The organism is Clostridium culturomicium (genome assembly GCF_000821305.1).
GTDB classification, from domain to species: Bacteria; Bacillota; Clostridia; order Clostridiales; family Clostridiaceae; genus Clostridium_J; species Clostridium_J culturomicium.
Window position 1 is genome coordinate 57,672 of sequence record NZ_CCXK01000017.1, and the last position, 115,343, is coordinate 173,014.

Annotated in this window: 96 protein-coding genes, 3 pseudogenes, 1 CRISPR repeat array, 3 riboswitches and 2 other annotated features (2 of these 105 cut by a window edge); of the genes and pseudogenes, 80 read left to right on the plus strand and 19 right to left on the minus strand. The window is 32.4% G+C overall.

Annotated elements, in window-relative coordinates; translation table 11 throughout:
• From BN1075_RS12850 to BN1075_RS12895, 10 genes are all read left to right on the plus strand, one after another.
• Nucleotides 1-1,498, plus strand: the 3' portion of a protein-coding gene (locus BN1075_RS12850) for an ABC transporter ATP-binding protein (RefSeq protein ID WP_404988881.1). The gene continues 38 nt to the left of window position 1, outside the view; the window shows 1,498 of its 1,536 coding nt (coding positions 39-1,536); the start codon falls outside the window, past its left edge; it ends in the stop codon at nt 1,496-1,498.
• Nucleotides 1,495-2,559: an ABC transporter permease gene (locus BN1075_RS12855; RefSeq protein WP_040193631.1), complete on the plus strand. Its 1,065-nt coding sequence runs from the start codon at nt 1,495-1,497 to the stop codon at nt 2,557-2,559. Before BN1075_RS12850 ends, BN1075_RS12855 begins: the two co-directional genes overlap by 4 nt.
• Nucleotides 2,560-2,573: 14 nt before the next feature.
• Nucleotides 2,574-3,527, plus strand: a complete 954-nt coding sequence (locus tag BN1075_RS12860; protein ID WP_040193632.1) for an ABC transporter permease — start codon at nt 2,574-2,576, stop codon at nt 3,525-3,527.
• A 2-nt stretch (nt 3,528-3,529) separates the two neighbouring features.
• Nucleotides 3,530-4,465, plus strand: a complete 936-nt coding sequence (locus BN1075_RS12865; protein WP_040193633.1) for a nucleoside hydrolase — start codon at nt 3,530-3,532, stop codon at nt 4,463-4,465.
• A gap of 36 nt (nt 4,466-4,501) precedes the next feature.
• A complete protein-coding gene (locus BN1075_RS12870; protein ID WP_040193634.1) occupies nt 4,502-5,776 on the plus strand; it encodes a M20 family metallopeptidase in 1,275 nt (424 codons plus the stop codon).
• 25 nt (nt 5,777-5,801) lie between these two features.
• Nucleotides 5,802-6,548 (plus strand): glutamine amidotransferase, encoded by a 747-nt coding sequence (locus BN1075_RS12875; protein ID WP_040193635.1) that lies wholly within the window; start codon nt 5,802-5,804, stop codon nt 6,546-6,548.
• Nucleotides 6,549-6,562: 14 nt separating this feature from the next.
• Complete coding sequence (locus BN1075_RS12880; RefSeq protein ID WP_040193637.1) at nt 6,563-7,720, plus strand: M20 family metallopeptidase; 1,158 nt, start codon at nt 6,563-6,565, stop codon at nt 7,718-7,720.
• Between the two features lie 55 nt (nt 7,721-7,775).
• Nucleotides 7,776-8,684, plus strand: coding sequence for a ribokinase (locus BN1075_RS12885; RefSeq protein ID WP_040195146.1), 909 nt, complete (start codon nt 7,776-7,778; stop codon nt 8,682-8,684).
• A 254-nt stretch (nt 8,685-8,938) separates the two neighbouring features.
• On the plus strand, nt 8,939-9,955 hold the full coding sequence (locus tag BN1075_RS12890; RefSeq protein ID WP_040193638.1) for a LacI family DNA-binding transcriptional regulator: 1,017 nt from the start codon (nt 8,939-8,941) through the stop codon (nt 9,953-9,955).
• 513 nt (nt 9,956-10,468) lie between these two features.
• Nucleotides 10,469-11,152, plus strand: a complete 684-nt coding sequence (locus BN1075_RS12895) for a hypothetical protein (RefSeq protein ID WP_040193640.1) — start codon at nt 10,469-10,471, stop codon at nt 11,150-11,152.
• 249 nt (nt 11,153-11,401) lie between these two features.
• Here BN1075_RS12895 and BN1075_RS12900 read toward each other — a convergent pair whose 3' ends face one another.
• Nucleotides 11,402-11,959: a DUF6512 family protein gene (locus BN1075_RS12900; protein ID WP_040193642.1), complete on the minus strand. Its 558-nt coding sequence runs from the start codon at nt 11,957-11,959 to the stop codon at nt 11,402-11,404.
• A 352-nt stretch (nt 11,960-12,311) separates the two neighbouring features.
• On the opposite strand from BN1075_RS12900, the gene BN1075_RS12905 reads away from it, so the two are divergent.
• The 10 genes from BN1075_RS12905 to BN1075_RS12950 all read left to right on the plus strand — a co-directional run bounded on the left by BN1075_RS12905 (nt 12,312) and on the right by BN1075_RS12950 (nt 23,690).
• A complete protein-coding gene (locus BN1075_RS12905) occupies nt 12,312-12,896 on the plus strand; it encodes a GNAT family N-acetyltransferase (protein WP_148315511.1) in 585 nt (194 codons plus the stop codon).
• A gap of 186 nt (nt 12,897-13,082) precedes the next feature.
• Nucleotides 13,083-13,400 carry an ArsR/SmtB family transcription factor gene (locus tag BN1075_RS12910; RefSeq protein WP_040193645.1) on the plus strand — a complete coding sequence of 106 codons (318 nt, stop codon included), beginning with the start codon at nt 13,083-13,085 and terminating at the stop codon, nt 13,398-13,400.
• A gap of 135 nt (nt 13,401-13,535) precedes the next feature.
• The gene (locus BN1075_RS12915) at nt 13,536-13,940 is read left to right on the plus strand and encodes an arsenate reductase ArsC (RefSeq protein WP_040193647.1); all 405 of its coding nucleotides are present in this window, start codon (nt 13,536-13,538) and stop codon (nt 13,938-13,940) included.
• Between the two features lie 247 nt (nt 13,941-14,187).
• Nucleotides 14,188-15,510: an MATE family efflux transporter gene (locus BN1075_RS12920; protein ID WP_040193648.1), complete on the plus strand. Its 1,323-nt coding sequence runs from the start codon at nt 14,188-14,190 to the stop codon at nt 15,508-15,510.
• Nucleotides 15,500-17,824 (plus strand): bifunctional glutamate--cysteine ligase GshA/glutathione synthetase GshB, encoded by a 2,325-nt coding sequence (gshAB, locus tag BN1075_RS12925; protein WP_040193649.1) that lies wholly within the window; start codon nt 15,500-15,502, stop codon nt 17,822-17,824. Before BN1075_RS12920 ends, gshAB begins: the two co-directional genes overlap by 11 nt.
• Before the next feature lie 204 nt (nt 17,825-18,028).
• Nucleotides 18,029-19,687: a hydroxylamine reductase gene (hcp, locus tag BN1075_RS12930; RefSeq protein WP_040193650.1), complete on the plus strand. Its 1,659-nt coding sequence runs from the start codon at nt 18,029-18,031 to the stop codon at nt 19,685-19,687.
• Between the two features lie 14 nt (nt 19,688-19,701).
• Entirely contained in the window at nt 19,702-20,370 is a 669-nt protein-coding gene (locus BN1075_RS12935) for a nitrite/sulfite reductase domain-containing protein (protein WP_040193651.1), read from the plus strand.
• A gap of 266 nt (nt 20,371-20,636) precedes the next feature.
• The gene (gene pepF, locus BN1075_RS12940; RefSeq protein ID WP_040193652.1) at nt 20,637-22,448 is read left to right on the plus strand and encodes an oligoendopeptidase F; all 1,812 of its coding nucleotides are present in this window, start codon (nt 20,637-20,639) and stop codon (nt 22,446-22,448) included.
• Between the two features lie 206 nt (nt 22,449-22,654).
• Entirely contained in the window at nt 22,655-23,227 is a 573-nt protein-coding gene (locus BN1075_RS20815; protein WP_052406538.1) for a helix-turn-helix domain-containing protein, read from the plus strand.
• Nucleotides 23,228-23,306: 79 nt separating this feature from the next.
• Nucleotides 23,307-23,690, plus strand: coding sequence for a VOC family protein (locus tag BN1075_RS12950; protein ID WP_040193654.1), 384 nt, complete (start codon nt 23,307-23,309; stop codon nt 23,688-23,690).
• A 99-nt stretch (nt 23,691-23,789) separates the two neighbouring features.
• On the opposite strand, the gene BN1075_RS12955 is transcribed toward BN1075_RS12950, so the two are convergent.
• A complete protein-coding gene (locus tag BN1075_RS12955; protein ID WP_052406539.1) occupies nt 23,790-24,479 on the minus strand; it encodes a glycoside hydrolase family 73 protein in 690 nt (229 codons plus the stop codon).
• Nucleotides 24,480-24,878: 399 nt separating this feature from the next.
• Here BN1075_RS12955 and BN1075_RS21180 point away from each other — a divergent pair, with 399 nt between their 5' ends.
• Nucleotides 24,879-25,082 (plus strand): DUF4180 domain-containing protein, encoded by a 204-nt coding sequence (locus BN1075_RS21180; protein WP_268871555.1) that lies wholly within the window; start codon nt 24,879-24,881, stop codon nt 25,080-25,082.
• 55 nt (nt 25,083-25,137) lie between these two features.
• On the opposite strand, the gene BN1075_RS12960 is transcribed toward BN1075_RS21180, so the two are convergent.
• Entirely contained in the window at nt 25,138-26,238 is a 1,101-nt protein-coding gene (locus BN1075_RS12960; protein ID WP_040193655.1) for a radical SAM/SPASM domain-containing protein, read from the minus strand.
• A 340-nt stretch (nt 26,239-26,578) separates the two neighbouring features.
• Here BN1075_RS12960 and BN1075_RS12965 point away from each other — a divergent pair, with 340 nt between their 5' ends.
• The 6 genes from BN1075_RS12965 to BN1075_RS12990 all read left to right on the plus strand — a co-directional run bounded on the left by BN1075_RS12965 (nt 26,579) and on the right by BN1075_RS12990 (nt 34,265).
• Entirely contained in the window at nt 26,579-27,640 is a 1,062-nt protein-coding gene (locus tag BN1075_RS12965; RefSeq protein ID WP_040193656.1) for an ABC transporter ATP-binding protein, read from the plus strand.
• Between the two features lie 23 nt (nt 27,641-27,663).
• On the plus strand, nt 27,664-28,569 hold the full coding sequence (locus BN1075_RS12970; RefSeq protein ID WP_040193657.1) for a carbohydrate ABC transporter permease: 906 nt from the start codon (nt 27,664-27,666) through the stop codon (nt 28,567-28,569).
• A 2-nt stretch (nt 28,570-28,571) separates the two neighbouring features.
• Complete coding sequence (locus BN1075_RS12975) at nt 28,572-29,414, plus strand: carbohydrate ABC transporter permease (protein WP_040193658.1); 843 nt, start codon at nt 28,572-28,574, stop codon at nt 29,412-29,414.
• A 73-nt stretch (nt 29,415-29,487) separates the two neighbouring features.
• A complete protein-coding gene (locus BN1075_RS12980; protein WP_040193659.1) occupies nt 29,488-30,849 on the plus strand; it encodes an ABC transporter substrate-binding protein in 1,362 nt (453 codons plus the stop codon).
• 360 nt (nt 30,850-31,209) lie between these two features.
• Complete coding sequence (locus tag BN1075_RS20820) at nt 31,210-33,477, plus strand: serine hydrolase (RefSeq protein WP_052406540.1); 2,268 nt, start codon at nt 31,210-31,212, stop codon at nt 33,475-33,477.
• A 14-nt stretch (nt 33,478-33,491) separates the two neighbouring features.
• On the plus strand, nt 33,492-34,265 hold the full coding sequence (locus BN1075_RS12990; protein ID WP_040193660.1) for a zinc ribbon domain-containing protein: 774 nt from the start codon (nt 33,492-33,494) through the stop codon (nt 34,263-34,265).
• Nucleotides 34,266-34,538: 273 nt separating this feature from the next.
• Here the strand turns inward: BN1075_RS12990 and BN1075_RS12995 are convergent, their stop codons facing one another.
• Nucleotides 34,539-35,843: a Na+/H+ antiporter family protein gene (locus BN1075_RS12995; RefSeq protein WP_040193661.1), complete on the minus strand. Its 1,305-nt coding sequence runs from the start codon at nt 35,841-35,843 to the stop codon at nt 34,539-34,541.
• Nucleotides 35,844-35,943: 100 nt separating this feature from the next.
• Nucleotides 35,944-36,211, minus strand: a binding site (T-box leader).
• Between the two features lie 944 nt (nt 36,212-37,155).
• On the opposite strand from BN1075_RS12995, the gene BN1075_RS13000 reads away from it, so the two are divergent.
• The 7 genes and pseudogenes from BN1075_RS13000 (at nt 37,156) to BN1075_RS13030 (ending at nt 52,572) form a co-directional block, all read left to right on the plus strand.
• Nucleotides 37,156-38,943 carry an ABC transporter ATP-binding protein gene (locus BN1075_RS13000; RefSeq protein ID WP_040193663.1) on the plus strand — a complete coding sequence of 596 codons (1,788 nt, stop codon included), beginning with the start codon at nt 37,156-37,158 and terminating at the stop codon, nt 38,941-38,943.
• On the plus strand, nt 38,940-40,718 hold the full coding sequence (locus tag BN1075_RS13005; protein WP_042387323.1) for an ABC transporter ATP-binding protein: 1,779 nt from the start codon (nt 38,940-38,942) through the stop codon (nt 40,716-40,718). The genes BN1075_RS13000 and BN1075_RS13005 overlap by 4 nt, the downstream gene beginning before the upstream one ends.
• A gap of 169 nt (nt 40,719-40,887) precedes the next feature.
• A riboswitch (cobalamin riboswitch) is annotated at nt 40,888-41,066 on the plus strand.
• 184 nt (nt 41,067-41,250) lie between these two features.
• Complete coding sequence (locus BN1075_RS13010) at nt 41,251-45,186, plus strand: Ig-like domain-containing protein (RefSeq protein WP_040193664.1); 3,936 nt, start codon at nt 41,251-41,253, stop codon at nt 45,184-45,186.
• Between the two features lie 677 nt (nt 45,187-45,863).
• Nucleotides 45,864-46,091, plus strand: a binding site (T-box leader).
• Between the two features lie 57 nt (nt 46,092-46,148).
• Nucleotides 46,149-48,053: a threonine--tRNA ligase gene (gene thrS, locus BN1075_RS13015; RefSeq protein WP_040193665.1), complete on the plus strand. Its 1,905-nt coding sequence runs from the start codon at nt 46,149-46,151 to the stop codon at nt 48,051-48,053.
• A 409-nt stretch (nt 48,054-48,462) separates the two neighbouring features.
• Nucleotides 48,463-48,786: a hypothetical protein gene (locus BN1075_RS13020; RefSeq protein ID WP_052406541.1), complete on the plus strand. Its 324-nt coding sequence runs from the start codon at nt 48,463-48,465 to the stop codon at nt 48,784-48,786.
• Nucleotides 48,787-49,112: 326 nt separating this feature from the next.
• Nucleotides 49,113-51,350 (plus strand): annotated as a pseudogene (gene helD, locus BN1075_RS13025) (RNA polymerase recycling motor HelD).
• Nucleotides 51,351-51,585: 235 nt separating this feature from the next.
• The gene (locus BN1075_RS13030) at nt 51,586-52,572 is read left to right on the plus strand and encodes a D-cysteine desulfhydrase family protein (protein WP_040193666.1); all 987 of its coding nucleotides are present in this window, start codon (nt 51,586-51,588) and stop codon (nt 52,570-52,572) included.
• 148 nt (nt 52,573-52,720) lie between these two features.
• On the opposite strand, the gene BN1075_RS20825 is transcribed toward BN1075_RS13030, so the two are convergent.
• Together BN1075_RS20825 and BN1075_RS13040 are read right to left on the minus strand one after the other, a co-directional pair.
• Nucleotides 52,721-53,641 carry a hypothetical protein gene (locus BN1075_RS20825; protein ID WP_052406542.1) on the minus strand — a complete coding sequence of 307 codons (921 nt, stop codon included), beginning with the start codon at nt 53,639-53,641 and terminating at the stop codon, nt 52,721-52,723.
• Between the two features lie 42 nt (nt 53,642-53,683).
• Entirely contained in the window at nt 53,684-54,427 is a 744-nt protein-coding gene (locus BN1075_RS13040) for a phage antirepressor KilAC domain-containing protein (RefSeq protein WP_042387324.1), read from the minus strand.
• 251 nt (nt 54,428-54,678) lie between these two features.
• Between BN1075_RS13040 and BN1075_RS21185 the strand changes: the two genes are divergently transcribed.
• From BN1075_RS21185 to cas2, 19 genes are all read left to right on the plus strand, one after another.
• Nucleotides 54,679-55,218, plus strand: a complete 540-nt coding sequence (locus BN1075_RS21185) for a helix-turn-helix domain-containing protein (protein ID WP_081911588.1) — start codon at nt 54,679-54,681, stop codon at nt 55,216-55,218.
• A 49-nt stretch (nt 55,219-55,267) separates the two neighbouring features.
• Entirely contained in the window at nt 55,268-55,732 is a 465-nt protein-coding gene (locus BN1075_RS13050) for an ImmA/IrrE family metallo-endopeptidase (protein WP_040193667.1), read from the plus strand.
• Between the two features lie 36 nt (nt 55,733-55,768).
• A complete protein-coding gene (locus BN1075_RS13055; protein ID WP_040193668.1) occupies nt 55,769-56,278 on the plus strand; it encodes a sigma factor-like helix-turn-helix DNA-binding protein in 510 nt (169 codons plus the stop codon).
• Nucleotides 56,279-56,376: 98 nt separating this feature from the next.
• Nucleotides 56,377-56,601 carry a DUF1659 domain-containing protein gene (locus tag BN1075_RS13060; RefSeq protein ID WP_040193669.1) on the plus strand — a complete coding sequence of 75 codons (225 nt, stop codon included), beginning with the start codon at nt 56,377-56,379 and terminating at the stop codon, nt 56,599-56,601.
• A 110-nt stretch (nt 56,602-56,711) separates the two neighbouring features.
• Nucleotides 56,712-56,930: a hypothetical protein gene (locus BN1075_RS13065; RefSeq protein ID WP_040193670.1), complete on the plus strand. Its 219-nt coding sequence runs from the start codon at nt 56,712-56,714 to the stop codon at nt 56,928-56,930.
• Entirely contained in the window at nt 56,902-57,120 is a 219-nt protein-coding gene (locus tag BN1075_RS13070) for a DUF2922 domain-containing protein (protein ID WP_040193671.1), read from the plus strand. The genes BN1075_RS13065 and BN1075_RS13070 overlap by 29 nt, the downstream gene beginning before the upstream one ends.
• A 224-nt stretch (nt 57,121-57,344) precedes the next feature.
• Nucleotides 57,345-58,019, plus strand: a complete 675-nt coding sequence (locus tag BN1075_RS13075) for an N-acetylmuramoyl-L-alanine amidase (protein ID WP_040193672.1) — start codon at nt 57,345-57,347, stop codon at nt 58,017-58,019.
• Nucleotides 58,020-58,188: 169 nt separating this feature from the next.
• On the plus strand, nt 58,189-58,788 hold the full coding sequence (locus BN1075_RS21190; protein ID WP_081911590.1) for a LexA family protein: 600 nt from the start codon (nt 58,189-58,191) through the stop codon (nt 58,786-58,788).
• 50 nt (nt 58,789-58,838) lie between these two features.
• Nucleotides 58,839-59,231: a DUF3775 domain-containing protein gene (locus BN1075_RS13085; protein WP_040193673.1), complete on the plus strand. Its 393-nt coding sequence runs from the start codon at nt 58,839-58,841 to the stop codon at nt 59,229-59,231.
• Nucleotides 59,232-59,421: 190 nt separating this feature from the next.
• Nucleotides 59,422-59,820, plus strand: a complete 399-nt coding sequence (locus BN1075_RS13090) for a helix-turn-helix domain-containing protein (RefSeq protein ID WP_040193674.1) — start codon at nt 59,422-59,424, stop codon at nt 59,818-59,820.
• Between the two features lie 482 nt (nt 59,821-60,302).
• A complete protein-coding gene (locus BN1075_RS13095; protein WP_040193675.1) occupies nt 60,303-61,106 on the plus strand; it encodes a DUF4839 domain-containing protein in 804 nt (267 codons plus the stop codon).
• Between the two features lie 365 nt (nt 61,107-61,471).
• Nucleotides 61,472-62,164 (plus strand): CRISPR-associated endoribonuclease Cas6, encoded by a 693-nt coding sequence (gene cas6 / locus BN1075_RS13100; RefSeq protein WP_040193676.1) that lies wholly within the window; start codon nt 61,472-61,474, stop codon nt 62,162-62,164.
• A gap of 12 nt (nt 62,165-62,176) precedes the next feature.
• Nucleotides 62,177-63,910 carry a type I-B CRISPR-associated protein Cas8b/Csh1 gene (gene cas8b / locus BN1075_RS13105; RefSeq protein ID WP_040193677.1) on the plus strand — a complete coding sequence of 578 codons (1,734 nt, stop codon included), beginning with the start codon at nt 62,177-62,179 and terminating at the stop codon, nt 63,908-63,910.
• Nucleotide 63,911: 1 nt separating this feature from the next.
• Nucleotides 63,912-64,856: a type I CRISPR-associated protein Cas7 gene (locus BN1075_RS13110; RefSeq protein WP_040193678.1), complete on the plus strand. Its 945-nt coding sequence runs from the start codon at nt 63,912-63,914 to the stop codon at nt 64,854-64,856.
• 3 nt (nt 64,857-64,859) lie between these two features.
• Nucleotides 64,860-65,630 (plus strand): type I-B CRISPR-associated protein Cas5b, encoded by a 771-nt coding sequence (cas5b, locus tag BN1075_RS13115; protein WP_040193679.1) that lies wholly within the window; start codon nt 64,860-64,862, stop codon nt 65,628-65,630.
• Between the two features lie 36 nt (nt 65,631-65,666).
• Nucleotides 65,667-68,237: a CRISPR-associated helicase/endonuclease Cas3 gene (locus BN1075_RS13120; protein WP_040193680.1), complete on the plus strand. Its 2,571-nt coding sequence runs from the start codon at nt 65,667-65,669 to the stop codon at nt 68,235-68,237.
• Nucleotides 68,238-68,246: 9 nt separating this feature from the next.
• Nucleotides 68,247-68,741 carry a CRISPR-associated protein Cas4 gene (cas4, locus tag BN1075_RS13125; RefSeq protein WP_040193681.1) on the plus strand — a complete coding sequence of 165 codons (495 nt, stop codon included), beginning with the start codon at nt 68,247-68,249 and terminating at the stop codon, nt 68,739-68,741.
• An 11-nt stretch (nt 68,742-68,752) separates the two neighbouring features.
• On the plus strand, nt 68,753-69,751 hold the full coding sequence (gene cas1b / locus BN1075_RS13130; protein ID WP_040193682.1) for a type I-B CRISPR-associated endonuclease Cas1b: 999 nt from the start codon (nt 68,753-68,755) through the stop codon (nt 69,749-69,751).
• A gap of 1 nt (nt 69,752) precedes the next feature.
• Nucleotides 69,753-70,043, plus strand: a complete 291-nt coding sequence (gene cas2, locus BN1075_RS13135) for a CRISPR-associated endonuclease Cas2 (protein WP_040193683.1) — start codon at nt 69,753-69,755, stop codon at nt 70,041-70,043.
• Between the two features lie 175 nt (nt 70,044-70,218).
• A CRISPR array of direct repeats spans nt 70,219-73,774; the repeat unit is 30 nt; unit sequence CTTTAACTTCAACATGAGATGTATTTAAAT.
• Between the two features lie 137 nt (nt 73,775-73,911).
• On the opposite strand, the pseudogene BN1075_RS21960 reads toward cas2, so the two are convergent.
• Nucleotides 73,912-74,052 (minus strand): annotated as a pseudogene (locus tag BN1075_RS21960) (IS256 family transposase); the annotation flags it as partial.
• Nucleotides 74,053-74,531: 479 nt separating this feature from the next.
• Between BN1075_RS21960 and BN1075_RS13145 the strand changes: the two are divergent.
• The 4 genes from BN1075_RS13145 (at nt 74,532) to BN1075_RS13155 (ending at nt 80,746) form a co-directional block, all read left to right on the plus strand.
• Nucleotides 74,532-75,188 (plus strand): DNA alkylation repair protein, encoded by a 657-nt coding sequence (locus BN1075_RS13145; protein ID WP_040193684.1) that lies wholly within the window; start codon nt 74,532-74,534, stop codon nt 75,186-75,188.
• 463 nt (nt 75,189-75,651) lie between these two features.
• Entirely contained in the window at nt 75,652-76,707 is a 1,056-nt protein-coding gene (locus BN1075_RS13150; protein WP_040193685.1) for an ADP-ribosylglycohydrolase family protein, read from the plus strand.
• Between the two features lie 974 nt (nt 76,708-77,681).
• Complete coding sequence (locus BN1075_RS21620; RefSeq protein WP_156132796.1) at nt 77,682-77,822, plus strand: hypothetical protein; 141 nt, start codon at nt 77,682-77,684, stop codon at nt 77,820-77,822.
• Nucleotides 77,823-78,040: 218 nt separating this feature from the next.
• Nucleotides 78,041-80,746, plus strand: coding sequence for an AAA domain-containing protein (locus BN1075_RS13155; RefSeq protein ID WP_040193686.1), 2,706 nt, complete (start codon nt 78,041-78,043; stop codon nt 80,744-80,746).
• Between the two features lie 280 nt (nt 80,747-81,026).
• Here the strand turns inward: BN1075_RS13155 and BN1075_RS13165 are convergent, their stop codons facing one another.
• Nucleotides 81,027-82,526 (minus strand): flotillin family protein, encoded by a 1,500-nt coding sequence (locus tag BN1075_RS13165; RefSeq protein WP_081911592.1) that lies wholly within the window; start codon nt 82,524-82,526, stop codon nt 81,027-81,029.
• A gap of 182 nt (nt 82,527-82,708) precedes the next feature.
• On the opposite strand from BN1075_RS13165, the gene BN1075_RS13170 reads away from it, so the two are divergent.
• The 12 genes from BN1075_RS13170 to lysA all read left to right on the plus strand — a co-directional run bounded on the left by BN1075_RS13170 (nt 82,709) and on the right by lysA (nt 93,787).
• Nucleotides 82,709-83,956, plus strand: a complete 1,248-nt coding sequence (locus tag BN1075_RS13170) for a cytochrome c3 family protein (protein WP_040193688.1) — start codon at nt 82,709-82,711, stop codon at nt 83,954-83,956.
• A gap of 4 nt (nt 83,957-83,960) precedes the next feature.
• On the plus strand, nt 83,961-85,496 hold the full coding sequence (gene ccsA / locus BN1075_RS20830) for a cytochrome c biogenesis protein CcsA (RefSeq protein WP_052406543.1): 1,536 nt from the start codon (nt 83,961-83,963) through the stop codon (nt 85,494-85,496).
• A 226-nt stretch (nt 85,497-85,722) separates the two neighbouring features.
• Nucleotides 85,723-85,830, plus strand: a riboswitch (TPP riboswitch).
• A 273-nt stretch (nt 85,831-86,103) separates the two neighbouring features.
• A complete protein-coding gene (gene thiW / locus BN1075_RS13180; RefSeq protein ID WP_040193689.1) occupies nt 86,104-86,625 on the plus strand; it encodes an energy coupling factor transporter S component ThiW in 522 nt (173 codons plus the stop codon).
• 9 nt (nt 86,626-86,634) lie between these two features.
• Nucleotides 86,635-87,459 carry a hydroxyethylthiazole kinase gene (gene thiM / locus BN1075_RS13185; protein ID WP_040193690.1) on the plus strand — a complete coding sequence of 275 codons (825 nt, stop codon included), beginning with the start codon at nt 86,635-86,637 and terminating at the stop codon, nt 87,457-87,459.
• The gene (gene thiE / locus BN1075_RS13190) at nt 87,446-88,105 is read left to right on the plus strand and encodes a thiamine phosphate synthase (protein ID WP_040193691.1); all 660 of its coding nucleotides are present in this window, start codon (nt 87,446-87,448) and stop codon (nt 88,103-88,105) included. The genes thiM and thiE overlap by 14 nt, the downstream gene beginning before the upstream one ends.
• A complete protein-coding gene (locus BN1075_RS13195) occupies nt 88,098-88,727 on the plus strand; it encodes an HAD family hydrolase (protein WP_040193692.1) in 630 nt (209 codons plus the stop codon). Before thiE ends, BN1075_RS13195 begins: the two co-directional genes overlap by 8 nt.
• Nucleotides 88,728-88,739: 12 nt before the next feature.
• The gene (locus tag BN1075_RS13200) at nt 88,740-89,036 is read left to right on the plus strand and encodes a thiamine-binding protein (RefSeq protein WP_040193693.1); all 297 of its coding nucleotides are present in this window, start codon (nt 88,740-88,742) and stop codon (nt 89,034-89,036) included.
• A 162-nt stretch (nt 89,037-89,198) separates the two neighbouring features.
• On the plus strand, nt 89,199-89,996 hold the full coding sequence (gene thiD, locus BN1075_RS13205) for a bifunctional hydroxymethylpyrimidine kinase/phosphomethylpyrimidine kinase (protein WP_040195160.1): 798 nt from the start codon (nt 89,199-89,201) through the stop codon (nt 89,994-89,996).
• Nucleotides 89,997-90,349: 353 nt separating this feature from the next.
• The gene (locus tag BN1075_RS21965) at nt 90,350-90,502 is read left to right on the plus strand and encodes a hypothetical protein (RefSeq protein WP_197072315.1); all 153 of its coding nucleotides are present in this window, start codon (nt 90,350-90,352) and stop codon (nt 90,500-90,502) included.
• Nucleotides 90,503-90,731: 229 nt separating this feature from the next.
• On the plus strand, nt 90,732-91,370 hold the full coding sequence (locus BN1075_RS13210; RefSeq protein WP_040193694.1) for an SIMPL domain-containing protein: 639 nt from the start codon (nt 90,732-90,734) through the stop codon (nt 91,368-91,370).
• Between the two features lie 192 nt (nt 91,371-91,562).
• Nucleotides 91,563-91,751 (plus strand): hypothetical protein, encoded by a 189-nt coding sequence (locus tag BN1075_RS13215; RefSeq protein ID WP_040193695.1) that lies wholly within the window; start codon nt 91,563-91,565, stop codon nt 91,749-91,751.
• Between the two features lie 392 nt (nt 91,752-92,143).
• Nucleotides 92,144-92,318: riboswitch (Lysine riboswitch) on the plus strand.
• Nucleotides 92,319-92,497: 179 nt separating this feature from the next.
• Nucleotides 92,498-93,787 (plus strand): diaminopimelate decarboxylase, encoded by a 1,290-nt coding sequence (gene lysA / locus BN1075_RS13220; RefSeq protein WP_040193696.1) that lies wholly within the window; start codon nt 92,498-92,500, stop codon nt 93,785-93,787.
• A gap of 106 nt (nt 93,788-93,893) precedes the next feature.
• On the opposite strand, the gene BN1075_RS13225 is transcribed toward lysA, so the two are convergent.
• The 4 genes from BN1075_RS13225 to BN1075_RS13240 all read right to left on the minus strand — a co-directional run bounded on the left by BN1075_RS13225 (nt 93,894) and on the right by BN1075_RS13240 (nt 97,713).
• Nucleotides 93,894-94,433 carry a flavodoxin family protein gene (locus tag BN1075_RS13225; protein ID WP_040193697.1) on the minus strand — a complete coding sequence of 180 codons (540 nt, stop codon included), beginning with the start codon at nt 94,431-94,433 and terminating at the stop codon, nt 93,894-93,896.
• Nucleotides 94,426-94,824, minus strand: a complete 399-nt coding sequence (locus BN1075_RS13230) for a MerR family transcriptional regulator (protein WP_042387329.1) — start codon at nt 94,822-94,824, stop codon at nt 94,426-94,428. The genes BN1075_RS13225 and BN1075_RS13230 overlap by 8 nt, the downstream gene beginning before the upstream one ends.
• Before the next feature lie 12 nt (nt 94,825-94,836).
• Nucleotides 94,837-95,592, minus strand: a complete 756-nt coding sequence (locus BN1075_RS13235) for an aldo/keto reductase (protein ID WP_040193698.1) — start codon at nt 95,590-95,592, stop codon at nt 94,837-94,839.
• 276 nt (nt 95,593-95,868) lie between these two features.
• Entirely contained in the window at nt 95,869-97,713 is a 1,845-nt protein-coding gene (locus tag BN1075_RS13240; protein WP_235777802.1) for an LTA synthase family protein, read from the minus strand.
• A 702-nt stretch (nt 97,714-98,415) separates the two neighbouring features.
• On the opposite strand from BN1075_RS13240, the gene BN1075_RS13245 reads away from it, so the two are divergent.
• From BN1075_RS13245 to BN1075_RS13250, 3 genes are all read left to right on the plus strand, one after another.
• Nucleotides 98,416-99,939 carry a sodium-dependent transporter gene (locus BN1075_RS13245; RefSeq protein ID WP_040193699.1) on the plus strand — a complete coding sequence of 508 codons (1,524 nt, stop codon included), beginning with the start codon at nt 98,416-98,418 and terminating at the stop codon, nt 99,937-99,939.
• Nucleotides 99,940-100,047, plus strand: a complete 108-nt coding sequence (locus tag BN1075_RS21625; protein ID WP_148315512.1) for a MetS family NSS transporter small subunit — start codon at nt 99,940-99,942, stop codon at nt 100,045-100,047.
• A 126-nt stretch (nt 100,048-100,173) separates the two neighbouring features.
• Nucleotides 100,174-101,547, plus strand: coding sequence for a bifunctional metallophosphatase/5'-nucleotidase (locus BN1075_RS13250; RefSeq protein WP_040193700.1), 1,374 nt, complete (start codon nt 100,174-100,176; stop codon nt 101,545-101,547).
• Nucleotides 101,548-101,738: 191 nt separating this feature from the next.
• Here BN1075_RS13250 and BN1075_RS13255 read toward each other — a convergent pair whose 3' ends face one another.
• Nucleotides 101,739-102,929 carry a coenzyme F420-0:L-glutamate ligase gene (locus BN1075_RS13255; protein ID WP_040193701.1) on the minus strand — a complete coding sequence of 397 codons (1,191 nt, stop codon included), beginning with the start codon at nt 102,927-102,929 and terminating at the stop codon, nt 101,739-101,741.
• A 118-nt stretch (nt 102,930-103,047) separates the two neighbouring features.
• Here BN1075_RS13255 and BN1075_RS13260 point away from each other — a divergent pair, with 118 nt between their 5' ends.
• Nucleotides 103,048-103,950 carry a LysR family transcriptional regulator gene (locus BN1075_RS13260; RefSeq protein ID WP_040193702.1) on the plus strand — a complete coding sequence of 301 codons (903 nt, stop codon included), beginning with the start codon at nt 103,048-103,050 and terminating at the stop codon, nt 103,948-103,950.
• Nucleotides 103,951-103,996: 46 nt separating this feature from the next.
• On the opposite strand, the gene BN1075_RS13265 is transcribed toward BN1075_RS13260, so the two are convergent.
• The gene (locus tag BN1075_RS13265) at nt 103,997-105,220 is read right to left on the minus strand and encodes a helix-turn-helix domain-containing protein (RefSeq protein WP_197072316.1); all 1,224 of its coding nucleotides are present in this window, start codon (nt 105,218-105,220) and stop codon (nt 103,997-103,999) included.
• 283 nt (nt 105,221-105,503) lie between these two features.
• Between BN1075_RS13265 and BN1075_RS13270 the strand changes: the two genes are divergently transcribed.
• Entirely contained in the window at nt 105,504-107,795 is a 2,292-nt protein-coding gene (locus BN1075_RS13270) for a glycoside hydrolase family 2 protein (protein ID WP_040195163.1), read from the plus strand.
• Nucleotides 107,796-108,158: 363 nt separating this feature from the next.
• Nucleotides 108,159-108,290 carry a hypothetical protein gene (locus BN1075_RS22360; protein ID WP_268871542.1) on the plus strand — a complete coding sequence of 44 codons (132 nt, stop codon included), beginning with the start codon at nt 108,159-108,161 and terminating at the stop codon, nt 108,288-108,290.
• A 67-nt stretch (nt 108,291-108,357) separates the two neighbouring features.
• Here the strand turns inward: BN1075_RS22360 and BN1075_RS13275 are convergent, their stop codons facing one another.
• From BN1075_RS13275 to BN1075_RS13285, 3 genes are all read right to left on the minus strand, one after another.
• Entirely contained in the window at nt 108,358-109,362 is a 1,005-nt protein-coding gene (locus BN1075_RS13275) for an ABC transporter substrate-binding protein (protein WP_042387522.1), read from the minus strand.
• Between the two features lie 105 nt (nt 109,363-109,467).
• Complete coding sequence (locus BN1075_RS13280) at nt 109,468-110,223, minus strand: ABC transporter ATP-binding protein (protein WP_040193705.1); 756 nt, start codon at nt 110,221-110,223, stop codon at nt 109,468-109,470.
• Entirely contained in the window at nt 110,210-111,103 is an 894-nt protein-coding gene (locus BN1075_RS13285; protein ID WP_040193706.1) for an ABC transporter permease, read from the minus strand. The genes BN1075_RS13280 and BN1075_RS13285 overlap by 14 nt, the downstream gene beginning before the upstream one ends.
• A 741-nt stretch (nt 111,104-111,844) precedes the next feature.
• Here BN1075_RS13285 and BN1075_RS13290 point away from each other — a divergent pair.
• Both BN1075_RS13290 and BN1075_RS21195 read left to right on the plus strand, forming a co-directional pair.
• Complete coding sequence (locus BN1075_RS13290; protein ID WP_052406545.1) at nt 111,845-112,324, plus strand: RNA polymerase sigma factor; 480 nt, start codon at nt 111,845-111,847, stop codon at nt 112,322-112,324.
• A gap of 3 nt (nt 112,325-112,327) precedes the next feature.
• Nucleotides 112,328-113,005 (plus strand): zf-HC2 domain-containing protein, encoded by a 678-nt coding sequence (locus BN1075_RS21195; RefSeq protein ID WP_081911594.1) that lies wholly within the window; start codon nt 112,328-112,330, stop codon nt 113,003-113,005.
• Nucleotides 113,006-113,076: 71 nt separating this feature from the next.
• On the opposite strand, the gene BN1075_RS13305 is transcribed toward BN1075_RS21195, so the two are convergent.
• The gene (locus BN1075_RS13305) at nt 113,077-113,424 is read right to left on the minus strand and encodes a DUF5131 family protein (RefSeq protein ID WP_404988940.1); all 348 of its coding nucleotides are present in this window, start codon (nt 113,422-113,424) and stop codon (nt 113,077-113,079) included.
• Nucleotides 113,354-113,650, minus strand: a pseudogene (locus tag BN1075_RS21200) (helix-turn-helix transcriptional regulator); the annotation flags it as partial. The gene BN1075_RS13305 and the pseudogene BN1075_RS21200, both read right to left, overlap by 71 nt.
• On the opposite strand from BN1075_RS21200, the gene BN1075_RS13310 reads away from it, so the two are divergent.
• From BN1075_RS13310 to BN1075_RS13320, 3 genes are all read left to right on the plus strand, one after another.
• Nucleotides 113,639-114,241, plus strand: coding sequence for a nitroreductase family protein (locus BN1075_RS13310; protein ID WP_052406546.1), 603 nt, complete (start codon nt 113,639-113,641; stop codon nt 114,239-114,241). The pseudogene BN1075_RS21200 and the gene BN1075_RS13310 sit on opposite strands and share 12 nt — an antisense overlap.
• Nucleotides 114,242-114,282: 41 nt before the next feature.
• Complete coding sequence (locus tag BN1075_RS13315; RefSeq protein ID WP_040193708.1) at nt 114,283-115,200, plus strand: MerR family transcriptional regulator; 918 nt, start codon at nt 114,283-114,285, stop codon at nt 115,198-115,200.
• Between the two features lie 129 nt (nt 115,201-115,329).
• Nucleotides 115,330-115,343, plus strand: the start of a protein-coding gene (locus tag BN1075_RS13320) for a DUF445 domain-containing protein (RefSeq protein WP_040193709.1). 871 nt of this gene lie beyond the right edge of the window; the window shows 14 of its 885 coding nt (coding positions 1-14); its start codon is at nt 115,330-115,332; its stop codon lies off the right edge, out of view.

A 115,343-nucleotide genomic window follows, 5' to 3' on the forward strand; every position in this document is an offset into this window, starting at 1 on the left:
ATCTTTCGGTGAAGTTAAAGCTGTTAAGGATGGAAACTTTAACTTAAGAAAGGGAGAGATTCACTCCCTTATTGGAGAAAATGGTGCTGGGAAATCAACCATGATGAAATTATTATATGGTATGTATGACATCGATGCTGGAGCAATAACAATTAATGATGAGATAGTAAGAAATTTAAATCCGAAGCTAGCAATTGAAAAGGGAATAGGAATGGTTCATCAGGAATTTATGCTAGTTGATGATTTAACCGTTTTGGAAAATATCATTCTTGGGTTTGAGCCACAAAGGGGATTAAAGATAGATTTTACTAAAGCAAAAGAAAATGTACAACAATATATCGATCAATATGGAATGGATATTCAATTGCATAAGAAAATCAATCAAATTTCCGTTGGAGAGGCTCAAAGAGTTGAGATTATTAAGGTCTTAACTAGAGGAGCAAACATCATTATTCTTGACGAACCAACGGCAGTATTAACGCCACAGGAAGCAAAGAGCTTATTTAAGATTTTAGATAAATTAAGAGAAGATGGAAAGTCTATCGTATTTATCTCTCATAAGCTTGATGAGGTAATGGAGATTTCGGATAGAATAAGCGTTATGAGACAAGGGGAATATATTGGCTCCGTTGATAAAAAGGATACCTCACCAAGGGAACTTGCAAAGATGATGATAGGGAGAGAGGTATTCTTAAATATCAAGAAGAAGTACACAGAAACAGGAGAGGTTCTTTTAAAGGTTAATGACCTATGGACATCTGGGGAAAAGGAAATATCAAAAATAAGAGGTATATCCCTAGAAGTTAAAAGAGGAGAAATAGTTGGAGTTGCTGGGATTGATGGAAATGGACAGAGTGAGTTTATTGAGTCTCTTGTAGGTCTTAGAAAGGTTGAAAGAGGACAGGTACTTTTAGAAAATAAGGATATTACAAATTTAAATCCAAAGCAAGTTAGACAAGCTGGTGTTACATACATTCCTGAGGATAGAAATACAAGAGGATTAAATAGAGAACTTAGTATAGCAGAGAATTTAATTGCAACTAATGTGGATAGTAAATTTTCTAAAGGAGTAATACTTAACACCAACAAAATGAAGGAGTATGCTGACAGACTGGCTGAAAAATTTGATATAAGGCCAAGAGATACAAAGATTGCTGCCAGTGCTTTATCAGGTGGAAATGCTCAAAAGATAGTCGTTGCTAGAGAGGTTGAAGATGGAGGAAAGCTTTTAATTGCATCACAGCCTACAAGGGGTGTAGATATTGGAGCAATAGAATCTATAAGAAGCATTATACAAGAGGTTAAAGCTAAGGGACTTGGAGTTCTTTTGATTTCTGCAGATTTAGAGGAAGTAATGTCTCTTTCAGATAGAATTGTTGTTATGCACGAGGGAAAAATTACTGGGGAAATGAGTGCAGATGAAGCTAATGAAGAAAACCTAGGATTACTAATGATGGGTGGAAAAGAGCTAGGAGAGAAAGGAGAAGATGTTCAATGAATTCAACCTTAAAAAGTGCTAGAAAAATTTTATTAACCATGTTACTGGCATTAGGTATTGGTGCTCTATTTATTCTTTTAATAGGGGAAAATCCAATTGAAGCATATGCAGCACTTCTAAGAGGAGCTTTTAAAGGAAAGCTGAAATTTGGAACTACCTTAGCCAGCTTTACTCCACTGCTATTAACCACAATGGCCTTTGTAGTAGCATCTAAGGCTGGAGCATTCAACGTAGGGGTTGAGGGTGAAGTATTTTTAGGAGGAATTGCTGCTGCATATATTGGTATATACTGGACCTTTCTTCCAAAGCCACTGTTACTTGTTGCCTGCTTTGTGGGAGCAATTGTGGTTGCAGCTGCATGGGCATTTATCCCTGCAATTTTAAAGGCTTATTACAATGTAAGTGAGGTTTGTGTAACTATTTTAATGAACAGTGTTGCACTTTATATTACCTCCTATCTTGTTAGTGGACCAATGAGTGCTGGGGTTGCCAATGCACAGTCACTGCCTGTAACTGTTAAGTTAACTCAGTTTATGAAACCAAGTAGTGTTAACATTGGTTTATTTATAGCAATTATAGTTACTATCGGTATGATCTGGATGATGAAAAAAACATCCTTTGGATATAAATTAAGAACTGTTGGAACAAATCCAAAGCATGCAGAGTATGTGGGAATCAATCCTAAAAAAGTATTTATAAAAAGTATGATGATTAGTGGAGCTCTTGGAGGGATAGCAGGCTGTATTGAGGTTTTAGGGGTGCATGGATTCTTCTTAAATAACTTTGCAGTTGGTCTTGGTACTAACGGAATGCTAGCTGCTCTTATTGCTAAGGGAAATCCAGTGTTCGCAGCAATTATGGCATTCTTCCTAGCTATATTAAAATCAGGAGCTATGGGAATGCAGCAAAGCACAGGTGTTCCAAAATCTATCGTTGATACAATAACTGCAGTATTTATTATCATTGCAACTATGGAACTTTTATTCCAATTCACTGGCAAAGCAAAGAAGAAAAAAGCTGGTAAAGTTGACAAAGTAGAAAAAATAGAAAGTGAAGCTTAAGGGGGAGTTAGCATATGGATTTTAGTAGTATTTTTAGTGTTTCGTTGATTTATGCTACCTTTCGTTCCGCCACACCGATTATATATGCTGCCTTATGTGCAGCAATAACTCAACAGGCTGATATTTTAAATATCGGAACAGAAGGAATTATGCTGACTGGTGCTTTTACAGGAGTTGCAGTTAGTTATCTTACAGGAAGTTGGGCTTTGGGTATCTTAGCTGCAATGCTGGCAGGGCTTTTCATGGCATGGATTATGGCTGTTGCTCACATAAAATATAAAGCAGAAATTTGTGCAATTGGTATGGGTATTAACATGTTTGCCCTTGCAATAACAAAATTTTTACTTAATAGTGTTTTAGGAAAAAGTGGTACTTTTACTGACCCTGCTATTAAAGCAATACCGAGGGTACATCTAGCATTTTTAGATAATATTCCAATATTAAACGATATATTTAATAACTGGAGTATTACTGAATGGTTTGTAATAGTTTTAATTATCGTTATAACCTTTGTTTTCTATAAAACTAAATGGGGATTACATTTACGTGCAGTAGGTCAATTTCCAATGGCTGCTCAAACAGCAGGAATCAATGTTAATGGAATGAAATATCAAGCAATATTAATATCTGGTTTAATCGGAGGATTAGCTGGTGCTCACTTATCCCTTGGATATAGTAATCTGTTTACAGAGAATATGACAAATGCCCGTGGATTTATGGGAGTTGCGGCAATGTACTTTGGAGGTGCCCATCCAGTGCTAACAACTATAGGATGTTTAGTATTTGGATTAACTGACTCAATAGGGGCAAGATTACAAGCTTATGGAGTACCATCTCAGTTTGTATTATTAATGCCATACGTAGTTACTGTTGTAGTTCTTTCAATTTCTATGATTTCTAAGAAGTCAATGGAGAAAAGGCGCAAGAGCTCTTTAGTAGAAGCAAAGAATGTAAAAGTGGAGGTATAACAATGGAGAAAAGAAAAATAATTTTAGATTGTGATCCAGGACATGATGATGCCATAGCAATTATGCTGGCAGGAAAAAGTCCATATATTGATTTATTAGGAATTACAGTGGTGGCTGGAAATCAGACCATTGAAAAAACTGTAAGAAATGCTCTAAATGTTTGTCAGCACTTGAACATTGACGTACCAGTTCATGGCGGTTGTGGACAACCAATGATTAGACATAGACAAATGATTGCAGATGATATTCACGGAAAAACAGGCTTAGATGGTCCAATATTTGAGGAGCTTACAAGAAGAGCTGAGGATAAGCATGGAGTTAATTACATCATTGATACCTTAATGGAATCAGATGGTGACATTACTGTAGTTACAACTGGTCCAATGACAAATCTTGCCATGGCAATGAGAATGGAGCCAAGAATTATACCTAAAATTCAGGAAATTGTTTTAATGGGTGGTTCCATGGGACTAGGGAATGTTACACCTGCTGCAGAGTTTAACATAATAGCAGATGCTGATGCAGCTTTTGTATGCTTTACCAGCGGGAGACCAATAACTATGATGGGTTTAGATGTAACTAGAAAAGTTTTATGTGTTCCTCAAGTAGTTGAACGAATGGATAAAATAAAAAATAAAGCTTCTCAATTATTTGTAGATTTAATGAGACATTTCAATAAAAGTCAAAAAGAAGTCTTTGGATGGGAAGGCGGTCCGCTTCATGATCCAGTAACCATTGCATACCTTATAGATCCATCAGTGGTAACTTTAAAGGCAATGAATACTGAAATTGATATAAGAAGCACATCAAGCTATGGAAGAACTAACTGCGAATTCTTTAATTACAACAAGAAGGAAGCTAATAGCAATGTAGCTGTGGATATAGATGTAGAGAAGTTTTGGGATATCATAGAACAAGGAATTCGTAATTACCAATAATCATAGATAATTAATATGAGTTTTGAGGTAGATGAAATGAAGGAAAATATATTAAGGGAAACCTTAGAAAAAAATAAAGAAGAATATATTAAATATTTAAGTGACTTAATTGCTATTGATACTCAAGTAATTGGACATGGAATTGGCGGTGGCCTTGAGAAAAAGGGACAAGAATACATGAAGGAACTTTTTCAATCACTTGGAGCAGATGAAATAACTGAAGATCCAATGAAGGAAGAAGTAATTGAGGACTCTTTGGAAAAACATCATGAGGGAAATAGGGGACACAATTATGAGGGGAGATTCAATTTATATGGTCACTTTAAAGGTAAAAGCAGAAAAACCCTTATGTTTAACGGACATATAGATACCATGCCACCTGGGGAATTATCTCAGTGGAATACTGAGCCTCACACTCCAGTTATCATTGAAAACAAGCTTTATGGTTTGGGAGCAGCAGATATGAAGAGTGGATTAATGGCAGCAACCTTGGCTGTGAAGCTTATAAAGGATGCTGGAATGGAACTTCCAGTTGAGGTTATAATCAGCTCCGTTTGTGATGAAGAAGGTGGTGGAAATGGTTCAATCCTTGCAGCCATGAATGGCTTAAAGGCTGATGGTGTTGTGGTTTGTGAGCCTACTAATGATGAGCTTATCTTAGCGCATATGGGATTTGTATTTTTCAAGGTGGATATTAAAGGAAAGGCAAATCACTCAGGTGGAAAATGGCTTGGAGTCAGCGCCATTGACAAAGCAATTAAGATAATTAATGAATTAAATGAAGTTGAGCACAGATGGCTTCTTACTTATAAGCATCCACTTCTGCCAGCACCAAACTTAAATGTGGGTGTGATAAATGGAGGTACTGCAGGTTCTACAGTGCCAGGTGAATGTAGTTTTTCAACTTGTATCCACTATCTTCCACAGGTAATGACCATGGAACAGGTAATTAGTGAATTTGAAGGAGCAGTGAACAGAATTGCAGATAGTGATTTATGGCTTAAAGAACACAGACCTTCAATTACCATGTATCAAAGTGGTGGAGCCTTTGAAATGGAAGAAAACCATGACTTTGTGAATACCTTTAAGAAGTCCTATGAAGCGGTTAATAATAAAGCTGTTAAGGTGGTTGGGTCTCCAGCAGGTTGTGACTCGAGAATTTGGAAGAACATGGCTGGATGTCCAACAATACAGTTTGGACCAGGCGACTTAGAACAGTGTCATTCAGTTAATGAATATGTTTCTATAGACCAATACTTGAATGCGATTTTGATTTATGCACAGATGATTATGAATTGGAATCAACAATAATTAAAGAGTTTTAGGAGGAATAATTATGAGCAAAAAGATATTATTAGCAGGGGAATCGTGGATGAGTTATACAACTCACGTTAAAGGATTTGATAGTTTTTACACATCAGTTTATGAAACAGGAGAAAAGTGGCTTAAAGCTGCTTTAGAGGAAGCAGGATATGAAGTTGACTTTCTTCCAAATCATATAGCACCAGAAAAGTTTCCATTCACAATGGAAGAGTTAAAAGAGTATGACTGTGTTATTCTTTCAGATATTGGAGCGAACACAATATTATTACCAGTACCTACTTTCACAAAAAGTATAAAAATGCCAAATAGGTGTAACTTAATCCGTGATTATGTTTTAGATGGCGGTGGTCTTGTAATGGTTGGGGGATACCTAACTTTCTCAGGAGTTGATGCAAAGGGAAAATGGCATGATACAGCAGTTCAAGAAGTTCTTCCAGTTGAAGTTTTAACTGTAGATGACAGAATGGAACACTGCGAAGGAGTTCTTCCTGTAACAGTTGCAAATCATGAAGCTATTGAGGGAATTCCAACACAGTGGCCCAATGTATTAGGTTATAATAAAACAATTGCTAAACCAGAAGCAGAGGTTGCAGTAACTGTTGAGGGAGATCCATTCATTGCCTTTGGTAAATATGGCAGCGGAAGAAGTGCGGTATTTACCTCTGACTGTGCTCCTCATTGGGCACCACCAGAATTCTGTAACTGGGAATACTACAATAAGTTATGGCAGGGTATTGTTAACTGGGTTATTAATAAGTAATTTAGGAAGGTTAGATGACTAGGATGATGGATATTATAAAAAAACAAGAAGCCTTAGATATTCTCCTAAAGGTTTTATCAATTCCAAGTGTCAATAGAAAAGACAACGAGGGCATCATTGCTCAGTTCATCTGTGATTATTTAAATAGAAATGACGTTGAAGCAGAGGTTCAGTGCATAGATGAGACACATTCTAATGTTATTGCCAAGGTTCAAGGTCAGGAAGAAGATAGATGTATTATATGGAACGGTCACTTAGATACCGTTCCATATGGTAATCTTCAGGAGTGGTTAACTAATCCAGAGTTACCTGTGGAAATTGATAACAGAGTATATGGACGTGGAGCAAGTGATATGAAGAGTGGTCTTGCAGCCATGGTATATGCATTATGTCAGTTGAAGAAAAGAACGGAAAAGCCACAAAAAACAATATACTTTATTGGAACCTGTGATGAGGAAAAGGGTGGTTTAGGTGCTGAGGGTATATTAAAAAAATATGATTTTATTAAAAGAGGACAACTTTTATTGATAGGGGAACCTACTGGCTGTAATCTAGGGGTTGCTCAAAAGGGATGCATATGGATTGAACTTCACATAGAAGGTAAAACAAGCCATGGAGCTTATCCAAAAGAAGGGCTTAATGCAGTTGAATCAGGATTTCAGATAATAAGTGAATTAAAGGAATATATTAGTTCTTTTAATCATGAAATTCTTGGGGAATCAACAATGCAGATTACTGGCATTGACGGTGGAGTGGCAAATAACATGACACCAGATAAGTGTAAATTTATTTTGGATATAAGAGTAGTGCCACAGCTAAGCTTATCAATGATAGAAGAAAAATTATTATATATTGTTGAAAAGTTTAATAAAGGAAGAGAAATGAAGCTTCAATATAGCAGTAAGGTTTTAAATTCCAGAATTGCAATTGAAATTTCTAAAGATAATCTATGGTTGAAAAGATTCGAAGAGAATTTACTTAATAGTGGCGATAAACCAAAGTATATTGGAATTAATTATTTTACAGATGGATCAATTTTAGCGAGACAAGATAAGGATTTACCAGTGCTTTTATTTGGAGCTGGTGAACCTAGCGAGGCACATAAGCCTAATGAATGGGTAGATATGGAAAAGTATTATAAATCAATTGATACTTTATTAAATATATTTTAAGATGCAGAAAATCATTTGTGATAATTGCAGATGAGGATACACAGAGGTGATAGGAATGAAGGTACTAAATTTAGGGTCTCTTAATATAGATTACGTATATGATGTGGATCACTTTGTCCGTGCAGGAGAAACTCAAGGTTCACTTAATATGGAAACCTTCTGTGGAGGAAAGGGTTTAAATCAATCTATAGCTCTAAGCAGAAGTGGAATTGAAGTCTGGCATGGAGGTGCTGTGGGGTTTGATGATTCTAAAATGCTCCTAGACACCTTAGCAGCAGCTGGAGTTAGAATAAATCTTATAAATAGAAAAAATAGTAAAAGTGGACATGCTATAATTCAAAAAGTTAAATCAGGTGAGAATTGTATATTGCTTCATGGGGGAGCAAATCATATGATTACCAAAGAGGATGTAGCTTTCACTTTGGGAAATTTTCAACAAGGAGATTATATAATTCTTCAAAATGAAATTAGTGAGCTACCATATATAATGGAGTCAGCTCATAAAAAAGGAATGAAGGTGGTATTTAATCCATCCCCTATTAGTAGAGAAATTATGGATTATCCACTAGAGTATGTAGATTACTTTATATTAAATGAAATTGAAGCTGCAGATATATGTGATGGTCATGGATTAGAAGGCAGTGAGTTAATTGAAAAGCTTCATGGATTATTTCCAGAGTCTAAGATAGTTCTTACTCTTGGAGAAAAGGGATCTATTTATAAGGACTCTGAAAAAATATATCATCAGCCTATATTTAAGGTGAAAGCTGTAGATACAACGGCTGCAGGAGATACCTTTACTGGATTCTTTATTGGAGCATTGGTATCAAATAAAGGGGTAGAGGATTCTCTGGAAATAGCTGCGAAGGCTTCGGCGATTTCAGTAACCAGAAATGGAGCCAGTGTTTCCATTCCAACCTTGGAGGAAGTGGTGGGGCATAATTGGAGCAATGGTGATAAGTAAAGACACTTATATAAAGTGAATAATGGCATTTAATGTAAATAGGTTATTTGATAATATAAAAATTAACGTAAATAAGATATAAATGATTAAGTTGTACGGCTTTATGACCTAGAAGATATATTATATTTTCTAGGTCTATTTTTATAAGCTATAATGAAAATGGAAGGTATTGAACATGACAATATAGAAAATATGAAATTAATAAATATCGTGGTATAATATGGCAGAGAATTAATGAAGTGAGTGGTGAAAGTATGAAAGCAACATTAAAAGATATTGCAGCAGATACTGGGTTTTCGGTGACAACAGTTTCCTTAGTTTTAAATAATAAGCCTAGCAAAATTCCAGAAGGTACTAAGCAAATCATATTGGAGGCTGCCCAAAGATTAGGTTATAGACCTAATCAATTAGCGGTGAGTTTGGTAAAAAAAAGAACAGATACCTTAGGACTTATAGTATCGGATGTAAGCAATCCGTTCTTCTCAACATTGGCTAAAGGCGTTGAGGATATCTGCAGGGAAAATGGGTGTAATATGATATTGTGTAACACTAATAATATGCATAAATGTGACTTAGATTATATCAATATGCTTGTAGATAAAGGTGTAGACGGGATCATCTATGGTATGGCCGGAGATTCAACCTTAAAGAATGCAATAGACAGTTGTAATTTAATGAAGGAACAGGATATGTCTTTTGTAATAATAGATAGATATTTTAAAAAGTTACATACCTCTTATATTGGTGTTGACCACCTTATGGGGGGATATTATGCAACAAAGCATCTCATTGAAATGGGACATAAAAAGATTGCTTGTATAACAGGTCCTTTACATTTAGATGATGTTTTAGAACGATTAAAGGGATATAAAAAAGCCTTAAAAGAAGCAGGAATTAAGTATGATTCTAAATTAGTGTTTGAAGGAAGATATAATATGGAAAGCGGTGCTGCTGCTTTTCCGTGGTTAATGAAAACAAAGTGCACTGCTGTGTTTGCCTTTAACGATATGACTGCTTATGGACTTTATATTGAAGCAAAAAAGAATGGCGTATCAATACCAAAGGATTTTTCTGTAGTTGGATATGATGATATTTACTTTTCAAAAATATTAGAAGCACCTTTAACGACTATAAAACAGCCAGTGTATGAAATGGGAGTTAAGGCTACAGAGATATTAATAGAAGCTATAAAAAATAAGAAGAGGCCTGAAGAGCAGTTTGTTTATCAGCCTGAATTGATTGTGAGGAGTAGCACAAGGAAATTTGAATGATTTTTAAATGTTAATATAGTAATCTATAAAACACCACAGATTATTAAAAAGTTGTGGTGTTTTTTAGTGTTAGTAAATGGGTTTTGAGAAAATATATTAATGGAAAAGAGATTTCCATGAAAAAAGGGTGACTATGAAGTAGGTATAAGGCATCAAAGTTGATTAGAATCAGGAGTTTTAGTAGTACCAATCAAGATTAGTATGTGCACCTTTAATATTGAAATAACCTTATAAAATTATTTATGTCATAAAGTGTTAATGAAATCACATTGAATTATAGAATATTTTTTTAAAATCTTATATAAAAAATATTAACATTAAATATATGTCAGCATATGATATCGTATAAGGTTAAATGTTTCAAAGAAAACTTTAACTTTGCGCTTTAAATTAAATAGAAAATAGTGTTATAGTAAGTAAATTCCTATATGAAAATATAGAAATTTATACACTTTGTAGCGCTAATTGCATAAATGTGTTTGAATAAGAATAAAGGAATGGTGAATATATAATATGTCTAATGAAAGAGAAAATCTAAATTTTGATGAAAATTTTAGAGACGGCTTACGTAATGACTCTTGTAGAGAAGAAAGATTCGAAGATAAATGCGAATGTGATAGAGACAGAGATAGAGATAGAGACTGCGATAGAAATAGAGAAAGAAGAGAATCTCCTACAGATAGATTATGCAGAACTGTTAGAGAATCTGAAAGAAGAAGTGGAAGAGTACTAGGAGAAGCTTGCGAAGAGTTTAATAGAAGAAGATGCAGAGAAAATGAATCAACTACTGACTTATTATGTAGAGCAAATAGAGCAGCAGAAGAAGCAAGTGAAAGAATTTTAAGAGAAGCTTGTGAAGACTTCAGGAACCTTAACAGAGGCGGCAGAAGAAATGAATCTCCTACAGATATATTATGTAGATTGAATAGACAGGCAGAGGAAGCTAGTGCAGCAATTCTAAGAAGGACTTGTAGAGAATTATGCAGACGTAGAGGCAATGAATCTGTTACAGATATATTATGTAGATTAAATAGGGGTGCAGAAGTAGAAAGCAGAAGGTTGTTACAAGAAACTTGTGGAAGACCTCGTAGAGACGAAGACAGATGTGAAAGACCTTGTAATGAAGGCGTTTGGTCAGGCGGAAACCAATGGGATGCATGGAATCAATGGTGTCAATGGAACCAATGGAATCAATAGTGCTAATAAAAATGTAGACGTGATTAAGAGAATGTCTTAGTATTATCATATTTATCTTAACGCTATTTTGAAAAGCACCAGTTTTGATGTTGTTGTAGTTCATTAGAACAAGCTTAAAGTAAGTATAGGTAAGTTTATGAAGAGTAGATAGATTTGTGTAAAAACAAATATATCTACTCTTTTTTATAAAACTAACTTAGTAGTATTATTATTTATAATAAGAGCTAGAATGATATTAGTGAAAATTATTTATCGAGGAAGTCCATAGAGTCCGCTAGTGTTATCCATAAATAGTGGAAGGTGTGGAGGATTCAAGGTCAAGGTAATATACATTAGAATTAATAAAACTATTAAAATTATAACTACCGTATAAGCTGTGTCTGTAAAATTACCATGTTTATAAACATAAAGTCCGAAAAGTTGAGCTACAGCAACACTGATGAAAAAGGAAGTAATGTCCATGGATGGGGAGTGAATATTAAAGCCTCCAGTATAGGTATAGTAAAATAAGACAATAAGTATTGGTACTGATATAGTTGCAACGAAGGCGGCAACAAACCAATTGTTACCATTGACTCCTAATTTTTTCCCGCGGACTAAATACCAAAGTAGCCACCAGCAAAGCATTGGGAAAAGGGCTAGTTTAGTATGCTCCCAGATGCTTTCGTTAATTGGAGCAATTAGGGCCACAAAATTTAATTTTCCTGTAAGTTCATAAAGAAAGTGAAAAATAGAACCAAGAATAAAGATAATTGGAATGCCGAGGAGTGTCCAATAGGTTGTTTTATTGGTTTTAGTTGAGTTCATAATAATCTCCTAATAAGTATTTATTATAAGATATTATTATTCATAACAAGAGGTAATTATAAATTAAAATAAAAAAAAATTATAAGTATATGGGTATTTTTGCACCCTTTAAACAAAATTATATGGAATGATTAAAGTTATTTTTTTATTATATCAAAAGCTTTGAGAAGAATAGTTTGTTATTTTAGGTATATTTATACTTATTTTATATTTATAATGATAATATACTTAATAATAGGTAGATTAATAGTGAGAAATTATATGATAAGTTTGGAGTACAGAAAGTGTTAATATAGTTGTTAAAGGAGAAATGGAGATGAGGATTCGCGAACTAAATAAAAGGCAAGTGGAGATGTGGTATAAAAAGGAGCTTGTAACGACTTTTGTTGAGCAGGAAAGAAAGCCTTTGGAAGTAATATTAAAACTTATAGAGCAGGAAGAATATGAAGTGCTTGGGGTATTTCAATTGGATGAATCTCAAGAATTATTTAATGAAGAAAATATGGTCGGTTATGCAACCATTGCTAAAAATAAGGGGGTAAATTTATTACTCCTTGATTACTTAGGCGTGACTAAAAGATACAGAAACAAAGGTGTTGGAGGTAAAATATTGGGAATGCTTAAAGAGTATTACAATGAGATACCTATAGTTTTAGAATCAGAACTTCCTATGGAGGGGGGAGCGCTAGAAGAAAATCATATAAGAGAAAGAAGAATCAATTTTTATAAACGAAATGATTTTATACCTGTTTATGAAATGGCAACTTGCGGTTTAAGATGGCAGGCATTGATAGGTGGAACAAAGGATGTAATAAATTTAATAAATATAGAAGATATAATGAAATTACATAAAGAATTGTATTCAGAAAATCGCTACGATGTGGTAATACCATTAGGAAAAGATGAGGAACCACCAAAGTCTTGTTGGGCGAAGTAAGTTAATAAATAATATATACTGAATTTTAGCCAAGAAATGTAAGAGATAGATTTGGTGAAACAAAAGAAGCTGGCTTATTTGAATTTGTAAAACACAGGCTGTACCAGTTATAATTAAAGATATTGACACAGGGATTTATAAAGTGTAATATTAATATATCGATAAATATAGATATGAGGTGAGGATGTGCCAAACAATCATGCAGCTAATACTAAAGTGTTTAAAGCTTTCTGTGATGAGACGAGATTATGTATTTTGGAGCTTTTAAAAAGTGGAGAAAAATGTGCTTGTAAGTTATTAGAAGAGCTGAAAATCGGGCAGTCTACATTATCCCATCATATGAAGATATTGTGTGATTCAGGAATAGTAGTGGCAAGAAAAGAAGGTAAGTGGTCTCATTATTCTATTAATAAACCAGGGGTAGATGCAGCAAAAAATCTTATAGATTTATATACAAATATAGATTCTCAGGAAAATTGTGAATGTAATAACAAAACCATCTAAAATGAGGTGGTTTTATTATTGAAGTACATATCGATACATTTAGATTTATAAATGCATTTACAGATGAAAAGTAAACCTAATAGAACAGGTTATTTAGTAGAAAATTATGGAGATAAGAAGTAGGAGGAATTTAGGATGAAAAAGAAGGTAGCATTTATTTGTGTTCATAATTCATGCAGGTCACAAATGGCAGAGGCATTAGGAAAAATTTACGGAAGTGATGTGTTTGAAAGTTATTCAGCAGGTACTGAGACAAAGCCACAAATCAATCAAGATGCAGTAAGGGTTATAAAGGATTTATATGGAGTTGATATGAATGAAACTCAAAAGTCAAAATTATTATCAGATATTCCAGAGGTTGATGTTGTTGTAAAAATGGGCTGCAATGTTGTATGTCCACATTTAAGTGCAGAGCATATTGAGGATTGGGGCTTAGAAGACCCTACAGGAAAATCAGAAGAAGAATTTATTAAGACTGCAAAATCTATTGAAGAAAAAATAAAGGACTTAACAGAAAGAATAAAATCAAACAAGATTTAAAATTACGATAATAATTTTTTATTGAAATAAACAGGCATAATCAAATTAGTTTTTATTAAAATAAACAGACATAATCAAAGTAAGGCAGTTGGTTATGTCTGTAGTTTTATTAAAGATATTCGTTAATTTAAGAATATAAGACGTAGATAAAATTCTAGCTATTAAATTAGATATGGAATAAAAGACGATAAAGCTTAGGAAAAATAGAGTTGAATGGTTAAAAATTTGATCAAGAGAGGTGAAATAAATGAAGAAAGTAGATATGACTAAGGGAAAGGTTATGTCAGTAATAATAGCATTGGCATTACCTATAATGGGAAGTTCATTATTACAATTTACATATAATTTAATTGATATGCTATGGGTTGGAGGGCTTGGTAGTGATGCAGTAGCAAGTATAGGTTCCTCCAGTTTTTTTCTCGGACTAGGATATTCTATTAATGCTTTAGTGGTAATAGGAGCAGGAATTAAAACTTCTCATGCTATAGGTGCTAAAAAGGAAGAAGCGGTAAGGGAATATATAAATGCAGCATCTTTTATAAACTTAATTTTAGCTTTGGTTTATAGCTTAGCGTTAATTTTTTTAGGGAAAAACCTTATTGGATTTCTGAATCTTAACAATGCTACAGTTGAAAACAATGCATATTGGTATTTAGCAATGAGTGCCCCTATGATGTTTTTTACATTTTTTAATCTTTTATATACTAGGGTCCTTAATAGTTATGGAAATAATAAATCAGCATTAAAGATTAGTGCCACAGGAATTGTACTTAACATAATTTTTGACCCAATATTTATTTATGTATTTAAAATGGGTGTTGTTGGAGCAGCAACAGCTTCATTATTAGCAAATCTAGTTATGTTCATAATATTTATGATCAAATATAGAGAGATATTTAAGTTTAATTTTCAGGTTGGGATAAATAAAGAAAAGGCAGCGGAGATAATTAGGTTAGGATTTCCTATGTCATTTCAAAGAATTCTCTTTACTTTGGTAAATATAATGTTAGCAAGAATAATAGCTAGTTTTGGTTCAAATGCTATTGCTGCTCAGAAGATAGGGCTTCAAATAGAATCCATAATATTTATGGTAATTGGAGGGTTAAATGGTGCAATTTCAAGCTTTGTAGGTCAAAACTTTGGGGCTAAGAAATATAGAAGAATCGTTGAAGGATATAATAGTTCATTAATAATAGGAATAATATATTCTTTAGCGACAGCTTTAATGTTTATATTTATACCAGAGATATTTGTAAAACTATTTATCAGGGATGAATCAACGATTTTAATAGCTAGTGGATATTTAAGAATAGTAGCAGTATCACAAATCTTTAGCACCATAGAAATGGTATCCAATGGATTATTCACTGGAATAGGAAAACCTAAAATTCCAGCCACTATTAGTATTATTTTTACGGCTTTAAGAATTCCCATGGCTTTAATATTAATTAGATATATGGGAATAGATGGTGTTTGGTGGAGTATAGCTTTATCAAGTATATTAAAAGGAACCGTTGCTTATTTACTTTATAGGATTAATATAAAAGGGGGATATGCTAATGAAGAGTGATTTATTAATGCAAGTGAAAGAACTAACATATTTAGATAAACATTTATTATGCGGCGACTTTGGACTGGAGAGAGAAGGGTTAAGGGTTGATAGTAATGGAGTTTTATCCTTTGAAAAGCATCCAGAGATATTCGGAGACAAGATTTCAAATCCCTATATAACTACTGATTTTTCAGAAAGTCAAATAGAGTTAATTACGCCTGCATTTAATAGTTGTGAGAAAACATATAATTTTTTAAGTAATCTTTATAACATTGTAGTCCTTGATATTAAAGAAGATGAGTATATATGGTCTCAATCTATGCCATGTATAATACCAAGTGATAAAGAAATTCCAATTGTAACTTATAATGAAGATTCCCAGGCAGGATATGAAGCTAGGTCATATAGAGAACTGCTGATGAAAAAGTATGGTGGCAAGAAACAATTGATATCTGGAATTCACTATAATTTTTCATTTAATGAAGAAATGATTAAAAGGCTTTATGAAAATAACAATGAAGAAATTGAATTTAAACAGTTTAAAGACGACATATACTTGAAAATGGCTAGGAATTATCTTAGATATAGATGGTTAATCTTATATTTGCTAGGTGGCACAGGAGTAATACATGAGAGTTATACAAAGGAGTGTGTACGTCAATTAGAGGAAGTTGCGGATGGAGCCTTTTCAAATGAGGGAGCTGTATCTTATAGAAATAGTGAATGTGGGTACAAAAACAAAGTTGACTTGTATCCAGATTATTCATCTGCTGCTGGATATGTTAAAAGCATAAATGAATATATTGAAAATGGTATAATTGAAAGTCATAAAGAATTATATAGTTCCGTTAGGCTAAAAGCAAAGGATAATAATAATCTCCTAGAATCAATAGAGATTGATGGTATTAATTATTTAGAATACAGAAGCATAGATATAAATCCTTTTGACAAGTGTGGTGTCAGCCTTGATGACTTAAAGTTCCTTCAGGTATTTAACATTTTCTTGCTATTAAGGGAAGAGCAAAATTATGAAAAGTGGCAAGAGGAAGCTGATGAAAATCAAAACTTAATAGCTAGATATGGTCATGAGAATATTGATTTAAAGTTAAATGGTGAAGCTATTAAAAGGGAAGCTTGGTCATTGGATATTTTAGAGGAAATTAAACTTATAAATAATGAACTTTCTTTAGGAAAAGAAAATATTATAGATTTAATGATTGAAAAAGTTAAAAATTATAAATTAACCTACTCATATAAAATTATAGAAAAGGTTAAAAACGAAGGCTTTGTTGAAGCTTATATGAGTTTATCTAAAGGATATAAAAAGGATGCCTTTAATAATAGATTTAGATATATTGGGTATGAAGATATGGAGCTTTCAACTCAAATTTTATTAAAAGAAGCTATAAAAAGAGGAATAAAGGTAGAAATTATTGATGAAAGTGATAATTTTATTTCTCTTGAGAAAAACAATAAGGTTGAATATGTGAAACAAGCAACTAAAACATCTAAAGATAATTATATTTCAGTGCTAATGATGGAAAATAAGGTTGTAACTAAGAAGATCCTTGAAAAAGCTGGAATAAGAATACCTTCAGGTATGGAATTTCATGATATAGAAACGGCTATGAATAATGCAGATAAATTTATCAATAAGCCTATAGTTATAAAGCCAAAGTCAACAAACTTTGGACTTGGAATTAGTATATTTAATGAAGGCAGTAAAAAAGAAGATATAGAAAAGGCTTTAAATATTGCATTTAAATATGATAGAACTGTACTTGTTGAAGAGTTTATTGAAGGTAAGGAATATAGATTTTTAGTTATAGGAGACGCTGTGGCTGGAATACTTCATAGGGTTCCAGCTAATGTTGTGGGTGATGGAAGTAGAACCATAACAGAATTAGTTGCAGAGAAAAATATGAATCCACTTAGGGGCAGAGGTTATAAAACACCTTTAGAGAAGATTAATTTAGATGATAATGTTGACCTGTTTTTAAAGCAAAGTAATAAGACTGTATCTTATATACCTAAAGATGGTGAGGTTGTTTATCTACGAGAAAATTCCAATATAAGTACAGGTGGAGATAGTGTGGATTTTACCGATGGCATACCAGAGAAGTTTAAAAAGATTGCAGTTGATGCAGCAAAGGCAGTTGGAGCTAAAATCTGTGGAGTGGATATGATAATAAAAGACTATGATGATAAGAATTCCAGCTATGGAATAATAGAATTAAACTTTAACCCAGCAATTCATATTCATTCATATCCCTATATAGGTAAAGAAAGAGAGATAGCAAAAGCTATATTAAAGTTGTTAGAGCTTATATAGATATATATAGATAGACATACAGATGATAGATAGGTTAAAAATAATTAAATTAAGGTCTGATTTAAGAAGGATTAGAAAATAAACTCAGATAAAAGTTTGATAGTATTAACTTAGTTATAAACATATATAATTGTAATTTCATAGTAATATTTAAAGTTCATATGGTAAAGCTAATACTAAAATACTTTGAATGGAGAGGGTAGAATGGATTATCCTATGTTTTGCTATCAATGTGAACAAACCGCGGGGGGAAAAGGGTGTACAAAAGTTGGAGTCTGTGGGAAAACCCCTGAAATTGCAGCCCTTCAAGATTTACTTGTATATCAGGCCAAGGGCATTTCCTGTTATGCAAAGGAGTTAATAAAAAAAGGTGAGAAGATAAATAAGGAGATTGTAAGTTTTGTTGAAAATTCATTATTTACAACCCTTACAAATGTTAACTTTGATCGTGATGCTCATGAAAAAATGCTAAGAAAATCTCAAGAAATAAAACAAGATTTAAGAAGCAAAGTGTCAAGCTGTGAAGATTGTTGTGAGCAGGCAGCATATAATTTAAGTGATACCCTAGATGGAATGTTAGAGGATGCAAAAAAGGCTGGAATAATGTACGACCAAACTTTAGATCCAGATATACGTTCCTTAAGACAAACTATCATTTATGGATTAAAGGGAATTTCAGCTTATGGTCATCAAGCTAGAGAGCTTGGGTACTATAATGATGAGGTAGATGAATTTTATTTCAAGGCATTAGCAGCAACTTGTGATGATAAATTAACAGTAGAAGACTTAATTACTTTAACCTTAAAGACAGGGGATATGAGTGTTGCTGTTATGCAGAAATTAGATGAAGCAAACACCACAGTATATAAAAATCCAGCACCTCATAAAGTAAATGTTCACTATAAAAAGGGTCCATTTATAATAGTTTCTGGACATGATTTAAAAGATTTAGAAATGATATTAAAGCAAACAGAAGGCAAAGGAATAAATGTATATACCCATGGTGAAATGATTCCTTGTCATGGTTATCCAGAGCTTAATAAGTATCCTCATTTAGTTGGAAACTTTGGCGGTGCATGGCAAGACCAACAGAAGGAATTTGATAATATTCCAGGCTGTATATTAATGACTACCAATTGTCTTATGAAGCCTAGAGATTCCTACAAGGATAGAATTTTTACAACTAGCGTGGTTGGCTGGGAAGGCGTAAAATATATAGGAAAAACTGAAACTGGAGAAAAAGACTTTAGTGAAATAATAAATAAAGCACTAGAGCTTGGTGGATTTGAAGAAGATCAAGAGCCAAAGGAAATATTAGTGGGCTTTGGACATCATGCTACCTTAAGCAATGCTCCAGCTATTATTGATGCAGTTAAATCAGGAAAGCTAAGACACTTCTTTTTAATAGGAGGCTGTGATGGAGCAAGACCTGGAAGAAACTACTATACAAACTTTGCAAAGAAAGTTCCAAAGGATTGTATTATACTTACACTAGCTTGTGGTAAATATAGATTTAATAAGTTAAACTTTGGAGAACTTGAAGGGCTTCCAAGACTTTTAGATGTTGGACAATGTAATGATGCTTATTCAGCTGTCAGGATAGCCTTAGCACTCGCAGATGCCTTTGACACAGATGTGAACTGTTTACCACTTTCAATAATACTATCTTGGTATGAACAGAAAGCAGTTGCAGACCTATTGGCACTATTATCCTTAGGTGTAAAAGGAATATATCTTGGACCATCCTTACCAGCATTTTTAAGTCCAAATGTACTTCAATATCTAGTTGATACCTTTGATATCAAACCTATAAGCACACCAGAAAAGGATTTGGCAGCCTGCTTAGAGGTTCCTGTAAAATAAGAAGGTAAATATAAATGAGTGGTCATGGAAATCTACAAAAGATTAAAAATGGAAAGAGGACCTATGGAATAACTCCTCATATACCAGGTGGTTTTATAACTCCAGAGGATCTTATTAAAATAGGTGAGGTTGCAAAAAAATACAAGGGTGTTTTAAAGCTAACCTCTGGTCAGAGAATTTTAATAACAAATTTAAAGGAAGAGGATCTAGCTGATATATGGGATGAACTAGGGATGGAGCCGGCTGTAAGAAATCAAAACTCTTTAAAAAATGTTGAGATATGTCCTGCCAACTATTGTAAGAGATCTAAATATCCTACCATAGGAATCGGTATGAAAATAAGCAAGAATTTTCATGGCATGGACTTACCATGTAGAACTAAAATAGGTGTTTGTGGGTGTAAAAATGCATGCACAAGTGTTTACGCTAAAGATCTTGGAGTTTTAGTTGATGTGGATGGAAAGTTTTTTATTACAGTAGGTGGGAGTGCAGGACATAATCCACGCAGTTCGGATATTTTAATAAAAGGTTTATCAGAAAAGGAAGCTTTTCTGATGGTAAAGAGCATATTAAATTATTATAATGAAAATGCTCAAATGGGTGAAAAACTTGGAGATTTTGTAGATAGAATAAGCATAGATAAATTTAGAGAAGATGTTTTGAGAGATTTAAAGGAAGAATGATTAAAAAGGGTATATCATATGTAGAAAAATTAAGTTTAGCAATTCTTAATTAAAAAAATCCTTTAACTTATAGAATTTAAAATAGAATTTAAATTCTATTTACACAAGAAAACTTGAAGTTGTGTTATAACAATTTCAAGTTTTCTATTTTTATATTAAAGTTGAAGCATATGAATTATTATTAAAAATAAAATGTTATTATATGGTAAAGATCATTAATAAAGCTTATAATAGGAAATATGTTACATGATGAAGGGGGAATTTTAATGGCAAAGGCATTGCTTGCAAGAAAGGATGTAGATCAAGCTCTTACTTGGGACTTGAGTGCAATCTACGCAACAGAAGAAGCATTCCAAGATGATGTGAAAAAGATGAAAGAGTTATCTGACAGTATTGAAGGACGATATAAAGGAAAATTAAACACTGCGGAAAGCATCAATAGCTGCTTGGATGAGCTTAAGGAATTGTATAAAATCATAGGTTTAACAGTGGAGTATGTACAACTTGCAGTATCAGTGGACTATACCAATAATGAAAATCAAGATAAAGCTTTTAAGGTAATGAATTTATTTTCTGAAATCGAAAGTAAACTTAGCTTCATAAATAGTGAAATTATTGAAGCTGATGAAAAGGTTTTGGAGGAAGCAATTAATTTATCTAAGGAAAATAGCAATTTCTTAAAAGAGAAAATAAGAAATAAAGCTCATGTTCTTCATCCAGAGGTTGAAAGAGTTTTAGCAGCATTATCAGAAACCATGGAGGGACCGTATAAAATCTATGAGCAGGCAAAACATGCTGATATGGATTTTAAAACCTTTGAAGTTAATGGGAAAACTTATCCATTAGGATATGCTCTTTTTGAAAATAATTACGAGTATGAAAAAGATCCAGTTGTTAGAAGAGCTGCGTTTAAAGCTTTTTCTGATAAGTTAAAGGAATATGAAAACACCACTGCTGCTGCATATCAGCTTCAAGTTCAAAAGGAAAAGACAATGGCAACCTTAAGGGGTTTTGATTCAGTTATTGACAGTCTTCTTTTCCCACAACAGGTTGGACGAGATTTATACAATAGACAGATAGATTTAATTACAGAAAAGCTTGCACCTCATATGAGAAAGTATGCAAGACTTCTTAAAAAGATTCATGGTCTTGAGGAAATGACTTTCGCAGATTTGAAAATTGCAGTAGATTCAGAATATGACCCAGAGGTTTCAGTTGAAGAATCCAAAAATTATATTGAGGATGCCTTAGCTATACTTGGTGAAGATTATTTAGAATTAGTTAAAAGAGCTTATAGTGAAAGATGGGTTGATTTTGCTCAAAATAAAGGCAAATCAACAGGTGGATTCTGTGCATCGCCTTATGGAAGTCATCCATTTATTTTATTATCTTGGAGTGAAAAGATGTCAGAGGTGTTTACCTTAGCTCATGAGCTTGGTCATGCAGGACACTTTAGCTTCTGTAATGAAGCACAAAATATATTTGATACAGATGTTTCAACTTATTTTGTTGAAGCACCATCAACCATGAATGAACTTCTTATGGCAAATTATCTTATAAAAACTAATGAAGATAAAAGATTTAGAAGATGGGTGTTATCTTCAATGATTTCAAACACCTACTATCATAACTTTGTTACTCACCTTTTAGAAGCTGCTTATCAAAGAGAAGTATATAAAATCATCGATGCTGGTGGAAGTGTTCAAGCTGAAACTCTTAGCAGAATAAAGAGAGAGGTTCTTGAAAAGTTCTGGGGTGAGGATGTTAAGATTAATGAAGGTGCTGAACTTACTTGGATGAGACAGCCACATTATTATATGGGACTTTACTCCTATACTTATAGTGCTGGACTCACAATTGGTACAGAAGTGAGCAAGAGAATTTTAAAAGAGGGACAGCCAGCCATTGAGGATTGGAGAGAGGTTCTTAAAGCAGGTGGAACTAAATCTCCTGTTGAACTTGCAAAAATGGCAGGGGTGGATATAACTACAGATAAACCTCTTCTTGATACCATTGAGTATATAGGAAGCATTATTGATGAAATTGTGAAGCTTACTGAGGAAATTGAAGGAAAGTAGTAGAATTGAAAACTAATCAGACTGAGCTTTTGCTCAGTCTTTTCGTTTATTTTAAATGAGACATTATAACTAAGTAGAATAATTATATGAAATTTTCATAATTGACTATATAAAATAAAATTGTTGAAAAGGTGATAAAATCGATTAGGGGTAATATGCTTAAATTACTTAATTTAAAATTCTAATTTTACACTCAGGAGAAGATAATGTCTTATAAAGAATACAAACCAAGTGATGAACTTAAAATGTTTATAAAATGTTTTTGGATAATGGAAAAGGATTATAGTATTAATTCTAGAAATAAAGGGCTTGAATTTCTATGGACAACAGGTTTAACGGAAATATTATATATAATTGGAAACAAATTTAAGTATTTAAATGGAGAAGCTGAAGAAATACTATATTCAAAGGACAATAATGAAATTGTAGATTATTTAAATAGATATTGTTCAAATTTTATAAGAAATGATGAGTTTTCAAAGGTTTTACATAAAATATATACGGAGGACAATATTTCTTTGCAAGAATTAGCTGAAGAGTCTAATTTGTCCTTAAGGCAGTTTGAAAGAAAGGTTAAGAAGTTTACAGGGTTCACACCTAAGCAGCTAGTTACAATAGTTAGATTTTATAGAGCCAGAAAAACAATGTTGTTTACAAAGGATTATATTCAAGTGATGACAGATTTGGGGTACTATGATTATTCTCATTTTAGCAAAGATTTTAAAAAGTATTTCAGCATAACTCCAAAGGAATTTATTGATATCTACAACAGATATTGATTTATATATGTCGCTTTTTTACAATACTAAATTTAGAGAATTAAATATAATTTAGATATAAAACTAAGGAGGAAGAAAAATGATAAACAAGATTGGAAAAATAACATTATATGTGAATAATCAAGAGGAAGCTAAGGAGTTCTGGACTAATAAGATGGGATTTGTTGTAAAGCTTGAGCAGCCTATGGGACCTAATATGAAGTGGCTGGAGGTTGGACCAAGTGCAGAAGAATTTACATCTTTTGTTTTATATGAAAAGCAATTGATGAAATCACAAAATCCCGAAGCAAATGTGTCTCATCCAAATATTATTTTAAGTACAAGTGATATTCAAAGTACTTATGATGAAATGAAGGCAAAGGACATTAAAGTTGAAGAATTAATGATTATGCCTTATGGGAAGATGTTTGTATTTAAAGATCAGGATAACAATGATTACTTAGTAAGGGAAGATAAATATTAATAATGAAGATTAAAAAAGAGTGCAAAATTTTAGCACTCTTACTTTTTTTTATTATATGAGAAAGTTAATATTTAAATATACATACTAGGAAAGTGAAACTTATTTATCTATATCATTATTACCTTCGCCTAGATCAAAATCATATCGATTTAGTGAGTAAGCCTCAATAGTGTTGCAAATTAAATTTGCATATTCTGGATCAGTTGCATATCCAGCTAATTTTATTGCTTGGACTTGTTCTATATAGTTCTCAGCATTAAAAACACCTGCATCTTCGTATCTTTGATTTTCCTTTAAAAACTTTCCATGATCTCTTACGGAATCCTCAAATCTATCATATACTCTCCACTTTGATATTGTTGTAACTGCTTCGCCATTAACATACTCTTGTGTTGGCATTTCAAGAATATCACCACTCCAGCTTTCATCAGCTTTGATTCCAAATAAATTATTAGCTTGTACAAATAGTCCAGATTCACCCCATCCAGATTCATGTATTGCTTGAGCAATAGTCACAGAAGGAAAGACACCAAATTCTTTATAATTTTTCTCAGCTATAGGTACTAATTTAGCGATGAACTCTTGCTGCCTTTTATATTGAAGTTGTTCTTCAGAGTCTTCATATAGGTGGTACTTTTGGTTACCAGTAAACATATTAATCATAAAGATTAATGAAAATATACATATACCAATTATGACTAAATTCTTTTTATTTATTTTATTTTTGATATTAACTTTATTAGATTTTATTTTGCTTAAGTTTATAAGAAATCTTTTATGTTTTTTCATATTATTCTCCTAAAGTATAAGTGTATGTTATATGAAACAACCTGTAATAGTTATAATAAATTTGCTGAAATTTTTATTTTAACATTTATGGTTTAGTTTTTTACTTTCAAAATTTATGGTAATAATGCAATAGTACTATAATATGTACAAGTGTATATGACAAAAATCTTACAATTTATTATTTTCTCAAATCACTAAGACTTGGTAGAGTTTATAAGTCATAATATATAGATTAGTTTAGAGTGCGTATATTATTGAAATTAACATTAAAAGTGCTGAGGGGGTGTAAGACAGTAATAGTATTCGCACACTATACAGTATTGAAAGTAACAGTATAAGTGTTGAGAGGTGCAAGGGATAACAAAGTATAATAAAGTGCGATAAAGTATAATAAAATTCATTAATCTTAGAAGTGGTTTAGCTGGAATAGTTCTACAAAAGTTCACGAATTATCATATAAAGGCTTCAGCGGTTATTGAAGACAAAGATAAAATACAAGGAAGATTTAGAGAATTAATTAGTGAGTTAAACAAGTCAAAGGATTTTAGGGTATTTAAAACTATTACCGAGGCTGAAAACTGGATTTTAAATTTTAATAAATAAGGAAGAAAAGAGTAGGTAGCTATAATGAGGCTGCTTACTCTTTTCTTGTATTCCATTAACCTTGACGTTTTAAAAATTCACTTAGGGCTTTAGGTAATTCAAGCATCATAGTTTCTATTAGATCTCTATATCCGCAACTGTCTTCTTTAAGAAAGCAGACTCTTTGTCTTTTACAACCACCATTACAGATTTTTACGTATTTACACTTTTCGCATAATGGTTCCAGCTCTAAAGGTTTTTGAAAGTCTAAGGCAGTTGAGCAATGCTCCATATCAGTAAAGCTATGGGTATGCACATTTCCTAGTTTGAACTCGTCAGTCACATAAAAGTCGCAGGTGAATACACTTCCATCAGCTTCTATTATATTTTGAATACTGCAGCGCCCATTTACTCCACATTGAAAAGGTGGTCTTTTCATCAGCATGAGCATAACATTGTCAAAAAGGTTTACGGACATGGAACTTCCTCTTTTAAAGTCATTTAACCACAGGGAGTAAAACTCATGGTAGAAACTTTTGTAAGACTCTGGTGTTAAGGCTTCGGAACCTTGTCCATCTAAGGAAGGCAGACAAGGAATAAGCTGGATATGAGTTGCTTTTAGACTCTTAAAATAGCTGTATAAGTCCTTGGGGTTTTGGGCTAAGGAATTTGTCAGCACACAAAGAATATTAGTGTCTACTCCATAAGTTTGAAGAAGTTTATAGCCTTCCAGCACCTTTGAATATACACCTAAGCCGTTAATATCAAAGCGGAAGGCATTCATGTTGGCTTCATATCCATCTAAACTTATGCCAATGAGGAAGTTATTTCGCTTAAAGAACCTGCACCATTTTTCATCAAGTAAGGTTCCATTAGTTTGAAGGGCATAGTGAAAGGTTCTTTTTTCTTTCTTCAAAGCTGCATACTTTATAAATTCCTTAAAGAAAGAAAGTCCTGCAAGGGTTGGTTCACCACCTTGAAAGCCTACGGTTACATGGGCAGTGGGAGAGGTGTATTCAATAATTCGGTCAATGAGTTTTTTTACTGTCTCTATTGTCATCATACCGTAGTTCTTATTTTTGCGGTGGCTGCTTACGTCATGATAAAAGCAGTATCTGCATTTCAAATTGCAGCTGGATGAAGCAGGCTTAATTAAAACTGATAAAGCATTTTTCATTTGAAATCCTCCTTGATATTTTAGCTAAGTAATCTATGTGAAAAGCAAAGTATATATTTCATACAATGTTATAAATCTATAGGTAATTTTATCATTTTAATTATAGAGATACAAATTACGATGTAACCTTTTAATTTAAAACCTGATATTTAATAAATTATTTTAATAAATTAAAAATTTAATAGATAAACCTGAATGTATTTGGATATGTAATAATTATGGAATAAAAGTACAAATATTATATAATATGTTGTGTTATGTAAAAAACACTACATAGAGGTATTAAAGTATAAAGGTGTCATAGGAATTACAAAAAAATCATGCTGGGAGAGTCAGCTTTATGAAAATACAGTTAAGAAATGTGTATAAAAACTATAAAAATGTTGAAGCTGTAAAGGACCTTACAGTTGATATTGAAGATGGAACTTTAGTGTGCCTTTTAGGGCCAAGTGGATGCGGAAAAAGTACGACCCTTTCAATGATTGCAGGGCTGGATACGCCAACGGGGGGAGAAATACTTTTTAATGGAGAAAATTTTACGGGTATAGCTGCAGAGGATAGAGACATTGGGATGGTGTTTCAAAACTATGCTTTATATCCTCATATGACTATTATCGAAAACATAGCCTTTCCTTTAAAAATGAGGAATGTTAAGAAGAAGGAGAGAATTGAAAAGGTAAAAAGAGTAGCAAAGATAATGCAGATTGAAGAGCTTTTAAATAGAAAGCCTTCAAAGCTATCGGGGGGACAACAGCAGAGGGTCGCCATTGCAAGGGCAATTGTGAAGGAACCGAAAATTTTACTTCTAGATGAACCTTTATCAAATTTAGATGCCAGGCTGAGAATTGAGCTTAGAGAAGAAATCAGGTCTCTTCAAAGAAAGCTGAATATTACAACTATCTTTGTAACCCACGACCAAGAAGAGGCTTTAAGTATATCTGATAAAATTCTACTGTTAAATAATGGGGTCCTTCAGCAGTATTCAACCCCTAAGGACATGTATATGTCTCCCAAAAACAAGTTTGTTGCTGGATTTTTAGGAAATCCACCAATGAATTTTATGTGTGGAACATATGATTCAGGAAAGGTTTTTGTTGAAAGTGGAAATATTACTTTGCCTTTACCTGTGGAGATTTTAAAGTTCACAGAGGAGTTTAAGGACAAGCCAGGACAGGCGGAAAAGTGTACTTTAGGCATTAGACCGGAAGACTTAGTTTTGTGCGATAGAGATGAAGGAATTGAAGGAAATATAATCAGCGTTCAAACCTTAGGAAAAGAAGTTTATCTAAATGTTGATATTAAAGGCCTCATGTTAACTGCCTGCACCAGCTGGGAAAATAATTATAACAGTGGTGATAAGGTATATTTAAGGGCTAAGCGTGTTTACTTGTTTAATAAATAAACACTGGATTGAGGTGAACAGAAATGAAGAAGATTAAACTTCATAAATTTAAAATAAAAAATCAAGAGATAAGGGCTATTTTATATCTTTTGCCGGCTCTATTAGTTATTGGAGTATTTCAGTTTTATCCAATATTTAAGTCCTTTTCAATGGGGTTTTATACAAAATTTGATTATCTGACAGATATAGTTTTTGAAAGAGGTTTAGATAATTTTATATATGTTTTAAGAGACCCGGAGTTTTTAATGGCTTTAAAAAATACCTTTATTTTTGCTTTTATATCAGCACCTTTAGGGATTTTAGCAGCTCTTGTTATTGCTCTTATTCTTAATTCAAATATTAAATTTAAGAAGTTTTTCAGAAGCGCTTATTTTTTACCCTTTGTAACTTCCACAACAGCAGTGTCAATTGTGTGGAGATGGATGCTCAATAAGGATTATGGAGTAATTAATGCTATTTTAGGTACCTTTGGAATGGCAAAGGTGTTATGGCTTACAGACCCTAAGATGACAATTCCAATACTTATAGCTTTAAGTATCTGGAAGGGGCTTGGTTATAAAATTATTATTATTTTAGCAGGACTTCAGAGTGTAGATGACAGATATGAACTGGCGGGAAGAATGGATGGAGCTTCGAAGCTACGAAGGTTAAGGTATATTACACTGCCTTTAATAAAACCTACCATGGTGTTTCTATCAATAACAACACTTATAAGTTCCTTTAAGATATTTGATGAGGTGTACATACTATATCAACAGAAGCCAGGACCACTTCAAAGTGGAATAACAATTGTATATTACATATTTGAAAAATTCTATCGTGAATGGGAGTTTTCAAAGGCAGCAGCAGCCTCCTTTATATTATTTGTTGTTATTTTAATTATAACAATAGTCCAATTTATATTTGCTGCAAGGTATAAGGAGGAATAGGGATGACTAACTTAAAGAAAAGTATAGGTAAAAAATTTTTAAAGGCAGCTGCTTATGTGATTTTAATTTTAGGCGTACTTTGGGTTATATTGCCTTTTATATGGATGATATTGACGGCTTTTAAGCCGGCTAAGGAAGTATTATCAATGCCTCCAAAGTGGATACCTTCTTCATGGCAGTGGCAGAACTTTTCAGATGCTCTAAAGTCAGTGCCTTTTAGAACTTATTTGTTTAATAGTTTATTCGTTGCAGTATGTGTAACACTTGGGGAGATATTCACCACTATACTGGCAGCTTACGCCTTTGTTTATATACCATTTAAGTTTAAAAATGTACTTTTTATAATCATGGTGGCAACAATGATGGTGCCTAGTGATATTTTAATGATTCCCAATTATGTTACCCTTAGTAACTTAGGATGGATCAATAGCTATAAAGCATTAGTGCTGCCATGGTGTGCAAGTATATTTTCAATATTTCTTTTAAGACAGCAATTTTCTGGAGTACCTTCTTCTTATTATAAGTCAGCGAAGATGGATGGATGTTCAGATTTAAGATATTTATTTACAATTTTAGTTCCAATGTCTATGCCAACCATAGTATCAATTGGAATATTAAAATTTATTAGCTGCTGGAACTCATATATGTGGCCTTTAATAGTTACGAACAGCAAGGACATGAGAACGTTGCCTGTTGCATTGGCTGTGTTTTCAACAGAGGCTGGAACCAGATATCATATTCTCATGGCTTTTTCTCTTATGATGGTTGCACCAATAATTATATTGTATATATTTATGCAGAAATACATTATTAAGGGCATTAGTAAATCAGGTCTTAAGGGGTAAGAGTAAAGGCAAAAATTAATCAGCTTTTATAATTAATTTATTATAAAAAACAAAATTTAGGGGGATGAAAAACATGAAGAAAAAAATGTTATCTTTACTTCTTGCTACAGTGTTAGGAGCTACAGCACTAGTAGGATGTGGAAGTAAGGGAGAAGCTGGAGATGCAAGCACTCCAGAAGAAGGCAAAGGAAATGAAGTTACAGCATTAGCTACAAAGGTAGAGGAGCCTGTGGAGATTACCTTCTGGCACGCTATGAGTGGAGCAAACGAGGAGGCTATGCAGAAAATAACTGACGATTTTATGGCTCAAAATAAAAATATAACAGTTAAACTTGAGAATCAAGGAAAGTATACAGATTTATTTGATAAATTAATGGCTTCAGCTAAGTCTGACCAGTTGCCAACTATAGCACAAGTATATTCTAACCGTCTTTCTTGGTATATTTCCAAGGGGTTAGTTGAAGATCTTACACCATACATGAATGATAAAGAAACTGGATTTGAAGAGGCAGACTTCAAGGACATTCCAGAAATGTTCTTTAGTGATGGAGTTTGGGATGGAAAACAATATGCTATGCCATTTAATAAAAGCCAAATGGTACTTTACTATAATGTAGAAATGTTCAAGGAAGCTGGGATTGAAGTCCCAACTACTTGGGAAGAATGGGCAGCAGCAGCTGAAAAACTGACTGTTGATGAAAATGGCGACGGAGAACCGGAAGTTTATGGATGTGTATTTGCAAACAACCTTTCAACAGATATAGCACCATGGCTTAAACAAGCTGGTGGAGCAACAATGAACGAGGAAACTAATGAGCTATACTTCGATACACCAGAAACTAAGGAAGCAGTTGAGTTTTTAAACAGCATGATGCAGGCAAAAACTGCTCGTTTAGCTGGAGATGATTCAAATGCTAACGTGCCACTACAAGATGGACGTGCAGCAATGTGTGTTGCTTCAACATCTGCTCTTCCATATATAGAAGAGGGAACTTTAGAAGGCATTACAATAGATGCAGCAGCTCTTCCAGGACACAAAACAAATGACCAATTATATTACGGAACAAACGTAACTGTATTTAATACTAGTTCGGATGTTCAAAAGCAAGCAGCTTGGGAATACATTAAGTTTTTAACTAATACTGAAAACACTGCTTACTTTGCAGCTCAAACAGGTTATATTCCAGTAAGAAAATCAGCTCAAGAAGATCCAGTATTCAAAGCTGTATTAGATGAAAAGCCAATAAAACAACTTTCCTTCGACTGTATGGACATGGGATTCCAAGGGACAAGAAATATTGGTGGAATCAATGCTTTAAATGAATTAGGAAAACAATTAGACTTAGTATTCAGCGGTGAGAAATCCATTGATGATGCATTAAAAGATGCACAAAAAAATGGTGAAGAAGCTATGGAAGCTGCTAGAAATAACTAAGTTATAGAATGTGATAAAGAAAGTCGTTAAATTAGATTAAGAAAAATAACAGATTATTTTAATAGTAAAGTGAACCCAATAGAGTAGGCATTAAAGATTCAACTCTATTGGGTTCTACTGTTGCATTAACATTAAAAATCAATATGTATAATTATTAAGTTAAGAAGACAACCTCCAATTATAGAAATGGAGGTTGTTTTGCGTTATGAATGAATTTGATAATAGAACATTATTTAGAATAATTATATTTTTAATATTGGTAATTCCTATTGCATATCTTGTATGATTATCCAGAAATTCGTTCATAATTAACCTTCCATTTTAATATATTTAAAAAGATAAGATATTGGAGGTAGTGGGATGATTTGCTCCTATTGTCACAAGGAAGTGAAGCCAGGAAAGTTTTGTGAGAATTGTGGAAGTATACTGAAGGAAGAGGGGAAAGTTCAATGCAGAAGCTGTCATAACTTTGTTAAAGAAGGACGTTTTTGTCAAATTTGTGGAAGTACTTTGGAAGCTGAAGTGATTGAAGTTAAGGAGCCGAAAGTAGAAAATGTTAGTGTAGCTAAAATTGAAGAGAAAGAACAGCAGGTAGAAAATAAGAATACTATTAAACCGGAAGTTAGGGAGTCAGAAGCTAAAATTGAGAAGAAGATTGAAGTAAAGGTAGCATCAGAAAGCAAACCAATACAGCCTAAGAGTGATATTCAAAGGAAGAAGCAGACAAGCACAACTACACCTAGGATGGCACCACAAACTGGGAGAGGAGCTGGAGGAAATAGTAGTAAATTTGGGATGATAATAGTTGTTGTAATTATACTTTTATTTATTGGCGGAGTGATGTGGAAGCTATATTTAGATAGGGGAGATGATTCATTCATGAGTTTAAAGGATAGCCCTCCTAAAGCTTCTAAAGAGGTTACTGAAATTGAGGAAGAGCAAGGAGCTAAGGAGACTTTGGAGGAGTCAGTGGACCTAGATAAGGGCTATGGCATGGCTGTAAATCAGATCGATACAGTTGGTTATCCAGAAATTAAATTATATATTGGTGAAGATGGTATTAAGGACTTCAATATTTCTAAGATTAGCATAGAAGAGAAGAGTGGAGACAGCTATGAGCCTGTTATTATTAAAAACTCACAGGAAAATTTAGGTGGAGAAATAATTAACTTTAATATTGTAGTTGATAACAGTAAGAATATGGCCAAAGATGAGGCTATGGAAGAACTTAAAACTGCAGTTAGAGACACCTTGAACACTTTAGATTATAGTAGCACTCATGCTGGAATAGTAAGCGTTAACTCAAAGGTTACAGTAAATAATTATATTACAGATAATTATGAGGCTTTAAACAATGGTTTAACAGCATTGGTACCGGATGGTGAAAGAGCTATTTATGATGGGATTATTACTTCTCTTGAAGAGCTTAACAAAAATGAAGGACCAAAGTTACTGGTAGTGTTTGCATCAGGAGTTGATACGGCTTCAAAAAATGATTATACAAAGGTTATGGCAAGGGCAAAGGAAGTGAATATTCCTGTGTTTGTGATTGGGTATGATGAAAAAGCTGTAGAGAATTATAGTGAATTTGAAAAATTAGCTGCAGAAACAAATGGCAAGTTTTATTCAGTATCAAATATAAGCAGTATAAGCAGTATTCTGCAGGAATTATTAAATTCTTTTAAAAGTTCTTATGTAGTTACATTTGAAACTAAGGTACCAATGAAATCAGAAGATGAGCTTTTACTACAGGTTTCATATGTAGATAGTGGCTTTACAGCTTCATTAGAGTCTAGCGCTACTTGCATGGTAGATACCTTAAAGGAAAGTTTAATTAAGTACGACAGCGATAAGGAGAAAATATTAGAAATGGTAAAGAACTATACATCTAATGCAGAAGGAAGATACTCAATTTACTATGGAAACGTAGATATGGGTTTTCCTATGATTGTAAACGATGCTTCAATACGTTCAGCCAGCGTAATAAAGATATTTATTATGATTGAAGCTTTGGCTCAGATCGATAAGAAGCTTTTAGACGGAAATAAACTAGTTACAATGAACTCATGTGTAGGTGGTACAGGGGTTATTCAATATGAACATATAGGAAGTCAGTTTACGGTTTATGAGTTATTGGAATATATGATGATTGATAGTGATAATACAGCTGCCAATATGCTTATTGATGAGGTTGGTGGAGTTGCTGTAGTAAATGCTAAAATTAAGGAACTAGGCTGTGTAAATTCTCAGATGAACAGAAAGCTTTTAGATATGGAGGCTTTAAGGAATGGACAGGATAACTACGTTACCGTTTATGATATGGGAAATATTTTAACCAAAATTTACAATAAGCAATGTATCAGCGAAGAAGCAGATAGCTACATGCTTCAATTAATGCATAGAAACAAAAATCAAAATAAAATTCCTTATGACTTGCCAGAGAATGTAAATGTATTCAATAAGACAGGTGAATTTGATGATTATGGCGTTCAAAATGATGTTGCCATAGTTGAAACTGAAAAGGGAGCCTACGTGCTATGTGTATTAACAGAGGGCGGAAATAGTCAAGAGGAAATAGGTATAATAAGAAGATTATCTAAAGATATATACAATGAATTTATTAAATAGATAGGAGTGATATTATGAGTTTTTGTTCAAATTGTGGAACTAAGTACGGAGATGGAGACAAATTTTGCCCAGGGTGTGGGTATAATCTAACTACAGGAGAACCAGCACCAGCTACGGGTTCAACCAGACAATCTAACAAGGTAATGACAGCTATCACCGATGGATTTATGTATTATAAAGGATTGATTATTCATTCTACCACATCTACAGAGGAATTATTTGAGGATAATAAAAAAAGTATATCATTTGTAATTACTTTGTTTTCAATGATAATAAACAGTGTTCTTTATGCCATTGTAATAAAAAAAGCATATAATTTTACAAAGACCTTTTTATTGGGAGGCTATGGCTATGGTGATGTAGACAGTATGCTGCTAAAGATTAATTTCTTTACACAATTCTTGCAGGGAATGTTATTTTCTTTAGTATTAATAATGCTCCTATCCCTAGGTTTATTTATCATAGTAAAGGTTTATAATGGAGAAACCATAAATATTATTAGGGTAATAGCTGTTGCGTCTGTGCCTTTAACTTGTATAAATCTTATAGCTTTTATAGTATCCTATATAAGTTTTTCAGTTGCTTTAATTGTAATTTCAATAGGCGTATATGCAGCCATTGGAACCATATTTACGAATAGTCATAGATACATTACTAGTGGGCGTGATGCACATATTGCTATTGCTGTAGTAGTTATGTTAAGTAATATTGGCTTCTGCTTCACGATTTTAAAGGTGTACTCTAATTTATTTCTTCAGTATTCTAATTATTTAGGAAGTTTTTTTTAGATGATATAAAGGTTGTCAAAATGAACTCAGGTATAGAAATGTACTTGGGTTCTTTTTTTAGTTATGGTGAAATAAAATTTTTATTAAGTGAAGTTTTTAAGATTTATAGAATTTATTTTAAGTAAGATTAATCTATTTGGTGGAGGTACGTTATCATTAAAGAAAATCAATAAAAAGAATAAACAGTAGAGTTTAATGAAAACAGCTTATTACTTTAGATAATAAGCTGTTTTCTATAGAGTTTTATTACCTCATATTAGGGTATAGTTCAATTTAAAGCATAAGTGAACCTATTACAGCAAATATAAGCAGTGGGATATTATAGTGAAGGAAGGTTGGAACACAGGTATCCCAGATGTGGTCGTGCTGCTTGTCTGCATTAAGCCCTGCTGTTGGTCCAAGAGTACTGTCTGAAGCAGGAGACCCCGCATCCCCTAAAGCACCTGCAACTCCAACTAGAAGTATTATGGCTTGAGGGCTGAAGCCTAAGCTAAGGCCTAGTGGACAATATATGGCAGCGATAATAGGTACTGTACCAAAGGAGCTTCCTATTCCAAGGGTTACCAGGAGCCCAACTAAAAGCATAAGAGTGGCTCCAATAAGTTTGCTGCTGCCAACAACTCCAGTAATTGAGGTAACCAAAAGTTCCACAGAGCCAGTTTCTCTTAGAACACTTCCATAGCCGGCAGCTACAAGCATAATAAAGCCGATGAGCCCCATCATTTTAACTCCATCTTCTAATAAATCATCCACCTCATTTACTTTAACAGCTCCCGTTAAAATGAGTACAATAATGGCACAAAGACCACCTAAAGGCAGAGAGCCTGTCTTTATTTGAACTAAAAAGGCAGTTACTGCACCCAATAGAGCACTCCAGTGCTTTCTTGTCATTTTCTCCTCAATAGCTTCTTCGGCTATTTCTTCTATAGCTGTATCTTTATAGCTACGAGGCTTTCTATAGGTTATAAATACTGCAATAAGAAGTCCTATAATCATTGCAATGGCAGGTATCCACATGGTACTGGTGACTAGTTTTGTGGTAGCATCAATTCCGTTAGCAACCATTTGGTCTCTGATAATGTTCTGAAAGATTAACCCAAAGCCTATCGGAATCGCCATATAGGGAGTTTTTAATCCAAAGGTCAAGGCACAGGCAACTGCTCTTCTATCAATTTTCAACTTATTCATAAGCTTTAATAATGATGGAATTAAGATTGGAATAAAGGCAATATGAACAGGGATAAGATTTTGAGAAAAACAGGCGATAAAGGCAATAAATAAGATAAAGATTATTTTTTTATCCTTTACTATTTTAGATATCTTTCTTGCTAAAATGGAGGCAAGTCCAGTTTTACTTACTGCCACAGCTAGAGCTCCAAGTAAAATATAGCTAAGGGCAGTTTCAGCGTTTCCGCCCATGCCTCCAATGAGTGTTGACATTATATCTTCTAGAGGCATTCCTGAAAAAAGTCCAGCAGTGATTGCTGCAATTAATATAGATAATAATACATTAAATTTAAATAGACATAGTATGATCATTACGGCGATAGAGATTACTACCGGGTTAAATAATACCATTAAAGATTCCCCCTTGTGTTTTGAAATTTTGTTCTGTAAATGTGTAAGGATGAGATTATTTTTGCGCAAAAATAAAATACTCCCGTTCTCTAGCTTAATACTAGAGGACGGGAGTTTAACTCACGTGGTTCCACCTCAATTTTATTAGTATCTCACGATACTAACCTCTTCAAGTACGATAATTTATAAAAATTACTTATACTCTAGCACGATAACGGGTGCAAGGATTCCGAAACAGCCTACTAAGATTAATCCATTCGGTGTTTAGCTCAAAGACGTGTTCAAAATAATATCTTTGTTTTCTCACACCAACCGAAAACTCTCTGAAAAAGATGGTTATCTTTACTATTTCTTATCAAAGCTGTTGTTTTTAAATATTTTTGTATACTTAATATATTTAAAATATTATAAATTTAGACTTTTGTCAATTAAAACTTAAAAAAACTTATTTAATGCTGCAGCTGTTATTGCTGGCGTTTGTTCGGTATTGGCCTTTCTTATTAAATCTAATAAGAAAAAAGCTATTTCGTATTAAGTGCTTATATATTTCATTTAGCCAGAACTAGTTAAAAATAGTCAAATAACTTTGTTTAGGAACTTAAATTTCCTTAAATAACTTAACAAAGTGAACCTTTAGTTGGAAATTTACAAAAATTCTAGCGATTAAGAACTTTGGATTTTATGCTATAATAGAAAACAACTAAGCACTTAAGGTGGAATGGTGAGGCTGAGACTAGGAACTTTATTTAAATTTTATAAATGAAAAATTATTGACATAGGAGATAAAAAATTAGAACTTACACAAACAAAAGACCAGATGGAAGCATAGTTGTAACAAAGTTTGATAAAAACAAAAGTTATTCAAAGGAATATTCTAGTATTCATGAATATAATAAAAGTGTATCAAGTGGTGCAATTTCTTTAGGAAAAATATTGTTCGCTCCAATATACTACCCAGTAAAGTTTGTGTTTAAAATCTTATTTCTTTTAATAAAAGGTATTTATTGGGGTTTGCCTAGATTTATATATTTTAAAAATAAAAAATAATTATTAGATTTTAAAAAGTAAAAGTCACAAATGATTCTATGGAAGAATACATTTGTGACTTTTTTTTGCTACTAAAATATTTTAGTGCGAAGAATATGGTGAGAATATTTTGAAAATTATGCCTTTAATAAGTAGTATTTATTTCTTTAAAATGATAAAATTTAATGGTATATACTATTTAATATTGAAAATAATGTAAGATAATAAAGGGGAGAAAGAACTGAAAGTAGTAATAGATTTAATGAAAGTATAAAAGGAGGTAAGTATGAAGAAAAAATCGCCACTTATTCGATTATTAGAAAATATAAAGGAGCGGGATAAAGAGATTTTTTGTTTATGTTTGTTATATACCATAATAACACCTTTAGTTTCTTTGTTTGGTATAATATTACCCAAGGTTTTGATTAGTTATTTGACTGAAAGAGAGGCAACCAATCAAGGAATTATCATTATTGTAAGTGTGTTTTTTGCTTTTGGTGCTTTAATTTATTTCTTGAAGCAGTGGCTTCAGGATTCCACCTATCCACGTATTACAGAACTTAGGATTGATTATATCCGTGATCAATGTGTAAAGCTCCTTAATATGGATTATCCATATATGGAGTCTGCTACATTTTTGGAAAAGTACAATAAGGCTTTGGAATCTACCAGCAATAATAGTGAGGGTATTGAAGGAATTTATCATAAGCTTTTTGAACTGCCACAGCTTGGCACCATTGTTTTAGTTCTGGCTTTTTTTATAGGCTTTAAAAATCCAATTATTTTGCTTGCCATCTTGGTTAATATAGGGGTAACTACATTAATTTCAGTTTATGTTCAAAAATATGAATATAAACGCAAGGAAGCACTAGCTAAGAAAGAACGTCGAGTTTATTATTATGGAAAGGTATCCAAGGACTTTATGTATGGAAAGGATGTAAGGGTTTATTCCTTAAAAGATAGAATTGATGATAATTTTAGACTGGAGATAAAGGGATATATTGATGTGTTTAAAGTTATTAAAAATAGAGAGTATGCCCTAGGGTTTATTACTCTTGCCACTTTGTTTTTATCTGACCTTGCAACCTATGGAGTTCTAACTTACTTAACTTTCAAGGGGATGTCAATTTCAGATTATTCCATGTATGTTATAGCAGCTTCAACCTTATCCCTTCAAATGACAACCTTATCTGAAAATATTACCTTTATTATGAGGGAGTATTTATACGTACGAGATTTTTATGAATTTATGGATGCAGATTTAGGAGAGCATGGCGGTGATTTGAAGGCCATTCCAAAGGAGGAATCCATGGCCATTGAGTTTAAGAATGTGACCTTTGCTTATCCTGGTACTGATAAATATATTTTAAAGGATTTTTCTTTAACTATTCCAAAGGGACAGAAGCTTGCCATTGTGGGAATTAACGGAGCTGGAAAGACGACCTTTGTAAAATTACTCACAGGATTATTTAAAGTAAATGAAGGAGAAATATTAATTAACGGTATCAATATTAATGAGTATAAAAAAATTGAACTGTATAAAATGTTTGGAGCAGTCTTCCAAGAGGTTAATATTTTAGCACTTACTATTGCACAAAATATTGCCTGTACCTTGGAAAATGTTGATTATAAGAAGCTAGACAAGGTATTAAAGCAGGTTGGGCTTTATGAGAAGGTTTATGAGCTAAAGGATAATGTTAATACTACCATGTTAAAAATTATTGATGAGAATGGCGTTGTATTTTCAGGTGGAGAAAGTCAAAAGCTTGCCATAGCAAGGGCACTTTACAAGGGTGGAAATTGTGTAATCATGGACGAACCTACGGCAGCCTTAGATGCCTTGGCAGAGGCTGAGATTTACAATAAATTTGACTTGTTAACTGAAGGTAAAACAGCAATTTATATTTCTCATAGACTTGCATCAACTAAGTTCTGTGATGCCATCGCACTACTTGATGAGACAGGCCTTAGGGAATATGGTACCCATGATGAGCTTATGGAAAATAAGGGATCCTATTATGATATGTTTGTTACTCAAGGCAAGTATTATCAGGAAGGAGGAGAGTCAGCATGAAGCAGTTAGAAAAAACAAAATTGGTATTTGGCTTGGTGTGGGAAATAAGTCCGAGCTACTTTTTCCTCCTATTTATTAACTCTCTGGGTTATTCAGCTCAAATTCTTGTGAATGTTATTTTACCAAAGTATCTTATTGATGGGTTAATGATAAAGGAATCCCTTCAGGTTTTATTTCAGTGGGTTTTGTTAATTGCTATAGCAAACCTGGTCTTAGCCTTTATTAAGAAAACCACAAAGCGATTTCTAGATGTGAAGGAGAAGGAAGTATACTGGCACATTGAACGTGCCTTTGCAAAAAAGATTATGTCTGTGGAGTATCAGAATCTTGAAGATCCTTATTATTTGGACTTAAAGGAAAGAGCTTCCTTTGCAATGATGAATCAAGGTGCAGTCTACAACTTAATAACCAATTTCCTAAGTTTTTTAAATCAACTATTAACAGTTATAGGTTTAATAGCTATTATGTTTAGGTTGTCCTGGATTTTAGTTGTATCCCTCCTTGGTATGGTAGGAATAACTTTATTCATATACAGAGCTTTCTCAAAATATCAGCAGCAATTCTTTGCAGACTTGCTACCTATAAATCGAAAATATGGTTATTATGTGGGACTATCCTTTGAGAAGAATCTTCATAAGGATGTACGTCTTTATGGTATGAGCCCAATGTTAGGAGATTTGGTTACCTCCTATAATAAAGAAATTAATCGTTGGTTTACAAAGTTTCATCGTAAGCAAGGACTGTACATGGGGTTATTTCAAGTAGTAGTTGTAATGCAGACTATTTTTGCCTATGGTTTTGTAAGTATAAAAACCTTAACTAGCGGTATCAGTATTGGAGATTTAACCATGTATGTATCCTCTGCTGTTAGCTTTTCTTCTGCAGTTATTGCTCTTGGCACCGCCATAGTAAGTATTTCTCAAATGTTAGCATACTTAGAACCTTTCGCGGAGCTTATGAATGTGCCAGATGAAGAAAAGCTTCAAGGAGATAAGAAGCTGGAAACCGTTGAAACCATTGAATTTGATCATGTGACTTTTGCTTACCCTAAAACGGATAAAAAGATATTAGATGATATATCCTTTAGGATTAATAAAGGTGAGAAAATCAGTATTGTGGGCTTAAACGGAGCAGGAAAAAGTACAGTAGTAAAACTCCTTTGCCGTCTTTATAAACCAGAGGTCGGGTCAATAAAGATTAATGGAATTGATATCTTTGAATATGACCATGAATCCTATTTGAAGACTTTAGCAGCTGTATTCCAAGACTTTAAGCTTTTCAACTTCACCATAGAGGAAAACATCACCTGCAGACCAGTAGGGGTTGATACCAAGCTGGTGGAAAAGCTTATTAAAGATGTTGCTATGGAAGAAAAAATTAAAGAACTGCCTCATGGAATTAATAGCTTATTTGGGAAGGAATATGACGATGAAGGTGTGGAGTTCTCTGGAGGACAAGCACAGAAAATTGCTATAGCAAGAGCCTTATACAAGGATGCTTCCTTAGTAATCCTTGACGAACCAACCTCTGCTTTAGACCCAATTGCAGAAGCAGAAATCTATGAGAAGTTCAACAGCTTAGTTGGAGATAAAACAGCTCTTTATATATCCCACAGAATGTCCTCAAGTGTATTCTGTGACAAGGTATTAGTTATTAGGGAAGGAAAGATTGAAGCCTTTGATTCTCACAAGAATTTAATGCTGGATGAAGAAGGTATATATTATGAACTGTTTACATCACAGGCGAAGAATTATCGTTTGGAAGCATTAAATTAATTAAAATACAGATAAGGAGTGTGTATTAGAAAAAAATATTAGTAAAATTATTATTATTTGACAAAATTTTGTGTAGTTATTATAATAAACTTTGAAAACAATTTCTAAAAAACTTTTTGTTTTAGGTTTGTTACAATATATTAAAAATGTTTCATATAAAAATTTAAAAAATTGAATATAAAGTTAAGGTGCCTTTAAAAAGGAGAATAGGAAAGTGGGTTTAAATCCCACACGGACCCACCACTGTATTTGCGGACAAGTCTATAATAAACCACTGTAAATTTTATGGGAAGGTAAAGATGAGGAAGATGCATAAGTCAGGAGACCTGCCTTAATTTACTAGTTATGTTTTTCAGGGGGAATATGAAAAGCAAGATTTTGACGGCTTAAAATGGGAAAGTCTCTTAGTTTTTACTAAGAGACTTTTTTTATTTATGATTATAAATAGTTTTTAATAAATATTTTGCGGAGGTGAAAAGAAAAAGTGAATTTAAAACTATTTTTATATATTTATTTTGGGGAGGGATTTCTTTTGAAGAAGAAGTTTAGGTTAATGAGTATTTTCTTGATATTTTTACTTTTAGTAAATTTTATAGTACCATTTAATGCCATGGCTTTTGAAGGTGAAGAAGAAGCTTTATTAAAGGAGATTAATAGTATAAGGGAAGAAATATCAGATGATAGTGATGTAGATTATTTGAGATATTTAACTTTTAGAGCACTAGATGAACCAATAGATATAAATAATTTATATTTAGGTAATACTAAGAGACCATTAGTATATTGCCAAAATATAATGAAATTATTTGCATCAAAGGCGGACTTTACCAAGGATGAAAACTTAAGATATGTTAATGAGCTCAAAGATTCCTTGGATGAAAAGGGTTTCATTTTAGATGAAGCTGCAGAAGTAATGAGAGTGGATTTAGATTTAAAGGGTACATCTCTTGGAATTATAGCTTTAAATATGGTTAAGGCAGATTATGATAAGGAGTTAGCCTTTAGGGTTTTATGTAATTATATAGACAAAGAAATTGATGGAACTGACAGTAATTCAATACAATCTCTTTGTCTTTCACTTATAGCCTTAAAAGCTTTCGACAACGGAGAGGAATATATAAACAAGGTAAAGGAAAAATTGCAATATTGTAATACAGAAGGAAAAATTACAGGGGAGTACTGTGATGATTTTGGATGTGAAACTGAGCAGGATATATTTTACAACTCATTTACGATTCAAGCTCTTGTAGCATTAGGGGAAGATCCAACTTCAGAAGAATGGACTGATGAAGGTGAAAATTTATTAGATGGATTAAGAGATTTTGAAATCAGAAATGAAAGTGAAAGAGTATCAAAGTTAGCCGCTCTTGTAGATTACTATAACTTTAAATATAAAAGTGAACCATCAATGTATTTTCAAGAGTACAAAACTGTTTATCCAAAGAGCGTTAAGTTTAATGAAGAAAGAATAAAATGCAAAATTGGAAAGGAGAAGGAATTAGATTTTCAAGTTTATGATAATAACGGAGATTTAATGGCACTAAAGGATGTGGTATTAAAAAGCAGTGATGAAGGCATTATTGCAATAAGTAATGATAAAATATTACCGCTTAAAGAGGGCGTTGCCACAATAGAAGTTGCATTAAAGGAACATAATGATATAAGAACTTCAATTGAAGTAGAGGCATATTCACCTAAGGCAAGTACTATTGAAATAAAAGTAAATGAAGAAGAGTTGCCACTAAAGATTAATGATAATACTGCATTAAGTATTTTAATACTAGATGAAGATGGGGATGATGTAAAAGATTCAGAAGTTATCTTTGAAAGTGATAATGAAAAGGTTGCAGTAGTCGATGCAAGTGGAATAGTATATGGAAAAGGTGAAGGATTTGTAAATATAAAAGCCTATGCTAAAGATAATGAATTAGTTTCTACATCAATTAAAATTCAAGTTACTAAGAGTTTAGGGTTAGATGAAATAACTAAAGATCAAGAAGCTTTAGTAAAAAAACAAATAGATGAACTTTTAGTTCATTATAAAGAGCAAGTTTCTGTTGAGGGGATAGCTCCTTTAGCTTTAAATAAATTTTCAGTAGATAAGAGGATTTATATAAGCAGAAATCTTGCAACTTGTTATGATTATGCTAGGGCATTATTTGCATTAAAAGGCTCAAATAGAGATTTCACAAACTATAATGGAAGAAATTTATTAGAAGAGTTAGTATATTCTCAAGTTAAAGAAGGACAAGATAAAGGATTATTTGTTAAAAATGATTTAGATAAAACTAACTTAGCTTATCAAAGTTATGTAGTATTAGCATTAGATTTATGTGACGGTAAATATGATAAGGAGGCTGCTGTAGAAGGAGTTATTAAATTATATAAAAGTGGAAAATATAATGTGAATTCGTTCAGTGATGCAGAAAGCAAAGCTGTATTCATAACTATGTTAGCTGGATGTAAAAGAACTAATGAAATAGATAAAATTACAAAAGAAATAGTTATGGAACTAAAAAATGACTTCAATAATAATGTTGCTCTAAACAGCAGAATGGAACCTAGAGCTATAAGTATGGTAATTGAAGCTTTAGTTGCAAATAATATAAATCCAATGCGAAAAAGTTTCACTAATAAAGAGGGTAAAAACTTAGTAGATAATTTATTAAAATATAGAGCTACGAAATTAAAATATGAAGAAAAAATAGGTGGCTTTACAAATGGTAAAGGTGAAGTTACTTATGATGAAAGTACTTCTTATGGATTTGCAGCACTTACAGAGTTATATACTAAAGAATCTATATTTGGATTTAAATCTTCACTAGAAATGGAGGAGGAAGATCCACCAGTTATCACGATTGAAGGTATTAAAAATAATGAATTGTATAGAAAGGATGTAAATGTAAAAATAACTTCAACAAAGGGAAATAACTGGACTGCAATATTAAATGATAAGCCTTTTGAAGGAGAGAAAATTTCTCAGTCAGGAATTTACACTTTAGTGGTGCAAGCCATTGATGAAAATGGAAATAAGAGCAGCGAAACTTTAAGGTTTATAATCGATAAAAATGCTAAAAGTGATATTAGAGTAAGGGTTGAAGGAAGAGATAAAACTTTACTTGATCAAGATGTTCCAGTAGGCGATGGAATAGGGAATGTTTTAGATTTATTAAAACTTTCTGCAGGCTGCGATGGTGTTGAAGGGGAAAGTAAAGGATCTTTAGGATATTTTGTAACTTCAATATTAGGTGCCTCTCAAGGTGATAACTATGGTTGGTGCTATGCTTTAGTTAAGGATAGTACTATAAATATGCCTATGGTATCAATGGACAATTTTAACGGGTTAAAAGATAAAGATGGAAATATGGAGTATGATGAAGTAGTATTTTTCATGTCTGACTATACTGGTGTTGATATCACAACTAAGCTTCCTAAACTAGAATATAGTATAAATGATGAGGAGGTTAATTTGAAATTCTCTGTTTCAGATGGAGTAGCAGGAAATAAGCTTGTTATCATAAATAAAGAAGATTATATAACTGATGATAAGGGCGAAATAAACTTAGAAAAGAAAAAAATAAATGGTGATATATTAGAGATTTATATTGGAGAAAGACATGAAGAAAAGGGTGGTATATTAATAGTACCAGTTAATTTTAAAATAGCTTTAGAAAATACTAAAAAGATATTACCTAAGCTTGAATATAAAGAAAATAAAGATGAAGTAATATTAAAAATTTATAGTATTGAAGGAGCTTTAAAAAATCAACTTGTAATAATAAATGGGGAAAATTATAGAACTGATAATAATGGTGAAATAATATTACAACAAAAAAACTTAGCGGATAGAACTTTAAAAATATCCTTAGGTGATGAAAAGATAATACCAACTAACTTTGAGGTTAAGTTACAAAGTATTGAGAAAGAGCCAAAAGATGAAGAGCACAAAAATGCGGATATAGATAAAGACAACAATAAAGATAATAATAAAGATGAATCCTCAAAGGAAGATAGTAATAATAGTACAGGCTCTACTGAAACAAAAAAAGAAGAATCTAATAACAATTTATCAGAGTCTATTGGGAAGAATACTTCAAAGGATGGATTTATTAATGTAAAAGGAGAAAGAGCTTCGCAAAATAGTAGTGAGGAAAATCCGATATATAACCAACTGCTAAGCAGTGGAGCAATAACTACTGCAAATAAATTAGAAAATAAAACATCAAATGAAGTAAGTCAAAGTACTAATGTAGATATTGCTAAAAAGAGTGAAAAGGCTCCTGAAAGTAATAAAACTGAAGAACAAATTAAAACTAAAGAAAATAAAAGTGAAGCTAAAGAAGAAAAGAAAGCTGAAGATAAAAATGAAAGCAAATTAACAGCTAAAATCACTAGTAAAATAGCAGTTATAGTGGCACTTTTAATACTAGTAGCTGGGGCTTTAGCAGTAATTAAAAAAAGAGCATAATTAAGATTAAGTGAGTATTTATCATAGAAAGCTATTTACAGAAATAATTTCACACTATATATGTGTTTATTGAAGTTTTTGAGTTTAGAATTAATAACAATAAATAGCATCACAAATAAATGATTATAGCCTTGGGATTTAGTATTACTTTCCTAAGGCTTTTTATAGTTTTAAATAATAAGGTATAAGCAATATTTTATCTACTTATTTTACATACAGTTTTAGAATAAGAATTTTTTTGAAAACTGTATACTTATAAAAAATTAGTATTTATTTTCATAAAATATAAAATTTAATAGTATATATTTGGAATATTCAAATAATTGCTAGATAAGGAGTGTAAAATTTAAATTACTGTGAGGATAGTAAGTTATAACTTCAAGGGGATGTCAATTCCAAAATATAATGAAATTGAAAAAGAATTTAATAAGTTATCCAAAGAGATGAAAAATTTAATAAGTTAAACTAAAAGTAGAGTTGAAAATCAAAGGAAGATGGATTAAACAAGGAAGAAGACCTGACCCGTAGAATTTACGGGTGGGTCTTTTTTTAGACTAAAAATTAGTTGGGGTTTAGTTAGTGTTGACTTAATATAAAAGATAAGTGAGGATATATTAATAAATGAAAGATTCTATTGCAAACAATGTTTAATTTTGGTATTATAAGTGAAATAATATTGATAAACATTGATAGGAAAGAGTATTATAGGATACAGTTTAAAGAGAGAAAGTGTCATAGGCTGAAAGCACTTTTAAATATGTCTATAAGAAAACTACCCTGGAGTTATGGTTTAGTATCAATAAAATGAGAAATGCCATGGGTGAAGATCCATAACACTTTTAGAGATGAATTGAGTTTTATAATTCAATTTGGGTGGAACCACGTAGATAACATTCGTCCCAATACCAGGGAGGGATGTTTTTTATATTTAAATTTAAAATTAAAAAAGGAGGTAGAATGAAATGTTAAAGGTAAAATTAAAAGATGGCTCAGTTAAAGAAGTCATGGAAAATTCAAGTGTTTTAGACTTAGCAGGCTTAATTAGCAAAAAGCTTTTAAAGGCTGCGGTAGTAGGTGAAGTAAATGGCACCTTAGTGGATTTAAGTCATAAGTTAAATGATAATGATGAGGTAAACATTATAACCTTTGAGGATGAAGTTGGAATTGAGGTTATGAGACATTCTACCTCCCACGTGATGGCTCAGGCTGTTAAGAATATTTATAAGGATGCAAAGCTCGCAATAGGACCATCAATTGAAAATGGATTTTATTATGATTTCGATATGGAGAATCCTTTAAATAATGAGGATTTAGAGAATATTGAAAAGGAAATGAATAGAATTATCCAAAGTAATTTAAGTTTTCTTAGAATTGAAGCAACCAGGGAAGAAGCTATAAAATTCATGGAAGAAAGAAATGAGCCATATAAGGTAGAGCTTATAAAAGAGCTTCCACAGGATGAAACAATATCCTTATATAAGCAAGGAGATTTTATAGATCTTTGCCGAGGACCTCATTTACTATCAACTAATAATATAAAAGCTTTTAAATTAACAAGTGTTGCAGGTGCTTATTGGAAGGGCAATGAAAAAAATAAAATGCTTCAAAGGATTTATGGAGTAGCCTTTGCAAGTAAAGAGCTTTTAAAAACTTATTTAGATAATATTGAAGAAGCTAAGAAGAGAGATCATAGAAAATTAGGAAAAGAGTTAAAGCTATTTACTTTTGTGGAGGAAGGACCTGGATTTCCATTTTTCTTGCCTAAGGGCGTGGTCCTTAAAAATAATTTAATAAATTATTGGAGAGAACTGCATGAAAAAGCTGGATATGTTGAAATTGAAACACCAATAATGCTTAATAAAAGGTTATGGGAAACTTCAGGCCATTGGGAGCATTATAAGGAAAATATGTATACTTCAATGATTGATGAAGAGGAATTTGCATTAAAGCCCATGAATTGTCCAGGTGGAATGCTTGTTTATAAAACAGAGGCACATTCCTACAGAGATTTTCCAATGAGGATGGGAGAGCTTGGAAGAGTTCACAGACATGAGCTTTCAGGTGCTTTACACGGACTAATGAGAGTAAGAGCCTTTACTCAGGATGATGCTCATATTTTTATGATTCCAGAGCAGATTAAAGCTGAAATTAAAGGTGTAGTAAATTTAATTGATGAGGTATATTCAACTTTTGGATTTAAGTATAATGTAGAACTGTCAACAAGGCCTGAAGATTCTATGGGAAGTGACGAAGACTGGGAAATGGCTGAAAGTTCACTTAAAGCAGCTTTAGATGAATTAAAATTACCTTATATAATCAATGAGGGGGATGGAGCTTTTTATGGCCCTAAAATAGACTTTCATCTTAAAGACAGCTTAGACAGAACATGGCAGTGTGGAACTATTCAGTTAGATTTTCAATTGCCTCAAAGGTTTGAATTAGACTATATTGGTAGTGATGGTGAAAAGCATAGGCCAATAGTTATTCATAGAGTTATTTTTGGAAGTATTGAAAGATTTATTGGGATATTAACAGAGCATTTTGCAGGGAAATTCCCAACTTGGTTAGCTCCAGTTCAGGTTAAGATACTCCCAATTTCAGATAAGTTCCTTGAGTATTCTAATAGTGTTAAGGAGAAATTGTTGGGCAGCGGCATAAGAGTTGAAGTAGATTCAAGAACTGAAAAAATAGGCTATAAAATAAGAGAAGCCAGAAATGAAAGAGTTCCTTATATAATTGTCCTTGGAGAAAAAGAGCAAGAGGGCGAGTATATATCATTGAGAAGCCGTGAGAATGGTGATGAAGGAAATATGAACTTAGATGATTTTATATATAGAATAAAGATGGAAGTAGCAAATAAGAACTGAAGGAAGTAAAAAGAAGATATATAAATCCATAAATTGGAAATTAACTGACACTCTAAATCTTTGATTTACCTAGTGAAAGTTACTCCTACAAAGGTATGTGAGTAGTGAGTTTCCTATATAATAAAAATGGCTATCATCAAGGGATAGAAATCAACTTGATGATAGCCTTATATTTTATCCATAGCCACTTTTTTTAACTTATCACCTGATAGGTCAAACGTATATATGAATCTTCAAGTATTTTACACATATAATTTTAAAATATATACAAAATATGTACAATTTGGTAAAGTATATTCATAATCTAATTCTAAATCGTATTATATTACGTCATATTGGTATTTTTATATTATAATTTTAATTGACTGTTAAAATAAGACAAACCTAAATATTAATGGAGGTAATTTTTATGGAATGTGTTGAAATTAGCCATGAGAAAAAGGAAAAGTATCTTGAAATAGTAAAAGAATGTAGGGAAATGATAAAAACAGAGAAGAATAGGCACTGTACATGCCCTAAAATAAAGTGTGAGTGGCATGGAAAGTGTTTTGAATGTGTTCTTTTACATAGAGTTAATCAAGATCATGTACCTTGTTGCTTACAACCAATGCTTCGTAATAAAATCAAAGAACTTGCAAAAGTAGCAGAAATGATTACTGAACCAAAACCATTAACTCCAGGAGAATATTGGGACTATGTAAATGAAGCATGCCCTAACAAGGATGATAAATAATTAGGAAAGACAAAATAGACACTTCACATATATTCATTCGCAATATTCATATATTGTGAAAAGAGGCACAAGCAGTCCTCTTAATTTTTGCTGTATTATCAACATTTATCTCTAGCATAGCTTAATAATAAAAAGTGAGAAGCTCCATAAAAATGGAACGTCTCACTTTTTTCTATTTATAAGTTAAGAAACTTTAATCTTCTATCCTTCTACTTTAATTATAGCATATGTAGCAAATTATTTACAGACTGGTAATTTTAGGTGATTGTGATAAAATTTCAATATTAATTTAAAGATGCTGATGATCATCACAAGGGGGAGATATTTTGTCAATAAATCAATCTGAATGGCTAGTAGAAAAAGAATGGTTAAATAAGATACTTGAGGAGGTAAGAACACAATTAGAAGAAAAGAGAAGTTCTAAAGAAAATTAAAAAAAAGAGGCAATTGAGACACAAAGGGAATTGTGGGAAAATGTTGGAGCTGTTTCAGTGGAAAATGGCCTGCAGCATATTGTAGATTTCATGCAGTTTATTAATACCATGAAGGTTCAAAAGAGAAGCCATGAGTTTGAACGAAAATTAATTGATAAATATGAGAATATGCTTTTATCTCCTTACTTTGCAAGAATGGATTTTCAGGAAGATGGAGAAGAAACAGCTGAGAAGTACTATATTGGAATTTCTAACTTAATTAATGGGGATTTTGATTTTCTTATATATGATTGGCGAGCTCCAGTTTCCAGTATGTTTTATGATTATGAAATCGGAGAAGCTTATTATAAGTGTCCTGATGGGATCATCAATGGCAAAATATCAATGAAAAGGCAATATAAAATTCATGATGGCGAAATTGAGTATATGTTTGACAGTAATATAAAAATAGATGATGAGGTGCTGCAGGATATATTAAGTAAAAGTAGTGACAATAAGATGAAGGCTATTGTAACTACGATTCAAAGGGAGCAGAATAAAGCAATTCGTAACGAAAAATATAAAAATTTAATTGTTCAGGGGCCAGCAGGAAGTGGGAAAACTTCTGTTGCTCTTCATAGGATTGCTTATTTATTATATAAGCATCGTGATACTATAACAGCTAAAAATATAGTGATATTTTCGCCTAATAATATTTTTAATGACTATATTTCCAATGTTTTACCTCAGTTGGGGGAAGATAATATGCTGCAAACTACCTTTAAAGAATATATGCATGATGTTTTGAAGGATATAGCTGGGAAAGAAGATTATTGTGAAGTGATGGAGAATATTTTGGGCGATGAAAGTGAGCAGGCATATCCTATTAGAGTCAAGAGTTTAAGGTTCAAGTCTTCGGTGGAGTTTGTTAAATTATTAAGGGTATATACAGAATACTTAGAAACCATGGACAGAGGCTTTGAAGATATTACTTTAAGAGGAAAAACTATAATTTCAGCAGAGGAAATGAAGGAGTTGCTTTATAAGGACTATGTAAATCTTCCTCTTAAGAGAAGATTAGAAAAGTTAAAGCAAAGAATTCTATATCTTCTAGAGCCTTATGAAAGAGCATTAGTTAATAAAGCAATGACAGAAGTACAAGAATCAGATGAATATTTAGAACAGGATGAAATAGTGAAATTAAGTAAAGCCTTAGTGAGTAGAGAAATTAAGACTATAGTTAATGAAATTGAGGAAAAAACTAAATTTGATTTGATGGATTGCTATAAGGCTTTTTATGAAGACATAGAAGTTTTCTTAAAAATGGCAAATATTAAATATGATAATGAAAGTATTGAAGAGATTAAAAAATATACCCTAGAGAACTTAAAAGGTAAAAAGATAAATTATGAAGATCAAATAGCTTTATTATTTATAAGAGGAGCTGTAGGCGGCATTCCAAAAACAGAAGAAGTAAAGTATGTAATTATTGATGAAGCTCAAGATTACACACCATTACAATATGAAGTTTTTAATCAATTATTTAATAAAGCAAACAAAACAATCCTGGGTGATATATCCCAATCTATTAACCCTTATATGAATATGGGAAGTTATAGTAATGTTGTAGATATATTTAAACCTGAGAATACTTCCATAATAAATTTAACTAAAAGTTATAGGTCAACCATGGAGATAACTAAATTTTCACGAAGAATATTAAGTGATGAAATTAATAATGAATACGTGGAAAGACGGGGAGAGTGTCTCAAATTAAATGGCTTTATAAGTGAAGAAGATATAAATAAAAGGATAGTTGAAAAGGTAAAAGTTTATAAGGAGCAAGGGCATAATTCCATAGGAATAATAACAAAGAATGCTCAAGAAGCAAAGGGAGTTTACAATTATCTGAAGGATAGGCTTAATGCTAAAATCATTGTTAGTGAAGATGATGAGTATGAAAATGATATTTTAGTCATTCCTGCCTATCTTGCTAAGGGTTTGGAATTTGATGTGGTTATGATATATAATGCCAGCTATTTAAGGTATAAGGATGAAGAGGATAGATTGCTTCTTTACACCGCTTGCACCAGGGCTCTCCATGTTTTAGAAATATTTTATATGGGGAAGGCATCATCATTAATAAATTGAAAATAAGGCTATATTTTAGTAGACAGAATAGGAATAAGTCTTCACCCATAGAAATTACGGGTGGGCTTATTTTTTTGATAACCTAATGTTGAGGAGCAGTTGAATTTTGAATTAGAAAGAAGGTATAGTATTATTAAAGGAGAATATTTATGGAAGATATGGTGTAGATATTATCAGTGGAGTTGTGTTTTACACTGATATTTAATATTTTTATAATTTCTAGGAGGGTTAGCATATGAAATTACCAAACCATGTAGCTTTAGCAAATTTACCTACCAGGATTGAATATTTAAGTAGATTTTCAAAGGAAGTTGGAGCTAACATTTATATTAAGAGAGATGATTTCACCGGAGGAGAGTTTTCAGGAAATAAGGTGAGAAAATTAGAATTTGCAGTGCAGGAGGCTTTAGATAAGGAGTGCAATACCTTAATTACCTGTGGTGGAATTCAGTCTAATCACTGTAGAGCAACGGCAGCTGTGGCAGCAAGACTAGGTTTGAAATCAGTTTTAGTCCTTAGAAGCAATGATCCAGAGGTAAAGCCTGATGGTAATTACTTCATAGATAAGGTCCTTGGTGCTGATGTGAGAATCATAAGTGCTGAGGAATATAAGAATGAAAGACAAGAAATAATGGAAAAGATTCAGGAAGAGTATAAGGCAAAGGGTGACAAAGCTTATATAATCCCAGAAGGAGCTTCAAATTACATCGGTAACTTTGGTTACTTTAAATGTATGGAGGAGATAAAAAGCCAGGAGGAAGAGCTAGGAATAGTCTTTGATACAATAGTAATAGCAGTAGGTTCTGGTGGAACCTATGCAGGGTTACAGCTAGCTAATAAAGTGCTAAACCTTAATAAGAAGATTCTAGGAGTAAACGTATGTGATACTGCTGACTTCTTTAAAGATAGGATATATGAAATAATGGGTGATAGCAAAGAGTATTTAGGCCTTGATGTAGAGCTTCATAGAGAAGAAATTAATATAATTGATGGGTATGTTGGACGAGGCTATGCCCTTAGCAGACCAGAGGAAATAGAGTTTATAAAGCATTTTGCGAGAACAGAGGGAATCATCTTAGACCCTGTGTACACAGGAAAAGGCTTATATGGCTTAAGCAGTGAATTAAAGGAAGGAAACCTTGAGAACCTTGGAAATGTATTATTTATTCACACCGGTGGATTGTATGGAGCGTTTCCTGTAAGAGAGTTATTTGAGGATTAGGGAGTTAATAAGGGAAATAGGTATGGAGATTTTTAATCTAGCATACCTATTTTTTATTGCAAATTAATCCTAGACATAATTATTTTTGGTGTAACCCTAGTGAAATATTAGGTTTTCTAGGTGCTAGACATTGCCAGGGGAAAGGCTTTCACCAGGAACTTTTAATCTCCACTATTTTCCCCAAAATCCTTCCCAGCTGGACTCTAAATTTTGTGTTGATTACATCCCGTTTGAAAGGGGAATCCACCTGCAGTGTGGCAACTCTTTCAGTGGAGGCTATATCAGCATCCATGAACCAGGTTCTGTAGGCTATGTCTCCAAGGGTGTTATGGATTTTTTTATGCAGTGGCGTTGGGAAGGAAGGGGGAGGAAGTTTGGTAGTTGTGTTTGCACAAGGGCCTTCGGGAGCCTCTGGGCATAAGGGATCTTTATTCCCTTCTTCTCTTTCTTCCCCATTATTAGCATTATTAAAATTCTTGTTATTATTAACATTATTGTTTGTGTCCCTTGTGGTTACCTCTGGGTTTACCACTGGGGTGGTGATAGTATTGTCCACAGAGTGGGGACTTTCAAGGGGAGTTGGTGTGGACAAGGCTGGGTCTTGACCTGATGGGTTTTCAGAGGCAGCAGTGGTGGAAGAAACTGTGCCATCTTTTGGCGCGACCGCAAGGGTTGGGGGTGGTGATGTAGCTTGTCCGTCTTCAGGGTACATAGCAGGGGCGTCCCCTGGGGATTCAGCTTTTCTAAAATCCTGAAAATCATTGTAGTTACATATGTTGATAGTGGTTCCTTTGGAGGTGGTGGTATAGGAAATCATGGAATCCTTTTGAAGTAAGTCCAGGAATCTTTTCACTGTTTTTTTATCTGCCTGCCAGCGGGCTGTGAGCTTTGTCACAGAGGTGTGAAGGCTGCCCCTTGGAATTTCAATTAACTGATTTCCAAGGAGAATTTTTTTGGTAGTGTGGTTTGCCATTAGTAAAAGGTCTATCCACCATTTTAGTTTAGTGTCCTCCTTCCAAAGCCAGTGATTATAGATAGAGCGGTGAAGTTTTATCCATCCTTGTTCCATGTTTGTTACCTCCTAAATATTTTTATAGTTTACTTATGAGCTTTAATTACCTGAATAAATTCCAGTTTCTTTAAGCAAGTTTAATAAGAACTCTCTGCCCTTGGCGGTCCACATACGGTTATATACCACTTCTCCGTTTTCTAATAGGGATTGTTTAAGGCTTGTATATCCTAAAGGAGCGTATTTTGCTGTTGGTACCCAGCAGTTGTTGCACTTGTATTGAATCTGCATTTGCTCTAGGAGCAGGTTTAGCTTTAAAGCGCTGGTGAAGTTTATTTCTTTGGCAATTTCTGTGGTGGTAAAAAGCTTATCTTGGTGAATAAGCAGGTTACGCTGCTGTTCTGCTTTAAGCCTTGCATTTCGCTCTTCTTGAAGCCTTGAGGCAACCTGAACCAGCATTTCGGGATTATTTAAAAGATCTTCTGTAGCAAACATGCCATTTTTTCTAATGGAGGGAATTATTACAGATGTTATCCATCTTTTGAAGGCCTTTGCCTTTGGTAGGGAGCTTCGTAGAATTAAGCTGTAAATTCCACTTTCGTTTATTATGGTCATATTTCTAAGCTTTCCAGCGGTGAGAATTGGATGGATCAGGGTATCTTCTTCATCAACATGGATTCGGATGGCTTGGTTAGTATCTGCGTAACCAAGGATTTCTGCCATGTCTTTTCCAATAAACCAAGGCTGGCCATTAATTTCTAAGGTTCTAACTTCCCCAAATTCATCACTATGGAAGATGGTAAGTGGATTTTGTAAAAGGTTTGAGGTTGTAAAGATATCTTGCATAAATAAACACTCCTTTATTACAAATTGATTTAATTGTGTAATTATTTTACAATAAAATTATAATAGTTCATTATAAAATATGCAAGAATAAATTACAAAACGTAATAAAAATTATAAAAAATATTATATGTATCTATTGACAGATTAATACATAAAAGTTATGATTAAAAGGAATAAAATACAATTTATGGTTTTAAGATAGATACATAGCATATAGGATTTTGAACATAGGAGATAAAGGAGGAATAAGGATGACACCTCAGGAGAAGCTTAAAGCTTTAAGAAAAGAAAGAAACCTTACAACACAGGAGCTAGGAGAACTTTGTGGCATGCTTCAGTCAACCATTAGTAAACTTGAGAATGGGAAAAGAAAAATGACCTTAGAGACTTTAAGTATACTTTCAAAGGCATTGAATGTAAGCATCAATGAATTTTTGGACACTGACGAGGAGCCGGATGTGCAAAAGGAGCCAATGACAGGTAAAGATAAACAAGAATTATTACAAAATGTAATTAAGCCTGTAACACCTATGGAGGAAAAGGCATCAATTCAGAATGAGAAAGCTATTTCCGGGGAAAAGGAAGACATAGCTGTAGAGGATGATATAACGGAGGAATTAAATGTTCTCATGCAGAAGTTTTATTCCAACAATGGGGGACCATTATTCTTTAATGGAGCTCCATTAGATGGAGAAGCCTTAGAAGAACTGGAGGAATCCTTAAAGTTTGCAATAAGAGGCTTAAAGCAAAAGAATTTAAAAAGAAAACAACAGAAGGATGAGGAGCAATAAAACCTATGGACTAAGATCATATTTCAAAAATTGTAAGGAGTGTATGCTTTTGAAGAAATATATAGTTAATCATGTTAAAGAGTTAGTTCAGCAGTGCAACACAAGAGATCCCTATGAGATAGCAGCAGAAAAAGATATTGCGATATTTCATTTCCCACTGTCAGAGAGGATACTTGGATACTTCGTTCAGTGCAGTGAAGGCGGGGCCATCATCATCAATGAAAAAATTCATGAGGCCCAAAAACCCTTTGTGGCAGCTCATGAGCTGTTGCATGCCACTGTTCATAATGATGAAGCAGCCTTTGTAAGACAAAGGAATATCTATGAAAAGCCGCAGGTTCTTGAATATGAAAGTAATTTCTTTGCAGTGGAGCTTTTAATTGATGAAGAGTTTTTTAGAAGCAATGAGGGCAGAACCATAAAAGAACTTTCTGATGTAACAGGGATGCCAGAAGATATGATAAACATGAAGTATGAGGAAGTCTTAAGGAAAAGGAATCAAAACTTTAGTTGAAATATAAAATTTAAAAAAAGGTTAAGGTGATTATTTATGGATTCTAGCAGCTATGTGGAGTATCTTTTAAAAAATCGGCAGGCTTTAAACCAGCAGCTTAAGGAATTGAAGAGAATGGTGGAAAGTCAAAGAGCCCTCACAGAAGAAGAGATTATCGAGGAGTTAACCTTTAAAAAGTCACAAGAGGAAAAGGTGAGCAAAAGCTACATAAGTGATAAAATACCTTCCATTGCCATCATTTATCACGAAGTTTTGGACAAGCGGTCTAGGAACAACTTAAGGGCCATGAACAGGGTAATTGAAGCTACTGAGGATGAGCTTATAAGGCTGGACAGAGCCATAGCCTTCTTACCAGATGAGAACAGGAGGATTTTAGACCAGCTGTACTTTAAAGGAAGGAACTACAGAGAGGTGGCAGAAACCTTAGCCGTCAGTGAAAGCACCCTGCATAGATATAGGAAGAAGACACTTCAGCATATAGCATTTTACTTTTCCATGGAACAGATTTTAGCTTCACCTAGAAATTCAAAAGAATATAAAAATTAGCAGCTTTTCAAATTGCAGTTTGAAGCTGCTTTTTTTATTAAAAAAAATTACACTGACCCACCCTTTCTGCATATTTAAAAGTGAAGGGAGTGATAAACATGGCAGTATCAAATATTAAAAACAGCACAGCTTTAGTTTTAAGATTCGAGAAGGGGCAGAATTTAGACGGAACCCCAAAAATCGTAAGTCAAAAATACTCAAAAATTAATAAAGCAGCAACAGATGAGGACTTATTCGCTGTTGGTGCAGCTATAGGAGAAGTTTTAATTAGCTATCCTGTAGAGCTAAAAAGAGTTGATGACTTCTCATTAGTGCAGGAGTAAAAAACTTTGGCGGGACAGGAGCCTGAACCTTTAAGGTAAGGACAAAAGCAGCCTGTGAAAGGCTCATCAAAAGCCCAGCCAAGAGTAGTTTCCTATAAGGAGGTGGAGGTATGAAGAAATTTTTCACCTTAATAGATAAACTACTGAATTTATGCAACAGCTACCTGAAGGTTTTCAGTGAAATTAGAAAGCAGGTGAACAACAAATCCCCAGGGAATAGAATTATCCTGCTATGGTTTCACATAAGAAAGGGTGTCAGGAGCTTTCAAATAATTATAGTTGAAAGAAGGAGTGAAGAACATGGAAAGAAAACTAGTAATGAGTTTTAAGGATCAAGTAGGGAGTAAATTCAATCTTATTGTTAACTCAGTTAAAGATGAGGTAACAGAAGTGGAAATCGAAGCTATAATGGATTCAGTTTTAACAACTGGAGCTGTTATCAGCAAAAACGGTGCCTTGATTGAAAAGCTTGGTGCAGTAATAGTAGAAACTACAGAAACAGAATACGACGTTCAGTAAGTGACACTCCAAATCTTTGGTTTGGCAAGTGGAGCTTCCACAGAGTGTATCTTTGATTTGGCAAGTGGAACTTACTCCTTCGAATGAATATGAGAAGGAGTTTCATATAAAGAGGATGAAGCCTTAAGGGCTCCATCCTTTTATTTTGAAGCAGAAGGAGGTGTCATCCATATAAAGAGGGCGCGGTTATAAGATAGGTTTTAAATTTAAGGAGGAAGAAAAAAATGGCTAGATTATGTTTTGATTATGGACACGGAGGTAATGATCCAGGAGCAACTTATAAAGGAAGAAAAGAAGCTGAGGAGGTCCTTAATATAGGAAAAAAGGTGGCTGCAGAGGTAAGGAGATTTGGAGTTATTGTTGATGAAACTAGGACTTCAGATAAAGCAGTAACTCTTAAGGAAAGAAGTAATTATGAAAATAAGAGTAACTATGATTACTTTATTTCATTTCATCGAAATGCATTTAAACCAGAACAGGCAAGAGGAGTAGAGACTTTTATATATCTTAATCCTGGAGCAAGGGCTGAAGCAATGGCAGAAAAGATTCAGAAGGCCTTAGTTGCTGTTGGGTTTAGTAATAGAGGAGTTAAAAGAGAAAATTTCCATGTATTAAGAGAAACCGTAGCACCAGCTATTTTAGTAGAGATGGGCTTCCTGGACAACTCAAAGGATAACCAGATTTTTGACTCAAAGAAAAGGCAAATCATTGAAGCACTAGCTTCAGCAATCCTTCAGCAGCTAGGAATTAAGTATACACAGGAACAATCAAAGCCGACGGTGAACACCCTGTACAGAGTAATGGTAGGGTCCTATGCAAATAGGGAAAATGCAGAGAAACAGATACAAAGATTAAAGGAAGCAGGGTTTGATGCAGTTGTGATGATAGGAGAGAAATAGCAGAGGAAAATTAAAGATATAAGAAAAGGGAAGTTAATAATATTAAACCATAGTTGATCTGTAGGTTTTGCGGTGGACATTATTGCTTTGTGAAATATTTTTAATATTCTATAAAAATGTTGATGAAAGAACAGATGTTTGGTATAATATTCCTGGGGAGTGATATTGTATGTTGAGCAAAAAGCAAGGGGAAATACTGGACATAATAATTAATTACATAGAGGAGGAAAAAATTTCACCAACAATTAGAGAAATTGGGGAATTGGCAAACTTAAGTTCAACCTCTACAGTTCATGGCTATTTAAAAAGGCTTGAGCAAAGGGGCTATATTTCACGTAGCAATGACTGTCCCAGAAGTATAAGAGTAATTTATAGAAAAAATAAGGAAATATTATTTGGGGATAGAATTAAAACCTTAAGGGAAAATGCGGGGATGACAAAAGCTGAACTTGGTATAAGAATTGGAGTATCAGACAGGACTTTAGGCTACTATGAATCCAATGAAATGTTACCTCGTAAGGAAGAAACTTTAGTTAAATTAGCTGAAACTTTTCATTTATCCTTAGATAAGCTGCTTAACGGTAATGATGAACATTGTGAAGAGGAAAATCAACTAAACAAATATGGTGAGGTTAAATACAAAGAAGCTCTTCATGGAATAAGAGCATTAGAAAGAGTGTTTACAGAGGGAGTCGTATCAGAGGAAGAAAAGGAAGAGATACTTAGAGTGGTAAATGTGATTTATTTTGATGCGAAGAATAAGAGATGAGTTGAAGCCATAGTTGACCCGTAGAATTTACGGGGGAAGGAAGTGACTTTATGTTTAAAAATGATATAGAGGTATATAAAAATGTAATTACTTTAGCACAGGTCGTAAGAGAGGAATATGAAAGTAATCATCAGGAAAACGGAGTAGTTAAAGTATGTGATAACATTGAGGAATTGTTTATTGTAACAGACAAGGAAAAAGCGTTAAATAATTATTTAGAAGAACAAGACTACGAAGTTATTAAAAATATTATGGTTTTTATGTATTTAGGTAGAGATAAAATTAATGATGAAGCTCAGTGTCCGGAAGAAATATTTAAGCAGCAAAGAGAAGGATTTGAAAATGATTGGGATGAAAAAGATGTTCTTATAGATCAAATAACAAGTAAGATGCAACTAGATGAATATCTGAGAAACGGATTGAAGATATTGGAAATTGTTTAAGATTAAGATGTATTTTTAATCTATTGAGAAATTCTACAGCTTTGAAGAAAAATTTGATTCAGATGTTTTGAAACAAGTTATGAATCAAGTTTTAGATGGTAAAGTTGAGAATAGAATTTTAAAGGAAGTAAGATATTGAGCTTCAAGAGTAAAGGTGATTAGCTTGAGGCGAAAAATGGGGGAGATCTTCATGGAAATAGAGAAAGAGCGGTACAGCCATTTAAACTTTGGGGAGTACATTGAAGGAAAGAGAAAACAACGAAAAATCACTTTAAGAGAGATGGCAAGAATGATGGGAATCACTGCTCCATACTTAAGTGATGTTGAGAAAAATAGACGAAATGCCTTTGATTTGGAAAGGCTAGAGCTCATGTGTACTATTCTTGAGTTTTCTGAAGAAGAACGAATTAAGATTATGGATTTAGCAGGTGAGAATAGACATGAGGTTACTCCAGACATTAAAGATTATATAATAGATAATTATTTTGTGACTAAAGCCATAAGAACTGCAAAAGAGTTAAAGGTAAGTGAAGAAGAATGGCTGGAGATAGTTGAAGAGTTAAAGGAAAGGAAGAGTTTAAAGTTATAATAGACGCTAAGTTGATATTAAGAAGGTAATAGAAGAAGCAACACCTGAGTCGTAGATTTTACGGGGGAAGGGGTGGTTTTTGTTTTGTAGGAATTAATAGTGGATGGTGGAATTGATAAGGTTGATAATAATGTAAGCTATTTCAGAAGATTAATATTTAGATTTATATGCAATGTTTTATAAGTGGAAATACTTCATAAAATTTTATAAGATGCGAATTTTGAAAATTTTATTACGATACAATCACAATTTACAACTTACTACAATCAATTGCTGGAAAGAATTTAGGTTAAGTATTATATTTTGTATATTATTCATATAATGATGAATTAATTAATATTACACGTTTATTGAAAATAATATAATATATTTATTTGAAATAGCTATCATATATGTTATAATATTCCAGAATAAAAGAGTATTATTAAGAAAATTTACGAAAATAAATGTTCTAGGTATATAGATAATTTAAGGAGGTTATTATGAAAAAATTTTTACTATTCTTATGCTCAATAGTTACAATTATAAGTATTTCAGGATGTTCTGCAGAAGAGGATCCCAATATGATAAAAGTAAGTAAATCTTCAGATGACATAATTGGCGGAAATTATCAAACAGTCATATCTGAACTAGAAAAGATTGGATTTACCAATATTGAGACTAAAGTGCTGGATGATTTAATTACTGGTTGGTTGACCAAAGATGGAGAAATTGAAGAAGTAGAGATCGATGGAGATACACAGTTTAACACAAATGATACTTTTTCAAAAGATTCTAAAATAGTAATTACATATCATACATTTTCAATAGAGGATGAAAGCGACGAGGAGTCTACTAAAGACAAAGGTTCTGAGATTGTTGAAGAACCAAACAAAGATAAACAATTGGAAAGTAATCAGGAGATATTAACTGTAGAAAGTAACGAAGAATTGGCAGCTGTTCTTACAGAACCTGACCCAGCAAGCCCAATTATAAGTGAATTTGCAAAAAAATATGCAGGTAAAATTATTGAATTTGATGGTAATATAGCAAACATGATGAATAATAGTAAGTATAAAACAAGATATGATATTTTAATTTATGCTGGGGATTATAGTGAAATGACCGCTATTGGACCTAATTTTAAATTTGAAAATGTGAATATTTCTGATTTAAAGCTTACTGGTTCTGAAATACCGGACAGTATTGGTACTGGACAAAATCTTCGTATTACTGCTGAAGTTAAAGAATACAAAGATAACACACAACTTTTCATGCTTAAGCCAATTTCTACTAAAATAAGATAAAAGATATTTTTGTTTTAGACAAATAAATACTATTATATAGAAAAAAATCACATTTGACCCGTATAATTTACGGAGAAGGATGTGGTTTTTGTTTTGTGGTTAAGTTTTAGAAGTGGTATGAAAGGGATTAATATAGACAATATCTTGATAGTTATTTTGAATAAACAAAAAATGATTATGAATATAAACTTGAAAATATGTTAATAATCATTAATACATATATAAAAATTAAAAACACAGGGTGTATTTAAAGTTAATGCATATTTAAAATTTAGACTTGGTGTTTAACTTCAACATGAGATGTAATTGCTATATTCTACATAAATTTTGAAAATATGGTAAAATAATTATAGGGAGGTGATTAAATGAAGGTTTTTGAGTTAAATCTAAAAGTGTTTTTGTTGAAAAATATATCAATTGAGGATTCACAGGAGAAAATTGCTGAATTTATAGATTTAGCATTAGGAAAAAGTGAAGAGTTTTTGAGTTTTCACAATGAGAATGAGTTTAAAAATTATTGTTTTAATTCTTTTTATCCATTGGAGGAAGATGGGATATATAAGGCTGATAAGGTTTATACCATCAATTTAAGAACCATCGATAAGGAGCTTGCGAATTATTTTAATGCAAACTTAGCTAACGAACATAACAATTATATAAAAGGGCTGATATGTGAAATCAGGATATTACCAAAGAAGCCAATAGAGAAACTTTATAGTATTACTCCTTTAATTATAAAGACAGATAAAGGGTATTGGAAGAATTCATTGAGCATTGATGAATTTGAGAGACGTATTAAAGAAAACTTAATAAAAAAATACAATCAATATAATAATGTGAAAATTAGTGAGGACTTCGAGCTTTATACAACTATTCTTATGAAAAATAGAAAGCCAATTGCTACAACATACAAAGGAAGAAGAATACTTGGTGACAAACTTAGCATTGTTATTTCAAGTGACGAAATTGCCCAGGAACTAGCATATATGGCATTAGGGACAGGTGTTGGAGAGATGAACCCTAGAGGATTAGGTTTCGTTAATTATAGATGGCTATAGGAGGTGAATTTGATGATAAAAGAATGTCTGGAGTCTTTTGAAAAAGAGATAGGTATCAAAGGAGATAAACTTATCTTAGATAATTATATACCTGCCGATGGTACTTATATAATAGTTGCTCCAATGGGTGATTCTTTTCAAATAGTAGATACTTTAAATATTAAGCTTGATAAGAAAACTAAAACCATTGATAGAAGCAGTAACTACTTTGATTCAATTTGTATGTATGATTACAATAGTAAGCTTGTGGACATGAATAAGCCCATTGATGGAAAAAAAATAATACACAGTAACAATTACCTCAGTTTTTTTGCTAAAAAAGAAAGTTTTATAAATGGAAAACTTACTGATGAAGTAATTGATGGATATTATGCTATATTGGCAGACCCTTATCTCAAATATCCAAAATCTAAATCAAAGTCCCATGAAGTATATATGGCTTTGGAAGAAGAAATTGGTACTGTTAATATTGAACTTCTTGAAAAAATAAGATGTTGGATTAAAGAGAATGTATATGAGATTGGTAAACAACATACAGGAAAGGACTATTTAAAGATTTTCTTTCAGTATGATGAACAAGATTATATTAGGGAAGGTAAGCGATATTTTATACCTAATATTTATAACAGCAATGATTACAATGTAAAGGTAATTGACGGAATATTGGGACTTCCTAATGATAATATGGGAATGAATGCTAAAAAACCTTATTTGGAAAATAAAACGAGAAAGATAACTTCACCATACTTAATTAATAGCGAGGAAGTAATGCTTCAGAAGAAGTTTTTTGATTATCTTTTAAATGAAGTTACACTAGGCAAAGTGAATGTTTACATCAATGATGAAGGAATTAAGGTATATCCTAATGGACAACTTCCAGACAAGGACTTTGAAGGCCTATACTTAAGGTTAAAGAAGGGAAAAGAGGTTGAGATTCGAGGATATGATGTTATTACAATGTATAAACCTAATTTAGCAAGGAGCTTTTCGTTTAATAATGTACTAAAGGATACGCTGGATGAAAAATCAGGAGAATTGTATGGTAAATATAAAAAGAGGTCTGATATACAAGGCATTATAGACAATGTATTTTTTTCAAAGTATTTAGTGAACAACTATTTCACTGATCCAGGAGATATTTCTATAACTAATAATGTTTTAAAGAATAATCTTCTTCTAGGACGAGAAGGAATCTTTAATTGGCTTTATAAAGGAAATAGTAATGGAATTGATAAATTGTTAGATAAACTCTCTTTAAATATTTTGAAGGGAACAATTGAAAGTGGATATTATAAGAAAGCAAAAGATCAATTTAATTTAAGATGGTCTTTAAAGAGTTATTTTGATGGAGGTGTTCAAATGGCAGAAGTTATTTATATTATGCAGGAAAGTCTTAGAAAAAAAATTAATGCTGAGGTAACTGATAAATTTGATAATGATGAGGAATATTATTTTGCAGTTGGACAGTTGGTAAATTACTTTTTATCTTTAAGCAAAGGTAAGAATAAGCCACAGTCCTTAGCCAATCCATTTGTAAATGCGAAGAATAATGAAATTATTAAAGAGAAGCTTAGAGCTCTTTATTTAAAATATAACTATACAATAGATAAAAATTCCAAGAGATTTAATAACCTTTATGGAATGATACTGGGGTATGTACCAGAAGGAAAGGTAAATCAAGATTTAATTTTAGCTGGATATCTAAGAAGTAATTTAGTATATGAGAAAAATAAGGAGGAGAAATAGTATGGATAAGAGAGTTTATGGAGTAATTGGGATAGTATCAAAAATGGCTAATTGGAATGCTGATTTTACAGGGTATCCTAAAACCACTTCTGATGGAAGTACCTTTGGAAGTGATAAAGCCTTAAAGTACCCAATGAAAAAAATGTGGGAAAACAAAGGTGATAAGGTGCTTTATATAAAATCACTTAAGTTATCTGAGGGGAAAAAGGGTGAAGTTACTGTAGTTCCAAGGTCATTAAAGGAAAGATATCAGTATATTTTTGGAGTAAAGGACTTGAAGCAATGTAAGGATACTTCAGAGGTTTTGAAGAATTTATTTAATGCGGTGGACGTTAAAAACTTTGGTGCAACCTTTGCAGAAGAGGGCAACAATATATCTATTACAGGAGCTGTACAGATTGGTCAGGGATTTAACAAATACGATGGTACAAATCCAGAGGAACAGCAGATTCTTTCACCATTTAGAGATGGCTCAAAGGATAATGCTGATTCAGAGGAAGCTAAGAACTCTACTCTTGGAACCAAGATTGTTAGTAATGAAGCACACTATTTCTATCCATTTACAATAAATCCTCTTGCATATAAAGAATTCAAAGAGCTAAGTGTTACTGATGGATACACTGAAGAAGACTACAACAAGTTTAAAGAAGCAGCATTAGTTTCAGCAACATCCTTTGCAACCAATGCTAAAGCAGGTTGTGAGAATGAGTTTGCTATTTTTGTTGAAACAGACAGTGACTTATACCTACCGACTCTTTCAGAGTATATTGAGTTTGAAAAGGGTGAGGATAAAAATATAATTAAAATCCAGTGCTCAGAGTTGTTAAATTCATTAAAAGATAGAATTAAAAATGTTGAGATTTACTTCAATCCATATACAACTAAAGTAGAATCCAATATTGAAGGAGCAAAGGAATATAATATATTCACACAAAAAGAGGTGTAGAATATGAAAATTTTAAAATTTAAATTGTGGGGAAAGACTGCTTTCTTTAAGAAGCCTGATGTAAACACATATATGTATTTTACCTATGGAAATATTCATAAGGTTGCATTACTTGGCCTTTTAGGAGCTGTAGTTGGTTATGGAGGCTATAATCAATTTGAGGCTAAACGAAGATGTGATAAGAAGTTTAGGGGTCAATATCCAGAGTTTTATGAAAAGCTTAAGTCAATAAAAGTAGGAATTGAACCAAATAATGAGGGTGCATTTATCTGTAAGAAAATTCAGGTTTTTAATAATTCGGTAGGGTATGCCTCAAAAGAAATGGGGGGAAACCTTATAGTTAAAGAGCAGTGGTTAGAAAATCCATCTTGGAACATATATCTTCTTGTTAACAATGAAGAAGCTGAAAATATAACAGAGGCTATTATAAATAGAAAAAGTGTTTTTACACCATACTTAGGTAAAAATGACCATTCAGCTAATATTACTGATATTGAAGTTTTTGATGGATGCAGTAAAGTAGAACGCTTAGATAAAATTAATTCTTTATGCTTTAAAGAAGATGTAACTTTATCACTTCCAGAGTCAGACTGGGCTGAGGAAGTGGTAGCTGATGAGGAGTATTTTAAATATACGGAAAGTCTTCCAGTGGGATTAGATGAGGAAACTAATTTATATATAATGAAGAGCTTTGTTTATAGCAATATGGATGTTGATTCTATTAGAGCAAAGGATATTTATAAGGTTCAAAATAAAAATATTATATTCATTTAAAGGAGGGGTCCCCCTCCTTTAATTCTAGGAGGTATCATGGAGTATTTCAAGGAGAGTGAAATCGTAGAAATAACAACGCTATTGAATAGTAGCAAAAAATTTTTAGCTCATTTAGGAGATGAAAAATATAGTGTAAATAAGGAAGAGACATTAAAGGAACATACAGACTTGGTTAACAAGTATATAAATAAGATAATTGAAGCTAAAAATTTAAATATAACTTTTGAAAATGTAGAAAGAGAGCTTCTTGCAGAAGTAAGTGAAGAGGGAAAACAGGTATTTAGAAACCTTGTTATCAATACATTTAATTTTCATGATTTAGGTAAACTTAATCCCAATTTTCAAGAATATAAGATGAAAAATTGTATAGGCGAAAAGGCTGATTTTATAAATATACATAGCAAACACTCGATTTTATCAGCTGTTTTATACATTAATTATTTTATTCCAGATATAAAGAAATTAGATAAGGTAAGTAGAGATATAATTTTAGAATATTTATTTTTAAATGCCTATGTTATTTCAAGACATCATGGAAGTTTAGATAGTTTTGAAAGTTTTTTAGATAAATTAGATAAAGATAGTGGTGATACGGCTGCTTCTTGTATTGAATTATTTTCTGAAGATGAAGTTGAATATTATAATGGGAAATTTACATTAACATTTAAAATGTTAAATGGAATGATAGAGGTCATTAAAAAGAGAAGAAAGGTAACTGATACCAATAATATAATTTATAAATATATCTACACAAAATTGATGTTTTCGCTACTGGTAGCAGCTGATTTTTATGCTACTTCAGAATTTATGAAGGGCAGTATATTGAATGAGTTTGGGGAAATATCGAGCATTGATGAGTTTTATAAAGACTATAAAGGTACAGGAGTTTATCACAGTATACGTGAATATGAAAATACGGAATATAGCAGAAAGAAAGATTTATTAAGGGAGAAGAATATAAATATCCTAAGAAATGAAATGTTTCTAGATGCTGAAAAGGAATTAATAAATAACATTCACGAAAATATTTTCTTTTTAGAAGCTCCTACAGGGAGTGGAAAGAGTAATGTTGCCTTAAATTTATCATTTAAGTTTTTAGAAAGTGAAAACAGTCTTAGAAAGATTTATCATGTATACCCTTTTAATACATTAATTGAACAGAATATAAAGTCATTAGAAAATATTTTTGGAGAAGACAGTGAAATTATAAAGCAAAAACTAGCAGTAATTAACTCTATTACACCAATTAAAACAGATGAGGAGAAGCTAATGGATGACGATGAAACAGGAAAGTATGAGTATTACACAAAAGCTCTTTTAGATAGGCAGTTTTTAAATTATCCCATGATCCTTACAACCCATGTTAGTTTATTTGATACCATGTTTAATTTTACAAAGGAATCTGCATTTGGATTTCATCAACTAGCAAATAGTGTAATAGTTTTAGATGAAATACAAAGTTATAAAAATATAATTTGGAGCGAGATTATTACCTTTTTAAAAGGGTTTGCAAAGCTGTTGAATATGAAAATTATAATTATGTCAGCAACGTTACCAGACTTAAATATATTAACTGGCAATGAGGAAAATACCTGTAGATTAATTAAGGATAGAGAAAAATTTTTTAGTAATCCGTTATTTAAAAATAGGGTAGAGGTTAATTACAATCTTATGGAGGATTCTATTGAAGGAATTTATGAACATGTTAAAGATATCAGCCATAATGGAGGGAAAATTCTTATTGAGTTTATAAAAAAGCAATCAGCTTATGAGTTCTTTAAAAAGCTAAAGGATGATGATGAGATTAATTGTTGTGTAGAGTTAATTTCAGGAGATGATAATGCAGCTGAAAGAAAGCGAATTTTAGATGTTGTAAAAGATACAAGCAATATTATTTTAGTTGCAACTCAGGTCATTGAAGCTGGTGTTGATATAGATATGGATATTGGATATAAAGATATATCTAAGCTTGATAGTGATGAGCAATTTTTAGGAAGAATTAATCGCTCATGTAAGCATAGTGGGAAAGTTTACTTTTTTAACTATGATGATGCAAAAAACATTTATAGAGATGATGTAAGAATTAATAAAGATTTTAGTTTAATAAGTGAAGATATGAAAAACATCTTAACCTTAAAGACGTTTAGTGAGTACTATGAGCCTGTACTCCAAGCTATCAAAAGAAAATATAATGAAGCTTATAATGACAGTAATCTAGAGCAGTTTTTCAATGAAGAAGTAGCAAAACTTAATTTTCAGAGTGTTGCAAAGAGGATGGAGCTTATAGGAAACGATATGTGGAGTATGTCTGTGTATTTTGCACAAAAGATTGAAAGTGATAAATTTGGATTACTTGATGGTAGAAAAGTGTGGCAGGAATACAGAGATTTACTTGAAAGTAATAGGTTGGATTATGCTAAGAAAGAAATAAAATTATCAGAAGTTAGAGCCAAGATGAATTACTTTATTTATAGTGTGAAAAAATCAGATATTTTATATAACGATAGAATTGGTGAGCTTTATTATATTGAGGACGGAGAGCAGTATTTTGAAAATGGAAAGATAGATAAAGGTAAGCTTACTACTGGTATAGGAGATTTTATTTAGGAGTTAGATATGAAGGTAAATGGAACATTAATAAATTATTATTTTCATTGTAAAAGGCAGTGCTGGCTTCATGGTAATAGATTAAATCTTGAAGATAATAGTGAGATAGTAAAGGTTGGAAAAGTAATACATGAAGAACGAGCTGAAAGAAGTAGTGGCACTGAACTAGCTATAGACAATATTAAGTTAGATAAGTTAACTAAGGATTATCTAGTAGAAGTTAAGAAATCTGATGCTGACGTTGAGGCAGCTAAGTGGCAGCTTCTTTTATATCTTAATATATTAAAGGAAAAAGGAATTGAAAGAAAAGGAAAACTAGAATTTGTAGAAAAAAATAAGGGGAAAAGTAAGATTCTTATATTGGAGTTAAATCAGCAATCTGAAGATGAATTAACCAAAGTTATTGATAGTATTGAGAAATTGCTAAAAGAAGAAAATGTACCAGAGACAATAAATAAACCTAGCTGTAAAAAATGTGCTTATTATGAGTATTGTTATATTTAGGAGGAATGTGAATGGGAAGCACAAGATATATCACATCCATGGGAGAACTTACAAGAAAAGATAACTCACTTTGTTTTAGAAAAGACGGAAAAAATGTTTATATTCCAGTGGAAAATACTACAGAAATATATTGTTTATCAGAGGTAACTTTAAATACAAAGCTTTTAGATTTTATAACCAGTAATAATATAGTAATTCACTTCTTCAATTACTATGAGGGGTATAGCGGAACTTATTATCCAAAGGATAAGTATAATAGTGGAAAGTTGTTAATTAAACAAGTAGAAGCCTATAAGGATAAAAGGCTTGAAATAGCAAAGCAAATAGTAAGAATTATCGGAGTTAATATTAGTGAGGTGTTATATCATTATTATAAACACGATAAAAAAGAGGTTAAAGGCACTATTGATTGGATTAGAAAGGACTTTAAAGAAAGAATTGATGTAGTAGCTGATGTTAAACAGTTAATGGCAATTGAAGGCGAAGTATGGCAACGATTTTATGGGGACTTTAAATATATTCTTCCTGAAGATTTTATTATGAATAAAAGGGTCAAGAGGCCACCAGATAATCCTATAAATGCTTTGATTTCTTTTGGAAATTCACTTTTATATACAAAAACAATTTCAGCCATATACAGAACTCATTTAGATCAAAGGATAAGTTTTCTTCATGAACCAAGTGAGGGGAGATTTTCTTTAAGCCTTGATATCAGTGAGGTTTTCAAACCAGTTATAGTTTACAAGACAATATTTGAACTGGTAAATAATAAAAAAATCCAAGTGTCAAGGCACTTTGACAAGAAGGTTAATTATTGTTTGTTAAATGAAGAAGGAAGAAATATTTTTATTACGGCTTTTGAGGAAAGATTGGAAAGTGTATTTATGCATCCGAAGCTGAAGAGAAAGGTTTCATATAGAACTGCAATAAAATTAGATTGTTATAAATTGATAAAGTTTATTATGGAGGACAGAGAATTTACTCCTTTCAGTTTAAAGGAGGGTTTATAAAGTGAGTAAAAATATTAATTATAATTATGCTTTTCTATTTTATGATGTTAATGAAAAGAGAGTAAATAGAGTTTTCAAAGTATGTAAAAAATACTTATCCCATTTTCAAAACTCAGTATTTAGAGGAGAATTATCACCATCAAAATTGATATCTTTGAAAAAGGACTTAAATAAAGTAATAGATGAAGATGAGGATTTTGTGTGTATTATTAAACTTATGAACGATAATGTATATGGTGAAGATATACTAGGAAATAAGAAGCATGATACAGGTGAAGACTTAATAATATAATTTACCAGGCAAATTATATACTATTTTATGCTTCAGAAGAGTTGTTTCAATGGGTTTAACTTATTTAAGTAAGTTAAAAGGAGAGGCAAATATTCATCTGGTAAAAAAATGATACGGCTTTGTATTACAACAGGTTAGGAGTATAATATAAAGTAAGAATGGCTTAAATACTAAGCTTTAACTTCAACATGAGATGTATTTAAATGCTATAGCAGCATTGCTAAGTGTTCCTGTTGTCTCCTTTAACTTCAACATGAGATGTATTTAAATCTTGAAAATGTTAATAAATATATTAACCACATGGGCTTTAACTTCAACATGAGATGTATTTAAATGCGAACGCGTTTAACACAAACATGGAGAATGCATCTTTAACTTCAACATGAGATGTATTTAAATTACTAGAAGCAAAAGTAGACAATGACGTATATCTTACTTTAACTTCAACATGAGATGTATTTAAATACAGAGAATTAAGAAATATTTTGAACGATATGGATCTTTAACTTCAACATGAGATGTATTTAAATAGGAGTTAATACTCACAGTAACGGTTCGGAGCTTCTTTAACTTCAACATGAGATGTATTTAAATTAGTTATACCATGCCATTATTATTCCTCCCTTCAACTTTAACTTCAACATGAGATGTATTTAAATTTCAAATAAATTCCAATAGTAACTTAGTTGGACTTGCTTTAACTTCAACATGAGATGTATTTAAATACATCACGTCTTTGTGATTGAATATTATTAATATTTTCTTTAACTTCAACATGAGATGTATTTAAATATGCGATTATTGAGGTATGTGCTATGTATAGTATACCTTTAACTTCAACATGAGATGTATTTAAATTAACAAAGCATTATTTTTAGACAACAACTGCGAACTCTTTAACTTCAACATGAGATGTATTTAAATACAATTGATTTTAATATAAAATATGCACATAATAGCCCTTTAACTTCAACATGAGATGTATTTAAATTTAATATAAAAGAGATGGAATTTAATCCATCTCTTCTTTAACTTCAACATGAGATGTATTTAAATTCTATTTTGTTTATTTTATTTGCAATTGCTATATATCTTTAACTTCAACATGAGATGTATTTAAATGCATAAACTTTTTTATCATTATAACTTCTAACAAACTTTAACTTCAACATGAGATGTATTTAAATTGGACGACTTACGTGAGGTTATCGGTAAGTCCAGAACTTTAACTTCAACATGAGATGTATTTAAATACCGACATACGATGAAATTATTAATAGCAATTTACCTTTAACTTCAACATGAGATGTATTTAAATCTTGTGGTTTCCAAAAGACGTGATGTGATTAACACTTTAACTTCAACATGAGATGTATTTAAATTGGAAGAGGTGGTAAGCACTTCATAATTTAGGAGGTCTTTAACTTCAACATGAGATGTATTTAAATGTGAATACAAAATAGGTGGTTGTAATATGTGGACATCTTTAACTTCAACATGAGATGTATTTAAATGACGGAGTTTTCGTTCCACTCGCTAGTTTTGTAACTCTTTAACTTCAACATGAGATGTATTTAAATTGGAATAAGAGAAGTGATAACGATAAAATAATTTGCTTTAACTTCAACATGAGATGTATTTAAATTTCGGTATTTACTTTAATAGAAGTTATGATGCTTCTTTAACTTCAACATGAGATGTATTTAAATATTAGTTGCGAAAGTTTAATGTTGCAGCCGTATCCACTTTAACTTCAACATGAGATGTATTTAAATAGGTAATATCGGAGTAACTTCATCTGGGCAGTTATCTTTAACTTCAACATGAGATGTATTTAAATGAGGATTACAGATATTTTATAAAGAATTACAATATCTTTAACTTCAACATGAGATGTATTTAAATAAAACTACTATAGCTGAGAAATGGCTTACAACTTTCTTTAACTTCAACATGAGATGTATTTAAATGTTTCTTTTAAAGGCTTCTAATTCTAATCTAATTACCTTTAACTTCAACATGAGATGTATTTAAATTTATGAAGGAGATACACAAGGTATTGAATGGTTGAACTTTAACTTCAACATGAGATGTATTTAAATGAAATCCAGATACATTAACAACAAACATGTTCTTCCCTTTAACTTCAACATGAGATGTATTTAAATCATTTATGGTATGAGCTATGGAGACACAGCTAATAACTTTAACTTCAACATGAGATGTATTTAAATATTAAAAGAAAGTTTGATAATCCTATGGCATTGCCTTTAACTTCAACATGAGATGTATTTAAATACAGTTAACTCATTTCCATTTTTTCTTCCGGTCTTACTTTAACTTCAACATGAGATGTATTTAAATAAATAAAAGTGAGGTATTTTAAATGAACAAAGTTACTTTAACTTCAACATGAGATGTATTTAAATGAGAAAAGAAAATATCCCCAGATTGTTTTGTATTCTCTTTAACTTCAACATGAGATGTATTTAAATCTACACCACACACGACTTAGAAATACTTATAGACACTTTAACTTCAACATGAGATGTATTTAAATAGACTCAACGCGTTATTTTTACCGATTTTCCATGGCTTTAACTTCAACATGAGATGTATTTAAATACCTCATTCGGCAGATATTGTGTACCTAGCTTTTTCTTTAACTTCAACATGAGATGTATTTAAATCTCATTAACCACATTGGAGCAAACTAATATAACAACTTTAACTTCAACATGAGATGTATTTAAATGTGACAAAGAGGGGTGAAGCCTTAGACCTTACAGGCCTTTAACTTCAACATGAGATGTATTTAAATCCCAAATGACCCTAAACACCCAAGCTGGTGCAATACTTTAACTTCAACATGAGATGTATTTAAATGTGTGAATGTTGTAAACAGATGAAAAGGGAGAGCCTTTAACTTCAACATGAGATGTATTTAAATAATGTAATTATTGCCATGTCAAATATAGGGTATTTCTTTAACTTCAACATGAGATGTATTTAAATATACTTAAAGCTGGTACTTTTATTCCTGAATGTGTCTTTAACTTCAACATGAGATGTATTTAAATGATTTGGAATTCCAACTTTATGAAGGGCTGCTTGCTTTAACTTCAACATGAGATGTATTTAAATTTGGCATTGTCTAAGAAGAACCCTTCAACTATTATCTTTAACTTCAACATGAGATGTATTTAAATGTTTATTCAAACTTCTTAGCAACCTCAGCAAATGCGCTTTAACTTCAACATGAGATGTATTTAAATATTGCAGGGTATACGGCTTTAGCTGATGAGAATACTTTAACTTCAACATGAGATGTATTTAAATTCCCTTGTTTTACAGGAATCTGAATCCCAAAGCCACTTTAACTTCAACATGAGATGTATTTAAATAAGAGTAAGAGATAAAATATTGGAATTAAAACCTCCTTTAACTTCAACATGAGATGTATTTAAATTCCTCTAAAGCTCCTTTGAGCAACATGTAACTACTGCTTTAACTTCAACATGAGATGTATTTAAATGTAACCTCATTACCTAATAAGACTATCGATAAGATCTTTAACTTCAACATGAGATGTATTTAAATTTGCAGTATGTAATTTATTTTAATATTATTGTCGAACTTTAACTTCAACATGAGATGTATTTAAATATTTTTAGATGATGGTGTGAGTGGTACAATTCAATCTTTAACTTCAACATGAGATGTATTTAAATTTTTCGTTTCAAGGTATATAGAGACTCTAGATAATTTTGTGTAATTAAAATATTATTCATTAAAATTGTAAAAAGTACAAGTTATGCTAATTCATCTTTAAGTTGATCTGAAAATGCTATTGCAAGCTCCGCTAATGTATTTCACCTTCAAGAATATTTTCTAAAACATCTTTTACTAGTCTCTGTATAAGTCCATTCTCTCCCATAGCATCATCAATAGTTTTACATTTCCTAACCTCCGCGTTGTAATCAAAGTTGGTATCTTCTGTTTTCTTCATTCTAAAATCCTACTTATATATATGTTATTCCTAATCTTCCAGCTCATCATACAAAAAGAGAGTAGGCATATTTGTTTTTATACAAATCTATCTACTCTCCTTAAGAAAAAATATTTTTGTAGCAACCTCAATCGGTTTTGTCTCGGGTGGAAGAATGATCGGTTGGGGGGAGATAATAAATAGAAAAACACTAACGATAAGAGTAACATTTACATCAAAAGTAGCTGTTACTCTTTATTATATCATCATTAATTAAGCGATACCTCACCCGTAGATTCTACGGGGCAGCAATGTTTCGATTATATATGCAAGAAGCATTACAACCTTTTAAATTTATATTGTTTTTCATTTTAAAGGAATATATGATTATTTCATAGAAAGTATTTTCCTTATTATAAGTAATAATATAATCATAAAATATATTATAATAAAGGAGTAAATAGATTATTAGGAAGTTAAAATGAAAGGTATTAATTCAAATGGAAACCAAGGATATTATTAATGAATTTTTAAATAATAAGAATGAAGAAAATGCTAAGGGTATGAAGGCTTATTTAAAGGATAACTTTGAGTTTCTTGGTGTTAAAACTCCCCTTAGAAAACAGGTGTCTAAGGAGTTTTTAAAAGAAAAATCTAAGGAAAACTTTATAGATGAAGCTTTAGTTAGAGAATTATGGGCTAATGAATATAGAGAGATGCAGTATATAGCTATAGACTACTTAATAAAACAGAAAAAGAAGCTTCAAAGAGAACATATTACTTTGATAAAGGATCTTATTGTTACAAAATCCTGGTGGGATTCTGTTGATCTTATAGCTAGCCACTTAGCTGGAGAGTTAGGAAGAAAATATCCAGAGCTTATTGAAGAATATTTTTTACCTTGGAGTGAATCAGAGAATATGTGGCTTAGAAGAACTGCGATTTTATATCAATTAAAATATAAAGAAAATACCAATACAGATTTTTTGAAGCAAGTAATTAAAGTTACCCTTCACCAGGAGGAGTTTTTTATTAGAAAAGCTATTGGATGGAGTTTAAGAGAATACTCTAAGTTTAATCAGGAATGGGTTAGGGAGTTTATAGCTAATAATAAGTTAAGTAAATTAAGTGAAAAAGAAGCTAGTAAATATCTATAAAGGAAGTTAGGTACAACTTTCATAGTAGTTATATGTTACATGAGTAATGAAGTAAAAGGCTAAATGATAGATTAATATAGGATTTATCAGTTGGCCTTTTTATGTTTAATTAGGGTAGTGTTTTAAAATACTCTGAAACTAATTGTATAAAGTATGGGGGATAATTTGGAATATTTGAGTTGGAATTATATTCTATAAGATTTATAGTTCTTTTTTATGAATTCCAATTCGAATTTTACCTTGTACTCCAGTTAAAATAGAAGATAATTCAGATTGAAATTGTTGCTGATGAAACATTAATGTTAATAATATTAAGCCATGACTGACTCGTAGATTATACGGGGTAAGCTGTGGCTTGTTTATTTAAACTTAAATAGAAGGTATAATATAATTTTATTATAAGGAAAATTATTGAAATAAGTTTGATAGGGATAATCAAAGAATTATTGAAGTGGGGTAAAAGATGAGAGATAAGAAGGAGTTATTTGCTGGGTGTTTATTAGGCGGTGCTATAGGTGATGCTTTAGGATATCCAGTGGAATTTATGAAGTACTCTAAGATATTAGAAGAATTTGGAGCTGAGGGTATTACAGAGTTGAAAATTAACCAAGAAAAGAACAAGGCAATTATATCTGATGATACTCAAATGACTTTGTTTACTGCGGATGGCCTTATATGGGCTTATGAAAGGATGCGAGATAGAGGGATTGGTTCTTATACAGGAAGTGGAATTTATCAATCCTATTTAAGGTGGTATTACACACAGACAGGGGTGGTAATTGATGAGTTTTGGCTAAAAAAACAACCTCATGAAGAGTTTAGAGATGATTCAAAGTACCCTAAGAGTATTTTAGACCATAAGGAGCTTTTTGAAAGAAGAACTCCAGGCCCAAGCTGTTTGAATGCTTTAAGCAGTGGTGAAATGGGGACCATTGAAAGACCGATTAACAATAGTAAAGGTTGTGGAGGAATAATGAGAGTTGCACCTATTGGTGTATTTCTTCATAAAAATCCAGAAGAAGCTTTTCAGGTAGGAGCTGAAGTAGCAGCAATTACACATGGACATCCAACAGGATATCTGGCAGCAGGTACTTTAGCCTGCATCATAGCTGAGTTTATAAATGGAAGAACTATATTGGAAAGTATTAATAGTGCTATTGAAATACTTAAAGGGTATAGTAGACACGAAGAAACTTTAAAGGCCTTAGAAAAAGCTATAGACTATGCTAAGGATGAAGAGAAAACAGGCTATGAAGTTGTCAAAAAGTTAGGACAAGGCTGGGTAGCTGAGGAAGCATTAGCTATAGCTGTATACTGTGCATTAAAAAATAAAGATTTTAAAAGTGCCCTGATTATGGCAGTAAACCATGACGGAGACAGTGATTCTACTGGAGCCATATGCGGGAATATATTAGGAGCTGCTTATGGGAGAAGGTTTATACCAGAGGAGTGGATAGATAAGATTGAGTTAAAAGAGTTCATGGAGGAGCTAGGAGATAGATTGTGTAATTTGTCATAAGGTTTTATATGTTTAGGAGAGTTTTTTTATGGGAATTACCACAATGGATGTAGATGTTTTTGTTATGATAAAGAAAGTAAAATATTAAGATTACTTATTGAATATAAGTACGATGAGGATTTTGCGAAGAAGATTCATCAATCTAGAGTAATTATCCAAGCAATTTATTATATTGAAAAATTTGAAATAGCAGGGTTAGAATTACAAAACATAATTTTAATAGGTGATAAGAATGAATGTTTTATATTAGATTCCAATGTTTTAATTAAGTATTTATCAGAGGATACAAGTTGGAATATTGCTCCATCAGAATCAGCAGATAAGAATAATGAGCTGCTATTAAAAATAAGTGAAGAGATAAATATCAATCCATTCATATTTAGAATGGATGAGGCTTTTTCTTAAGGAATTATATTGCTCTACATTAAATTTAAGTGATCTGCAAATAGACATAGATATAATAATTCAATTAAATTTCAGTATGATTTTTTTAACTATGATATATAGAATTACTTAGAGGAAAAATATTTTTATAAGATAAGTTCAAGTTACCTAAAGAATTACTAAATGCTTTTAAGAAAGATAAGCCTATTATATTTTTTATAAATCCTCCATATGGAACTGCTAATAATGCTGGAAGAAAAATATGTGATCATAAAGAAGGCATTGCATTAACAAATGTAAATAAATTAATGAAAAAAGATATGATAGGACCTTGTTCACAACAATTATATGCACAATTTTTATATAGAATTTTATTAATGAAGAAAATTTATAATTTGTCCAATATTAATATATATATGCAAAATTATCATATTTACATACTATTAAAGATGTTAGTAATAGTGTTTACAAGAATACTACAGATGTATTTATAGTGTCATCAACATCATCAATGGCACATGGAATTTCAATTATTCCTGAAAATTATTTTAAGGTTATATCTAATTTTTCGGCTAGAAAGTTAATAACTAATGATTATGCTAATTGGATTAATGATAAAGATGAGGTCTTTAGTTTATGAATTAGGATTTTTAAAGAAAGATTTTAATGCTGTTAATAGGTTAAATAAAGATATTAAAAGAGATGTTATTCAAGAAGCGTTGTTGACTTAGTAGTAATAGCTAGAGTTTGACTTTGGCAAGTGCTGGCTATTAATCAAATATATATCCTCCAAGGTAATGGTGAAAAAACATTATTACCTTGGAGTTATTTTTATTTCTAGATATATTGATGAGCCCTAGCTTCAAAGTTACCTACCCAATGAGTACATAAGCCTTATTATGGTATAATATTTAAATATAGGTTAATCTTACATGAAGGAGCTACAACATTGAATATAGAGAAAAATTTACTTCTTATTAAGGGTGAGGATAAAACTAAAGATGTGGGATATTGCCAGTATGACACAGGGATAAGTAAGTGGAAGGTTACTTTTACTAATAGGAAAGTGTATTCCTATAATTATACCAATGTCCTTTGGTTTTATAAGCCCATAGAGATTGATATTGTTAATAAGATAATTTATGCAAATCATGAACCTTTAGGGGGAGTGTCTAAGGTAATTTATTTTGCGGATTATGTTAAGGTTATTTTCAAAAGTAAGTTTACTAAGGTTTTTAGCAAATATGATATTGAAATAGAAGAGTCAAGTCTTAAGGATAAAGTCAGCAGCAATTGTTTTACATATCTTAAGGAGCTTTCGGATGTTGTTGGGATTAAGATGGACAATGGAAGTTTGCTTAAAAGGCAGTATGAGAAAATTGAGGTGGTAAGTCCTAGAAGTGTATTAAGTTTTTATTTGAATCCTCATAAGCTAAAGGAAATGACTTTTAATAGGGATTTAAATTATCCTTTTGGGTTTAATTTAAGTCAAAGGAAGGCTGTTGAAAATGCTTTTACTAGCAATATTAGTATTATAGAGGGGCCGCCAGGTACAGGTAAAACTCAGACCATATTAAATATTATTGCTAGTATAGTTATGGAGAATAAAACTGTTGCGGTGGTTTCAAATAACAATACTGCTACGGATAATATACTTGAAAAGCTCAAGAAGCACCAGTTGGATTTTATAGCAGCACCCTTAGGAAATGATGCTAATAAAACAAGATTTATTGAAAATCAAAAGGGTGAGTATGGTGATTTTACTAAGTGGAAGCTGACTCATGAAGAAAAAGTCAAGATATCAACAGAGCTTAAAGAGAAAAAGGCGGCTATTAGCAGTATGATGGCGAAGGATAATAAATTGTCTCAATTAAAGCAAGAGCTATCAGAACTTGAAATCGAAAGACAACATTTTGAAAAGGAGTATCTTTCTGAAGATGTTGCTAGTTTAAAGTATAACTCAATAAAAAAACTTAAGGCAGATAAGTTGATGAAGTTTATTACTGAAATAAGGGCAAAGGGTTCAGATGAGAAGATTGTTACCTTTTGGTTCAAGATAAATAATCTTTTTAAGTATGGAATTATTAATTTAAAGTTTTATAAGAACTCTATAGATGAGATTTTAGATTATCTTTGTAGCCAGTATTATAACAATAAAACTATTGAGCTTAAGATAGAAATTAATAAATTACAAAAAGAGTTAGATAGATTTGATTTTGAAAAGGAAATGGATAATTACACTTCTAACTCCATGAAGATTTTTAAAGATTATTTAGCTGGAAGATATAATAAAAGGAAGCCACCTATATTTACTAAGGAGGATTTATGGAAGAAGTTTAATCTTGTTATCACAGAGTATCCTGTAGTGCTAAGTAGTACCCATTCTTTAGCAAGTACTAAATCAGAAAACTTTCTTTTTGATTATGTAATCATTGATGAGGCCTCTCAGGTTGATATTGTAGCAGGAGCCTTAGCTTTATCCTGTGCTAAAAATGCAGTTATTGTTGGAGATTTAAAGCAACTTCCAAATATAGTTTCAAAAGAGGATAAGGAAATTATAAAGGATATATATACTAAATATAATTTGCATGAAGCTTACGATTACTGTAAGAATAGTTTATTGTCTTCAATTTCAACTATTAATAAAACGATTAAAAGAACCCTGCTAAGAGAGCATTATAGATGTCATCCTCAGATTATTAATTTCTGTAATAAGCAGTTTTATAATAATGAGCTTATTATAAAATCAAAAGGCGATGGAAACCTTAAACCCTTAGCGGTTTATAAAACAGCTCTTGGAAATCATGGAAGAGATAAAGTTAACCAAAGGCAAATTGATGTAATCAGAGAAGAGATACTTCCTAAGATTAACTCGGATAAGTCCATTGGTATAATTGCTCCATATAGAGATCAGGTTAATGAAATTACTAAGTATATTGGAGTTGATACCGTTGCAGAAGTTGATACAGTACATAAATTCCAAGGCAGGGAAAAGGATGTTATTATTTTAAGTACAGTTTCTAACAAAATTAATGATTTTAATGATGACCCTAACCTGGTAAATGTGGCAGTTTCCCGTGTAGTTCATAACCTTATGGTGGTAACTTCAGATTTTCAAGAGGAAAATAGCAACCTTGGAGATTTAATTAGATACGTAAGCTATAACAATTTAGATATAGTAGAAAGTAAAATCTCTTCAGTATTTGATTTGCTTTATAAACCCTATATGAAGCAGTTGAAGAAAACCTTAGAAAAAAACAAGAGAATATCAGAATTTGCTTCTGAGCAGCTTATGTTCAATTTAATTGAGGAAGTTTTAGCTTTAGAGGAATTTAGTAATTTAGATGTGGCAGTGCACTTTCCACTAAGAATGATCATAAGGGATATGGACCTATTAACTTTGGAGGAAAGAAAATTTGCTCTTCATAGATGTACTCATGCTGACTTTTTAATTTTTAATAAATTAGATAAAAAGCCAGTGTTAGTGGTTGAAGTGGACGGTTATAAGTTCCATGTTCAAAATGAAAAGCAGCTTGAGCGAGATAGAAAAAAGGATGGAATTCTTTCAAAGTATGAAATACCCATTATAAGGTTCGCTACTAATGGAAGTGGAGAAAAGGAAAAGCTGGTTGAAAAGCTTAAGGCGGTTTTATAGCAATTTTTTTTAAAAGTGGGGCGATTGTTGTCCCGCAGAATCTACGGGGAAGGGGTGACTTTATGTTTAAAAATCATATAGAGGTATATAAAAAAGTAGTTATTTTATCACAAGCTGTAAGGGTGGAATATGAAAGTAATCATCGAGAAGCTACATACCGCAGCCGGAATAAACGGCCAGATACAAGCTGTTGTTATAAGGTAATATTAGATAGAAATATGAATAAGCTCACCCGTAGAAATTACGGGTGAGCTTATTTTACTGTGTAAGTCTTTTAAAACTAATCTTCCTTATCCTCATCCTCATCGTCCAATAAGTTTAGCTTATCCACAATGTTATTGAGTGTTTTGTTTATATCTTCCTTGGAGACTTGTCCTTCAGAATCTGAAGCAGTCTCTGAGTTTGATTCGCTTTTATTTGTAAAATTCTTAATCAAGTCAACAAGATTGATGCCTGTTAAAGAATCTACGACTTCTGGAAGTTGAGACATTATATTTGTTACATTCTTGGTTAGTTTTGATGCACCGCCTTCACCGCCATTATCAATGATAACCATTTTATCAGTCTTAGATAATGGTTCTGAAACATTTTTAGCGATTTCAGGTAGCTTGTCAACAAACATTTGGACTATAGCTGCATCGCCATAAGCTTTGTACGCTTCTGCTTTTTCCTTCATAGCTTCAGCTTCAGCTTTCATGGCATCAGCGGTAGCCTGACCTTTAGCTCTTATTGCAGCAGCTTCTGCTTCTCCAAGAATTCTAACTCTCTCGGCTTCAGCAGTAGCTTCTTGAATTTTAGCATATTTATCAGCTTCTGCCTTTTGTTCTTCTCCAAATCTATCTGCTTCAGCAACCTTCTTAACTGTAGCATTAAGCTCCATTTCCTTTTTCTTGGCTTGTTGCTCAGCAATTTCTGTTTGGCGCTGCTCTTCTAAAAGTTCAGCATTTTTAGTAGCATCGATTACTTGTTTACGAACTATATTTTCTTCTACTTCGTATGCAAGGTCTGCCTTTGCTTGAGCTTTCTTTTCTTCACCTTTGAACTCTTGAACTTTAAGTTCCTTTTCTTTTCTAGCTGCTGCAATTTCTGTATCAGCCTTTAATTGAGCCTCTTCTCCCAATCTCTTAGCTTCTGAAGTTCTCTGCATTTCTTCACGCTTAGCTTCAGCTTCTGCAATAGCTGCATTTTTCTTCACTTCTGCAATTTGTTTTGCTCCAAGTGCTTTAAGATATCCATTACTATCGGTAATGTCTCTGATGGTGAAAGTAACTATTTCTAGTCCCATCTTCGCAATATCTACTTTAGCAACCTGCTCTACTTGATTTGCAAATTCTTCTCTATTTGAGTAGATTTGCTCAATAGTCATTTTTGAAACAATCTCTCTCAGTTTACCTTCTAAAACATCTTTAACTGTTTTTTCAATGACAGATATAGTTTTATCCATATCGGAAACATTGAATTGCTCTACAGCAATTAGTACAGATTTTTCATCTGACTTAACCTTGATGACAGCAACTCCATCAGTATTAATAGGTACACCATTGGAGTCTAAGGACTCATTTGTTTTAAGTGGAACTGCTATGTTTTCTAACGATATTTTGTCGGACTGTTCTAACAGTGGTATCACTATTCCTCCTCTACCGCTGATAACACGTTTCTTTAGCCCTGTTACAACCATAGCTTTATCTTGTGGAACCTTTCGCCACACCCCAAGTATAACGATAATTACTCCTGCAACAATGGCAACTGGAATTAATAATCCGCTTAATGATTCAAGCATTTAAATACCCCCTTTATGTAGTATAAGTTAATTATATCATACATAAAGTGGATAGTATGTAAAAAAATATGAGTGTGCTTGTGTTATATGTTTTTATTCATATATTAAATGAATAAGGTAACAATAAATAATAAATAATAAATAGAGATTAATATTATACTATTATACGAGGCGAGAATATAATGAAGATTGAAAATAAAACATTGAAAAAAGTATTAAAAAGTTGTGTTATATTAGGAATTTCCATCTTAGCGATTTTAATTAATAGAAAAGCAATGGAATCCAAAGCTTTATTTAAAGTAGCAGAAAATGAATATTTAATATTAGCATATAATGACTTAGGAATGCATTGTATACAAGATGATTATTCTGCTTTTATGATATTACCACCAGCTAATACCGTTAGGGTTCAAGTCTTTGAGAAGGGAATAGATAAGGCTAAACTTATAGATAGTGGAATAATAGTAAAATACGAAATGAATAACAATACTACATCCGTTGATAAAAGCAATTTTTGGAAGTATGCTAAAGATTATGGCTATGATTTAAAACCTAATGAAGGAATTACTGGAAATTATTTGAGTGGAGTTTGTAAATTGTCAAAGGATAAAAATTATTATGAAGCTGAATATGTTCCAGTAATACCTTTTAATGATGGGAGTAAGGTAAGAAATCCATATCAAACCATGACTGTTACAGTAATTGATGAGGCTACAAAAAAAGTATTAGCACAAGAGGATAGTATTGTAGTTCCAGTATCAGATGAAATGAGTTGTAGTAATTGTCATGGAAAGGAAGATACTTATGCAAACATATTAAAGGCTCATGATAGGAAAGAGAAAACTAGTCTTTATTCTGATTTAAATAATAATATAAGACACAAATGTAATGAGTGCCATTCAGATAATGCTTTAGGTGCATTAGGGACTCAAGGTGTTCCAAGTCTTTCTCTTGCAGTACATGACTTTCATGCACCGATTATGGGTATGTCAGATTTGCAAAACACATGCTACAATTGCCATCCAGGGATTGAAACACAGTGTAATAGAGGAGCTATGTATAAAGCAGGTATTACTTGCAGTGATAGTAAATGCCATGGAAACATGGAAAATGTAGCTCAGTCTTTGAAGGATGGTAGAAGAGATTGGCTTGATGAACCAAAGTGTAGTAATTGTCATGGAGAACTTTATAGTATAAAAGATAATCAACTATACAGGGAGGCTTATCTCCAAAATGGACCAAGGGGTATGATTGGAAGAGTAAAATGTGCAACTTGTCATAATAGTCCACATGCTGAATGGGTATCATCACTTCCTCAAGATAATGAGATACCAATAAAAATTTACGGTAAACCTGATTTTATTAAAAAATGCACGGCTTGCCATGAGAATAGAGGAAATAATAAAATACATAACTATAAGGGAGAGTAAAAAAATGAATTTAGGAAATTTACTTATTCTTATAGCTTTAATAGGTAGTATATTAATATTACCTATTAATATGCTAATACATAATAAAAAGATAAGAGATATAATTTTAATAATTACTGCCATAAGTTTAACAGCCTCATTAATTTTAATTCTATACTATCAGTATACCTGTAATTTTAGATATAGTTATGTAGTAGAACATATATCCACAGATTTAAAACCTCTTTATAAGATTTCAGCTTTATGGGCAGGGCAAAGTGGCTCCTTTTTATTATGGGCAGTTTGCTCTATTTGGCTAGGGTTTACTATAAAAGGAAATAAAAAATCTTTTAATATTTATATGATTATTACTACAGCACTTATTGCTTTTGTTTATATAAGTAACCCATTTGCAATTGAAAAAGTAATTTCTAGTGAGGGAGAAGGACTCAATATGGCATTACAAAATCCTTGGATGGTTATACATCCACCATTGGTGTTTATAGGATATTCAGCTTTGGCTATATTGTTTTGTGAAAGTTTTTCACATAGGGTAGAGATAAAATGGGCTTATATTTCATTATTTTTTTTAGGCGCTGGAATATTTACAGGAAGTATATGGGCTTATAAAGCATTAGGATGGGGAGGATATTGGGCATGGGATCCAATTGAGAATGCTGCATTAGTTCCATGGTTAATTTTAGTGGCTATTATTCATAGGAAAAAAGTAAAGCCTTATGTAACTATGTTGCCTTTTATTCTGGCCGTTTTTGGAACATTTTTAGCAAGAAGCGGAATATTAGAAGGGAAATCAGTGCATTCATATAATATTTCCACCATGTCAAAGCCAATATTGATTTTAATTAGTTTTTTATGTGTATTACTATTTATAATTGTTATAAAAAATAAACAAAACAAAGATATAGTAAATAATAACGGTACTTTAAAAAAAGTATTATCGGCATTTTGTAGTATTACATATTTATTTTCTGCCCTTATTTTAATAAGTACTACGTTACCTATTTTTTCATCTTATAATGTTGAAGTTGATTTTTATAATTTATTATCATTAGTTTTTGCAATAATTTCTTCAATTTTATTCTTAATTTATATGCAAGATTTATTTAAGGGTAATTTAGCTATTATATCAATAATAAATACAATTTTAATTATAACAATAAGCTGGATTACAAAGTTTGGAGACGTTCAATGGCTGATTATCCTTTGGATACTAATGTTTCCATTAATTTTAAAAGTAATTTATTTTAATAAAATCAAAAATAAATCAGCAAATATAGCGCATATTGGATTTATATTAATGATATTAGGTAGTATTACATCATCTATATTTGGTGAAGCGGGAATGTTTTTAGAAGCAAATATAACAAATCAAGAAACTGTAGAGGCTATAATAATTCATAATTTTTTAGAAGATGTAGTAATAACAGAAGGTGCAAAATATACAACAAAGCCATTAATATTTCTATTTTGGATAGGTGGAATTTTAATAATGATTTCTATGGTAGGGAAAATATTTTTCTTTAAGGATAGAACAACATAAGAATATCACAGTAATGTGGTATTTTTAACATTTTGGGTTAAAAAGTATGCCTAAGCTGAAAAAATATATAAAAAACAGTTTTTAGGTTAGATTTGAATTGCCCCCTGGTTTGTTTGAGATTGCCAAAGGCAAGCTCTTGCTTTCCACAATACTCCCAATAACAATTTAAAGATTTTTGTGAATTTACTTGAAATTTTAAGGTTATAAGTGTAATATATATGAATATAATTAAACACAGGGGAGCTTGTAAATGCAGGCTGAGAGGAAGTAATTAACTTCGACCCTTTTACCTGATGCGGATAATGCCGTCGTAGGAAGTCGCTTTAACGAATTTTTTACAGGAGACCAAGTCAGGTACTCCTGTTTTTATTTGCACTTTTTTGAGAAAGGATGTGAAAATGGTATCCATGGTAAGGCCATGGAAGGCTGAGGGGGAGCGCCCTGAGTCTTATATTACAGCGATGGGAAGCCGTGTTTCGGCGTGAGAGGAGACAATTGAGTCTCGACCGACCTTCCGAGCAGATTTCCAAGGGGGAACTGTATCTATTTCAGGGAAGGGTGGCGCTGGAGTTCACCATTTTCTCTGTTCAAAAAAAGGAGTGTTAAAATGAATATAACTGAAAAAAAAGTATCTAGAAAAAATTCCACAAGAATGCTGGTATTAACTGCAATGTTTGCTTGCTTGGCTTTTGTGCTAAATACCTTTGTGTATTTTCCATCTATGGCTCCCTTCCAGCATTTTGTTAATGTACTTTCTGCTGTGATTTTAGGACCATGGTATGGAGGCGTAAGTGCTCTTATCTGTGGAATTATGCGTATACTGTCTGGACGTACTATTCAGGCTGTAACGGGGGCTATTTTTGGTCCTATTATCGGAGGTTTAATTTATAAGAAAACAAAAAATATTTACTTAGTGTTTATAGGTGAAGTAATTGGTACAGGCCTCTTTGGGGCTATGGCATCATATCCATTGATGAGATTGTTTTATGGACTTGATGTACAATCCCCATTTTATTATATTCCATTCTATACACCTTCCGCTGTAGTTGGTGCAGCAATGGGTGTTGCAGTGCTTTTAATTTTAAAGCGCAGCGGTGTATTAAATAGAATGGTTAATGAACTGAAATAGGAGGCTGCAATGGATAGATATATTAAAGCTTTAAGGGCTGTGAGAGATAATGAGCCACTTGTTCAATGTATTACAAATTTTGTTACGGTAAATGATTGTGCAAATATTATTTTGGCCTCTGGAGGATCACCTTCAATGGCTAAGGATATTCGTGAAGTGGCAGAGGCGGTAAGAGGTGTACAGGCTTTGGTGTGCAATCTGGGAGCTATTGAATTTATTGATTCTATGATTGCAGGGGGAAAGGAAGCTAATATCCTTGGAAAGCCAGTTATCCTGGATCCTGTGGCTGCTGGTGGAACGAGCCTACGTAGAGAGGCTGCTGAAAGACTTTTGAAGGAAGTTCATTTTACTGCAATTCGTGGTAATGCTTCGGAAATTCGCTTTCTTGCTGGACAAGAAGTCTCAGGTAGTGGGGTGGATGTAAGTAAGGTAGATGCTATTACTGAAGAGAATCTTACAGATATGGTGGAAGTGGCAAAGTCTTTAGCTTCTAAAATAGGAAGTGTAATTGCTGTATCTGGAGTTATAGATATTATCACTGATGGAAGCAGGGCGGTGGTTCTTCGCAACGGCTGTGCTACTATGGCTAGAGTTACTGGAAGTGGATGTATGTTAACTTCACTTATAGGTGCCTTTTGTGGGGCAATGCCAGAAGACTTTTTTAGTGCCACAGTAGCTGCCATGGCTGCCATGGGTGTATGTGGTGAACTTGCGGAGGAGCAACGTTTGAAAAAAGGAACAGGTAATGCCACCTTCCGCATTGATTTAATTGATGCTGTTTTTAATTTAACTGAAAAACAACTTATGGAGGGAATTAGATATGAAGTTTTCTAAAGAGGAAATAAAAAGTTCTATGCTGCTTTATGCAGTAACAGACCGTATGTGGTTAAAGGAAGGAGAAAGTCTTACTAAGGTATGTAAAGAGGTACTGGAAAGTGGGGCAACCTTCCTGCAAATTCGTGAGAAGGATTTAGATGAGGAAACCTTTGAAGAAGAAGCTAAGGCTTTAAAGGACCTATGTGAGAAATATCATGTTCCTTTTGTGGTAAATGATAATGTGGACATTGCCTTAGATATTGATGCTGATGGAGTTCATGTGGGACAATCTGATATTAAGGGCAGAGATATAAGAAGTATCCTTGGACCAGATAAGATTTTAGGTATTTCTGCAGGCACAGTGGAGGAAGCAGTGGCTGCGGAAAAAGCTGGTGCAGATTATATTGGTGTAGGTGCTGTTTTTGGAACTAGCACTAAGAAGGATGCCAGAAACCTATCTGTGGAAAAGCTTCGTGAAATCAGCAAGGCTGTGACTATTCCAGTGGTTGCTATTGGTGGAATTAATAAAAGTAATTTAATGGACCTTTCTGGAAGTGCAGTTCATGGAGTGGCTGTTGTTTCTGCAATATTTGCTGCTGAAGATGTTGGAAAGGCTACGGCAGAACTTTTAACTTTAGCTGGTGACATGGTGAACAATGGATAAGAAGTACGCGATTTTTGATATGGATGGAACCTTGGTAGATTCCATGAGCTATTGGAACAACCTTGCAGGAGAGTTTCTTGAAGGTAAGGGAGTAGCTCATGTTCCAAGGGAGGTTATAGAAAAAATTAAAGTCATGACCATAACAGAATCCGCGGCTTTGTTTATTGATGAGTTTAATCTAACGGGAACTCCGGAAACAGTGGTGGCAGAAATGAATGCTATGATGGATGAACATTATCGTAGGGATATTCCCTTGAAAAGTGGCGTGAAGGAATACTTAGATTCCCTCCATGAAAAAGGTGTGGAAATGTGTGTGGCATCAGCAACGGCAGAACATCTTATGGAGGCTTGTTTAAAAAGGGTTGGTGTAATGAAATATTTTAAGTTTTTATTATCCTGTGAAACCGTAGGAGTAGGAAAACATAGAGCGGATGTTTATTTTGAAGCGGCAAAGAGGTTGCAGGCAAAGCCTTGTGACACTGCTGTTTATGAGGATGCCATCTATGCCGCAAGCACTGCTAAGAAAGCTGGCTTTTATGTCATTGGGGTTTATGATGACAGTGCTAAGTTAAGATGGAAAGACATTGAGGTCCTTGCGGATGAGGTAATTAAAGAGTTTTAAGGAGGAAATATAATGAGTGCAAGTATAGCTATTCAGGTTTTACCAGAAGCTAAAAATAATGAGGAGCTATGTCATATTGTAGATCAGGTTATTGCATACATTGCAAGTACTGGACTTAGGTATGAGGTAGGACCTTTTGAGACAACTATTGAAGGTGACAGCTACGATGAACTTATGGACATTGTAAAACAGTGTCAGCATGTGGCTATTGCAGCAGGGGCACCGAAAGTTTCTGCGTACATAAAGGTCGTGTATCGACCTGAGGGTGAAATTTTAACCATTGACCAAAAGATAAGCAAATATAAGTAATGATTAGAAATAAAAATGTAATTAATGATAATAAGTTGAAAAATAATATTAATAGATAAGAATATAAAAAGTATAAATTTAAATAGCGGCAGACTGGGGGCACCACTTTCTGTCGCTTAATAAAAATAATGCTAAAAGGAGAAATTTATTATGAAGGAAACAATGAAAACAGCATTATCAATCGCTGGCAGTGATTGCAGCGGAGGCGCCGGTATTCAAGCTGATTTGAAAGCCATGATCATGAATGGGGTTTATGGAATGAGTGCAATTACAGCACTTACAGCACAGAACACAACCGGCGTAACAGGAATATCAGAGGTTGAGCCTGATTTTCTTAAGGAGCAAATAGACGCAATTTTCACTGATATCCGTCCAGATGCGGTGAAGATTGGAATGGTTTCTTCAGGGAAGCTTATTGAAGTCATTGCAGAAAGGTTAAGTCACTATGAAGCAAAGAATATTGTGGTTGATCCAGTGATGGTTGCAACTTCTGGCTCTAATCTAATGGAGTCTGAAGCAGTTGTAACATTGAAGGACAAGCTACTTCCTCTTGCTACCCTTGTTACACCGAATATTTATGAAGCGGAAGTTCTTTCAGCCATGACTATTAAAGATAAAGAGGATATGATAGCAGCAGCAAAGTATATCAGTGAAACCTACGGTTGTGCTGTTTTACTTAAAGGTGGACATAGCATCAATGATGCAAATGATTTGCTCTATAAAAATGGAGAAACGAAGTGGTTCTACGGCAAGAGAATTAATAATCCTAATACACATGGAACAGGCTGCACCTTATCTAGTGCAATTGCATCAAATCTAGCAAAGGGCTATGATATTGAAACCGCTGTTCAAAAAGCAAAGGACTATATCTCCGGAGCTCTTGAAGTCATGTTGGATTTAGGTAAGGGCAGTGGCCCAATGAACCATGGCTTTGACTTGAGTGGAGAATTTAAAATTTAAGTATCCCTGAGTACGGAATAAATTGGAAGCTTTAAAGAGCACATATAAGGTTTAATAAGGAAAAATGATTTAGGTAGAGCTGAAAAGTTTAAATGATGAACTTTTCAGCTCTATTTTTTATGAAAGTATTCCTGTTGACGGAAGCGATTGGCAAAAGCAAGCTATTGCTAATTTTTCATTTTTAGTTATTTTAATCATTTTGGAGTTTTGTTAGCTAAAATATAGTTATTTAAACAATAATTTAGTAATAAATAAAAAACAAAATTAGAATTATATATATAATTTTTCAGTGTAACACTAATAATAATATAGTGTTGAATTATAAATATACATATTATATGAGGTGAGAAAAGATGAGTAATAAACTTAAAAATAGTAAAAAGAAAATGGCATCTTTAGGACTCAAAAAAGATGAAAATGGAGATTATAAATATATTGATCCTAATGATACAACTTCAGAGTTTGTTCCAGTAAGAAATAATGCATCAATTCCTCCAAGACATTAATGAAATCTTTGTTAGTAATACATCTACATCCCGAAATCCACGACAGAAATTCTGTGGTGGATTTTTTATTGGTGCGCCCAGTATGGGCGTAATCTTAAGGGTGAAAGTCTCTAATAGGACCTAGTAGTGGTAAGTGTATAGCTTAAGGCAAGCTTTAGTTAAGTTTTCAAGAACTTTTTTGTAGTAGAATAATACCTTGTAATAGAAACTACTTTTTTTAGGAGATTTTATGGAAGAACGTACTATAACAGTCACTGGTCAAAGTAAACTGTCAATACCTCCAGATAGTATTGCTATTAATATGATACTTACCACACTAAAAGAGGAATATAATGAAGCCATTGAAGCAGCTGGTGAAGACCTAAATGAACTTAGAAAATGCTTGAATAGTGTTGGTTTTACTAAGGAAGAAATAAAAACTACAGACTTTCAAGTGAATACTAGATATGAAAATGTTAAAGATAACAGTGAAAATTTTAAAAGGGTTTTTAAAGGCTATGAGGTTATCAACCGATTAAGAGTGGAATTTCCAGAGGACCCAATTAAGTTGGCAAAGGTTTTAAATAGTTTATCAGGTTGTAGTGCTAAGCCAGAATTCAGCATAAGCTATGAAATTAAGGATAAAAAGGAATTTGAAGAAAGACTTATACAAGCGGCAATAATTGATGCAACTTCAAAGGCAGAAAAAATGGTGGCAGCGGCAAGGGTAAAGCTTGGTAAATTGATAAAAATTGATGGTGGCAATAGTTTTATAGGCAGTGCTAATAACAGATTAATGGCACTTAAGGAAAGTGATGCTAGCCTAGATTTAGAGCTAGCAAACATTACAGGAGAAGCATCTGTTACAATGATGTGGAGAATAGAGTAATTGTAACAACTACCTTTGGATAAGATTCACACATGGAAGTACCTTTGGACATAGCAACCTCAGTGGATGTTATCTCTTGAGGTATTTTCCAAGGGTAAGGTGGAGATGGTCAGAGTTAAACTCTTGCTATGCACCTAGGGTTCTTATGATATAATTTACACATGGAATATTATAAATGAGGTGAAGTGAATTATGGAAGATAAAAAGGTAGTGATTGAATTAACAGGTGGAGAAATGAGATACTTATTAAAGAAAGTTTCTGTAATTATAGATAAGTTAGAAAAGATTAATGAGACTAATACCAAAGAATACGAAATGTGTGATATTATTTTCGATAAATTAGCTGACGGATTAGAGCAATTATCTCATGACAATGATTAATTTAACTCATACTTTGAAAAAAACATGATGGTGTATTGCCCAGGAAAAATCTTAACCAAAAGTAAGAGTGCCTTTGTTGAGAAGCTTCACGTAACAGTGGTTGATATTGGAGAAACTGTGTATGAAGTTTAAGTTATAAGTAAAAAGATTGAAGGAGTGAAGGCTTCTTCAATCTTTTTTTATGTACACTTGATGGATATTGATTTATTTGACTTGTGGGACAAAGATGAGGATGAAGATTGATTTGATGTGATGCAAAAAGGTGAATATTGAAACTCAATGCATTGGAAATTATATGGTTGAAAAGATGTATACAGTTACATAAAAATAGATCGCTTTGAAATATTTACTTATGGGATTATATATTATATAATTAATTCAGAAATAAATAAACTTTTGATAGAGGTTGCGGTTTTTAAGAGTATATCTGATGAGTTAAGCACAGTGAAACAGATAGAAAGGAAAAACTGCCGAAGTTAGTGATTGATGCTTTAAGATCACTTGCTGGGGATATGCATAATATGCATATAACTGTCACAAAGCAATTTGTGGAGAGCTGTCATGAGAGATGTTTTGATGAATTTTTAGCGTGTTTTTTTGTTACGCTTTATTTTGTTATTAAGTCTTGAGTGATGCTCAAGGCTTTTTTTGTTTGATTTTAATTAAAGAAGCCTGTCAAGTTTATTATTTGTTTATAAATGAATTGCATATTTATCATTTTAAAAATTTATTAGGAGGGTGTTATTATGATAGGCAATCAAGTTGTAGATGGGCAATTATATTTTGACGGATGTAAATTGGAGGAGCTAGCTAAGAAATATGGAACACCTCTTTATGTAGTATCTGAGGATATTATTAGGGATAAGTGTGCTGAGGTAAAAACTTCATTTTTGAATAAATATCCTAATACTATGGCTTTTTATGCTAGTAAGGCTTTTTTAACTATTTCTATGTGCAAAATTATAAAAGAAGAGGGCTTAGGAATGGATGTGGTGTCTGGAGGTGAGCTTTATGTGGCTATTAAGGGTGGCATAAATCCAGATAATATCATGTTTCATGGCAATAATAAAACAATTGAGGAGCTGAAGATGGCTGTGACCTATAATGTTGGAAGGATTGTTGTAGATAGTGTGGATGAGCTTTTAGTTTTAAAGGAGATTACAGAGGAGATGAAAAAGGAGATAAATATTCTCTTTAGAATCACTCCAAATATTAAATGTAATACCCATACCTATATTTCAACAGGGCAAAAGGATTCAAAGTTTGGAATTCCTTTAATTGAGGAAATTATTAAGGAAGCTATCAATATTGCTATGAATTCCAAGTATATAAATTTTAAAGGAATTCATTTTCATGTGGGCTCACAGCTCTTTGATAACTCTTCCCATATTAATGCCGTTAAGAATACTGCTGACTTAATTAAGAATATTAAAGAGTCTATGGATATAGAAATTGAAGAATTAAATGTGGGTGGAGGCTTTGGAATAAAATATATTGAAGAAGATGAGCCAAAACCTTTAAGTTACTTTATAGATGCAATCATGAAAACAATTTATGAGAAATTTAATGAATATAATTTGAAAATTCCAAGAGTGTTTATTGAACCAGGCAGATGGATGGTAGGAGAAGCAGGGGTTACCCTTTATACCATTGGAACAATAAAGGAGATTCCAGAGGTAAGAACCTATGTATCCGTGGATGGAGGTCTTCCAGATAATCCAAGGACAGCTTTGTATACTGCTAAATATAGTGCTTATGTTCCAAGTAAAATGAATGAAGAAAGGGATAAAGTTGTTACTATAGCAGGGAAGTGCTGTGAATCAGGGGATATTATTATTTGGGATTTAAAGGTTCCATATTCCATTGAAAGAGGAGATATCCTTGCGGTGATGAGTACTGGAGCCTATAACTATTCCATGGCCAGCAATTATAATAAAATAGCTAAGCCAGCGGTGGTGATGCTTAGGAATGGAAAGGACAGAGTTGTGGTTAGAAGGGAAACTTATAAGGATTTAATTGCCTTAGATGTAGTATAGTATCTCCACGAACGTAAATAAATGTAAAAAGAGTAACAACTACATCTAGGTAGCGGTTACTCTTTCTCATATCATCTTTAAACAAATTTATAAACCTAGGATAAACCTATACTGCTTTACCCATTTCATAGGCTTCTTTCATTGCTGGAGTGCTTTGTATTTCTCCAACCTGCCAAGCTCCAACTCCATAGATGATGCCTTTTTCAGTGGCATTTGGAAGGCAATCAAGGGTGAAGCCACGGAAGCTTTCAATAGTCTTGTCCATATTGGCAATGCTGGTATCTGCAGCGGCTACAATGTAATAGAACTCTTTATTTTTTATTTCTTGATATCTTGGAACTGTGCGGTCAATGAGCGTTTTCATCTGTCCATCCATGGTGTAGAAGTATACTGGTGTTGATAGTACAATGACATCGGCTTTAATCATTTTATCTAGGATTTCTGCCATATCATCATTTTGAACACATTTTGAAGTGGTGTTACAAACTCCACATCCAGTGCAGAAGTTTATTTTTTCATCTCTAAGAAAGATTTTTTCTGTTTCATGGCCAGCTTCCTTAGCACCACGGATGAATTCATTGCAAAGGGTGTCTGAATTTCCGCCCTTTCTTGGACTTCCAGATAGAACTAATACTTTTTTAATCATTTTCATTTCCTCCTTTTACATGCCAAGGGTATTCCCCAGTTTCAATGGCTATTTCATAGCCTTCTATTTTTGTATCAAGTCTTTTAAGAGTAGCTTCAATTTGATTTTTCTGTTTAATCAGGGCTTCACGCTGCTCTTTTAAAAGCTGAAGTCTGGCTGGAATTGTGTCATCACCTTGTTGATATAGTCTCACGTAGTCAATGAGAATCTCTACAGGGAGACCAGCACTTCTAAGGCATATGGCAAGATCCACCCAGCGAAGGTCAATTTCCTGATAATCACGATTACCACTAGCACTTCTAGTTACAGGGGGTATCATCCCCACACGTTCATAGTACCTTAGGGTATCTGCAGATACATTAAATAGTGCATTTACTTCTTTAATAGTCATGAGAGTATCCTCCTATAATGCACCAACAATTTTATGAGGTACATAAAGCTCTTCTAAATAGTTAATTTCTTCAGGGGTTAAAGTTAAGTTAAGGGCTCCCTCAGCATCATCTAGATACTTGCTTTTAGTAGCACCAATTATTGGACAGGTAACTCCTTTAGCAAACTGCCAAGCAAGGGCAACTTGAGTCATGGTGCAGCCATAGTTTTCAGCAATGGCAGCAACACCCTCAACGATCTTTATGTCTGTATCTTGAGTGTTATCATATTTCCCTTTAGCCACTACATCGGTTTTACTACGAAGGGTATCTGCACTCCAAGGACGTGCAAGCCTTCCAGCAGCAACCAGGTTATGAAGTGCCTCCATGGTTTCCTCCACAGGAGTACCTGAGTCGAAGCGGTGGATTATTAGTAAATCCACATAATCTGTTCCAAGACGTTTAAGGGAGCCTTCCACTTCTCTTTTAATAGCCTCCTTAGATAGATGGCCAGGATTAAAATATACCTTTGTAGCCAGAACTACCTTATCTCTTTGAACATTGTTCTTAATAGCTTTTCCTAAATACTCCTCACTAGTCTCTGCAGAGTAGCAGTTAGCAGTATCAAAGAAGTTAATTCCTAAATCTAGAGCATGGGCGACAATTCTTTCACTTTCCTCTGGGTTTAAAGTCCAGTCATGCATTTTGCTGGCTGGGTCACCAAAGCTCATGCAACCAACACATAAGCGAGAGACTTCAATATCAGAGGGTCCGAGTTTTCTATATTCCATATTTTCAATACCTTTCCTTATAAGGGTTTTATCTCATTGATATAATTGTAATCCTTGAAGTTAACTCTAAGTCAATACTATTAAAAAAAATATCCATGATAAAGTGAAAAAAATGCTCCCCCGTAGATTCTACGGGGGAACTTTTGGGCTTATGGCAGCTACGGCAGTACAAAAGTCCATCCTTTGCTAGTTTAAATCATTCTTTTAAATTTTTTTATTTTCATTTTTCTAATGGTTTTATCTTCAATTATGCTATTAACAGTAATAACATTTAAACTATTTTTCTGTTACCAAGGTATTAATAAAGATACTTTCCTTATTATCACCAGCCAGCTCTTCAGTAAAGAAGCTACTATTGTATTCTAGGCTATTTTGAACTTCTTTGACTCCATCTCTTTCAAGTAGTGTTCTTTCTTTAGAGAAGAGATTTGTACCAAGTCCTAATTTATCACCTTGGATGTTTACATTTAAGCTAGCCAGAATTGTTGGGAAAAAGTCAAATGGTGCAAAAGTTCTATTTTTACTATTCGTAGTTTCCACTGGGGAGTTTAGTATTACATTAAATATAGAGCGTTTATAAGATTTATCAAAGTCTTGGAAGAAGGCCTTGTCCATGCTAAGATGGTCACCGGTTATCACGATGGTAGTATTTTTATAGAAATCCTGCTGCTGAATCCATTTTATAAAATTGGCTAATTCCTTTGAAGAGTAAGCTATAACATTAGCATACTGGGAATCATATTTTGTCTCAGCATTTTCAGATAAATATCCATCAGGGAAGTGGGTATCTGCAGTTTCCATGGTGAAGTTGAAGGGCTTGCCCGCATTATTAAGACGGAGTAGCTCATCCTTAGCGAATTCATAGAGTTTATCATCCTCAAATCCCCACCAAACATTGTAATCCTGAGGCAGTAAATTTTTGGCCTTGGCAGCCTTAGTATCAAAAATATTAAAATTACCATGGGATTTGAAGTAGGCACTTAAGCCACCAAAATCTGCATCAGAACCAAGCATTAAGGTTTGATTATAGCCTTGAGCTTCTAAGATATCACCAATAGCTATGGTACCTGGTAAGAATTTACCACCCATACCAAAGTGTTTGCTATTAAGGTCAACCTTTAAGGGAATACCAGCATCCATATTAATAAATCCGGCTACCGACCAGGAGGAACCATAGATTTGATCAGGTCCTCCAAAATTATCATTTTGTGAAAAGGAGACACCTTCCATTGCCAGAGTTGTTAGCTCAGGCATTAAATTTTCCTCCATATATCCGCCTAATGCCTTCGAAAGGTAAGAGTTTTCACCAGACTCCCAATAGATATGAATGAGATTTCTCTTTTCACTAGGGAATGTCATATTAACATCACGAGGGTCAAGGTAATTATCCTCAATGTAATTTGAAGGATTGAAGGAGGCCTTAAATATTTTATTTATATTGAGTTCTTTGAAAAAGTATGTACCACCACCAATAACACATAGGAAAGATAGTATGACGGAGATTCCACTTAAAGTTTTTTTAGAGAAGATTCTTCTCCCTGAACCATTCTCCTTTGTAAATACATCATAAGGAAAACTAGTAATAAGTAAAAATATAGCAGTGCTTATTACAATAGCAAAAACGGGTATATTCATAACATCGTTAAACATATCAGAACTAGCACTAAGGATGGGAGATTTTAAACTAAACAAAAGCTGTTCCGGTGTGATATCTTCCACAGAGTTAATGAACCAATGCCCAAAGAATATGAAGACAGTTCCAAGGATGAAAGCTAAAGTAGAAAGGATTCTTATAGTTCGAGTTTTCCACCTTGAATTAACTTCAGCTTTTAAGAATATAAACTTTGCTTTTAGGAGTTTCTTTACAATTAGATAGATTGTACCTAAAAGAAGAGTAAAGCAAATGTATTTAAAGTAATCCAAAGTTGTATAGAATCCACCAATAATCATTATATTCTTATTTAAAACATATCTAAGAAAACCTAGAGAAATCAGTTGGAATACTATAGTAAAGTTGAAAAGATTCTTTATAATAGTTAAAGGTTTCTTATCTTCCTTAAAAAGTAAATGGTTGGCAAAAGCCAATATTGTACCTGGTATTAAATAACTTATTGCTTGCATAAATCCTCCTTGGTATATGGAATTTAATTATAAATATTACACATGTATTTAAAAATGCTTATAATTTTTTTAATATCTATATGGGATATAATACTATAGTTCATAGGAATTAGGAAGTTGAAAAATTATAATATATAAGTGCTAGCTAAGTTTGAACATCTCAAATACAGCTGAATCTTATCAGCTCTAAGAAGTTTAGATGAAGCTTCAAAGATTATAATGGAAGAAGCTGAGAAGGACTTAGATTCTTTTGTGGATGAATTAAAAGGGAATAAATAAAAATAAAACAAAAAGTTGACAAAGTAGAATTTAAGGTGTTATTATATATATTAAATTATGAATGGAGGAAATATTATGAAAAATATGAAATATCAAGTTCAAATAAAATCACAACTTAATATAGACCTCTTACTGTTAGCCGACTTAATATAGCAATTGTATATATGATTAGGTAAATTTATATTTATTACTGTCATAGATGCAATTGCTCTCCGAAGTGATTGCATCTATGACGGCTAATTTATGTTTTAGAGATAGACAGCCTCATAGATTTATATGAGGCTATTTTGTATTATTTTTTAGATAAAATATGTCTCATAGATTTATATGGGGCTTTTTTTATATCCTAGGTTAAAAAGTCCCATAGATAACTATGGGACTTTTTATTTTATATATTAAAGTTTAGATCAGGAGGATTTAGAAATGGAAGAAAGTAGAGAACAGTGGGGGTCTAAGGTAGGTTTTATACTTGCAGCAATTGGATCGGCAGTAGGATTAGGTAATATATGGAGGTTTCCATATGTAGTTTATTCAAGTGGTGGAGGCGCATTTTTGATACCATATTTCTTTGCCATATTTACTGCAGGAATTCCCCTTTTAATATTAGAGTATGGAATGGGTCATAAATTTAGAGGATCTACACCCCTTTCATTAGCAAGAGCTAATAAAAAGTTTGAATGGTTTGGATGGTGGTCAATAATTAGCTCAGCAATTATATTGTGTTATTATTCTATGATATTAAGTTCAGCAATGAAATATTTCACTCTTAGTTTTAATAAGGGATGGGGAGGAGACGCTAATTCATTTTTTTATAATGACTTTTTAAAATTGTCTGATTCACCTTTAAAGTTAGGTGGAATAGTTTTTGCCATGCTAATTGGAATTGCATTAATTTGGTTTATAAATTGGTTTATATGTTATAAAGGTATAAAATCAGGAATTGAAAAAATGAATAAAATATTATTACCTTGCTTACTGTTAATAATGGTAATCATAGTTGTAAGAGGAGTTACATTAGAAGGCGCAGAAGCGGGGTTAAATATATTATTTACACCAGATTGGGAGAAAGTAAAAGATCCTAAGATTTGGATTTTAGCATATGGACAAGTATTCTTTTCATTGAGTATTGCTACAGGGATTATGATGACATATGCTAGTTATCTACCTAGAAAAACAGATATAAATAACAGTGCTTTCATGACTGCATTTGCAAACTGTGGATTTGAATTTTTATGTGCTATAGGTGTATTTGCAATACTTGGAGTAATGGCAACCAGTGAAGGTGTACCTGTTTCAGAGGTAGTAACCAGTGGAATTGGTCTAGCATTTATAGCATTTCCTAAGGTATTTACAATTATGGGAGTATGGGGAAATATATTAGGAGTTTTATTCTTTGTATGCTTAGTATTTGCAGGGATTACTTCATCAGTTTCATTAGTTGAAGCAATATCAGCTGCAATAACTGATAAGTTTGGATGGGAACGAAAAAAAGTTGTAACAAGTATGTGTATAATAGGATTTTTAATAAGTACAGCTTTTGCCACAAATGCAGGTTTATATTTACTAGACATTATGGATAATTTCATAAATAACTATGGTATAGTTGCAGTTGGATTATTAGAAGCTTTTGTTATTGGTTGGATAGTTAAGCCTAAAACAATAAGAGAACATGTAAATGCTATTTCACATTTTAGAATTGGAAAATGGTGGGATTTCATTATAAAGTATGTTACACCGACACTATTATTAATAACCCTAGTTCAAAGTGTTATAACAGAGTTTAAATCTCCTTATGGAGGATATGATTTAATATCTTTACTATTATATGGTTGGGCCATTATTGCATTAGGAATTATAGGTGGGATATTAATAAGCAAGAAGCCTTGGAAGGTAAAAGATGAATCTCAAAATATAAAAAGTGAGGAATATAGTGAGGAGGTTGTATAAATGACAGGTTATGCAATGGCATTTTTAGTATTAGGAGCAACTATTCTTTGGGGAGGATTAATAGTAACATTAGTTATAAATTTTAAAAATGGAAGTTCAAGAAGTTAAGAAAGTGCATATGGAAATTTAATAAAAATATATAACAAAATAAAAAAGAGATTTGATTACTCGTATATTTATTTATATCCATAATCTCCCGCCTTATATTATAATATAAGGTGGGGGGATAGAATTATGAAATTTAAGATATTGCATACTAATGATGTTCACAGTAGGTTTGTAAATTTTGCTAAGATTACTACTAAAATAAAAGAGTTAAGAGATGAAAATACACTGATATTGGATGCAGGAGATTATCATGATTTTAAAGATGTGATGCTTCAAGGAACAGGGGGAACTGCTGGGGCTGATTTGCTTTTAGAAGCAGGTTATGAGGCTATTGCTATTGGTAACAATGAGGGCTTCGAAGGTTTAGATATGTTAAATTCCATGGTAAAGAGTGAAAGGTTGCCTTTTTTATCTTGTAACTTGGTTAACTTAAATGGAATCAGCATTCAAGGGGTTAAAAGAAGCATAATAGCTATTAAATCTGGAGTAAGGTTCTTAATAATAGGAACATCGCCTAATTTCAAAACATTTTTTCAACTTTTAGGTATGAATACTCTTGATTATAAAGAACAGATTCAAAAAGAATTAACTTATAATAAAGGAAAATATGATGTATGTATCTTGCTTTCACATTTGGGGCTTACTGAAGATAATGAGATAGCTAATACTATTGATGGAATAGACATTATAATTGATGGTCATAGTCATAAGTTGATGGAAGAGCCTCAATTAGTGAGAAATACTGTTATTCATATGTCTGGTTGTTATGGTGAGAATTTAGGCCTTTTGGAGTTTGAGTATGATGGAAATGTAACCAATGTTCATGGAGTAAATATCAATGTGAAGAATGTAGAGATGGATGAAAATATTCTAAAGCTCATTGATAAAAATAGAAAGATTGCAAATGCCAATTTAGGAGTATCACTTTACAGCATAGATAGAGAAATGTGGCATGATGTAGTAGAGGAAAACCCTATAACGAATTTATTGGCAGATGCTATTAGGGATGTGTTTAATTGTGATATTGGTTTAATTAATAGCGGTATCATGAATAGTGGTATAAGAAAAGGTAAAGTATCTTTTAAGAAATTGATTGAAATATGTCCATCACCACTAAATCCAACTTATATGGAGATACAGGGAAAACACATAAAGGATGCCTTGCAACAATCCTTAGATCCGGAGATTTGCTATAAGGATGGTGCTGGGGCAGGTTTTAGGGGGAGATTTTTAGGAAGACTTCATATCTCTGGGGCTTCAATTGAGCATGATGGAAATAATATTCATAGAATAATTGTAAATGGTGAAGAGCTGGATGAAGAAAAATATTATAGTGTTGCTACTTCAGATTATTTGCAAAGAGGTACTGGATATAAAGCTTTAGCAAACAATATAAACGAGAAATACAGGGTAGAATATCTTAGAATAGTACTTAGAGACTATCTGTGTAGAGATGAATTCTTGGAGAAAGCTTATGTTGATAGATGGGTTGAAATATAAAAAATCTATAAATAAGCTAGTGATCTATGATATTGATAAAGTTATATGTTATCATGGTGGGATATATTAGTCTGATATAAAAAGTATTAGAAAGTATATAAATAACTAAATAAATTTTTTATTATTTAGATAAGAAAAAGTAGCTACAATTAACAGATTAACTGTTAATGCAGTAGCTACTTTTAAATTTATTACTTTGTATAATTGTCGAAATAACCTTGGATGAAGATTATAGGAGTTCCTTTATCTCCGCTTCCAGAAGTTAAGTCAGATAATGATCCTATAAGGTCAGTAAGTCTTCTTGGAGTAGTACCTTGTGATTCCATAGCTCCAACTAAATCTGACTCTTTATTTTTAATATATTCTGAGATTGCCTTTTTAAGTTCTTCACCTTTTAAATCAGCAAAGTTATTATCAGCAAGATATTTTAATTTTATTTCATTTGGAGTACCGTTTAAGCCTGCTGTATAAGCTGGTGAAACAACTGGGTCAGCAAGTTCCCAAATCTTACCTACTGGATCTTTGAAAGCTCCATCCCCATAAATCATAACTTCAACATCTTTTCCTGTCTTTTCTTTAAGAATAGCTTGTATATTATCAACTATTGGTTGACAGTCACGAGGGAAAAGTTTAACAGTTTCTTCTGTAGCTTTGTTTGAACCTAATAATCCATAAGCTTCATTACATCCGCTTCCATCAATAGATTCACATAATATATTATCAAGGCTATAAACCTTTTCTCCACCATTTGCTTTTAAAATTTTCTTAGTTCTAAATCTTGTGTGAATGTCACAAGTAAGAACGCTCTTTGTATAATTTAATATAGTTTTAGGGTCATTTGAGAATATAACTTCACACTCAACGCCATATTCCTCTATTAAAGATTTGTAATAATCAATGTAATCAACACCTGTGAAAGGATGTTTATTATATCCAAACAGATTACGGAAGTCTTGTTCAGTTAAAACATCTGTCCAAGGATTAACACCCTTATCATCTAACATATCTAAATCAACTAGGTGATTTCCAACTTCATCAGATGGATAGCTTAACATTAATACTATTTTCTTAGCTCCTTTTGCTATACCACGAAGGCAGATTGCAAAACGGTTACGGCTTAAGATAGGGAATATTACACCAATAGTATCGTCACCAAATTTAGATTTAACATCTTTAGCGATATTATCTATAGAAGCATAGTTTCCTTGAGCACGTGCAACTATTGATTCAGTAACAGTAACTATATCTTTATCATTTATAGTAAAGCCTTCAGCTTCTGAAGCTTTAAGTACACTTTCTACAACGATATCCTCAATTTTATCGCCTTCTTTAATGATTGGGCAACGAAGTCCTCTAACAACTGTACCAACAACTCTTTCCAAAATAATCTCTCCTAACAATTTAAAATTGATTTTAAATATTTCATACTCTTGTAATATACACCAATAAATGATATAAGTAAAATAAATAGAACAAATGCATGGTATAAGGAGTGCTTATATGATTACTAAATTAGATTTATATAAGGTGTTTTGTCAGGTAGGAAAAAGTAAAAGCTTTTCAAAGGCATCAAAGGAGCTTTACATGACACAGCCAGCAGTGAGTCAGGCTATAATGCAATTAGAAAGGGAGCTGGATATTAGACTTTTTAATAGAACACCTAAGGGGGTATCCTTAACTAATGAGGGAAGTCTTTTATTTGAATATGTAAATTCAGCAATTAATTTAATCAATGTTGGAGAAGAAAAAATATTAGAATTTAAAGGGTTAACCGTGGGAGAGCTGAAGATTGGGGTAGGAGATACAATTTCTAAATATTTTCTACTTCCGTATTTGGAGATCTTTCACAATAGATATCCTAATCTTAAGTTTAAGATTATAAATGGCACTACCATAGAACTCTGCGCTTTAATTAAGTCAGGAGAAATTGATATTGCTATCTGTAATTTTCCAATTGATGATCCTTCATTAGAATTAATACCTTGTGGAGAGATTAGAGATGTTTTTGTTTGCGGAGAGAAGTATAAGGATTTATCAAAGGGGAAACTTTCATTAGAAGAAATGGTTAAATATCCTTTAATATTCCTAGAACCTAATTCAAATTCAAGAAAGTATGTAGAAAAGTTCATGTTATCGAAAGGGATAAAAATTTCTCCAGAGTTTGAACTTGGATCTTTTGATTTATTATTGGAGTTTGCGAGAATAAACTTAGGCATTGCTTGTGTAGTAAAGGAGTTTTCAAGGGATTATTTAGAAAAGGGATTATTGTATGAGGTTAATGTTTTAGAGGAAATACCTAGCAGAAGTATTGGTGTTTGTTATTTAAAGAGTGTTCCACTTTCATTAGCTTCCACAAAATTTGTTGAGATATTATGTGCTGCTAACTCTTCATTAAATATTTAAAATTAAGCCAATGATGTTAATAATGTCATTGGCTTAATTTATAAATCTACTTCACGACCTCTTCCCTATAGGTTGAAGGAGTCACACCATAATGCTTTTTAAATACCTTAGAGAAATAGTTTAAATCGGAGTAACCAACCTCCGTAGCTATTTCACTTATGGATAGATCGCTTTCTTTTAAGAAGTATATTGCCTGCTCCATTCGATTCTTAGCTATAAACTCCGTTAGAGATTGTCCTACCTCTTGTTTAAAGAGGGTAGATAGGTATTGTGAGGACACTGCAATATTTGAGGATATAGCTTTAAGAGTAAGATTCTTATTAAGATTAAGGTTAATGAAGTGAATTGCTTCCTTGATAATTGGTGAATAGTTTATGGTTGAGTCCTTTTTTACCAGATTGCAGTAATCTACTAGCATTTCATATTTCATTATGTTTGCTTTATCAATGGTGGTGAGCTTATCAATTTTGTTCATGTAGCTGCTGCTAAGGTGATCTATATAGTTTGGATGAACACCACTTTTTTGAATGGCTCTACGAAATAGGGTATTTTCTACAATGAGAAAGTTCTTTTTCATGTTAAGGGTGTCAGGGTATTTCTTTATATTATAGGGTATATTGATGAGGTTAGCAGCCTTTTCTAAATCTCCTTGAGCTACATAGTTTAGCAGCAAATCTTCTGCTTCATATCTTTGCTTTATTACATCAGTAAGGAGTTCTTCCTTATTTCCCTTATGGAGCAGTGAATCCTTAAGGAGCCTATTATTAATATGAAGAGTGCTGATTGGAACTACCTTCATATCCTTAAGGTAGTAAGTATTAATTAAATAGCTGAAAACATGATAAAGTCGTTCAAAGGTTATAATATTTAATTCTTGGTAATAAGCGTTGAAGTTTTCCAGCTTTTCTTGGTCTATGTTATTTTTCTCAAGAATATTAACAAGAGTCTCTGTAGTGACCTTAGAGGTCAAAAAAGGACCAATAGCAAAAAATCCTTCATTATTGTCCAGCTTTAGAACACAGTAATGTAGATTGAAGCTGTCACAGACACTATAAATGGTATTTTCATCTATAGAATTTAAAATTCCTCCAAATAATATATGATTAATATTCTCTTCAACTTCAGTAGGACGAAGGACGGATACAAGGTGTCCCTCTGGTTCTAGCTTCGGTGATATGTAAAAGGTAGAGCTATTAAGTAAGGTCCCTATCATTTTTGAGTAGCTTTTAATAGAAGCTATATGATTATTATGTTCCATTGTTGTCTCCATTTTCATTTCTAAAGAAAACTCCTTGTCATTTTTCAAAGGAGTAAGTGAATGTCCAAATCAAAGCTTTGGATATTCACTTATTATATTTTTAATATATTATAAGCTTTTAAAGATTTAAAAACAACAATACAGCAAGGGTGAAATCATAAGTAATTATTACGATATATCCTTTATTTTTTACTCACGGAGGTTGAGTTGTTTTCTGTATACTAACTCATAGGTGGGGCTTATTGGTTATTAAAATGAACAAATGAGCTAATTTTATATGAAGGTTGTGATGAACATGAGAAGAGTAGAATCGTTAAATAAGAAGTGGAAATTTACGAAAGCACCTATGACGAAGGTAAAGGAAAATATTGATGGCTGCACTTGGGAAAATATAGACTTACCTCATACCTGGAATGCATTTGATGGACAAGATGGTGGGGCAGATTATCATAGAGGCTGCTGTACCTATGTAAAAACTATGGATTTTTCAAAGCTGGATAAGGATAAAAAATACTTTATTGAATTCCAAGGTGCAAATCATGTTGCTAAGGTTTATTTTAATAATGAATATTTAGGAATTCACAAGGGTGGATTTTCAACTTTCCGTTTTGAGTTAACAGCATATATAAATTGGGATGTCGAAAACCTTCTAGAAGTTGAGGTTGACAACAGTGAAGGATTACAAGTATATCCACAACAAGCTGACTTCACTTTCTATGGTGGAATTTACAGAAGTGTTAATTTAATAATCGTTGAAGAAAGTCATTTTGATTTAGAGATGTCAGGTAGCAAGGGAGTTTTTGTTACTCCAGTGGTTGAGGATTTAAACAGCTGTGAGCTTCGCATCGATGCTTTTGTTAAGGGTGCTAAGAAGGGACAAGAGGTTAAGGTTACTATTTGTGATAAAGAGAATAAAGAAGTAAGCAGATTTATGTTCCCAGTGGAGAAGGGGAATGGTAGTACTTCTATATTAAATCCACATTTGTGGAATGGTAGAAAGGATCCTTATTTATACTTAGCAATAGTTGAATTGATTGAAGGTGAAGAAGTACTTGATAAGTTGAAGGTTCCTTTTGGAGTGCGTAAATATTCTGTAGATCCAGACCAGGGCTTTATATTAAATGAAGAGACTTATCATTTACATGGAGTTGCAAGGCACCAGGATAGACTCAATATGGGATGGGCCATTGGAGAGAAAGAGCATAAAGAGGATATGGAGCTGATAAAAGAGGTTGGAGCAACTACTATTCGTTTAGCACATTATCAGCACGCGGATTATTTCTATGACCTATGTGATGAGGCAGGAATGGTTTTATGGGCAGAGATTCCTTTCATTTCTGTATTTATGAATACTGATGAAGCTAAGGAAAATACATTATCTCAAATGAAGGAGCTTGTGGTTCAAAACTATAACCATCCATCTATATGTTTCTGGGGTATATCTAATGAAATCAGCGTAGGAGGAGAAACTCCAGAACTAGAAAACAACTTAGTGGAATTAAATAGTCTTTGTAAGAAATTAGATCCAAATAGAATAACTACAATTGCTAATATGAGCATGACACCAATAGATAGTAACCATAATCATATTACTGATATTGTATCCTACAATCATTACTTTGGATGGTATGGCGGAGATGTTAATCAAACAGCAACCTGGTATGACATGTATCATAATGCAAATCCAAGTATTCCAATAGCTATTAGTGAATATGGTGCAGAAGCAGTGCTTACCTGGCATAGTGATGAGCCAAAGTGTAAGGACTACACAGAAGAATATCAAGCACTATACCATGAAAAAATGTTAGAGATATTAGAAGCAAGACCATTTATCTGGGCCTCTTATATGTGGAATATGTTTGACTTTGCAGCTGATGCAAGAAAAGAAGGGGGAGTAGAAGGACGTAACAATAAGGGGTTAGTAACCTATGGAAGAGATGTTAAAAAAGACGCCTTTTATGCTTACAAGGCTTATTGGAGCGAAGAAGCATTTGTTCATATCTGCAGCAAGAGATATGTAGACAGAGCTTCAGATAAGATTAATGTTAAGGTTTATTCAAATTGTGCAGAAGTAACCTTATTAGTAAATGGGGAGACATTAGGAACAAAATCAGCGCATAAGGTATTTGTATTTGAGAATGTACCACTAAAGGCTGGAGAAAATGTAATTAAAGCTATAAGCGGTTCTTGTGAGGATGAAGCTACTTTTGTTAAAGTAGATAAGCCAAATGAAAGCTATGTTTTAGTGGAAGAAGATAATGGTATGGAAGGGGTAAGAAACTGGTTCTTAGATTTATTACCTGAGGATACAAAACCTATGGAGTTAGAGTTCCCAGAAGGCTATTACTCAATAAAGGATACTTTCGATGACATTCTGAAAAACAAGGAAGCAACAGCTTTCGTTGCAAAAATCATGGATGTAATGATAGCAAGTAAAACAGATGCAAGTGAAGATATGTCAGACGAAGAGAAGCTAATGATGGTTAGAAGCTTAAGTGTTGAAACTATAGTTGACTTCCTTGCAAGCAAGCTTCCACCAGACTCAAAATTCATTGTTAACCATACCTTAAATAAAATAAAGAAATAAGTATATAAAGGTAGCAGCTTATCAAGGGAGTTTGATAAGCTGCTTTTTTAGGTTAATAAAAAGTATTGATATATGTTTTATCCTACTCAATATGTATATAATTATATACATAGAAGTTAAGCCTAGTTGATAGAGAAAATATAAATCTTAAAATACAATAAAAGTAGGAGATATTAGATATGATTAGCAATAACTTGAAGAGATTAAGAAGAATAAATCAGTTTACTCAAGAAGTAGTGGCTGAAAAAATAAATGGACTAAGTATCTTATTATCAAACACTATTTAGTAGGCAGTATTTTCATTGAATAGCACACTTCTCCTACTGTATAATTAAATACATAAATATGAAGGGGAGTTGTTAAATGGGAATATTCATGGGGATATTTATTTTAGCACTTGTATTTGGTGGGGTTATTTTATATGGGAGTTATAGTAAGCCAAATACTGATGCAATGATAGATGAATCAAGAGATGAAAATACAGATGATAATTAATAAAACTTTTAAATGTAAATGGATGCTGAAAAATCAAATGATTTTTCAGCATCCATTTACATTTAAGTTAATTTCCTTTAGTTTTAATATACACTATATTGTCATCATCAGGCTTTTCAATGGAAAGAGCTTTTAAAGTATCTTCATTAACTATTATTTCAGTTTCATCTAACAAGGCTACAGGCATATCAGATATTTTCTCACCATCTAGAACTTTAATAGCAAGTTCTCCAGTTTTATATCCTAATTTCTCATAGTCTATACCTTGACATGCAAGGGCTCCAGATTCTACAGAGCCAGATTCAGAAGCTATTACTGGTATCTTATTATCAGTAGCTATTTTTGAAACTATTGGCATTGAAGAAACGATTAAGTTATCTGTAGGAACATACAAAACATCTACATTATTAACTAGGCTAGACATGGCCTGGTTGATTTCGTTTGAAGTAGAAACCCCTTTTTCTACAACTTTATAATTATTTTTCGCTGCATATTCTTTTAACATTTCAACCTGTATTTCTGAATTTACTTCGCTGGTATTATATAAAACACCTATAGTTTTTGCGTCTGGCACAAAGGTTTTAATTAATTCTAGGTTTTTATCTATAGATATATAGTCTGAGGTACCTGATATATTTCCCTGAGGTTTGTCCATAGATTTTACTAAACCAGCAGAAACAGGATCAGTAACAGCAGTTATTAAGATAGGTATATCCTTAGTAACATTATATGCTGCCTGTGCCGATGGAGTTGATATAGCAAAGATTAAATCTTTTTTATCAGATAAAAACTTGTTTGCAATAGTTTGAGTTGTAGGTAAATCATTTTGAGCATTTTGGTAATCAATTTTTATGTTTTCACCATCCTTATAGCCATTATCTTCTAAGGCTTTTATGAAGCCCACTCTAGAACTATCTAAGGATGGATGTTCTACTAATTGAGTAATACCAATTGTTTTAATACTATCTTTTGAGGCAGGTTCATTATCACTATTATCTTTGGAACAACCAGTAATTAAAGCTGTAGTTGCTAGTCCTACTAAAATTATTTTTATTAATTTACTTTTTATCATCATAACATAATCCTCCTAAATTTAATGAATACATGTTCATATATTCATATGTTTTTGTAAATTGGTGCGTTGATTTTTAGATACTTGTACAAATTAAGTTATATTTTATACTGCATATTCAAATTTCTCTAATATATCTTCTATAGCAAGGCTTGATTTTTCTTCACCGCTAATATCTAAAATTACTTCTCCTTTATGAAGCATTATAAGTCTATCTCCATATTCAATAGCATGCTTTAAATTATGAGTTACCATCAGTGTGGTTATGTTTTTTTCTTTAACAATTTTGTTAGTCAAATCTATGATTTCATTTGAGGTTTTAGGATCTAAAGCAGCTGTATGTTCATCAAGAAGTAGAATCTTTGGATTTGTAATGGTGGACATAATAAGCGAAAGTGCTTGTCTTTGACCTCCTGATAGGTATTTTACTTGAACATCTAAATATTTTTTCAAATCAAGTGATATATCCTCCAATAAGTTTTCTATATCCTCAGTTTTGTGACGAAGACATTTTTTTAGGTTTAGCAAACTTCCTTTATTTAAAGCTAAGGATAAATTTTCTCTAACTGTCATGGAAGGGCAGGTACCTAAGCTAGGATCCTGGAATACTCTGCTGATTAGTTGAGTTCTCTTATGTTCTGGTAGCTTTGTTATGCTATTCCCATCCAATAAAATATCTCCATGAACTTCATTTATAAAGCCTGAAATAATATTTAGTAAAGTAGATTTACCAGTACCATTACTTCCGATAATGCTGACGAATTCACCTTTATTTATAGTTAGTGAAAGGTCTTTGAAAACAGTGTTAGAAGAGCCATATGGATTGTTGAAGGTTTTTGAAATATTTTTAATTTGTAACATGTGCTACGCCTCTTTTCTTTGAAGTTTTATAATTAGTACTTTTGTTAGCAAAGATATTTATATTACTAACACTCAAGAATAAAATTATTACTATGGAAGTCATTAGCTTTAGGCTATTTGGACTTACTATACCTAAATTTATTGCAAAGTAAATTGTAAATTGATATATGAAAGCTCCAACTAATATAGCTGTTGTTGACTTAAGGAATACAAGTCCTTTGAATAAGGATAGACCAATTATAATTGATGCTATTCCAAGAACTAGGGTACCAATACCCATATTTACATCAGCAAAGCCTTGGAATTGGGCCAATAAGCTGCCGGATAAGGAAACAAGACCATTGGATAACATTAACCCTAAAATCTTTATAATATCAATATCAACTCCTAGGGATTTAACCATTTGAGGGTTATCACCAACAGCTTTCAAAGTATATCCAAGACCAGTATTTAAGAATAAATCTAAGATAATCTTGCAAGCAAGTACAACTAATATAGCTAGTACTACTGGAGAAATTTTAATATTAAATAGGTGATTGTAGCTAAATAATGGAACATTTGATTTTCCCATTATTCCTAGATTAATAGAGTAAAGCATACCCATAACTAAAATACCTGAAAGTAAGTTAGAAATTTTGAGCTTAATGTGTAAAACCCCAGTAATAAAGCCTGAAATCAAGCCACATATCAGGGCAAGTATAGTTCCTAGCACTGGAGAGATGTTATTAGTTAAAGCAAAAGCAATAACTGCTCCACCTAGTGCAAAGCTTCCATCAACAGATAAGTCGGGGAAGTCTAAGATCTTATAGCTGATATAAATCCCTAATGCCATGATTGATAAGATTAAACTTTGTGTTGCTACAGATATAATTCCTGTCATAAAAAACACTCCTTAAAAAATTTATTTTGTATAGAAACCAAACATTGTGAGCTATCAATTTTTATATTTGCAAACCAAAACCACAAAGGGAATGCTGGTGCAACTACATATGTATATAAAAAAGCCACATAGTATATTTTCTATGTGACTTTGTATAGGTATGAAAAAAACCACATAGTTTAGTTTCTATGTGACTTTATCTTGGTATATAAAAAAGCCACATAGTTCAATTTCTATGTGGCTTTATACTTGGATATAAAGAAAAGCCACATAGTATAATCCATGCGACTTTAAAAATGGTAATAATGAATAACATTATAAACAATATAGCCAACACAGATACAATCCCATTTACTAGTAAGTCTTAAGGGGTTTGCATCCATGTTAAATTTAATCAAATTTATAACTTGGTACAAACCCTATATAAATTGGCTACAGAAACTAAATCGTGCTTGTTTGTTTATTAAAGTATTCATAATTACCCTCCAGTTTTATTTTATAATTTCAAATGTTTGGTTCTCTTGTAATTTAATAAGAGTATACTCCATTAATTTTTATACGTCAACATAAAAAAGAAAATTTTATAAAAATATATTTATTTTAGTTTTAAAGTAATATATGGTTAACTAAGTAATATAAAAGAAAATTGAGAATGTATTCAGCAATAAACATCAAATTAATTTTAAAGTTTTTTGTAACGAAAGGGAGCCTCGAGAGTCTTATTTATGAAGGGGGATGAGTATGGAGGATTTTAGTGAACTTTATGAGCTATATTTTAAAGATGTATATCGATATATACTGGCTATTTCAAAAGATAGTGCTATAGCTGAGGAAATTACTCAAGATGCATTTTTAAAGGCTTTAAAGCAGATAAGAAAATTTAAAGGCAGGTGTAGTATTAGGGTTTGGATTTGTCAGATTGCAAAAAATTCATATTATACATACGTAAAAAAAAGAAAAAACTTAAGTAGTCTTGAGGAAGTTGAAATCAGCACTGAAGTGAGTTTAGATGAAGAAATTATAAGACAGGAGAATTTATTAGAAATAAATAGAGAGTTTAATAATTTAAGTGAGCCCTATAAGGATGTGTTTTATCTTAGAATATATATGAATTTATCCTTTGATGAAATAGGAGAAGCTTATGAAAAGAGTGAGAGCTGGGCAAGGGTAACCTATCATAGAGCAAAATTAAAAATAAGAAGTAAGGTTGTGGAGGGATAAGAGATGAATAAATCAAATTGTGAAATCATAAGAGATATATTACCTTTATACGTAGATAGTGCCTGCAGTGCTGAAAGCAGGGGTTTTATAGAAGATCATATAAAAGAATGTGAGGAGTGTAAAAAACTGCTTAAATTAATGCAGGAAGAGGAGTATATACCTAAAACAGAGTCAGTAAGTGAAGATAAAGGTGTAGAAATCCTTAAAAAAGTAAATAAGAAGATAGTGAAAAAACAGATAATAATTGCAGCAATAACAGCTATTATATTTGGTGGTATATGGGCATATTTCTTTATTTTTGAGACTAATAATCCTTACAAAAACAATTTTGGTGCAGAAATAAGTAATGTAGAGGATATTATGTACTATTTTAAATATGCTTTCTTCCCATATATAGTATTATTTATTGTGGTAATAGCTAATTTCTTTAAATTTATGTCACTTAGAAAATCTGGTAAAAATTCAACTCCAAAGGCCTTTAGTGGAGTAGATTTAGTAATAGATGTTCTTTGCGGAGTAGCTATGGGAGCAGGTCTAGTGTTCCAAGGAGTCCTTGCTGATAATAATGCTACTGGATCTGCAGGCTGGTGCAGTGTACTATTAATAATTTCACTAATAAGCTTTATAATCTTTATTATTAATTTTGGGATGTTTGTAAAGAGAAATTCAGCTGAAAAGTAAATTGTAACAGTATTTTAGACAATGAAGAAGGATGTCATAGGAAAGAGTTTGACATTGTTCACCCGTAGAATCTACGGGTGAACAATGTTTATATTTGCTTTTCTTGCTTGACTACATAAATCCTTAGTATTAAGAGTGTAACTTTTACCATCTTTGATAAAATGAGTTCCACACTGCCTAAATTCAAAATTTACATTTTTTGTAATACGTTGCTCTCTAAGGGATAATACCCAATCATAATTTAGGGGTCTTGCATTTTTATAAGATTCACCACCAACTACAACTAATTCAATATTATCTAGATATTTTTCAATATTTATAGCTTCAATCAGTGGTTGACAGATTACATTTTTTTGATTCTGATGGTGATATACCATGTACACTTTTAAAGGCTCTGTTAAATGCAGTTGGTGAATCATATCCGTATTTAAGAGAAATATTTATTACTTTTTTATTATCACTTTGTAAATCAACAGCTGCTAAGGACATTCTTCTACGTCGTATGTACTCTGACAAAGGAATATCTGCTATATATGTAAATATCCTTTGAAAATGATAAGTTGAGCAGCATGAAATTTTTGATACTTCTTCTAAATTAATATTTTCTTCAATATAAAGGAAGAGAAAAATATTATGAAAGAGCATATTATAGAGGTAAATACAGACCTTTGCATTGGCTGTTGTCTTTGTAAAAAAGATTGTTCAGCAAGGAATATAAGTATAAAAGAAGGAAAAGCAACGATTAAAGGGCTGGAGTGTATAAAGTGTGGTCATTGCGTGGCAATATGTCCAAAGGCTGCTGTTACAATGACAGGATTTGAAGAAGCACCGCTAGAATATACAAAACAACCAACTTTAGATTCAAAGGAATTGTTAATGGCACTTAAAGCGAGAAAGTATATACGTAACTTTAAGAATAAGGAAGTTATTCAGCAAATTATAGAGGCAGGTAGAGTTACTACAAGTGCTAAAAATGCACAGGATGTATCATACATTGTTTTAGGGAAAAATAAAGGACGGTATGAAAGAGTTGCAGTGGAATTTTTAAAGAAAATAAAACCACTTGTAAGTCTTGTTATGAAGAGTGCAAAGGAGGTTACCATTGATGATAACTTCTTTTTTAAGAGAGCACCAGTTGCAATATTGGTGGTAACAAAGGATAAAATAAGTGGATCTCTTGCAGCAGCAAATATGGCGTTACTAGCAGAGGCTAATGGAGTTTTTTATGTTGACTGATACCCAAGGGATTACCTTAACATATAAAGAGAGGTGATAACATGTTAATAAATGAAGTTTGTAATTTAACGGGATTAACAAAAAAGGCTATTTCATATTATGAAGCACAAGGATTAATAGATATAGAAAAAAGCATTAATGGATACAGGGAATATTCAATGGAAGCTGTGGCTCTATTAAACCAAATTTCTTTATATAGGAAATTGGATATTGGAATTAAGGATATCAAAATACTGCTTAGAACTGAAGATAAAGCAAAAATACTTAAGAATATCATTGAAGAAAAACAGAAAAAAGAAATGCAGATAAAGATGCAAAAAATATATCTTGATAAAATCATAAATAATAATTTCAATGATGAGTATATTAAAGAACTCACTGAAGAGATTATAGAGACAGAGAAAAATAGCGGAGAATTTATAAAAAGAGAATTGGTTAGAGCTTTTCCAAGTGGACTTGGAAAATATTTAGCTCATCATTTTGGGCCATATTTAAATGAACCTATGGATACCCTTGAGAAATATAAAGCTTGGTTAAATATTGTGGAATTTTTGGATAGTGTTCCAGAAATAAAAATCCCTAAGTTTTTTGAAGCTGCCTATGAGAATACAACGGATGAAATGCAAAAACAAATAGCTGAAGGGGTAAAGGAAGAAATAAATAATATGTTAAAGGCTGAAGGTGAAGAGTTAGAAGCCTATAAGAAAAAAATCCTTGAAAGTATTGAGAAGCAAAATGATAAATCCTTATTAAAGCTGATGAACCCATTTAATAAGTTTAAAAAGGAGTTAAATGCGTTTTTCACCAGCAGTGGCTATTACGATATTTTTATTCCAAGCATGAAGATATTAAGCAGTGAATATGCAGAGTATCACAACAACCTTATGGCATTGAATGAATTGATGTGCAAGGAACTTGGGATTAAGTATGATGAAAATATGAGGATAGTAAAAATTTAAAGATGCAGAGGGAGTAAATGTACGTGGTGAAGAAAGAATAAATTATTAGTGGAAGCTTGCGTAGTTGACGAATCAATAAATTATATGTTTAAATATTATTTATTTCATTAATTTGGAGGGACATGTAATATGGAGTTATTAAA

Bases quoted from the DNA above. Each gene is read 5' to 3' on its own strand.
- BN1075_RS12855 (WP_040193631.1), top strand. From the start codon at position 1,495: ATGAATTCAACCTTAAAAAGTGCTAGAAAAATTTTATTAACCATGTTA.
- BN1075_RS12860 (WP_040193632.1), top strand. From the start codon at position 2,574: ATGGATTTTAGTAGTATTTTTAGTGTTTCGTTGATTTATGCTACCTTT.
- BN1075_RS12865 (WP_040193633.1), top strand. From the start codon at position 3,530: ATGGAGAAAAGAAAAATAATTTTAGATTGTGATCCAGGACATGATGAT.
- BN1075_RS12870 (WP_040193634.1), top strand. From the start codon at position 4,502: ATGAAGGAAAATATATTAAGGGAAACCTTAGAAAAAAATAAAGAAGAA.
- BN1075_RS12875 (WP_040193635.1), top strand. From the start codon at position 5,802: ATGAGCAAAAAGATATTATTAGCAGGGGAATCGTGGATGAGTTATACA.
- BN1075_RS12880 (WP_040193637.1), top strand. From the start codon at position 6,563: ATGACTAGGATGATGGATATTATAAAAAAACAAGAAGCCTTAGATATT.
- BN1075_RS12885 (WP_040195146.1), top strand. From the start codon at position 7,776: ATGAAGGTACTAAATTTAGGGTCTCTTAATATAGATTACGTATATGAT.
- BN1075_RS12890 (WP_040193638.1), top strand. From the start codon at position 8,939: ATGAAAGCAACATTAAAAGATATTGCAGCAGATACTGGGTTTTCGGTG.
- BN1075_RS12895 (WP_040193640.1), top strand. From the start codon at position 10,469: ATGTCTAATGAAAGAGAAAATCTAAATTTTGATGAAAATTTTAGAGAC.
- BN1075_RS12900 (WP_040193642.1), bottom strand. From the start codon at position 11,959: ATGAACTCAACTAAAACCAATAAAACAACCTATTGGACACTCCTCGGC.
- BN1075_RS12905 (WP_148315511.1), top strand. From the start codon at position 12,312: ATGTGGTATAAAAAGGAGCTTGTAACGACTTTTGTTGAGCAGGAAAGA.
- BN1075_RS12915 (WP_040193647.1), top strand. From the start codon at position 13,536: ATGAAAAAGAAGGTAGCATTTATTTGTGTTCATAATTCATGCAGGTCA.
- BN1075_RS12920 (WP_040193648.1), top strand. From the start codon at position 14,188: ATGAAGAAAGTAGATATGACTAAGGGAAAGGTTATGTCAGTAATAATA.
- gshAB (WP_040193649.1), top strand. From the start codon at position 15,500: ATGAAGAGTGATTTATTAATGCAAGTGAAAGAACTAACATATTTAGAT.
- hcp (WP_040193650.1), top strand. From the start codon at position 18,029: ATGGATTATCCTATGTTTTGCTATCAATGTGAACAAACCGCGGGGGGA.
- BN1075_RS12935 (WP_040193651.1), top strand. From the start codon at position 19,702: ATGAGTGGTCATGGAAATCTACAAAAGATTAAAAATGGAAAGAGGACC.
- pepF (WP_040193652.1), top strand. From the start codon at position 20,637: ATGGCAAAGGCATTGCTTGCAAGAAAGGATGTAGATCAAGCTCTTACT.
- BN1075_RS20815 (WP_052406538.1), top strand. From the start codon at position 22,655: ATGTCTTATAAAGAATACAAACCAAGTGATGAACTTAAAATGTTTATA.
- BN1075_RS12950 (WP_040193654.1), top strand. From the start codon at position 23,307: ATGATAAACAAGATTGGAAAAATAACATTATATGTGAATAATCAAGAG.
- BN1075_RS12955 (WP_052406539.1), bottom strand. From the start codon at position 24,479: ATGAAAAAACATAAAAGATTTCTTATAAACTTAAGCAAAATAAAATCT.
- BN1075_RS12960 (WP_040193655.1), bottom strand. From the start codon at position 26,238: ATGAAAAATGCTTTATCAGTTTTAATTAAGCCTGCTTCATCCAGCTGC.
- BN1075_RS12965 (WP_040193656.1), top strand. From the start codon at position 26,579: ATGAAAATACAGTTAAGAAATGTGTATAAAAACTATAAAAATGTTGAA.
- BN1075_RS12970 (WP_040193657.1), top strand. From the start codon at position 27,664: ATGAAGAAGATTAAACTTCATAAATTTAAAATAAAAAATCAAGAGATA.
- BN1075_RS12975 (WP_040193658.1), top strand. From the start codon at position 28,572: ATGACTAACTTAAAGAAAAGTATAGGTAAAAAATTTTTAAAGGCAGCT.
- BN1075_RS12980 (WP_040193659.1), top strand. From the start codon at position 29,488: ATGAAGAAAAAAATGTTATCTTTACTTCTTGCTACAGTGTTAGGAGCT.
- BN1075_RS20820 (WP_052406540.1), top strand. From the start codon at position 31,210: ATGATTTGCTCCTATTGTCACAAGGAAGTGAAGCCAGGAAAGTTTTGT.
- BN1075_RS12990 (WP_040193660.1), top strand. From the start codon at position 33,492: ATGAGTTTTTGTTCAAATTGTGGAACTAAGTACGGAGATGGAGACAAA.
- BN1075_RS12995 (WP_040193661.1), bottom strand. From the start codon at position 35,843: ATGGTATTATTTAACCCGGTAGTAATCTCTATCGCCGTAATGATCATA.
- BN1075_RS13000 (WP_040193663.1), top strand. From the start codon at position 37,156: ATGAAGAAAAAATCGCCACTTATTCGATTATTAGAAAATATAAAGGAG.
- BN1075_RS13005 (WP_042387323.1), top strand. From the start codon at position 38,940: ATGAAGCAGTTAGAAAAAACAAAATTGGTATTTGGCTTGGTGTGGGAA.
- thrS (WP_040193665.1), top strand. From the start codon at position 46,149: ATGTTAAAGGTAAAATTAAAAGATGGCTCAGTTAAAGAAGTCATGGAA.
- BN1075_RS13020 (WP_052406541.1), top strand. From the start codon at position 48,463: ATGGAATGTGTTGAAATTAGCCATGAGAAAAAGGAAAAGTATCTTGAA.
- BN1075_RS13030 (WP_040193666.1), top strand. From the start codon at position 51,586: ATGAAATTACCAAACCATGTAGCTTTAGCAAATTTACCTACCAGGATT.
- BN1075_RS20825 (WP_052406542.1), bottom strand. From the start codon at position 53,641: ATGGAACAAGGATGGATAAAACTTCACCGCTCTATCTATAATCACTGG.
- BN1075_RS13040 (WP_042387324.1), bottom strand. From the start codon at position 54,427: ATGCAAGATATCTTTACAACCTCAAACCTTTTACAAAATCCACTTACC.
- BN1075_RS21185 (WP_081911588.1), top strand. From the start codon at position 54,679: ATGACACCTCAGGAGAAGCTTAAAGCTTTAAGAAAAGAAAGAAACCTT.
- BN1075_RS13055 (WP_040193668.1), top strand. From the start codon at position 55,769: ATGGATTCTAGCAGCTATGTGGAGTATCTTTTAAAAAATCGGCAGGCT.
- BN1075_RS13060 (WP_040193669.1), top strand. From the start codon at position 56,377: ATGGCAGTATCAAATATTAAAAACAGCACAGCTTTAGTTTTAAGATTC.
- BN1075_RS13065 (WP_040193670.1), top strand. From the start codon at position 56,712: ATGAAGAAATTTTTCACCTTAATAGATAAACTACTGAATTTATGCAAC.
- BN1075_RS13070 (WP_040193671.1), top strand. From the start codon at position 56,902: ATGGAAAGAAAACTAGTAATGAGTTTTAAGGATCAAGTAGGGAGTAAA.
- BN1075_RS13075 (WP_040193672.1), top strand. From the start codon at position 57,345: ATGGCTAGATTATGTTTTGATTATGGACACGGAGGTAATGATCCAGGA.
- BN1075_RS21190 (WP_081911590.1), top strand. From the start codon at position 58,189: ATGTTGAGCAAAAAGCAAGGGGAAATACTGGACATAATAATTAATTAC.
- BN1075_RS13085 (WP_040193673.1), top strand. From the start codon at position 58,839: ATGTTTAAAAATGATATAGAGGTATATAAAAATGTAATTACTTTAGCA.
- BN1075_RS13090 (WP_040193674.1), top strand. From the start codon at position 59,422: ATGGAAATAGAGAAAGAGCGGTACAGCCATTTAAACTTTGGGGAGTAC.
- BN1075_RS13095 (WP_040193675.1), top strand. From the start codon at position 60,303: ATGAAAAAATTTTTACTATTCTTATGCTCAATAGTTACAATTATAAGT.
- cas6 (WP_040193676.1), top strand. From the start codon at position 61,472: ATGAAGGTTTTTGAGTTAAATCTAAAAGTGTTTTTGTTGAAAAATATA.
- cas8b (WP_040193677.1), top strand. From the start codon at position 62,177: ATGATAAAAGAATGTCTGGAGTCTTTTGAAAAAGAGATAGGTATCAAA.
- BN1075_RS13110 (WP_040193678.1), top strand. From the start codon at position 63,912: ATGGATAAGAGAGTTTATGGAGTAATTGGGATAGTATCAAAAATGGCT.
- cas5b (WP_040193679.1), top strand. From the start codon at position 64,860: ATGAAAATTTTAAAATTTAAATTGTGGGGAAAGACTGCTTTCTTTAAG.
- BN1075_RS13120 (WP_040193680.1), top strand. From the start codon at position 65,667: ATGGAGTATTTCAAGGAGAGTGAAATCGTAGAAATAACAACGCTATTG.
- cas4 (WP_040193681.1), top strand. From the start codon at position 68,247: ATGAAGGTAAATGGAACATTAATAAATTATTATTTTCATTGTAAAAGG.
- cas1b (WP_040193682.1), top strand. From the start codon at position 68,753: ATGGGAAGCACAAGATATATCACATCCATGGGAGAACTTACAAGAAAA.
- BN1075_RS13145 (WP_040193684.1), top strand. From the start codon at position 74,532: ATGGAAACCAAGGATATTATTAATGAATTTTTAAATAATAAGAATGAA.
- BN1075_RS13150 (WP_040193685.1), top strand. From the start codon at position 75,652: ATGAGAGATAAGAAGGAGTTATTTGCTGGGTGTTTATTAGGCGGTGCT.
- BN1075_RS21620 (WP_156132796.1), top strand. From the start codon at position 77,682: ATGATTATGCTAATTGGATTAATGATAAAGATGAGGTCTTTAGTTTAT.
- BN1075_RS13165 (WP_081911592.1), bottom strand. From the start codon at position 82,526: ATGCTTGAATCATTAAGCGGATTATTAATTCCAGTTGCCATTGTTGCA.
- BN1075_RS13170 (WP_040193688.1), top strand. From the start codon at position 82,709: ATGAAGATTGAAAATAAAACATTGAAAAAAGTATTAAAAAGTTGTGTT.
- ccsA (WP_052406543.1), top strand. From the start codon at position 83,961: ATGAATTTAGGAAATTTACTTATTCTTATAGCTTTAATAGGTAGTATA.
- thiW (WP_040193689.1), top strand. From the start codon at position 86,104: ATGAATATAACTGAAAAAAAAGTATCTAGAAAAAATTCCACAAGAATG.
- thiM (WP_040193690.1), top strand. From the start codon at position 86,635: ATGGATAGATATATTAAAGCTTTAAGGGCTGTGAGAGATAATGAGCCA.
- thiE (WP_040193691.1), top strand. From the start codon at position 87,446: ATGAAGTTTTCTAAAGAGGAAATAAAAAGTTCTATGCTGCTTTATGCA.
- BN1075_RS13195 (WP_040193692.1), top strand. From the start codon at position 88,098: ATGGATAAGAAGTACGCGATTTTTGATATGGATGGAACCTTGGTAGAT.
- BN1075_RS13200 (WP_040193693.1), top strand. From the start codon at position 88,740: ATGAGTGCAAGTATAGCTATTCAGGTTTTACCAGAAGCTAAAAATAAT.
- thiD (WP_040195160.1), top strand. From the start codon at position 89,199: ATGAAAACAGCATTATCAATCGCTGGCAGTGATTGCAGCGGAGGCGCC.
- BN1075_RS21965 (WP_197072315.1), top strand. From the start codon at position 90,350: ATGAGTAATAAACTTAAAAATAGTAAAAAGAAAATGGCATCTTTAGGA.
- BN1075_RS13210 (WP_040193694.1), top strand. From the start codon at position 90,732: ATGGAAGAACGTACTATAACAGTCACTGGTCAAAGTAAACTGTCAATA.
- BN1075_RS13215 (WP_040193695.1), top strand. From the start codon at position 91,563: ATGGAAGATAAAAAGGTAGTGATTGAATTAACAGGTGGAGAAATGAGA.
- lysA (WP_040193696.1), top strand. From the start codon at position 92,498: ATGATAGGCAATCAAGTTGTAGATGGGCAATTATATTTTGACGGATGT.
- BN1075_RS13225 (WP_040193697.1), bottom strand. From the start codon at position 94,433: ATGATTAAAAAAGTATTAGTTCTATCTGGAAGTCCAAGAAAGGGCGGA.
- BN1075_RS13230 (WP_042387329.1), bottom strand. From the start codon at position 94,824: ATGACTATTAAAGAAGTAAATGCACTATTTAATGTATCTGCAGATACC.
- BN1075_RS13235 (WP_040193698.1), bottom strand. From the start codon at position 95,592: ATGGAATATAGAAAACTCGGACCCTCTGATATTGAAGTCTCTCGCTTA.
- BN1075_RS13240 (WP_235777802.1), bottom strand. From the start codon at position 97,713: ATGCAAGCAATAAGTTATTTAATACCAGGTACAATATTGGCTTTTGCC.
- BN1075_RS13245 (WP_040193699.1), top strand. From the start codon at position 98,416: ATGGAAGAAAGTAGAGAACAGTGGGGGTCTAAGGTAGGTTTTATACTT.
- BN1075_RS21625 (WP_148315512.1), top strand. From the start codon at position 99,940: ATGACAGGTTATGCAATGGCATTTTTAGTATTAGGAGCAACTATTCTT.
- BN1075_RS13250 (WP_040193700.1), top strand. From the start codon at position 100,174: ATGAAATTTAAGATATTGCATACTAATGATGTTCACAGTAGGTTTGTA.
- BN1075_RS13260 (WP_040193702.1), top strand. From the start codon at position 103,048: ATGATTACTAAATTAGATTTATATAAGGTGTTTTGTCAGGTAGGAAAA.
- BN1075_RS13265 (WP_197072316.1), bottom strand. From the start codon at position 105,220: ATGGAGACAACAATGGAACATAATAATCATATAGCTTCTATTAAAAGC.
- BN1075_RS13270 (WP_040195163.1), top strand. From the start codon at position 105,504: ATGAGAAGAGTAGAATCGTTAAATAAGAAGTGGAAATTTACGAAAGCA.
- BN1075_RS22360 (WP_268871542.1), top strand. From the start codon at position 108,159: ATGGGAATATTCATGGGGATATTTATTTTAGCACTTGTATTTGGTGGG.
- BN1075_RS13275 (WP_042387522.1), bottom strand. From the start codon at position 109,362: ATGATAAAAAGTAAATTAATAAAAATAATTTTAGTAGGACTAGCAACT.
- BN1075_RS13280 (WP_040193705.1), bottom strand. From the start codon at position 110,223: ATGTTACAAATTAAAAATATTTCAAAAACCTTCAACAATCCATATGGC.
- BN1075_RS13285 (WP_040193706.1), bottom strand. From the start codon at position 111,103: ATGACAGGAATTATATCTGTAGCAACACAAAGTTTAATCTTATCAATC.
- BN1075_RS13290 (WP_052406545.1), top strand. From the start codon at position 111,845: ATGGAGGATTTTAGTGAACTTTATGAGCTATATTTTAAAGATGTATAT.
- BN1075_RS21195 (WP_081911594.1), top strand. From the start codon at position 112,328: ATGAATAAATCAAATTGTGAAATCATAAGAGATATATTACCTTTATAC.
- BN1075_RS13305 (WP_404988940.1), bottom strand. From the start codon at position 113,424: ATGATTCACCAACTGCATTTAACAGAGCCTTTAAAAGTGTACATGGTA.
- BN1075_RS13310 (WP_052406546.1), top strand. From the start codon at position 113,639: ATGAAAGAGCATATTATAGAGGTAAATACAGACCTTTGCATTGGCTGT.
- BN1075_RS13315 (WP_040193708.1), top strand. From the start codon at position 114,283: ATGTTAATAAATGAAGTTTGTAATTTAACGGGATTAACAAAAAAGGCT.